Here is a 105,436-nt window from a genome sequence, read left to right as displayed (position 1 = left end):
GCGGCGACCCGGTGAAGGGGACCGAGTTCATCGACATGCTGGAGCTGTTCCTGGCCGACGAGCGGACGGAGTCGATCGTGATGATCGGCGAGATCGGCGGCTCGGCGGAGGAGGACGCGGCGCAGTTTCTTAGCGACGAGGCGAGGCGCGGGCGCAAGAAGCCGACGGTCGGCTTCATCGCGGGCCGCACGGCGCCTCCCGGCCGGCGGATGGGCCACGCCGGGGCGATCATCTCGGGAGGCAAGGGCGGCGCGGAGGACAAGATCGCGGCGATGGAGGCGGCGGGCGTCCGCGTCTCGCCGTCCCCGGCCCGCCTCGGAAAGACACTGGTCGAATTGCTGAAGGGCGACCAGCAGGATCGGCCGCTGCGCGTGGCGAGCCGTTAAAGCCTGATCTCCCTCAGGCTTTCTGAAGACGCGTCGGCGCCATCCGACGCGAAGGGCGGTCGCGAAAGCGGCCGCCCCTTTTTATGCTAAAGTATGCGGCGGTTTGCGGCTTCGCCAGAAGATCATCCCTCTGGTATGCAAGAAGGGCGTCAGTCCTAACGCTTCGGGGAGCAAATCTGTTGAAAACGCCGTTGCGTTGGCCTGTCGACGAGGACTCCGACGGAACGCTCGTCCTGGAGCGTTTTGCGCCGGAGCAGACTTATAAGACGAAGGTCTACGCCGCTCTCAAGCAGGCCATCGTCAACATGGACATCTATTCCTCGCCCGACCCGGCGTGGCTCGACGAGCGCCAGCTCTCCGAGCGGCTCGGCGTCAGCCGCACGCCGGTGCGCGAGGCGATCGCGATGCTTGAGCAGGAGGGCTTCGTGAAGTCGATGCCCCGCCGCGGCATCATGGTGCTGAAGAAGTCCAAGCGCGAAGTCATCGAGATGATCCAGGCCTGGGCGGCGCTCGAGAGCATGGCCGCCCGCCTGATCGCCGAACATGCGAGCGACGCGGAGATCGCGCGGCTGCGCAAGCTGTTCCAGGGCTTCAACGAGAGCCACCGGCCCTCCGACTATCTCAGCGAGTATTCCGACGCGAACATCCGGTTCCACCAGACGCTGGTGAAGATCTCGGGTTCGGTCGCGCTGCTGGAGATCACCTCGAACATCTTCATGCACGTCCGCGGCATCCGGCAGATCACCATCGGCCGCGACGACCGCGCGACGCGCTCGATGGACGACCACCTCGCGATCATCGAGGCGCTCGAGCGCCGCGACGTCGAAGGCGCCGAGAAGCGCTCGCGCGAGCATACCCTCGGCCTCGCCCGCTATGTTGAGGAGCACGGCGACATCCTCGACTGAGCCTTGTCGCAGGCCGGGCGGAGCGACTTCGTCGATCCGCGGAGGCCGGGCGTCGCGCCGGCGCCCGATCGCGCTGATCCTAAAGGCCGGTCTGACACCGGCCCCGAGTTCTCTTACGATCCACGCTGCTGAAGCAGGCCTTCAGAAAAGCTGTGGATTGGCGGGTGTTGGCGTCACGTATACCAAAGGGCGCCGCAAGAGCGCCCGCGGAGACAGGCGATGCGACTTCACGAGTTTCAGGCCAAGCGGCTGCTGACCGACTACGGACTGCCGATTCCCCGCGGCGCGGTCGCTCTGACGGCCGACGAGGCGGAAGCGGTCGCGCGCGACCTCGGAACCAGCCCGATCGCGGTGAAGGCGCAGATCCACGCCGGCGAGCGGCTGGCCGCCGGCGGCGTGCGGATGGCGCATGGACCGTCCATGGCGAAATCGGCCGCGTCCGCGCTGCTCGGCCAGAGGCTCGTCACCCGCCAGACCGACGACGAGGGCCAGATCGTCCGCCGCGTCTATGTGGAGGAAGGCGTCGCGATCGAGCGCTCGATCTATCTCGCGCTGATGATCGACGCCTCCGGCGCGCTGGTCGCAGTCGGCGGCCGCGAGGGCGGCGACGGCGTCGAGGAGCGTAAGCGCAAGGGCGAATTCACCTCCGAGACGCTCGTGCTTTCGGTGAACGAACCCATCGACCCGGCTGATCTGTCGACATTTATTGCGCGGATCGGTCTTGAGGGCCGCGCGGCCGTGGCGGCCGCTGCGCTCGTCGAGGGCCTGCGCCGCGCATTCATCGAGCTCGACGCCAGCCTGATCGAGATCAACCCGCTCGCGGTCACCGCGTCCGGCGAGATCAAGGCCCTCGACGTCAAGATGACGCTCGACGACAACGCGCTGTTCCGCCACCCGGATCTCGGCTCGCTGCGCGACGAGGTCGAGGGCGACCGCGTCAAGCTCAGCGCCCATCGCGACCAGCTCAACTTCGTCCAGCTCGACGGCGACATCGGTCTGGTCTCGAACGGCGCCGGGCTCGGTCTGGCGACGCTCGACATGGTTTGCGCTGCCGGCGGCAAGCCCGCGAACTTCATGGACATCCGGACCACCGCGAAGAGCCTCGACATCGCCCATGGCTTCGCGCTGCTGCTCGACAACCCGAAGATCCGCACGCTGCTCCTCAACGTCCATGGCGGCGGCATGCAGTCCTGCGACACCATCGCGGAAGGGCTCGGGATCGCGCTCCGCCGCTCCGGCCGCAAGCTGCCGATCGTGGTGCGGCTCGCCGGGCTGAACGCCGATCTCGGGCGCTACCGGCTCGCGAATTTCGGCTGCGCGGTGATCGAGACCGCCGATATGGGCGAGGCCGCTTCCCGCGCGGTTTCCGTCGCCGCCGGGAGGGCCTGAACTATGGCGATCCTCATCGACCACGACACCCGCATCATGGTCCAGGGCATGACCGGCTGGGCCGGCACGCACCACACCATCCAGATGATGGAGTACGGCGCCAAGGTCGTCGCCGGCGTCCGGCCCGGCAAGGGCGGCCGCTCGCACCTCAACCTGCCGATCTTCGACACCGTCGCCGAGGCGAAGGGCGCCACCGGGGCGAACGCCTCGATCATCTTCGTGCCGCCGGCCACCGCCGCCGCCGCCATGATCGAGGCGATCGAGGCCGAGATCCCGCTCGTCGTCACCGTCACGGAACGGGTGCCTGCGCTCGACATGGTGCGCGTCCGCGAGGCGCTGAAAGGCTCGCGGACCCGGCTGGTCGGCGCCAACAGCCAGGGCGTCCTCGCGCCGGGGATCTGCAAGCTCGGCGTGATGGCCACCGGCTCGGAGAGGCCGGGCGGCGTCGGGATCGTGTCGCGTTCCGCCTCGCTCACCAGCGAGGTGGTCGCGCAGGTGACGGCCGCCGGCCTCGGCCAGTCGACCACCGTCGGCGTCGGCGGCGACGCCATCCACGGACTCGGCATGCGCGAATGCCTGGAATTGTTCCTCGCCGATCCCGAGACCGACGGCGTCGTGCTGATCGGCGAGATCGGCGGCTCCGAGGAGCAGGAGGTCGCCGACTACATCGCGCAGGTCAGGCCCGCAAAGCCGATCGTCGCGCTGATCGTCGGCGCCCACGCTCCCCGCGAGCGCCGCATGGGCCATGCGGGCGCGCTCACCATAGGCGGGAGCGGCGAGGCGGCGGCGAAGGTCGCCGCGCTCGAGCGGGCGGGGGTGACGGTCGCGTCGAGCGCCCACCTCGTCGGCCGCACGATCGCCGAAGCCCTCGCCGGCGCACGCTAGCGCCCGAAGTCGATAACGCTGATTTTGACCGCCGCCGCGCCGACGGGGCGACCAATCTTGAGGAGAACGACCCGGTGAAGATCTGCATCTACGGCGCGGGCGCGATCGGCGGCTACATGGCCGTCATGATGAAGCAGGCGGGAATAGACGTCTCGCTGATCGCGCGCGGACCGCATCTCGCCGCCATCAGGGAGCGCGGGCTGAAGCTCCTGATCGATGGCGAAGAGAAGGTGGCCGAGATGCCCGCGACCAAGGTCGCGGCGGAGCTTGGCCCGCAGGACTTCGTCATCGTCGGGCTCAAGGCCCATCAGGCCTGGGAATCGGCCGAGGACATGGCGCCGCTGCTGGGGCCGGACACCGCCGTCGTCACCGCGCAGAACGGCGTGCCGTGGTGGTACTTCTATGGCCTCGAAGGCCCCTACAAGAACCTGCGCCTCAACAGCGTCGACCCCGGCGACCGGCAGTGGAACGCCATCGGGCCCGAGCGCGTCATCGGCTCGACCGTCTACCCCGCGACGGAGATCATCGAGCCGGGCGTCATCAAGCACACCTACGGCGACACCTTCGGCCTCGGCGAACCGAACCGCACCAAGACGGCGCGCCTGCAGGCCTTCGGCGACGCGCTCGACGCCAGCGGCCTGAAGGCCCGCTATTACGACGACATCCGCGACGACATCTGGCTGAAGCTGTGGGGCAACCTCTGCTTCAACCCGATCTCCGCGCTGACCCGCGCGACGCTCGACGTGGTCGCGACCGACCCAGGCACCCGCGCGCTCGCCAAGAGCATGATGCTCGAGGCCCAGGCGATCGGCGAGAAGGTCGGCGCGACGTTCAAGGTCGACGTCGAGCGCCGCATCAACGGCGCCGCCCGCGTCGGCGCGCACCGCACATCGATGCTGCAGGACGTCGAGGCCGGCAAGCCGATCGAGCTTGACGCGCTGCTCTCCTCCATCCAGGAGATGGGCCGCCTCGTCGACATCGCGACCCCGAACGTCGACATCGTGCTTGCGCTCACGAAGCAGATGGGCCGCTCGCTCGGCATCTACCCGACCTTCCCCGAAGAGGTCGCGGCCGAGGAGCCCAAGCTCGCCGCCGCCGTCTGAGGCTGGGCGCAAACGCCGCTTCGCTCCGGCGGAAACGCCTGAATCAGGAATGGCGGCCGGCTCCAGCGATGGGGCCGGCCGTTTCCGCATCGCCCCGGCGGTCCCGAGCGCGCAAGGCCGCGCTGCAGGATGTCGACTTGGGACCGTCGCGACGACGTCACGTCTGTTTCGTGCGTCTTTAATCAGAACACATTGCGGGGAGCGGGGTTCGCCTCCGTTCCATTCCCGCCTTAAACCCTCTCCGACCGGCGGACCCGTCGGCCTTCGGGAGGATCGAGATGAACCCCACCGTTCTCACCGCCTGGGCGCCGCGCGTGCTCAGCATTCTCAGGATCATGGCGGCGCTGCTGTTCATGGAGCACGGGACGCAGAAGCTGCTGGGCTTCCCCGTCGCAGGCGACGTCGCGCCGATGTCGCCGCCGCTCGCCTCGCTGCCGGGCGTCGCCGGCGTGTTCGAGCTGGTCGGCGGCTTCCTGCTCGCGATCGGCCTGTTCAGCCGTCCGGTCGCCTTCCTGCTGTCCGGGCAGATGGCGGTCGCCTATTTCCTCGTCCACACCGGCGCGGATTTCTCGCTCGCGGTCGAGACCGCGAAGGCCAGCGTCTATCCGCTGCTCAACCGCGGCGAGCTCGCGGCGCTCTACTGCTTCGTGTTCTTCTACCTGTTCTTCGCCGGTCCCGGACCGTGGAGCGTCGACGCCGCCCGCGCGAAGGGCGGAGCCGTCTGATCCGACTGCGGTCTCTGACGCGAGGGCGGAACCACCGTCAGGCGTTCCGGAGCGGCCCGTCGAGCGGCGCCAGGCCCGACCCCGTCGAGCGGGCGGGGACGGCGGATGCGCGCCGCGCAGTCACGATGATCCGGGCGAGCCGGCGCAGGTTCGGGCGGGGGTCCTGGCCGCCGCCATAGAGATGGCGGTCGAGCTCGGCGAGGCCCGCGCGCACCTCGGCGCGTCCGGCCCACGCCTCGGAGCGTTCCGGCTCCTTGCGGACGAGTTCGGTGACCGCCGCCCGGAACGAGGCGGCGTCGCCGCGCCACGCGGCGGTCTTCAGCTTGCGCAACGCGCGGGGCGGCAGTCCGGGGAGGGCGCGCAGGCCCCCGGTCCCGACCAGCAGCAGCGCGACGCCGAGCAGGAAGGCGGCGCCGCCAACGCCGAGCGTCAGGCCGAGCGCCGGGCGCTTGGGGCCGGCGACGGCGGCCGGGTCCCCGGAAGGCGCTCCTGCGACGTCCCACGCCATCCGCTGGGCGGGAATCGTCGCCTCGCGCATCGAGCGGGAGACGGTGTCGAACCACGGGATCTTGATCGCCTCGACCGTCGCGGGGAACGCCGAGATCGGGCGCATGTTCCAGCGATAGACCGCGCGCGCCACCGGGCCGTTTTCGGTCACCCGAGTTTCGCGGTCGGTCGGCCCGCGGAAGCTGATGATGCCGGCCGACCGCATCACCGGCGGCGGCGGCAGCTGCTCGGCGGTCACGCCATAGGCTTCGATCGTCACGGTCCGCTGTATGGTCTCGCCGCGCGGCACGTGGTTGGGGTCGGAGGCCCAGGTGTCGGTGACGGTCACGTCGCTCGCCGGCAGCCACCAGCTGTTCGGGTCGCCCGGTCCGCCCGGGCCCTGCCACTGCGCGACCTGAACGGTGACGGGCGCGGACCTCACGTCGATCTCGCGGCCGCCTGCGCCGTCGACCACCGTGAGCTTGTGGGTGAAGCTTCCGATCTCGAGCGGTCCGCTCTTCTCGGGATAGACCGCGATGACGCGCTCGTAAGCCACGGCGGGGAAGCCGTCGAAGGTCGATTCCGAGAGCTTGTCCTTGGTCAGGTGCATCCAGCCGAAGTCGGTCAGCTCCGGCTGCTGCATGTGCTGGATGTTGATCAGCGGCCGATAGAGCCCGCGGATATGGACCAGGACGAGCTCGTTCGGGTAGGGCGCGACGCCATGCGTCTCAGGGACGACCTCGAGCTTCACGTCGTCGAAGATCGTGTGGTCCTGCGCCGCGGCGGGAAGCGCTGACAGCGCGAGGCCGGCGAGCGCGACGGCGAAAAACTTCACCATGGGTCCGTGACCTCGGGCGCGGCGATCCCGCGCTCGGCGCGCTGAGAGCGCTCCGCCGCGAGCTTCAGGCGGAGGAACTTGCCGGGGTCGTCAGGGATCGTCTGCAGCCACTGCAGCGAGGGCTGCACGGCCTGTTGCGAAAAGCTCATCTTCGGCAGCTTCATCATCTCTTCGAACGACTTCGCGACCTTGGCGCCGTCGCCGCCGGTGCGGCCCGCGCCCTGCGAGGCGCCGACCGAGCCGCGCGCCTGCGACCGGCTGGGGTCGGCGGCGGTCTGTTTCGCGCGCCCCATGCGGGTCACCTGCGCGCCGCCGGGCGAGGTCGCCTGACGGCCGGAGTCGCGGTCGCCGGCGGCGCCTTCGCCGGTCGAGTTGATGTCGTTCTGCGCATCCGAAGGCGCCTCGCCGCCGCGCTTCTGCTTCGACGCGCTGGCGTTGGCGGCGCCGTTCGCGTCGCGAGCCTGCCTGTCCCTCTTGGCCTTGAGCGATTCCACCAGCGCAAGATTGTAGCGGGCGTCCTCGTCGTTCGGGTCGCGGTAGAGCGCCTCGTTGAGCGCGGCGATCGCCCGCTCCAGCTCGCCGGCGCGGGCGCGGGCCGTGCCCTCGTCGTAGGGCGCGTCGGCGAAGGGCGCGTTCTCGAAGGCGCTCGCGGCCTCCGCGAAGCGGCCCTGCGCGTAAAGCGTCGCGCCGCGCCAGACAGGGCCGCCAAGCAGCAGGCTTGCGATCCGCGGCAGCCCGGCCTCGTAGAACGCGCGGCCCATGCGCTCGCCCGAAAGCGCGGCTCCGAGGCAGACCATCATCAGCACGACGAGCATCCAGACGCGGCGCATATCATCCGCCCCTCCGGAACAGCAGCAGCATGGGAACCGCCGCCGCGAACAAAAACCAGCGGCCGAGATCGTACCAGACGAGGGACGCGTATTCGCCCGGTCCGATCCGCTGCGTCGGCCCACGGGCGAGCAGGTCGTCGACAGCCTCGGGATGATCGACGTCGCCCGAAACCCCGCCGCCGATCGAGGCTAGAGCCTCGAGCTCCGGCCGGCCGGCGTCGGCGGGTCCCGGTGGGCGGCCCGTCGCGGTCTTCGGCGTCAGGAAGATCGCGCTCAGCGCGTGGCCGTCCTCGCGAAGCGCCCGCGCCTCGCCGCGCGTCCCCTCGTCGATTCCGCCGCCGTCGGTGATCAGCACCACGTCGCCGCTGACGACCCCGGCGTCCTTCAGCGTCTTGCGGGCGAGGGCGACGGCGCGCGTCGGCGCGCTGCCGAAGTCCGGCACCGTCTGGCCGTCGAGCGCGAACAACGTCGTCTCCAGCCCTTTGCGGTCGGTCGTCGGCGGGCTGACGAGATAGGCGTCGCCCGCATAGGCGACGATCGCGACCTGCCGCGTGCCGGCGGCCTCCGCCGTCGCCAGCGCCGCGATCTTGGCGTCCTGGAATTGCGGGCTCTCGGCGACGGAGCGCGACAGGTCGAGCGCGATCACCATGGTGTCGAGGTTGCGGAAATTGGTCGATCCCTGCCGCTCGACCGCGGGACCGAGCAGAGCGAGCGCGATCAGCGCCGCGGTCGCCGCGGCGACGATCGCGCCGCGTCCCTTGCCGGCGACCACGCCGCCGCGACGGGCGAGAGCGTCGAGCAGATGGGCGTCGACCGCCCGCCGCCAGTCGCCGACGCCGCCGGCGCGTCGGACCGCGACGAACAGCACGAGGCCTGCGATCGGCAGCCCGAGCAGCCACCACGGCCTGAGCAACGCGTAGCCGAACAGCTCGATCATGCGCCGCGCCTTCGGACAAGCACGGTGGCGGCGGAGGCGAAGAATGCGATCGTCGCCGGCCAGGGCCACAGCTCCCGCCAGATCGGCGCGGGCGGCGCGAGCGAACGCGTCGGTTCGATCTCATCGATCGCCGAGATCGCGGCCTCCATGTCCTCGCTGGTCTTCACCCGGAAGGTGCGGCCGCCGCTTTCGTCGGCGATCGCCTTCAGCGTCTCGACGTCGACGACGTCCGGATTGTAGTCCGCCTCCTCGCCGAGCGCCCGCGGGCCCATGGCGATGGTGTGCACCCGCACGCCCATGTCCTTCGCGAGACGCGCGACGTCCTTCGGGGTCGATACGCCCGCGTTGTTCGCGCCATCCGACAGCAGCACCACGACCTTGTTCTTCGACTCCGTCTGGGCGAGCCGGCGGAGCGCGAGGCCGAGCCCGTCGCCGATCGCGGTCGAGCGGCCGACGAGGCCGATCGCGAACCCGTCGAGCGAGTGGGCGACGGCTTCCGTGTCGTAGCTCGGCGGCGAGACGACATAGGTCTGGTCGGCGAAGGCGATCAGCCCGACGCGGTCGCCGGCCCGTCCGCGTATGAACTTGGCGCCCAGCGTCTTCACGACGTCGAGCCGCCGCGCCTGCTTGCCGTCGAGCGCGAAGTCGGTGCGCTCCATGCTGCCGGAAAGGTCGAGCGCCACCATCAGGTCGCGCCCGGTCGTCGGCAGCGCCTGCGCCGGGAGCACGATTCGGGGGCCGGCGAGCGCCGTCACCAGCGCGACCCAGGCGAGCCACGCCACCAGCCGCCCGCCGCCGGTCGCGACCGAGGACGGGTCGGCCTGTCCATGCGACGCCGCGACCGTGCCCGGAACCCTCAACGCGCCGCCGACGCGGCCGTCAGCCGGCAACAGCCGCGCCACCAGGAACGGCAGAGGCAGCAGCAGGAAGACCCAGGGAAGCGAGAACTGCCACATCGCCTAGCGCCCGAGCTTCGCGAACAGGACGGAGAGCTCGCGGTCGAGCTCCGGGTCTTCCGCCGGCGGGCGGGCGTAGAGGCCGTCGGCGAACACACGGCCGGCGCGGGCGGTGAACAGGTCGGTTCCGAACACGCCGTCGAGGGCGGCGGCCCAGTCGGCGCCCGTCGCGCGCGCGGCCTCGTCGCCGGCCCTGGAGCGGACCACGCGCCGAAGGATCGTGGCCTGCGCGGCGCGGCGCTCCGGCGCCGGCAGGGTCCTGGCGCGCTCGAACTCCGCGCGTGCGGCGGCGGCGAGCGAGGGCCGCGGGCGAAGCAGCGCGCGCAGCGCCAGCGCGACGATCAGCGCGAGCCCCAGGCCGGCGGCGGCGGCCACGCCGAAATCCGCCCAGAACGACACCGGCTGCGGCGGCAGATGCAGGGCCCTCAGGCCGGCCAGCGGATCATCTTGTTGCATCGAGGCGCTCCAGCAGCGGCGCGACGCGCTCGGGGCCGGCGGCCGCGTCGATCTCGATCGCGCCGACGCCGAGCCCCGCGAGCCTCTCGCGGCGGTAGTCAGCATGCGCCTCGCCGCCCTGGCGGCCGGACAGCCAGCCACGCCGCCCGTCGCGCGATAGGAAGGCGTAGGCGCCGCGCGGGGCGTCGCGCTCGAAGGCGTCGGCGACCAGCAGCACGGTGATCGCGACGCGGGTCGCCGCCGCCTTGATCACCTCGTCGAAGCGCAGGCCCGGCTCGTCGAGCCCGCTCGCGAGGATCAGATGGCCGCCGCGGGGCAGGGCGCCGACGGCAGTCTCGAGGGAGTCCGCCAGAGGCGGGTCGGCTCTGTCGGCGCCGGCGAGCGCGTCGGCGTGGGCGCGCGCCATCACGCCGACGATCGCGCTCATCGCCCGCTCGCCGCCTTTGGGCCGCACGAAGGACGGCTCGCCCGTCCCGACGGCCAGCAGCCCGATGCGCCCGCCCTCCGCCGCGGCCCGCCAGCCGACCATGGCGAGCGCTTCCGCCGCCGCCACCGAGCGGAACGCGCGGCGGGTGCCGAACAGCATGGCGGGGCGGAAATCCGCGACCAGCAGCACGGCGCGCTCGCGCTCGTCGCGAAAGGTGCGGGCGTGCAGCAGCCCGGTGCGGGCGGTGGCGTTGCGGTCGACATGTCGGATGTCGTCGCCGTCGACCCACGGGCGCACGTCGTCGATCTCGCTGCCTCTGCCCCGCCGGCGCGTGACGATGCCGCCCGGCCGCGCCGCCAGCCTGCGCGCGCCCGTCGGCGCGCCGCGCCCCGTGAGGTGCTTCAGCCCCATGAGCGCGGTGGCGTCGAGATCGACGCCGGGAACGAGCGCTCCGTCCATCACGATGCGCCCCGTCGCCGGGCGTGGCGATGCTCTTTACCTCTCCCCAGCGGGGAGAGGTCGACGTCGCGCAAGCGGCGGCGGGTGAGGGGGCCTCGTCCTCTCCGGAAAGGGCTGCTCCCCCTCACCCGGCGCTTCGCGCCGACCTCTCCCCACCGGGGAGAGGTGAAGGAAGAAACTCGCTTCCGGAGCATGGGCTGCCGAACGGTCATCGCGCGTGGCCTCGCGCTACAGCGGCCGCACCGCGTCGAGCAGCGGGCCGACGAGGTCGCGCGCCGTCCGCCCGTCGGCGGCCGCCCGCCATGTCAGGACGAGCCGGTGCGCGAGGGTGTCGGCCGCGAGATCCGCGACGTCGTCGGGGGTGACGTGGTCGCGGCCCTCGAGATAGGCGCGCGCCTTCGACGCCGCCGCCAGCGACAGCGTTCCGCGCGGCGACACCGGATACTCGATCGCCCGGCGGACCTCCGGCACGGTGTCGGCGTCGCGCGTCGCCGAGACCAGGCGGACGATGTAGTCCTTCAGCGCAGGCGCAAGATAGACGTTCGCGACGTCACGACGGGCGGCTCGCACCTCCTCGCCCGAGAGCTTCAGCGGCATCGCCTGCTCGTGGCCCGCAGTCTCGCGCTCCACGAGGTCGAGGATCAGCCGCTCGGACGTGGTGTCCGGGAGGCCTACGACGACGTGCATCAGGAAGCGGTCGAGCTGCGCCTCGGGCAGCGGGAAGGTGCCCTCGTGCTCGATCGGGTTCTGGGTCGCGACCACCATGAAGGGGTCGGGCAGCGGATAGGTGCTGGCGCCCGCCGTCACCTGCCGCTCGGCCATCGCCTCCAGCAGCGCCGACTGCACCTTCGGGGGCGCGCGGTTGATCTCGTCGACCAGCACCAGCGAATGGAAGATCGGGCCGGGGAGGAACTCGAACCTGCCCTGGTCCGGGCGCCAGACCGTCGTGCCGGTCAGGTCGGCCGGCATCAGGTCGGGCGTGCACTGGATGCGGGCGAAGGAGGCGTCGAGACCCGACGACAGCCGCTTGACGGCGCGGGTCTTGGCGAGGCCCGGCGCGCCCTCGACAAGCACATGGCCGCCGGTGAGAAGCCCGATCAGCAGGCGCTGCACGAGGCCGGAGGCGCCGATAAGACCGTCTTCGAGCCCCGCCCTCAGCGCGCCGACCCGGTCTCTCAGGGCCATGTCGGCGGTCGCAGCCGCGGCGGGCGCCTTGTCCTGCACGTTCATGCCCTGACCGACCGCGCGAGCGGACGATCCTTCGCCAGTGGACGCAATGTAGACCTCCCCGGAAAGCACGGCCTCTTAAGGGCCTTATTACGGATCACGCCTGTTATCGGACCGCGCGTCAATCCTGCGCGCGGCGGCGCCCCGAGACGGAACGCCGCATGGCGTGGTCCGGGAAAGCGGCGTGCGCCGGGGCAGCGTCGCAATGCAGCCCCGCGGTTTCATGCGCAGGCGTCCCGCCCTAACATATCCCGCAGTGCGGCACGGACCTCACCTCCCAGAAGGAAGACCAGCGATGCGCATCGGAGTGATCGGCCTCGGCCGGATGGGCGGCAACATCGTGCGGCGGCTGTTGGACGGCGGCCACGAATGCGTCGCCTTCGACGTCGACGCCAAGGCGGTCGACGGATTGGCGGGCGAAGGCGCGGTCCCGGCGCACGCGATCGCTGATCTCGTCGCGGCGCTGCCCGCTCCGCGGGTCGTCTGGGTGATGCTGCCCGAGGGCAAGATCACCGGAGACGCCATCGACCAGCTGGCGAACTTGCTGTCGCCCGACGACGTGATCATCGACGGCGGCAACTCCTTCTACAAGGACGACATCGCCCGCGGCGCGGCGCTGATCGAGAAGAACATCCACTTCGTCGACGTGGGCACCTCCGGCGGCGTCTGGGGCCGCGAGCGCGGCTACTGCATGATGATCGGCGGAGAGGCCGACGTCGTGAAGCGCCTCGACCCGATCCTCGCGACGCTCGCGCCCGGCGCCGGCGGCATCTCGAAGACGCCCGGCCGCGACGGCCGCGACCCCCGCGTCGAGCAGGGCTACATGCATTGCGGGCCGACCGGCTCCGGCCATTTCGTCAAGATGATCCACAACGGCATCGAATACGGCCTGATGCAGGCCTACGCCGAGGGCTTCGACATCCTGCGCAATAAGTCGTCCAAGGAGCTGCCGGAGGATCGCCGTTTCGACATCGACGTCGCCGACGTGGCCGAGGTCTGGCGGCGGGGCAGCGTGGTGTCGTCCTGGCTGCTCGACCTCACGGCCACGGCGCTTGCGAGCGATCCGAGCCTGGACCGGTTCGAGGGCCGCGTGGCCGACTCCGGCGAAGGCCGCTGGACCATCGAGGCCGCGATCGAGGAGGCAGTGCCGGTCGACGTGCTGGCCGCGGCTCTCTTCGCCCGCTTCCGCTCGCGCATCGATCACCCGTTCGGCGACAAGCTGCTGTCTGCGATGCGCTTCCAGTTCGGCGGCCACAAGGAGGCCGTCGGTCCGGAGGAGAAAATCAGCAAGACCTGACCGGCGGACGGCCGGCCTGCGGCTTATTCCGCCGGTTGCAGCGCTATCGGCTGCGGCTTCTTCCGGCGTCGCAGCCGGTCGAGCAGCAGGTAGATCGCGGGCGTCGTGTAGAGCGTCAGCGCCTGGCTGACGATAAGCCCCCCGACGATCGTGATTCCGAGCGGGCGCCGGAGCTCCGAGCCCGGCCCCTCGCCGAAGGCGAGCGGCAGCGCGCCGAGCAGCGCCGCGAAGGTGGTCATCAGGATCGGCCGGAACCGCACCCGCGCGGCTTCGACGATCGCGTCGGCCGGCGACAGGCCGCGCGAGCGCTCGGCGTCGAGGGCGAAGTCGACCAGCATGATGCCGTTCTTCTTCACGAGGCCGATCAGCAGGATGATGCCGATCAGCGCGATCAGCGTGAGGTCGTCGCCGGCGACCTGAAGCGCGAGAAGCGCGCCGAGGCCCGCCGGCGGCAGCGTCGACAGGATCGTCAGCGGGTGGACATAGCTCTCGTACAGGACGCCGAGCACGAGATAGATCGCGACCAGCGCCGCGAGGATGGTGATGGACTGGCCGCCGGCGGCCTTCTCGAGTTCCGCCGCGTCGCCGGCGAAGCTCGAATTGACCCCGTCGGGCAGGTGGAGCCCCGCGACCGCCTTCGCGACCAGCTCCGTCGCCTCGCCGGCCGAGCCGTCCGGCGCGACGTCATAGGTGATGGTGATCGACGGGTATTGGCCCTGGTGGTTCACCACCAGCGGCGCCACACGCCGTGTGACGGTCGCGACCGTGGACAGCGGTATCTGCGTTCCGGACGACGTCGGAACATGAATCTTCAGCACGTCGCTTGAGTCCGACGACTGCTCGGGAGCGAGCTCGATCACGACGCGGTACTGGTTTCGCCGCCCATAGATCACCGAGATCTGGCGTTGCGAGAACGAGGTGTTGAGGGCGGCGTCGATCGCGTCGATCGAGACGCCGAGGCGGGCGGCCTTGTCCCGGTCGATGTTGAGCAGGAGGTCGATTGCGTTCGCCTCCCGGTCGGTCGCGACGTCGCGCAGCATCCTGATGCGCTGCAGCCTCTCGACCACCTTGGGGGCCGTCTCCTGCAGCAGATCGAGATCCGACGACCACAGCGTGAACTGGTATTGCGAACGGCCCTCGCGCGCCCCCGCCCGGATGTCCTGCTGGGCCATCAGGAAGACGCGCAGGCCCGGCAGATCGGAAAGCGGCTTCCGCAGGCGCTCGATCACCTGGCTCGCCGGCGGCCGTTCGCCCAGCGGCTTGAGCGCGATCTGGATGCGCCCCTGGTTCGACACGCTGCGCCCGCCGCCGACGGACGGCGCGACCGACTCGACGGCCGGATCGGCGGCGATGATCGCCGCCGCTCTCTGCTGAAGCGTGGACATCGCGTCGAACGAGACGTCGGCGGACGCTTCGGTGAAGGCGTTCAGCACGCCGGTGTCGTCCTCGGGGAAGAAGCCCTTGGGCATGGCGATATAGAGATGAACCGCCCACGCGGCGGCGAGCAGCATCAGCAGCGCCATCAGCCAGGGGGCGCGCATCGCGAATTTCAGGCTCGAGGCGTAGCGGTTCGCAAGCCGGTCGACGACGCCAGGTTTGCGATCCTTCCTCTCGGGCTTGAGCAACTGGCCGCAGATCATCGGCGTGACGGTGAGCGAGACCACGGTGGAGACAGCGATGGCGAAAACCAGCGTCATCGAGAATTCGAAGAACAGCCGACCCGCCAGCCCGCCCAGGAACAGCAGCGGGATGAAAGCCGCCACCAGCGAGATCGAGATCGCGACGACCGTGAAGGCGATCTCGCGCGCCCCGGTCAGCGCCGCCTCGACGGGAGTCATGCCCTTCTCGAGGTTGCGGTAGGCGTTCTCGATCATGACGATGGCGTCGTCGACCACGAAGCCGACGGCGACCGCGAGCGCCATCAGCGACAGGTTGTCGATCGAGAAGCCGAAGACCCACATTCCCGCGAAGGCGCCGGCGAGGGCGAGCGGCACGGTGACGCCGGCGGCGAATGTCGGCGCGGCGCGCTTGAGGAACACCAGCACCACCAGCATCACAAGGCCGATCGAGATCAGCAGCGTCTTCTGCATGTCGGCGACGCTGGCGCGGATCGTCGTGGTGCGGTCGACCAGCACGTGGACGTCGATGCCGGCCGGAATCCAGCGCGACAGCTCGGGAAGGATCGCCTTCACGCCGTCGACTGTCTCCAGCACGTTCGCCGCGGGCTGTTTGGTGACGTTGACGAGCGTCGCGGGCTTGCCGTTCAGCCAGCCGGCGGTGCGGGCGTTGCGGGTTCCGGCCGCGACGTCGGCGACGTCGCCGAGCCGCACCACCGCGCCGTTCGCGGTGTGGATGACGATGTTCTCGTAATTCTTCGGGTCGGAGCCGAGTTCGCCGTCGAGCGCGATCGAGATCGAGCGGTCGTCTCCGGCGAGCGCGCCGACCGGCGCCAGCACGTTGGCGTTGTCGACCGCGGCGCGGACGTCGTCGAGCGACAGGCCCATCGTGGCCAGCCGGTCCGGGTCGAGCCGCACCCGCACCGCCGGCTGCTCAGCGCCCGCGACGTTGACCTCGCCCACGCCCGCGACCTGGCTCAGCCGCTGGACGAGCACGCTGTCGGCGGCGTCGTAGACGCGGGCCTGCGGCAGCACGTCGGAGGTCAGCGCCAGCACCATGACGGGGAGCGCCGCGGGATTGATCTTGCGGAAGGTCGGCAGCGTCGGGATGTCGGAAGGCAGGTCGGCGGCCGCCGCGTTCAGCGCCGCCTGCACGTCGCGCGCGGCGTCGTCGATGTTGCGGTTGAGGTCGAACTGTATCGCGATCCGCGTCGAGCCGAGCGCGGAGGTCGAGGTCAGCTCCGTGACGCCGGCGATCGCCCCGAGAGAACGTTCGAGCGGCGCGGCGACGGTCGCCGCCATCACGCTCGGCTCCGCGCCGGGCCTGCTCGCCTGCACGAAGATCGCGGGGAACTCCACGTTCGGCGTGCTCGCGACCGGCAGCCGCATATAGGCCGCGACCCCGACCAGCATGAGTCCGATCGCAAGCAGCGCGGTCCCGACCGGCCGGCGGATGAAGGGGCTGGAGAGGGACATCTACCGCCGACCCGCCGACGCGGCGGCGGAATGGAGCCCGTCGTGGTCCGGCTTCACCGGACCGTCCACGCCGAGCCTGACGCCCGACGCCGAAGCTGGGTCCTCCGGTCGAGCCGGAGGACGACGGCGCGCCTTATGGGCCCCCGTCCTCACTCCGCAGGTTCCTGATGCGGCTCCGGCGCCCGGCGGCCGAAGGCGAGGCGGAGGCGCTCCATCGCGAGATAGACGACGGGCGTGGTGTAGAGCGTCAGCAGCTGGCTGAGCAGCAGGCCGCCGATGATCGTCACCCCGAGCGGCACGCGCAGCTCCGCGCCCGGACCGGCCGCAAGCGCCAGCGGCAGCGCGCCGAGCAAGGCGGCGAGCGTCGTCATCATGATCGGGCGGAACCTGAGCGCCGCGGCCTCCACGATCGAGGCCTCCGGCGACAGCCCGCGCTCGCGCTCGGCGTCGAGCGCGAAGTCGATCATCATGATCGCGTTCTTCTTCACGATGCCCATCAGCAGGATGACGCCGATCAGCGCCACGATCGACAGCTCCAGCCCGAACAGCTTGAGCGCGATCAGCGCGCCGACGCCGGCCGACGGCAGAGTGGAGAGAATGGTCAGCGGGTGGATGAAGCTCTCGTAGAGCACGCCCAGCACGATGTAGATCGCGATCACGGCCGCCAGAATCAGCCAGGGCTGGCCGGCGAGCGAATCCGCGAACTCCGCAGCGTCGCCGGAGAACTGGCCGACGACGGTCGAGGGTTTGCCGGTGTCGGCTTCGGCGTCTGCGATCGCGGTCACGGCGTCGCTCAGCGAATAGCCGTCGGCGAGGTCGAAGGAGATCGTCGCGGCCGGGAATTGCTCCTCGTTCGACACCACGAGGTTCGCCGGCTCCAGCGTGATCGTCGCGATCGCCGCGAGCGGCACCGGCACGGGCGTCGAGCCGCTCGACATCACGTAAAGCCGGCCGATCGAGGCGGGATCCTTCGCCTGGCCCGGCGTCGCCTCCAGCACCACGCGGTACTGGTTGGCCTGGCCGTAGATCGTCGAGATCTGACGCTGGCCATAGGCGTCGTAGAGCGCGTCGGCGATCGCCTGCACCGTCACGTCGAGCCGCCCCGCCGCCAGCCTGTCGATCGCGATCCGCGCCTGCAGGCCGCCGGGCCGCGCGTCGGAGCCGACATTGCGGAGCGCGACCGAGTCCTGCAGCTTGTCGACCAGCCTCTTGGTGGCCCGCGACAGTTCCTCGGCGTCGGAATCTGTCAGCGTGTACTGGTAGCGGGCGCGCGTCGCGCGGGTCGAAATCTGCAGGTCCTGGGCCGCCTGGAACACGACCGAGACGCCGGCGATAGCGCCGATCTTGTCGTCGAGCCGGGCGATCACCTCAGCCGCGGTCGCGTCGCGCTCGTCATGCGCCTTCAGCACGATCGAGAGACGGCCCGCATTCGGGGTCGAGGTCTGGTTGTTGACGCCGAGCACCGAGACCACGTTGCGCACCGCCGGGTCCTCGCGGATCGCCGCCACCACCTCCGCGTCGCGCCGCTGGAGCTCGACGAAGGAGACGTCCTGCGCCGCCTCCATCGTGGCGGTGATCAGGCCGGAATCCTCGTCCGGCAGGAAGCCCTTGGGGGATGCGAGATAGAGCCAGCCGGTCGCGACCAGAGTGGCGAGCGTGACCAGCAGCGTCAGACCCTGGCGCCGCAGCACGACGAGCAGCGACTTCCGGTAGCCCTCGATGAACCGCGTCGTCGCCCGCTCCGCCGCGCGGCCGAGGCGCGACTTCGACTCCTTCGGCGCACGCAGCAGCCGGCCGCACATCATCGGCGTCAGCGTCAGCGACACCACCATCGAGACGATCACCGCAATCGTGAGAGTCGCGGCGAACTCGCGGAACACCCGGCCGATCAGCCCGCTCATGAACAGCAGCGGGATGAACACCGCGACCAGCGAGGCGGTGAGCGAGACGATGGTGAAGCCGATCTCGCGCGCGCCGTCGTAAGCGGCCTTGAGCGGCGGCGAGCCTTCCTCGATATGCCGCGAGACGTTCTCGATCATGACGATCGCGTCGTCGACGATGAAGCCGGCGCCCACCACCAGCGCCATCAGCGACAGGTTGTCGACGCTGAAGCCGAACAGCCACATCACCGCGAAGGTGGCGATCAGCGACAGCGGCAGCGCGACGCCTGCGATCAGCGTGGCGCGGAAGGTCCGCAGGAACACCAGCACCACCAGCACGACGAGCCCGACCGAGAGCGCGAGCGTCAGCTGCACCTCGTGGATCGAGGCCTTGATGGTGTCGGTGCGGTCGTCGACGACCGACACCGTGACCCCGGTCGGCATCGCCTTCTGGATTTCGGGCAGCGCGCGCCGCAGCGCGTCCACCGTCTCGACGGTGTTCGCGCCCGGCTGGCGCTGGACGTCGATCACAATCGCGGGCTTGCCCTGGTAGCTCGCGGAGACCGCTGTGTCCTCGAGCCCGTCAGTGACGTCGGCCACGTCGCGCAGCTTCACCGGCGCGCCGTTTGTGGTCGCGATCACGATGTTGCGGTAGCCGTCGGCGGTGGTCAGCTGGTCGTTGGCCGAGATCGAGAACGACTGCCGATCGCCGTCGATCGACCCCTTAGGCCCTGCGACGCTCGCGCCCGCGATCGCGGTGCGCAGCGTGTCGAGGGTCAGCCCATAGGCCGCGAGCCGCCTGATATCCGCCTGCACCCGGACCGCGGGCTTCACGCCGCCGCCGATCGCGACGCGGCCGACGCCCACCACCTCGGCGAGGCGCTGGGCGACGAGGGTGTCGGCGAGGTCCGAGACGTCGCGGATCGGGATCACGTCGGAGGTCAGCGCGATCGTGAGCACCGGCGTGTTCGCCGGGTTCACCTTCGAGAACACCGGCGGGTAGGGCAGGGTCTTGGGCAGCGTCGAGTTCGCGGCGTTGATCGCGGCCTGCACGTCCTGCGCCGCGCCGTCGATGTCGCGGTCGAGATCGAAGCGCAGCGTGATCAGGCTGAGCCCGAAGGAGCTCGTCGAGGTCATCGCGTCGAGCGAGGGGATCTGCCCGAGCTGGCGTTCGAGCGGCGCGGTCACGAGGGACGCCATCGTCTGCGGGTTCGCGCCCGGCAGCCGGGTCGAGACCTGGATCGTCGGGAAGTCGACCTGCGGCAGCGACGAGACGGGAAGCTTCAGATAGCCCAACACGCCCGCAAGCAGCGCGGCGAGCGCCAGCAGCGTGGTCGCCACAGGCCGGGAGATGAACGGCGCCGCGATGTTCATTCTCTCCTCCCCCTTGCGGGGAGGGAGAAGGCCGAGCGCGCCCTGGCGCCGCCGTTTCCCGGCCGCAGCGAAGCGGAGAGCCGGGGCCAAGCCGCGCAACGCCCGACGGACAAGACGCCAACGGCGCCGCTCTTCACCTCTCCCCGGCGGGGAGAGGTCGACGCGGCGTCAGTCGCGGCGGGCGAGGGGGCTTTCACGGTATCCGGAAAGCCCTGCTCCCCCTCACCCGGATGGCTTGCAGCCCTCCGACCTCTCCCCACCGGGGAGCGGTGAGGAAGCGTCGCGCTTGTGTTCACGGCGCGGCTGGCGCGGCGGGTGCCGCGCCCTGCGCGCGGCGGTCGCCACGGCCGGCGTCAGGAGCGGCGTTGGCGGAGGGCGCGTCGTCCTCGGGCGACGCGGCGTCTCCCGGGGCGCCCAGCACGACCTTCGCGCCGTCGCGGAGGCGGGTGAAGCCGGTCGTCACCACCTTGTCGCCGGCCTCGACGCCGGAGGCGATCACGGCGAGCTCGGCGTCCTGCCGCTCGACCGTGACCGGCCGCTGCGTCACCGTCGAATCCGGCTTCACGAGATAGACGAACGGTCCGTCCGGCCCCTGCTGGACCGCGGGGCCCGGCACGGTGACGACGTCATCGAGCGTGTCGACGGCGACGCGGATGTTGGTGAACTGGCCCGGCCACAGCGCGAGCGTCGCGTTAGGGAAGGTGCCCTTCAGCTTCACCGTGCCTGTCGTCTGGTCGACCTGGTTGTCGATCACGTCGAGCGTCCCATGGTCGAGCGGGTCGCCGCCGTCGGCCGGCAGCGCCTCGAGCGGCACGGGGCCGCGCGCCATCGCCTTGGTCACCGCGGTGATGTTCTGCTGCGGCAGCGTGAAGATCGCGGCGATCGGCTTGAGCTGGGTGATGGTGACGATGCCGGTGGTCTCGCCGGCCGTCACGTAGTTGCCCTGGTCGACGCCGCGCACGCCGGTGCGGCCGTCGATCGGCGCGCGCACCACGGTGCGGTCGAGCGTCGCCTTCTGCTGGTCGATCATTGCAGCGTAGTAGCGCACCTGCGCCTCGAGCTGTGCGACGGAGGATTTCGCGGTCTCCGCCTGCTGCTGCGAGCCATAGTCGTTCTTGGCGAGACGCGAGTAGCGCTCGTAGTCGCGCTGGGCGTTGGCGAGCTGGGCCTCGAACTGCGCCTTTTGGGCGACCGCCTGATCGTACTGCGCCTGATAGGTCGACGGGTCGATCCGCGCCAGCACGTCGCCGGCCTTCACGTCCTGCCCTTCGCGAAACGCGACCTCGACCAGCGTGCCGTCGACCTGGGCGCGCACGGTCACCGTGTTCGGCGCCTGGAAGGTGCCGACTCCGTCGAGAAACACCGGCACGTCCTGCCGCTTGGCGTCCGTCGCGACGACGGGCGTCGGTTGGTCGCTGAAGCCGCCGCGCCGGCCGCCCCGGTGGGACTGCCGCTGCGAACCCTCTCCGGAGTCGCTCGTCGCGCTGAAGAAAGGGAGGCCGAACGGCGGCGGCCAGAACCGCCATGCGGCGACGCCCGCGGCGACGACCAGAAGAAGAATGATGACGCGTTTCATTTGATCGCGCTTTCCGGCAGCGGAGTCCCGCCCGGCGCCTGGCCCGACGCCGCCCAGCCGCCGCCGAGCGCCTCGAACATCGAGACATAGGCCTGGAAGCGCGCGAGCCGCGCGTCGACCAGCGCGTCCTGCGTCGAGAACAGCGTCTGCTGGGTGGCCAGCATGGTGACGATGTCGATCGTGCCTTCCTTCATCTGCGCCTGCGCGATGTTGAAGGCCTCGCGCGCGCTCTTGACGGCGTTGCCCTGCAGCCGCTCCTGCTCGGCGGATTTGCGAACCGCGATCAGCGCGTTCTCGGTGTCGACGAAGGACTGGATGGCCGCCTTCCGGTAGGCGTAGAGGTTCTCGCGATAGGTCCCCTTGGCGTTGTCCAGGTTGCCCGGCAGCGTCGGGTCGAGGATCGGCTGGGTGAGGCCGGCGGTAAGCGAGTAGAGCGCGGACTGGGAGGCGAACAGCGACTTCAGCGCCACGCTCTCGAACCCGCCCTGCGCCGTCAGGTCGATCGACGGCAGGAAGGCCGCGCGGGCCGCGGTGACGTCCGCGTCGGTCGCGGCGAGATTGGCCTCCGCCTCGCGCACGTCGGGCCGGCGGAGGAGCAGTTCGGCCGGCATGCCCGGAGCGACGCGCGGCGCCTTGAGGCTCGCGAGCCGTCCGCCCTTGACGGCGAGCGTCACCGGAGGCCGCCCCAGCAGCAGCGCGAGCGCGGTCTGGTCGGTGCGGATCTCCTGCTCGATCGGCGGGATGGTGGCGCGCTGCTGGTCGAGCACGGTCTGCTGCTGCGCGCGGTCGAGCCCGGAGGCCGTCCCGACCTCGACGCGACCATTGATGGCGTCGAGGATGGTCTGGGCGCTCTTGACGTTGTCACGGGCGATCGCCAGCCGCTCCTGGGCCGACATCAGCGCGAAATAGGTGTTGGCGACGTCCGTCACCACGCCGAGCGCGACGACCTCCTCGGCGAAGCGCGAGGACAGCGCTGTCGCCTGCGCCGAGCGGACCGTGGCGTGGTTCTTTCCCCAGAAATCGAGCTCGTAGCTGGCGTTGAGCGTCGTCTGCAGTCCGCCGACTGTCCGGGTTCCCGGCGATTTCTGCACGCTGCCCTCGCCGCCGCCCTGGATGAGCGGGACCAGCGACGCGCCGTTGATGCGCACCTGCGCGTCCGCCTGCTCGATGCGGGCCTTGGCCGCCCCGATGTCCTGGTTCGCCTGCTCGGCCTGCACGATCAGCGTCGACAGCTCCGACGAACCGAAGCCGCGCCACCAGTCGGATTTCGGCCAGACCGGCTTGTCGGCGCGCGTATCCTCCCAGCGGGTGGGGCTCGCGACGTTGAGCGCCGGCCGTTGCCAGTTGTTCGCGCAGGCGCTCAGCGCCAGAGCGCACGCCGCGGTCGATGCGAGCCGCGCAGACGCGACCAACCCCCTCACAGTGCCATTCCAGATTTTCCCGATGACGCGATTGCACGCAGAGTGACACGACTGGGCTCCCTTCGCCGTGGCAGGGAAGCGACATCGCCGAGGCGACCATTCACGCTTGTACGCGCATGGAGTCCGCTCCCTTCGCCGAAGACCACGTTCTGGCGCCTGCGAACGGAGACCGCCGCGCCGAGCCCGCCGGCCGCTACGCCGCGAGCGTGCGGAGGAAGGCGACCGTCACCATGGTTACGCCTGCGCCTGCGCCCGCAATATGGCGGGCGGGGCGGTCCGGCTCGCCGAGCTGGTCGAACACGGCGGCGGCGTCCGAAAAATCCTGGTCGTCGGTGTAGAAGCTGGGCGTCGCCACGCTTTTCAGCCCGGCCGCGGCGGCGGCGCGCAGGCCGTAGATCGTGTCCTCGAACGCCAGAGCCTCGGTCGGCGCGACGCCGAGTCGGTCGATCGCGAGATCGAAGACGTCGGGCGCCGGCTTCTTGGCGTGGACCGAATCACCGGCTGCCACCGCGTCGAACAGCGCGGGGCCTTCCGGTCCGAGCGTGGCCGCGAGCAGCGCCTCGACGTTCGACTGGCTGGTGGTGGTCGCGATGCCGAGCCTGAGCTCCTGCGACCGCGCCTCCCGGATCAGCCGCTCGACGCCTGGCCGGAGGCTCACGCGGCCTTCGCCGACCAGCGCCGCATAGCGCCGGTTCTTCGCGGCGTGGAGCTCGGTCAGCACGGCCAGGGCGTCGTCGCCGCGGGGAGGGCGATCGTGCTCGATGAAGTGGCGCAGCCGTTCCTTGCCGCCCATCACCCGCAGCAGGCGGCGATAGGTCGGCTGGTCCCAGGCCCAGGGCAGGCCGAACTCGGCGAAGGTCTCGTTCAGCGCCCGGCGGTGCGTCTCCTCCGTCTCGGCCAGCGTGCCGTCGACGTCGAAGATCAGCGCCTTGAGGGGCATCAGGCGGCCCTGCGCCCGGCCGCCTCTTCCGCCGCGGCGCGGATCGCGGCGATATGGCGGGCGTAATGCTCCGGCCCGTCCTTGAACACCGCGTTGCCCGCGACGAAGGCGTCGGCGCCGGCGGCGGCGCAGAGCGAGGCGGTCTCGGGCGTCACGCCGCCGTCGACCTCGATCGCGATCGGCCGGTTGCCGATCAGCGCCTTCAGCCGTCCGATCTTCGGCAGCATCTCCGGGATGAAGGCCTGGCCGCCGAAGCCCGGATTGACGGTCATCACGATCACCAGGTCGATCTTGTCGAGCACGTACTCGACCGCGCTCTCCGGCGTGCCGGGGTTCAGCGCGACGCCGGCCTTCTTGCCAAGCGAGCGGATGAACTGCAGCGAGCGGTCGAGGTGCGGGCCGGCTTCGGCGTGCACGGTCAGCCGGTCGCAGCCGGCCTTGGCGAAGGCTTCGAGATAGGGGTCGGCGGGCGCGATCATCAGGTGGCAGTCGAACAGCGCGTCGGTCCAGCGGCGGAGCTTCCTCACGACCTCGGGCCCGAAGGTGATGTTCGGCACGAAATGGCCGTCCATCACGTCGAGATGCACCCAGTCGGCGCCGGCCGCGACGACGTCTCGGGTCTCCTCGCCCAGCCGCGAGAAATCGGCGGAGAGGATGGAGGGGGCGAGTTTGATGCTGGACATGGCTTGGGCTCGGGCCGGTTTCGCTGCGGCGCAGCACGCCATTAGACCCATTGCGCGCGCCCGTGAAGACCGCTTCAGCCCGTACGGCGCTTCTTGTCCACCAGATGCATGATCATCGGCGTGAGAATCAGCTGCATCGCGAGGTCGAGCTTGCCGCCGGGGATCACGATCGAGTTCGCCCGCGACATGAAGCTGTCGTGGATCATCGAGCGCAGATACTGGAAGTCGATGCCGCGCGGGTCGCGGAAGCGGATCACCACCATCGACTCGTCGGCCGTCGGAATCGAGCGCGCGATGAACGGGTTCGAGGTGTCGACCGTCGGGATGCGCTGGAAGTTGATGTCGGTGCGGGTGAACTGCGGGCAGATGTAGCGGACGTAGTCCGGCATGCGTCTCAGGATCGTCTGGGTGACGTCCTCGGTCGAGTAGCCGCGGTCGTTGCGGTCGCGGTGGATCTTCTGGATCCATTCGAGGTTGATGACCGGCACCACGCCGATCTTGAGGTCCGCGTGGCGGGCGATGTCGACGCCGTCTCCGACCGTCGCGCCGTGCAGCCCCTCGTAGAACATCACGTCGCTCGGCTGGGGCAGGTCCTCCCATTCGGTGAAGGTGCCCATCGGCCGCCCGAGCCGCTCGGCGGCCTCGAGGTCATGGGCGTAATGCCGCGTCCGTCCGGAGCCGTCCGCGGCGTAGCTCGCGAACACGGCCTCGAGCTCCTCCAGCATGTTGGCGTCGTGGCCGAAATGGCTGAAGTCGTGGTTGCCGTTCGCGGCTTCCTCGGCGGCCCTCCGCCGCATCCCCTCGCGGTCGTAGCGATGGAAGGCGTCGCCCTCGACGAAGGCGGCATGGATGTGCTCGCGCCGGAAGATCTGCTCGAAGGTCGCGCGCACCGAGGTCGTGCCGGAGCCCGAGGATCCGGTGACCGAGATGATCGGGTGCCTGATCGACATGGCCGTCGCTGTCAGGCGAGGAACAGGCCGCGCTTGGCGAACAGCGGCGACGCGCCCTTGCTCGGCCGGTCGGCGTAATAGCGCGCGATGCGCTCGACCTCTTCGGCCGAGCCGGCGACCAGCGGCGAGCGCACGTGCAGCTTCGCGGGCTTGATGTCGAGAATCCGGGTCCGGCCGTCGGTCGCGGCGCCGCCCGCCTGCTCGCAGATCATGGCGATCGGATTGCACTCGTAGACGAGCCGCAGCCGTCCCTGCGCATAGCCCTCGCGGCCGTCCCCCGGATAGAGATAGACGCCGCCGCGCACCAGGATGCGGAATATGTCGGCGACCAGCGAGCCGACCCAGCGCATGTTGAAGTTCTTCTCGCGCGGCCCTTCGGCGCCGGCCAGGCAGTCGGCGACATAGGCGCGCATCGGCTCGTCCCAGTGGCGCTGGTTGGAGGCGTTGATCGCGTATTCCGTGGCCGACTTCGGGATCTGGATGTCCTGATGCGTCCGCAGGAAGGCGCCGCTCACGTGGTCCAGCATGAAGGCGTGCGTGCCCTCGCCGACGGTCAGCACCAGCGCGGTCGCGGGGCCGTATACGACGAAGCCCGCGGCGATCTGGGCGGAGCCGGGTTGGGTGAAGGTGTCGGCGCCGGCCTCCGGCAGCACGCCGAACAGCGTGCCGATCGATACGTTGTTCTCGATGTTGGACGAGCCGTCGAGCGGGTCGATCGCGACCGCGACCGGCGCGCTTTCGTCGAGCACGACTTCTTCTGCGGCCTCCTCGGAGCCTACTCGCGAGACCGGCTGCTTCCTGAGCGCCTCGACGACGATGTCGTGGGTCCGGACGTCGAGGGCCTTCTGGGCGTCGCCGCCGGCGTTGGTCAGATGGGTCTGCGCGCCCATCGCATCCTCTAGCGCGCCGCGACCGACGATCGCCGCGATCGCGCGGCCGGCTTCGCAGACGCCGAGCACCGCGCGCGAGACTGCGACGCGGGTCGGGTCAGTCCCGGCCCAGCCGTCGAGAAAGGCGTCGAGGGTCTTATGGTCGGCCACAGGCGTCTCCGGCGAAGCGTTGCGCATCATCATGCCCCGGCGAAGCGATCGGAAAAAGGGGTCCCGGACGCGCTATCGGGCGGCAGTCGGTCCTACCGAAGTTGCTCAGAAAAGCCAAACAAACTAAACGCCCATTTCAGTATGTCTGAAGACCTTGTCCGCTCCCTGACCCTGAAGCAGCTGCGCGCTCTCGCCGCGGTGGCGGACACTGGCGCGGTCAGCGCCGCGGCCCGGCGGCTGAACGTCACGCCGCCGGCCGTCACCATGCAGATCCAGCTGCTGGAGGCGTCCGTCGAGTTGCCGCTGCTCGACCGCAGCGGCGACCGGTTCCGTCCGACCGACGCCGGCCGCGAACTGATCGAGGCGGCCGAAAGCATCGAGGCGGCGCTGAGAAATGCGGTGGCGGCCCTTGAGGCCATGAAGGGGCTCGACGGCGGCCGGGTCTCGGTCGCGATCGTGTCGACTGCGAAATATTTCGCCCCGATGGCGCTCGGCGCCTTCGCCCGGGCCCATCCCAAGGTCGATCTCAGCCTGATGGTCGGCAACCGCGCCGAGGTGCTCGAGCTGCTGCGCAGCGACCGCGTGGACGTCGCCATCATGGGACGGCCGCCCGAGGATCTCGACAACGTCCGAGCCGTGATCGGCGACCATCCGCATTTCGTCATCGCCTCGCCGACCCATGAGCTCGCGGCGCGTCGCTCCATGCCGCCGGAGGCCCTCAGCGGCCAGACCTTCCTGATGCGCGAGCGCGGATCCGGCACGCGCGGCCTGATGGAGCGGCTGTTCGAGGAGACTGGCGTCACGCCGAAGGCCGGCATGGAGATCGGCTCGAACGAGACCATCAAGCAGGCGGTGATCGCGGGGCTCGGCCTCGCCTTCATTTCCGCCCACACCGTGGCCGCCGAGATCGCTGACGGTCGGCTCGTCGAGCTCGACGTCCAGGGCCTTCCGGTGCTGCGGCAATGGCATGTCGTGCGCCGCGCCGCCAAGCGGCTGACGCCCCCCGCCGCGGCAATGACCGCCTTTCTCTCGGAGCACGGCGCGGAGTTCCTGCCGAAGATACCGCTCAAGAGGAACCAACGGGCCGATCGGGACGTCTAACTCCAGCTCGCCTCGCGCCGTGGCGGGAACCGGAGCACAGAGTTGTATGCGCGTTCTGATTGTGGAGGACGAGCCTATCATCGCCCTCGAGATCGAATCGATCGTGCAGGACCGGCTCCCGCAAGCCTGCGTCGTCTGTGCGACTTCGGTGAGCGCGGCGCTCCTCCTGATCGCGGACGAGCTTTGCATGGCGATGCTCGACGTCGATGTGACCGACGGCAAGACCTATCCGCTGGCTGACGAGCTTCGCCTGCGCGGCGTCCCGTTCGCGTTCGTATCGGGCGCGCTTACGGAAGACTTGCCCGAACGGCTTTCCCACGCCGCCTTCGTGCGAAAGCCGTTTTGCACCGCCGACATCCTCCGCACGATCGACGCGCTCGAAGCGATCGGCGGTCGGGTCGAAGAGAAGGAGTGAGTCTGCTCTCCGAGAGGTTGGGGAGCGGAGAGATCAGGAAACAGCCGGCTTCCAGGGATTCGCCAGCCGCGAGAGGCCGGCGCTTCCGGCGGCCTCCGCAGCCCGCCGGATCGACTTGCCGTCGAGCTCCAGATCCGGGCGGATCTCCGCGAGCGGAGCGAGCACGAAGGGGCGGTTGAAGATTTCCTTGTGCGGCACGACCAGCCGCTCGGAGGAGACCCGCTCCTCGCCGAGATAGAGGATGTCGACGTCGATCACCCGCGGTCCCCAGCGGAAGGTCTTCTCGCGGCCGATGTCCGCCTCCACCCCTTGCGTGAACGCTATCGCCTCGTCCGCGGTCATCTCGGTCCGGCCGACTGCGCAGGCGTTGGCGAACCAGTCCTGATCGACGAAGCCCCACGGCGCCGTGCGCCAGACCGAGGATGCGGCGAGGAACTCGATCGGTCCGCGCGAGAACACCAGCTCCATGGCGCGGTGCAGGTTCGCGACCTTGTCGCCGACATTGCTGCCGAAGCCGAGCCCGATCTCCTTCATCGCCACGGTCACGCCTCTCCGCGTCGACGGATGATCTCGACGCCGACGTCGGAGAAGATCCCGGCGATCGGCGCGCCGGGCTTGTGCAGTTCGATCCTCACCTGCTCGATCGTCGGGAAGCGGCTGAGCAGGGCCGCCGCGACGTTCTCGGCGAGCGCCTCGATCAGCGCGACGGGCTTTCCGGTCGCGACCGCGACGACCGTCTCGTGCACGTCGGCGTAGGAGACGGCGCGGGAATGGTCGTCGCTCGCCGCATAGGCCCCGGCGTCGACCCAGTAGTCGACGTCGAACACGAAGCGCTGGCCGAGCTTGCGCTCCTCAGCGAACACGCCGTGATGGGCGTGGACCTGCACGCCGCGAAGGAAGATCCGGTCGGACATCTGCGCAAGGCCTCCGGCGCGGGCGCTCAGCCGCGCGCCGCGAGCAGGCGGGCGACGGCGACGGACGGGGCGCAGTCCGCGGCGACGCCTGCGAGGCGCGCGTCGTCGGACCACAGGGCTCCGACGTCGCGATACAAGAGGCCGAGCCGCTCCGCCAGCCTCGCCGCCATAAATCGCCCGACCCCGGCGCCGAAAACCGTGGCGCCGGCGGGCGTCTCGGATCGTGACAGGATCGCGGCGGCGGCGTCGCAGAGCCGCCGGAGCGCGGCTTCGGCGAGAAAGGCCGCAAGCGCCCGCGCCGGGGCGTCGTTCGCCGCATCGAGATCAGCGCCGACCATCCGCAGCAGCCTGCGGGCGCTGCCCTCGCGCGTCTTCGGGCCGCCGTCGGCCGCGTCATGGAGGTCGGCGCCTTCGGGCAGATCGCCGGTCAGGCGGAACACGTCGGCCGAGGTCGCGAAAAACTCCGCCATCGGCGAGACCCAGGCGCCGCGGAAGGGCAGGCGGGGACTCAGCGCCATCACCGGCGTCCTCGCCGCGCCGAGATAGACCAGCTCCTCCGCCGCCATCCGCTCCGCGTCCGTTCGACCGCGCGCCAGGACGCCATGGCCGGCGAAGGGCGCGAGGTCGGACGTTGTGGAGCCGACGTCGACCAGCAGCCCGGCCTCGCCGCCGACGGCGAGCGCCTGCGCGGTCGCCCGCCAGTTCGCGGAGGCGATCGCGCTCCAGTGCTCCGGCGCGGCGGCGGCTTCGACGAAGCCGCGCTCGCCGGCGTAGACCGCCACCCGATCGGCGCCGAGCCGGGCCGCGAGCGCCGACGCGATGGCCGCGACCCCGGTCGCCCGATCCGGCCAGAGGTCGACCAGTTCTCCCGTCATCGTGACGGCGCAGGCCGCCTCGGGAGGCAGCGCGTCGGCGACGTCGTCGAGCGCCACGGTGAGCCGATCGAGGCCCTTCCAGAGCGGACAGGGCGCGATGCGCACCTCAGCCAGCCGGCCGACGGCGGAAATCCGGGCGAGCTTCAGATGGGCGCCGCCGACGTCGAGGCCGACGATCGGACGTCCCGTCACAGTGCGATCTCGACCTGTCTGGCCGGGCTGGTCGGGAGACCGACGCACGCGTCGCCGGCAAAGGGCGCCACGAGGCTCACGGGGTTAATTCCGATCGCTTCTCTTAACCCGGCGTAACTCGTCGTTAACCGCGGATTAACTTCCACGACCACCGGCCCGCTGTTCCCGATCACCACGTCAATTCCGAAAATCCCGCTGAGGCCCGGAATCGCATCCACGACCATTTCTGCAAGCTGTTGCAAAGCGTTATCGTCGTCACCTAAAGCGCCGAGCGTCAATCCGCGGAACACGAAGCGACCGTTTTCGACCGCGACATGCTGCCGGTTCGCGGAGAGCAGCCGCACCGTCCCACCGGCGCTCAGGACCGTCAGGCTGGCAGCCTCGCCCGCCGCGAAAAGCTGTAGAACATGACCGCTTCCGAGCGAACCCGGCTCCGGCCGGTCGAGCATCAGCAGCGTGCTCTCGCAGCCGGCGCCGTCATCCGGTTTCGCCACGAACGGGCCGAGGACATCGTCCGGAACCGCGTTCGACGCCCAGACCGGAAGCGCTGGAACTCCCGCCGCAATCAGGGTCTCGGCCGTCAGCTTCTTGCTGGAAGCCACTCGAATCGCTTCGATATCCGGGCCGATGCCGATCGCGCCGGCGTTGGCGCAGAGCCCGGTCAGCCGCGCCAGCACGCCCCCCGTTTCCGGCGCGACGACCCAGGTGACGTCGACCTTCCTGGCGCAATAGGCCCAGAGCCGCCAGAGATCCCGCTCCGGAGCGATCGCGATGCTCGCGATCCCCCTGGGCGGCGTCAGCCGCTCGTCATGCGTGGTCACCAAAGAAACGCCAGGAATATCAGTGAGATCGCGCGCCAGCGCGTCGCGCATCAGCGCGCCCTCGCGGGCGAGCGACGGCGATATCGGCTCGCCCGCCATGCCTCCGCCGGTCACGAATTCGCACATGAAGACGCGCAACCCGGCTCTCCCAGAAGCCTCGAAATCCGCCGACGAGGCGCTCGTCACCCGGTCGGGACCGGCTTAAACCAAACCCGGCCGCAGCGCATGTCCGGAGTTCGAGCCATGGACGTCATTCCCGTGATCGACCTGATGAACGGCGAGGTCGTGCACGCTCGGCGCGGCGAGCGGGGAAACTACCGTCCGATCGTCTCGCCGCTCGCCAAAGGCTCCAGCCCCACGGAAATTGCGAGCGCGCTCATGGATCTGGCGCCGTTCCGCCGCCTCTACGTCGCAGACCTCGACGCCATTTTCGGCCGTCCCGGCAACGACGCCGCGGTCGCGGCGCTCGCCCGGGAGCACCCCGCCGTCGAAATCTGGGTGGACCGCGGCGACGCGGACGCAGACATCCTGCGGCGCCGCGCCGCCTCCGGTCCAGGCGTCTCGGTCGTCGGCGCGGAAGCGTTCTCCGAGTTCGACCCGCTCGTCCGCGCGATCGACGCCGCGGAGGGGGTCCTGTCCCTCGACTACGACGCCGGCGGCCGCATGGGACCGGCAGAAATCTATGAAACGCCAGACGTTTGGCCGCATCGGCTCATCGTCATGACGCTTGCCCGCGTCGGGGCCGGGGACGGGCCGGATGTCGAACGGCTGACAGAGACGCTCGCGCTAGCCGGTGAGCGCGAGGTGTTCGCCGCGGGCGGCGTTCGGGGGGCGGAGGACCTAGGGGCGCTTGAAGAAATCGGCGTCGCTGGCGCGCTCGTCGCAAGCGCGCTTCATGACGGCCGACTGACGCCGGATGCGCTCAGGCGCGCGCTTGAAGCCCCGCCGCGAACAGCGCGGCGACGGTGAGGTCGGCGGTCGTGCCGGGATTGACGCTCTTGGCCTTGAGATGCAGGTCGAACGCGTCGAGCGCCCGTTCGCGATCCTCGCGAAAGTCGAGACTTTCGGAAAACGCGGCCGCCTCCCGACGCACGGTTTCGGCGACGGCGGAGCCGAACTTGCGCGCGACATGGCTGTCGGGAAACAGGCTGAGAAGCCCGAGATAGACGTCCTCGACGGCCTCGCGGCCTGGCCCGCGCGTCTCGTAAGCCGTTGCGGCGGCGAAGACATCCTCGAAATCCGTGACGTATTGCAGCGCGATCCTGTCGCGGTCGGCGGCCTCCGACATCGCCTCCCGCAGCGTGATCGAAGGCGGCGCCGCGACGTCGTGCTGCTCCGTACGGCCGAGGCCGCCGGGATTTGCGGCGGCGATCGCCCGATAGGCGGCCGCGGCGTCTGCGACGGTCAACCGCTTGAGAATGCGCGACAGCGCGGCACGCAAGGATTCGCCCGGCGCGGCGTCGAACGCCGCCTCCGTCAGCGGCGCAGCCAGCAGGATAATGCCGAGATTGGCGTTGCAGCCGACGGCCGCGAGCGAGGCCCGCACCGCGCCTTCGATGCGGTCGCCGACGGTGCGTCCGGTCACGAGGCGAACGGCGGCGACTTCCGCCGCGCGCTCGAAGGTCGCAGCCGTCATGCCGTGACCCTCGCGGAAAATGTGGACGTTGCCTGGCTTCAGCGCATGGAGCTCGGCCCGGCAGGCCTCGCGGAAGAGGCCGGCGACAGCCGCCAGGCTGCGGGGTTGGTCAGGCGGCATCGGGGCGGGCCAGCCGCCGCGCGACGTCGGCTGCAAGCGCCGCTGCGACGTCGACGCCGGTCGCCTGCGTCAGACCCTTCCAGGCGGGCATCGAGTTGACCTCCAGCACGAGGAAGCGGCCGTCCTCGTCCTCGATCAGGTCGACGCCGGCATAGGCCGCGCCGACGGCTGCCGCCGCCCTGACGGCGAGCGACGCGGCTTCGCCGTCGATGCTGGCGGCTTCGCCGGTCGCGCCCTGGAAGATGTTGGTGACCCAGCCGTCCGAGCGGCGGATCATCGCCCCGATAGGCTTTCCGTCGAGCACGAAAACGCGCCAGTCATGCGCGCCGCCCGCCGCTCGAGAGCCGCGGCTCGCGACGAATTCCTGAAGATAGTAGACGCCGGCGACGTCGTCGGGCTGAGGCAGGTCGTCCGCCGACCGGACCCTGATCAGTCCTTTGCCCTGCGCCCCGAACAGCGGCTTCAACACCGCGTCGCCGCCCAGGGACTCCAGCGCCGCTATGGCGTCCTCGCGGCGCTCTCGCACGACCGTTCGCGGCGTGGGCAGGCCGGCTTCCGCGAGCACGAACGTCGTCATGGACTTGTCGACGCAGACCTCGACCGCTCTGGCGTCGTTGATGACAGTGACGCCGAGCGCGCGGGCCGCGTGCAGCAGCCCAAGCCGGGCGGTGATCTGCTCGGTCGTGCCTGCCGGAAGCAGACGGATGAAGATCGCTCCGGGGAGCCGGTCGAGGCCGGGAAGACGCAGGCCGGGACGGCCGGTTCCCAGCTCGAAGCCGCAATCGGCGATCGACAGGATCAGCGGCCGCAGTCCTTCGCGCTTCAGGGCGGCGGCGAGGCTGTTGCTGTGCCAGTCGGCCTTCTCGGTGAAGATGACGACAGCGTCTTCGAGGATCATCGGGCTTGAGCTTTCCGGGGTCGACGCCCTCGCCATCCCGGCCGGCGCGGAGCGCCGGGCCGGGAACGACCGTGGTTCACGCGCCGGAGAACGACTTCTCGACGATTTCGTGCGCGAGCTTGCCGGCGGTGAAGCTCTTGCCCGTCGAAAGCGCCGTGACGGTCACGACGGCGGGCGAGAACAGCGCGGCGTCGCAGGCGTAGAAGTCGAAATTATAGGCCTTGAACACCTCGCCGAACGGGCGGCCATAGTCGCGCGAGGTCGATGAGGGCAGGCCGTTCGCGAGCTGCTCGGCCTCGTCCTCCGGCCCTTCGACATAGAGCGCGATCTGGCCGCCGTAGAGCACGGCGTCGTTGGTGCGGCCCATGCCGGACAGGAAGTCGGCGCCGGGAGGCGGCACCGGCGCGAAGCCCGAGCCGTCCACGATGCGGTCGAGCGGGAAGTGGATGGAGTGCGCCTTGTGGAGCGCCACCTCCAACACGCGCCCGACGATCTGGACGGCGCCCGCGAGGCTCTGGGTCGGGGTCAGGATCAGCGTCAGCTTGTCCTCCGCGACGCCGCACTCCTTGGCGATGTAGGAGATCAACCCGTCGGGCGGGCGCTTGTCAGTCTCGAGCACCAGCGTCGCGGTCTCGGCCTCGTCCTTGTATCCGAGCTCGCCGAAAAGCTCTTCCTTCGCCCAGATCGCCCGGGCCGGTCCGGAGCCGAGGGCGAAGAACTCGCCTTCGGACAGGTTCCAGCCGGCGTACTGGCTGCCAAGGCAGGCGATGACCGGATCGGCGGTGGTGACCTGGATGGCCATGCCCCAGCGGGGGAAGCGCGAATCCGGAACAAGGCTGACCTGGCCAAGCCCTCCGAGGCAGATCTCGGTGATGCGGCGGCCGGCTTCGAGGCCGCCGCGGACCGAGGCGCCCGCATCGACGATCGTCGCGCCTGTCGCGGTCTTCTCGATGGCGAGGCGGAGCGTCGTGGCGTCCCTGACGAGAGCCTCCACGAGGGGGGCGGTCAGGGCTCCAACGCTTGGCTTTGCGTTCATGCAGGCACCATCGGGTTCGGGCTCGGCCGGGACGTGCTGACGGCGCGGAGCGATTCGAGAAGAGCGGCGCGCCGCTCGGCGAGTAGCGCGCGCGCGGCGAATGGCGTGGCGCCGGCGGCCAGGATCGTGCAGACGGGCGCGCCAGCGGGGATGATCTCCTCGCACGCCGGCCAGTCCGCCGTCCAGACCGGTCGCTGCAGCGTAGTGACGCTGACGGCGCGCCGGGCGTAGACGACAGCCGCAGCCTGCGCGGACGCTGGTCGCTCGAACGCGTCCGGCAGCCGGCCGTCGCAGGCGGCGAGGTGGAGCGCAAGCAGCGAAGGGGATTCGCCGCGGTCGAACACGTCGAGCGTCGCGCCGGGTCGGGGGTTGATCTCCAAAAGGTGGAAGGCGTCGCCGCCTGCCGAGACGATGAGGTCGGCGCTGGCGAGGCCCGCCAGCGCCGTCGTCTCAACGATGCGGTGGAGCGCTGCAGCGATCCCGTCGGCGAGGCCTGCGGGGAGGGCGATCGAACCGGCCGCGCCGCCATAGCGGAACGGCGCCCGCGGCGTCGGATCGGCCCACTGCTCGGAAAACCCCAGGATGCGTGCGTCGCGGCCGTTCGCGAGGAAGAGGGCGGACAGCGGTCGCCCGTCGACGCGGCGCTGAAGATAGCGACCCGAAGCAACGGCGCCGGACCGAGCCCGCCGGATATGCGCCCCGCCCGACGCGCCCGCGCGCTTCGAGAGCCAGCCGTCGAGCGCTCCGTCGATCTCGCAGCTCCTGGCCACCGCAGGATGGGGGACACCGAGCGCCGCCAGCATGTCGGAGAACGCGAACGGATCCTTGAGCAGCGCGACCGTCTCAGGCGTCGCGCCGCGGAGCGGGTTGCGACGCCCGATCGCGGCCATCAAGCGCGGCGCGTGCTCGAACCCTGCGCCGAGCGCCACCGGCAGGCCTTCCCGCGCATGACGGCGCAGCGTCGCCAGCAGATCTTTCCGATCGAATCCGATCCCGCGCTTGCTGGGTCGCGCCTTTACCGCCTTGGCCGCATGCTCGCGCGTGTCGGCGTCGGCGAACAGGTCGATCGAAAGCGCACGCAAGCCGGCGCGCCGGGCCGAGCGCGCGAGGGCGCGCGCCGAGAGCGCGACGACCGCGACGTCGTAATCTTCAGGAGGCGAGGGAGCGTGCGAGCTCATAGGCCTCGAGGAAGCCGATCTGGAGAGCCTTGTCGGAGGCGAGGATGCGCTTCAGCATCTGGTGCTGGACCTGATACTTCAGTTGTCCGATCACCAGCGCTCCGACACCCACGCCATAGGGCAGGGCGACGCCGTCGTCGTTTGATCCGACCCCCGCGATGCCGGCCGGCGGAACCGCGTTGATGTCGGCGGCGACCAGCAGGCTTTTGGCGCTCTTCAGCACCTCGCTCGAGATCACCTGGACGCCGGCGGATGCGGCGGTGAGAATCACCTCGGCGTCCGCCACCAGTCGCTTCTTCTCCTCCTCGGAGCTCGCGACCGCGCAATCGAGCTTCACCCCGAAGCGTTTCTTGAAGTCGACCGCCTTGAGCTCGACGTCCTCGATCGCCTGATGGCTGACAAGCGTGACGTGTGCGCCGGCATTGGCGGCGATCACCGCGGCGACGCCGCCGATGACGCCGGTCGCGCCGTAGACCTGGACCTTCGCGCCAGCAAGACCGTTGGCCCGCTTGCCCCCGAGATGCTTCTCGACGAGCGAGATCATTGCGGCCGCCGTCGTGAAGGCGCCCGCCGGATCGGCGAAGATCGATATTTCAAAAGGCGGAAACAGCGCGGAATCCGCGGCCTTCATCTGGTCGAGCGCAAGGCTCGCGTCCTTGCCGCCGATGAACAGGACGGTGCGCTTCGCCGCTGTCGGCGACCGGCTGAACATGGCGTCCTGGGTGAGCGGGACGACGTCCTTCAGATCGACGCCGACATAGGTGGCGATCGTCAGGAAGCCGGCGTCGACCGCCATGTTCACGTCGAACGGGCTGGTGTGCCGGAGCGGCGTGATCATGTGCAGAATCGGATGGGCGTCGGGCATCGAATCTCCTTTCGGCGCGGCTCAGCCGCTCGCGCCGTCATCGCCATAACGCGCGTCTTCAATCGTCGCGCCGTGATTATTGCCGCTGACCACGTCGAACGTCAGATTCGGCCGGTCGGCGAACCGCGCGCGCAGATCGGACGCCATGACTTCCGCGGCCTGCGCCTCGCCAAATATCGCAAAGCCCGTCGGCCCCCAACTGCTCTGGCCGACGCCCGGTACGCCGGCCGCCTCAATCAGCTTCAGCGCCTCGGCGACGTCGGGGCTCGTGAAGCGTCCGCCCTGGAAGCGCGAGAAATGGTCGCCGAGACGGCGCTGAATCTCGCCGACCGCAAGGCCGAAGCGGTGCGCGTCGCCCGACGCGGCGGCGGGCAGGGCCGCCATCAGCACCAGCCGGCAGAGCCTGTCTGCGAGCGCCTCCGGGAACTCCGGCAGGCCGTCCATCGCCTCGGATTCGGTGGCGCCGCTCAGCCCCGCGCGCGTCGTGTCGAAGATCAGGAGAATGCGCCAGGCCGCGGGGATGGCGATCCGCGACAGCAAAGGCGGGGGCTGCGACGGGCGCTCGCCCGCGGGCTGGCCGCCGTCGAGCAGCACGCCGCCGCCCTGAAAGGCGCCGAGACCGATGCTCGACCGGGCGCCGCGGCTGAGCGAGGCCGCGACCTGCGACGAATCGATGCCCTTGCCGTCGAGCAGGCTCGCCCCGACGCCGATCGCCAGGGCCATCTGCGTGCCGGAGCCGAGGCCCGAATGCGCGGGAAGCGCCTCCTCGACGACGATCCGCACGCGCTCGTCGACGCCATGCGTCCGCGCGATCCTGGAGAGGGCTTGCCGGGCGCGGTCGCTGTCGGGGCCGACGGCGGAAGGTTCGGCGGCCGTCTGCATGAAGACCCGCGTCGCCGGCCCTTCGAGCGTCAGGCCTAGGCTTCCGAAGCGGCGGCCAAGGGAGCCGTTGAGGTCAAGGAAGCCGATATGCAGTCGCCCTGGCGCGACGATGCGCACGGCGCGGGGTGCGCGAAGGCTGTCGCCCTGCGGGCGGGATTGCGGCTGATCTGTCATTTTCCGGCGGCACATTAGTCGCGGCGGCGGCGGCGCGCCAACCTCGCCAATACTCCTAACTCCCTATCGGACGAAACGCCGCGCCGCGTTGCGCCGGCCTGACGCGCTGTGTAAGCCTCGCCGAAATTCTCAGTGAGCTTCAAGGATCGCGCTCAATGGCCGACCGCAAAGCCGTCATCCCTCCCGATCAGGTGGAAGCTCGCCTGAAGGCGGAGCTGCCGAAGTGGCGGCTCGAGGACGGATGGATCAGGCGCACCTACAAGACCCAGAGCTGGAAGAGCACATTGATGGTGATCAACACGATCGGCCATCTCGCGGAAGCGGCGTGGCACCACCCCGACATCACGGCGTCCTACGCCTGGGTGGAGGTGAGGCTGATGTCTCACGACGCCAAGGGGATCACGGGCCGCGACTTCGAGCTCGCGAGCAAGATCGAGAGCGTCGTGCAGTGGCAGCCCGGCGCCGAGGGCGGCGCGCTCGAAGGCACGCCGCAGGGCGACCAGCGTTTTGCCTACGTGAAATATGACTGAGGCTGTCGGCGGCGGCGTGACGCATAAGGACGTTGTGTGCCCGTTCTGCGGGCTCGGTTGCGACGATATCTCATTGAAGGTGGACGGCCTGTCCGTGGAGGCCGGGGAGGGCGCCTGCGGGCGCGCCGCCGCGCTGTTCCGCCGGTCCGCCGCGCCAGCGCCCTCGGCGCGGGTGGCGGGCCGCGACGCGTCCATCGACGAGGCGGTCTCGGCCGCGGCCGATCTGCTGGCGGGGGCCGCCAGCACGGCCTATGCGGGCTTTGCGGCGGACGTGAACGGCGTTCGCTCTCTCATCAAGCTTGCGTCGAAGACCGGCGGGAGCGTCGACCACTACGCCTCGGCCGGGCTGTTCCGAAACCTCTCGACATCTCAGCGCAAGGGCTGGATCGCGACGACGCTGGCGGAGGTCCGCAACCGCTGCGACCTGTTCGTGGTGGTCGGTCCTGATCCTTCCGAGGCGTTCCACCGCCTCTACACCCGCGTCACGCCGCCGACCGGCCGCTTTGTCGAGGGTCGGCGCAAGGTCGTGTTCCTCGGCGGCGAACCTTCGGCGGAGGCCCGCCAGCAGCTGGTCGGCCTTGACGTCGAGACCATCGAAGTCCGCGAAGGCGGCCTCGTCGATGCGCTTTCCCGGTTGAACACGCTGGTCTCCGGCGGTTCGACGCCTCCGGTCGAACCGGACCTCGCTCCGCTTGCCGAGGCGCTCAAGAGCGCGAAGTATGGCGTTCTCGCCTGGAACGCGGCGGCGCTCGGCGCCGACGGCGATCTCGTCGTGGAGCGGGCCGCGGCGGTCGTCGACATGCTCAACGTCACGACCCGCGCCGCCTGCCTGCCGCTGGCCGGCCGGGACAACCTGATCGGCGCCAACCAGACCTTCCTCTGGAACATCGGCTTCCCGATCCGCACGGCCTTCCGTTCGGGACAAGCGACGCACGACCAGGCGCTTAACCGCACCGGCGCGGCCCTGGAGTCTGCTGACCTCATGGTCTGGACATCCGCGTTCCGTCCCGAGCGTCCGCCCGGCTTCGAAGGCAAGGTCGTCGCCATCGCTCACCCCGACACGACGTTCGAGAGCGAGCCCGACGTGTTCATCCCGGTCGGCCAGCCCGGGCTCGACCACAGGGGCCTCGCCTTCCGCACGGACACCGTGGTGAGCATTCCCCTCGGCAAGCACCGCGACTCGGGACTGGCGAGCGTCGCTGACGTCGCGAAACGTATTCTGGAGCGTCTGCCATGAGCGCCGTGCGCATCACCGGCGGCAAAGTCCTCGACCCCGCGAACGGCGAGGTCGGGGTCGCCCGCGACGTCTTCATCGTCGACGGCCGCATCGCCTCATCCGATCTGGCGGATAGCGCCACCGAGACGATCGACGCCAAGGGCGGAATCGTGATGGCCGGCGCCATCGACATCCACAGCCACATCGCAGGCGGCAAATCGAACATCGCCCGCCTGCTGATGGTCGAGGAGCAGCGCGCGATCCGCGAGCCGGCGGGCCAGTTCTGCGCCTGCGGCGGCGGACTTTCGACGATGACCGCGCACGCCACCGGCTGCCGTTATGTCGAGATGGGCTACACCGCCGTGTTCGAGCCCGCCGTGGTTGCGGCGAACGCCCGTCACATGCATGTCGAGATGGGCGACATCCCGTTCCTCGACACCGGCGGTTACCTCGTCCTCGGCAATGACGACTTCCTGCTCGACCTGATCGCCAGCGGGGCGGGGCAGCAGGCGGTCAACGACTATGTCGCCTGGATGCTGGCGGCGACCAAGTGCATGGCGATCAAGATCGTCAATCCGGGCGGAATCAACGCTTTCAAGTTCAACTCGCGCTGGATGCAGCTCGACGAGGCGAATCCGCATTACGAGATCACGCCGCGCAAGATCCTGACGACGCTGATCAAGGCGGTGACGGAGCTCGGCCTCGCCCATCCGATCCACCTTCACGGCTGCAATCTCGGCGTTCCCGGCAACGAGGACACCACGCTCGAGACCATCGCCGCGACGGAGGGGATGCCGCTGCACATGACGCATGTGCAGTTCCACTCCTACGGCACCGAGGGCGACCGGAAGTTCTCCTCCGGCGCGGTCAAGATCGCGGAAGCCGTCAACAAGAACCCCAACATCTCGATCGACGTCGGCCAGATCATGTTCGGCCAGACCGTGACCGCGTCCGCCGACCTCATGTCCCAGCACCGTAACCGCGGCATCGCCACGCCGAAGCGCTGGATCGGCATGGACATCGAAATGGACGCCGCCTGCGGGATCGTGCCCTTCGCCTACAAGGACAAATCCTTTGTCAACGCCCTGCAGTGGGCGATCGGGCTGGAGCTGTTCCTGCTGGTCGAGGACCCCTGGCGGATATTCCTGACGACCGATCATCCGAACGGCGCGCCGTTCACCACCTATCCGCACCTGATCCGGCTGTTGATGGACAAGCCGTTCCGTGACGAGCAGTTCGCGAAGCTGCCGAAGTCGGCGCGCAAGCATTCGATCCTGGGCGAGCTCAAGCGCGAATACACGCTCGAGGAGATCGCGATCGTGACCCGCGCGGCGCCGGCCAAGATCCTCGGCTTCACCGATCGCGGTCACCTCGGCGCAGGCGCCGTCGGCGACGTCGTGATCTATCGTGACGATCCCGACCGCGAGGCGATGTTCTCGCGCGCCGACTACGTGCTGAAGGACGGTCAGGTCGTGGTGAAGGACGGCGAGATCGTCGGCCTGACCTACGGCAAGACCCACTCCGTCGCGCCGGACTACGACAAGAGCATGGATGTGAAGCTCGACCGCTGGTTCGACGAGGCGATGGGCTTCAAGGCGAAGACCTTCAAGCTCGCGGATCATGAAATCCGGGAAGGCGCGGGCACGGTGGTGCACGCCACTGCGAGGTCGGCATGATCCTCAACGGCGTCGAAATCCGCGACAGCTTCGCGGAAGCGTTCCCGATGGTCGGGACGCGCCTGATCATCACGGCCGACAGCGCCAAATGGGCGATGATCGCCGCGAAGACCATGACGGGCTTCGCGACCTCGGTCATCGGCTGCGGCTGCGAGGCCGGCGTCGAGCGGGTGGTGCCCGAGAGCGAAACGCCCGACGGCCGGCCCGGCGTCGCCGTGCTGATTTTCGCGATGGACATCAAGGGCCTGAAGTCCGTGGTGCCCAACCGTATCGGCCAATGTGTCCTGACCTCTCCGACGTCCGCCTGCTACGCCGGCATGGAAGGCGGCGAGTCGATCTCGATCGGCAAGGCGCTGAAGTATTTCGCCGACGGCTGGCAGATCTCCAAGATGGTCGGCGGCAAGCGCATCTGGCGGCTGCCGGTGATGGAAGGCGAGTTCGTCTGCGACCATGACACCGGTTCGGTGTCGGGCGTCGGCGGCGGCAACATCCTGATCCTCGCGACCTCGCGCGGCGAGGCGCTTGCGGCCGCCGAGGCCGCGGTCGAGAACATGAGCAAGGTCGAAGGCTGCATCATGCCGTTTCCCGGCGGCGTGGTCCGGTCGGGGTCCAAGGTCGGCTCGAAGTACAAGGGCATGTTCGCCTCGACCAATAATTTCTATTGCCCGACGCTGCGGGCGCAGACCGACTCGCATCTGCCGCCGGAAGTCGCTTCCGTGATGGAGATCGTGATCGACGGCGTCAGCTTCGACGCGGTCGCGGCCTGCACCAAGGCCGGGATCGAGGCGGTCGTCGCGCTCGGCCGCGACAAGGGGGTCGTCGCGATCGACGCCGGCAACTACGGCGGCGACCTCGGGCCGTTCCACTTCAAGCTGCGGGAGATCATGGCGTGAGCGGCATCGTCCTCACTCCGCGCGCGTCCTTGGAATCGCGCGTCGACCTCTCCGGCGTGCTCCCCGGAGCAGGCGTCGACTTCGCCCGTCTGCCGGTCTTCCACGGCGGTCGTAAGGTCGCGCTCGGCGATCTGTTTACGGCGTCCGGCGTCGATGATGGCCGCATGACGATCGAGGGCGGCGACGCGCTGCTCGATTCGGTCGGCGCCGGTCTCGCGAAGGGCGAAATCGTGGTGAAGGGCGACGTCGGCTCAAAGCTTGGCTTTGGGATGACCGGCGGCATGATCTCGGTGAAAGGGTCGGCGGGCGCGTTCGCTGCAAGCGAGGTGTCCGGAGGCAAGATCGTGATCGGCGGCGACGTCGGTGAGAAGCTCGGCGCGGCGGGCGACGGGTCGCGCCGCGGTATGAGCGGCGGCGTGGTGGTGGTCGGCGGTTCCGCCGGCGCCCGCGCGGGAGAAAGACTTCGCGGCGGCGTGGTCATGATCGAGGGCGACGCCGCTGAGGAGGCCGCGACCGACCTGATCGCGGGCACGATTGCGATCGCAGGAAAGCTGGGGGCCAACGCCGGCCGTGGCATGAAGCGCGGCACGCTGCTTCTGCGCAGCCCTGAAGGCCTCTGCGCCGGATTCGGCGACGCCGGCGTGCATGACCTCGTCATGCTGCGCGTGCTGGTCCGCCGCTCGCAGGAACTCGCGGCGTTCATGGGCGCAAGCGTCACCGGCGCGCGGCGCTTCGCAGGCGACCTCTATTCGGGCGGCAAGGGCGAGGCGCTGATCGTCGCCGGCTGAAGCTTCGGCGCGCTCAGGCCGCGCGCCGGCTTTCTTCCAGCGTAGCGCGAACGTTCCGGATTGCGGCGGGGTCGACCCGTCCGGTCCGGCCGCCGACGCAGAGCGCGCCTCGAAAGCCGAGATAGTCCGGTCCGAGCGAAGCGAGCGGCGCGATGTCTTCGATGGTCAGCGAACCGGCAAGCCCGGTTAGCAGCCCGAGCGTCCTGGCGCGATTGACGAAGGCCGAAAGCTCGGGCTGGCCGAGATGCCGGCGCAGTCCTCCGGCCGCCTTGTCGGCCGTGTCGAGCATCGCTCCATGAAATCCCGCTGCGGCGACGTGCTCCAGCAGAGCGAGGTCAGGGGCGAGGTCGCCGAAAAACACCGCGATCAGGCGCCGCCGCGCGGCGAGCGGCTCCAAGGCGGCGAAGCAGGCGAGAGGGTCGCCGTCGGCGAAGACGCCGAGCTTCACGATCGGAACGCCCGTCGAAGCCACCGCCTCGGCCGCCTCGCGCACGATGCCGGGCGTCATCGGCTGATCGCCGATCGTCGCGCTGAGCAGTGGGCGCGGACCACGCCATGCGGTCCAGGCCGCTACCGCGCGCCGTAGATCGTCGTGGCTCCAGGCGCCAAGGGCGCCGCGCGCGGGCTCCTTCAGGTCGACGATGTCGGCGCCGCCCAGACGCGCGGCCTCCATCTCGTCGAGCGAGGCGACGCTTGCGAGAAATCCCGTCATGACGCTGCCTTTGCGCGGTGGTCGCGAACCGCGTCCAGAATCCAGCCCCAGGCCTCCAACTCGGCGGGCCCGGCGGTCCGGTCGATTGCGATCTGCAGATAGGCGAACTCGGCGTCGATCCGCTCGGGCGGCAGCATTCGGAGCCGGCTGACCAGCACCGCGCCCTCGACGACGGCGGCGATCGCCCGGTTGAGCCCGGGGAACGCGCGATGGCTCGTCTCCGCCACGACCTCGCAATGCAGCTTGGGGCGCTGGCCGTCATCCTCGATCCGCGCGATGCGCACCTCGTGGGAGGCCAGAGCGGCTTCGAGCCGCACAGACCCCAGAGTCCCGGCCGAAACCGTCGGCCAGTCGATCTTTCTCTTCGTCACGCAGCCCGCGAAAATCCGCGCGTCATCGGTGAAGTTGATGACGCCGCACCGGCCGCTCAGGAAATTGTCGAGCGTGGTCGACGGTCGGAACGGCTGCAGCAACCAGCCGTTCCCGGTCTGCGTCGCGCCCATAGGGGCGACGTGAGGGATTCCCTGCGGCGACAGCGTGGTGACGATCGTCTCGCGAATCACGACGGCTCGGCCTTCGCGCCGCGCTTGGCTGCGAGAGTCGAACCCGCCTCCTTGAACCCCATTTTGTGGGCCTCCTCGACGCTTTCGGCCGTCTCGCCCGCGACGCCGAACTTCAGGCCTTCATCCTGCGCGTAGCGCTTTCCGAGCCGGAACGCGATCTCCGCCCGGGCGGTCTCGACGCCGAGATAGAAGGCGTGCGCGGCGTCGCCTTCGACCGCGAGATGCGGGAAGTGGTCGAACGGGTCGATCGCTAGCCGATATCCGTCGCGGTTGAACACGTGGACGCCGGCCTCCGTCACCTGGATCCGATAGTTGGGATCACGGATCTGCGCCGCAAGCGCCTCGACGTCGGCTGCGGTCGAGGTGACAGGCCGGCGGTCGCGCAGCGCCATAAGCCCGCCGCCGAACCCCTGCGGCAGCGAATTCGCCTCACGGGCGGCGAAGAACTCCCGCCGGGCCCGGTCGAACTCGCGCACCGCGGTGCGGCAATGCGGGCTGACCTGCACCGCCAGCACCGCCGTGATCCGGAGCTCCGAGATCATCCCCATCAGCATGGCGTTGATCCCGGTCGTATCGGCGTCGGTCAGTTCGGTCAGGTTTCCAATGCCCATCAGGATCGGCGCGTCGGGCCGCTCCCGCCGCAGGTCGGCGTAGCGCACGACCGAGGCGGTGAAGCCGAAATGGATCGGGTCGAGCACAGGGTCGGCGAAGTAGGAGAGCCCCTTCGCCTCCATGGCGTCGACCGAGCGGAGCAGCGAGGGCAGGTCGCCGGGGGAGGCCGGAACGAGGATCGGCACGGCCGATCCTTCGTCCGCGATCGACAGTGTGTTCTCGTTGAGGCTGAGCAGATGGTGCGCGCCGGCCCGGTTGGCGCGCACGAGCTCCGCCGGATCGGCGGAATCGACGCTGACCCGGAAGCCCTCCGCCGAGAGCGCGCGGATGGCGTCTTCGAGATGGCCGAACTCTGTGTCCGGCATGCAGCCGAGATCGATGACGTCGGCTCCCTCGCCGCGCAACATCCGAGCCCGCCCGACGATCTCATCGAGCGACAGCGTCGTGGCGTCGACGATCTCCGCGAAGATGATGCAGTCGTGACGCGAGAGGTCGGGCTCGAGCCCACCGCGTCCAAAGAATCCCGGGAGGTCCGCGAGCTCTTCCGGCCCGCGCTCGAAGGGCACGCCGAAGCGTTCGCTCAACCGCGCCAGATCGCCGCGAAACCGGCCGGGCATGATCGCGCGGTCGACGGCGTCGGGCAGCTTCAGACGCCGCTCGACGATCTCCGCCGTCATGAGGGCCGCGACCTTGACCCCGACATTGACGACCACGGGATCGAGCGCGTCGCCGCGAAGCTCGTTGGCCATCCGGACAAGGCGCTGCTCGGCGAGCGAACCGGTCAGCAGGGCGACCTTCTCGGCGCTCACGCGGCGATTCGCGACGGCGCGGCGAGGGCGGCGGCCAGAACCGCAGGCTCCGCCGGCCCGACGCAGGCGATCTCGCCTCGATAGCCGAGGGCGAGCGTTGGCAGGCCGGCGTCGACGAGACCAGCCGCGCTCCAGCTATCTGGAGACCCTCCCGGCTGGACCTCCGCAGATTTCAGGATGACGAGGCGCGGCGCTCCGATCTTCATGGCGAGCCACAGCGACAGGCTGTCGGAGGTGGTGTCCCAAGACGCCGGCACGTCCGCTCGAAGCGCCATCGCAGCCGGCCGCCAAATCGCGGGACGCCGCGCGGCGAACGCCCCGGTGAATTCCTCGCTGGTCGCGCACAGCGCAAACGACGGGGCGAGGTCGGCGAGCAGCAGGGCCGTCTGCTCCATGGCGAGAATAGCCATGGCGTGCGCCGCCCGATCGCTGAACCCGATCTCACGCTGGGCGACGCGCACGGCGTCGGCGAACGCCCCGCCGCCCGGCGCGACGACCGCTCCGCGGGCTCCGGCGACCTCGAGCAGGGCTCCGAGATTCCGCGAGTCCAGAAGGCTGCCGCCGAATTTCACGACGCAAGGATACATAGGCGAAACCCGCAAGACGGTCTGGACGAGGGCGCGCGGCGAGGCGTGCGGCGGACGCTATCAGCCCGGCAGGCGCATTCCAATCTGCGCGCCCGGCCACGGGACACTCGGCCCCAGGCCGCCCAGGCGAAGCGATGTCCAAGCGGCGCGCCGCCTGACGGCCCGTGATAGCTTGATCGCAAAGAGCGTCGGCGCTTGTTCTCGTGCGGTTCGACGGGGTCTGGAAGAAGACATAATCCTCCCCGCCCCTGCGCCGAACCCGTCGTCGACGCACAAAACGTGGGAGAAAACCATGGTGAAACGAGACGCCGCCGTCGCGCGCCCGTTGAAGATCGGAAAAGCAGTCCGAGCGGTCGGGCTGCTTTTTTCTTGTCTGCTGGCCGGAGCGGCCCCTGCGGCCGGCGCCGTTGAGCCCTTGCCGACGGACGAGATCGCGCCCGGCGTGTTCGTGTATCAGGCGCCCTATCAACTTCTCGCGCCGTCCAACGGCGGCGCGATCGCGAATGTCGGATTTATCGTCGGCCGCGACGCTGTCGCCGTGATCGACGCCGGCAACAGCCGACAGGCGGGCGAGCGCCTGCTGGCCGCGGTCCGCGCGCGCACGGCGTTGCCGATCCGTTATGTCATCAATACCCACATGCATCCGGACCATGTGCTCGGCGATGTAGCGTTCAGGGGGGAGGGAGCGAAGTTCGTCGCGCATGAGCGGTTCCGCGCCGCGCTCGCGGCCCGCGCGCAGTCCTATCTCGACGCCGGCAAACGCGAGATGGGCCCCGATTTCTCCGAGACGATCGCCGACGTCGTGATGCCTGACATCACTGTCGCAGGCCGGATGGATCTCGATCTCGGCGGCCGGATCATCGAACTTGAGGCGGAGCCCGAGGCCCATACCGACAACGACCTGACCGTCTTCGACCGTCAGACCGGGACGTGGTTTCTCGGCGACCTGCTTTTCATCGGACACGTGCCGACCATCGACGGCTCGATCGACGGTTGGCTCAAGGTGATGAAGACCGCGCGTGAGCGGCGCGTCGCACGCGTGTCGCCTGGTCACGGACCGGCGTCCGCGAAATGGCCCGAAGCGCTCGAGCCCCAACAGCGATACCTGGACGGCTTGCGTAAGGACGTCGCCAAGGCGCTGGACGACGGGCTCGACCTGCGGGAAGCCTCGGAAAAGGCGGGCCTGAGCGAGCGGGACGGCTGGGCTCTGTTCGACGAGTTCAACGCGCGCAACGCGATCGAGGCCTACAAGGATCTCGAATGGCGATAATGCGATGCAATATAATAAGTGTGCTACTGCAGCAAATTCATAATAACGGTCTTATGTCTTAAAGTCCTGTTGCCAGCCTTTGGGAAGCGGTCTACGGTCCGCCTAGTCTTCGGCTTCTACGCAAGAATCCATAAGGACAAGGGCGGATCGTAGGGTTGTCGGGCACGAGCGCCGCACTGCGGCGTCAGGGCGTTTAGCCGGCGAACCGTGACACGGCGTCGAAGACTCAAGTCCAATAATAAGTACTTGCTCCTCTTATGTTTCGGCGGCGGGGAGCTGACTAAGGACTGCGTACCAGAGGGAGAACTAACGAATGCGCAAACTCGCGATCGCGGCGAGCCTGCTCGGCGCCGCCGCCTTGAGTCTGCCGGCCATGGCGGCCGACGATCTCACGGCAATTTTAAAGGACCCCAAGCAGTGGGGCATCCAGACGGGTGATTACGCCAACACCCGCTATTCCAAGCTCAATGAGATCACCAAGGAGAACGTCAAGAAGCTCCAGGTCGCCTGGACGTTCTCGACCGGCGTTCTCCGCGGCCACGAGGGTTCTCCCCTCGTGATCGGCGACATCATGTACGTTCACACGCCGTTCCCGAACAACGTGTTCGCGCTCGACCTGAACGACAACGGCCGGATCATCTGGACCTACCAGCCGAAGCAGGATCCGAGCGTTATCCCCGTGATGTGCTGCGACACCGTCAATCGCGGTCTTGCTTACGCCGACGGCTTGATCATCCTGCATCAGGCCGACACGACCGTCGTGGCGCTCGACGCCAAGACCGGCCAGAAGAAGTGGTCCGTCGTGAATGGCGACCCGAAGAAGGGCGAGACCAACACGGCGACCGTCCTGCCGGTCAAGGACAAGATCATCGTCGGAATCTCCGGCGGCGAATTCGGCGTTCGCGGCTCGGTCACGGCGTACAGCACCAAAGACGGCAAGCTGGTCTGGCGCGGTTACTCGATGGGTCCGGACAGCGACACGCTGATCGATCCTGTCAAGACGACCGAGCTCGGCAAGCCCGTCGGTGAGAACTCGTCGATCAAGACCTGGGAAGGCGACCAGTGGAAGACCGGCGGCGGCACGACCTGGGGCTGGTACTCGTACGATCCGAAGCTTGACCTGGTTTACTACGGTTCGGGCAACCCTTCGACGTGGAACCCCAAGCAGCGTCCGGGCGACAACAAGTGGTCGATGACCGTCTGGGCTCGTAACCCCGACACCGGCGCCGTGAAGTGGGTCTACCAGATGACCCCGCACGACGAGTGGGACTACGACGGCATCAACGAGATGATCCTCACGGATCAGAAGATCGACGGCAAGGAGCAGCCCCTCCTGACGCATTTCGACCGCAACGGCTTCGGCTACACGCTGAACCGCGAGACGGGCGCCCTTCTCGTCGCCGAGAAGTACGACCCCGCGGTGAACTGGGCGACCAAGGTCGATATGGATAAGGACTCCAAGACCTACGGCCGTCCGCTCGTCGTCGCCAAGTACTCCACGGAGCAGAACGGCGAAGACGTGAATTCGCAGGGCATCTGCCCGGCGGCTCTCGGCACCAAGGACCAGCAGCCTGCGGCCTACTCGCCGGAGACCGAGCTGTTCTACGTGCCCACGAACCACGTCTGCATGGACTACGAGCCCTTCAAGGTCTCGTACACCGCTGGTCAGCCCTATGTCGGCGCGACCCTTTCGATGTTCCCGGCCCCGAACAGCCATGGCGGCATGGGTAACTTCATCGCTTGGGACGGCAAGAAGGGTAAGATCGTCTGGTCCAACAAGGAGCAGTTCTCCGTGTGGTCCGGCGCTCTGGCGACCGCAGGCGGGGTCGTGTTCTACGGCACGCTCGAAGGCTACCTGAAGGCCGTCGACGCCAAGACGGGCAAGGAGCTCTACAAGTTCAAGACGCCGTCCGGCATCATCGGCAACGTCATGACCTACGAGCACAAGGGCAAGCAGTACGTCGCCATCCTCTCGGGCGTCGGCGGCTGGGCCGGCATCGGCCTCGCGGCCGGTCTCGCCAACCCGACCGACGGTCTCGGCGCGGTCGGCGGCTATGCGGCTCTGTCCAGCTATACCGCTCTCGGCGGCCAGCTGACGGTGTTCGCTCTCCCGAGCTCGTGATAGCGATGAAGGCTGACCTCTAACGAGATCAGCCGCATGAAGACTGAAGGCCCGGCTGACGGTTCCCCCGTTGGTCGGGCCTTCACCGTTTAAAACCGCCGCTGCAAATCCTTCGGGATTTGTCGATAACGGCGGACAAAAAGTGGCGCTAAGTGCGAACGCGCAAAGGAGGACAATCACTATGACTCTTATGACCGGACGTCGCTCTGGGGCCCGATGCGCTGCGATTTGGCGAAATGCGCATGCGTCGGCCCGGAGCTCGATTTTCCATCAGAACGAAGCGGCTTGTCGCGCATGAGCCTCGGCAGGATGAAGTCGGCGAGCTGGCGGGGCGCGGCGCTAGCTGTCCTCGCTGTCGCAGTCTCATATTCGGGAGCCGCCTCCGCCCAGACATCCGATCTTGTGAACCGTGCGACGCTCCGCGTGTGCGCCGATCCGGCTGACATGCCGCTGTCGAACGAAAAGGGCGAGGGGTTCGAGAACAAGATCGCCGAACTGATGTCGAAAGATCTTGGAATCCCGCTTGTCTACACGTGGTTCCCCCAGGCGACCGGCTTCTATCGACGGACGCTCGGCGAGAAGCACTGCGACGTCGTTTTCGGCGTTCCGTCCGGCGCCGATCCATACCTGAACACCAACGCTTATTTCCGGTCGACCGCGGTGCTCGTCGTCAAGAAGGGCGGACCTCTCGACGGCGTCGATTCGTTCGATGACCCGAAGCTCAAGGACAAGCGGATCGGCGTCACCGCTGGAACGCCGGCGGCGAGTTATATGCTGCGCAATGGTCTGATGGCGAAGGCGAAGCCTTATGCGCTCTTTGTCGACAGGAGATACTTCTCTCCCGCCGAGGAAATGATCGCGGACATCAAGTCCGGCGAGATCGATGGCGGAGTTCTGTGGGGCCCGATCGGGGGTTACTTCACGGAGAAGGCGGGCGGCCTTGTCAGCACCCCGCTGGTCAAGGAAAGCGGCGGGCCGCCGATGTCGTACCGTCTGACGTTTGGCGTCCGTCCTGGTGAAGAGAACTGGAAGCACCGGCTCAACGACTTCATCACGAAGAACCAGGCCGAGATCAACAAGATCCTGGCCTCCTACAACGTTCCGTTGCTTGACGAGCAGGATCGTCCCCTGGCGCCGCCGCAGTAAGGCGGCTTACGTCCGCGCCCCTTCAAGGGCGCGGACGACTAGAGCTTTGCGTCGGCGAACAGCTTTTTGAGGCGGATACGTTCCCGGGCGACAAGCGCTGCGAACTGGTCGGCGGGTTCATAGAGCTCGAGCCAGTATCGCTGCGACGAAAGCTGTCGCCATCCCTCGAGCCGCACCAGCGCCGCCAGCGCCTCCTCGACGCGGGAGATCAGGCCTCGTTCGATGCTGCGCCGCGCGAACGCGCCCCGCCAGTTGATCAGCGTGACGTCGACGCCCAGCTCCCGGAAGGTCGGAATATCGAAATGCGGCGACCGACTGGGCGAGGACAGCGCAAGAGCGCGCAGGGTCCCGCCCCGTATCTGGGCCGAGAGATCGCCAAGATCGCCGGTCGCGACGTCCGCCTCACCGGTGAGCAGCATCACTGCGGCCTCGCTCCGCTCGTCTCCGCCGACATAGTTGAGGCGCGTGGGATCGCCGCCGGCCGCCATGGTCGTGAGCAATGCGAGCTGATGATCGGCGCCGCCTCGCAGGCGGCCGGCCCAGCGCAGCCGTTCGGGATCTCCCCGGATTGCCGCGAGGAGATCGTCGAGCGTCCTGATCGGCGATTTGGCGGCCACCACGACCGGCTGGCTTTCTCCGACAAGCAGAGCGAGCGGCCGGCAATGGTCGAGGCTCTCGTCGGCCTTTCTGAGGACGAGCTGGCCGAGCGTGCCGAGGCCGATCACCAGCAAGCCCGGCCTTGGCCGAGCGCCCGAGACGAACTGGGCGAGCCCTTTGACGCCGCCGTCGCCCGGGACGCTGACGGGGCCGGCGCTCGGCAGCAGGCGAGTCGTGTTCAGACCCTCCGCGATCGCGCGGGCGAGCTGGTCGTCGCCATCGCCGGGGGCGGCGACGGAGAATATCTCCAGACTGGCGATCTGCGCCGCCGCGGGGCGCGTCAGAAGAAGCGCGCCGCCGGCCATCGCGGCGAACGCGCGTCTTCGATCCAGTCCGTCCATGGCGGCGTTTCTCGCTCGGTTAGTCCAGACGGCTCTGGATCTCGCGCCCGAGGTCGAAGGCGCGCTGCTCCAGGATGACCGGCGACTCGCAGACATATGTCAGAGACTGCGTGCGTTCATCATAGATCCGGGTGTCCCAGTCCAGCGCCTGCTGGTCTTTCTGTCCTTCGGGCGACATCTGGGACGCCATGTCCTTCTGCGTCGCGGCGATGCGGACGCTCTCGTCCTTGATGCGGTCGGACAGCGCCCGCTGCTTGCGCGCGTAGCGCTCGATGCCGGCGATGATCCGGGAGCGTTGGTCGTTGAGCTCCTCGAAGACGCCGGCGAAGATCAAGGTGAGCTTCTGCGCTTTCTGGTCGCCGGCCCCGCGGGCGAACGCGTCGAGCAAGCTCTTCGCCTCGTCCATCGTCGTCCGGCGCGCCACCAGGCGCTCCACGAGGTCCTCGATCGCGGAGTCAGTCCGCCACGTCTTGATCGCGTCGTCGAGCGGGGGACCGGACCACATCTGCCCATAGCTCAGCGTCGAGACCTTGGGCTGCATGCAGGGCCAGTCCGGATCCTTCGCCACGGCCCGGCGGCCGGTCTCCGGCGCCCGGGGCGCGTCGCGCGGCGGCAACGGCGTCTTGGGGCCGGGCTGGGCGGTTTCGGCGGGTGGGCTCGTGTCCCCGGCCGTAGGAGCCGTCTCTTGCGCATTCGCGCCGCCGACGGCGAACGTGAGCAGAGCTGCCGCCGACAGACGGGCGAGGGGCTTCATCACGTCTTCACTCCAGATGCGTTTGGCTCACGACGGTCCGCCATCGTCATTTCGCCCCCGCGTCAGGGCCGCCCCGCCGGGCGGTCAGCCCGGTCGAGGGGTCATAGGCGAAGATCGCCGCGGCGAAGAACACGACGGAGCAGCATGCCACCACCGCCAGCGAGGTCCATTCGATCTGGCCATAGAGCGCGAACCGGATCAGCTCGACCGCGTGCGTGAACGGGTTCCACAAGCAGATATTGTAGAGCGGAATGCTAGCCTGCTGAACCCGCCACAGCGGATAGAGCGCGGAGGAGGCGAAGAACATCGGGAAGATCACGAAGTTCATCACGCTCGCGAAATTTTCGAGCTGCTTGAACACCGACGACATCGCGAGCCCCATCGCGCCCAGCATGAAGCCGGTGAGCACGAGCGCAGGCAGCACGGTCAGGTAGCCGATTGGGTCATCCGGCTGCACATCCCAAAAATAGGCCACGAGCAGGAAGGCGTAGACCTGCAGGATCGAGACCGCGATTCCGGCGATCAGCTTCGACACCAGCAGGAACCAGCGGGGGTAGGGGCTCACCAGCAGGATGCGCATGGCGCCGACCTCGCGGTCGTAGACCATCGAGAGCGACGACTGCAGGCCGTTGAACAGCTGGATCATCGCGATCAGTCCGGGCGCGATATAGACCTCATAGAGCACATAGGTCTCGTAAGGCGGGATGATCGAGACGCCGAGCGTCGCCCGGAAGCCGGCTGCGAAGATGAAGAGCCAGACCAGCGGCCGCACCAGAGCGGAAAGGAAGCGCCCACGCTGGTGCAGAAAGCGCAGCCCTTCGCGCCAGACGATGCCTGTCAGGCAAATCAGCGCCCCACGGGCGCTGATTCCCGCACGCGGGCGGGTTTCGACCGTCGTCGCGCTCATGCCGTAACCCTCGCGAGCGGACTCTCCTCGCCGACGATCCTCATGAACGCCGAGCCGACGTCATCGGTCTTCGCGCGCGCTCGCAATTCACCGACGGTGCCGGTCGCCATCACCTTCCCCTTGTGAAGAACGACCACGCGGTCGGCGACCTCGATCTCGTCGACCAGGTGGGTCGCCCACAGCACGCCGATGCCGTCCTCGGCGATCAACCGCTTGACCTCGTCGATCATCTGCCGCCGCGAGCCGATGTCGAGGCCCGTCGTCGGCTCGTCGAGCAGCAGCAGGCTGGGCTCGTGCAGCAACGCCCGGGCGATCTCGACGCGGCGCATCTGGCCGCCCGACAGCGCTCGGACGCGGTCCTTGGCGCGCGCCTCGAGGCCGACGCGGGCGAGCGCGGAGAGGCCCCGCCGCTTGGCCTCGCCCGGTCCGACGCCATGCAGCGCGGCGTGATATTGCAGGTTCTGCAAAACCGTCAGCTCGAGGTCGAGCGTGCGCGCCTGGAACACGACGCCGAGCTGGGACAGCGCCGCCGCGGGTTCGCGCCGGACGTCGTGGCCGAGCACCCGGATCGAACCCGTGCGGTTGTCGTAGAGACGCGTCACCAGCGAAAACAGCGTCGTCTTGCCGGCGCCGTTCTGGCCGACCAGCGCGGTGAAGGCGCCGGCCGGCGCATCGAGCGTCACGTCGTCCAGCGCCTTGCGGGAGCCGAACGCGTGGCTGACGCCCGACACGGCGAGCGCCGGCGTCGGAGCTGGGTTCGGGCGGTCGTCGGCGGTCATGTTCGCCTCGCTCCGGTCGCGTGCGGCAGCGCGCCGTCGGTCATGTAAAGCGCCTCAGCCACGGCGTCGAGCGCGCAGCGCCTCACGGGACCGCAACGACACCCCAGGGGCCGCGCCCGACCGTGACCGACTTCGTCACTTTCTGCGAGGCGACGTCGATCACCGAGATGTCGTTCGAGTTGCCGTTCGTGGTGTAGAGCACGCTCTCGTCCGGCGAGAACGCCATCTGCCAGACGCGCTGGCCGACCAGCAGGTATTTCTTGATCTCGTAGGTGTGCGTGTCGACGATCGCGACGCGGTTCGCCGGCCCGAGCGCCACGAAGGCCGTGTTCCCGTCCTTGGTGATGCGGATGCCGACCGGCTGGATCGCCTCGTCGTTCACGCCGGGGATCTGGAACGTGATCTTCTTCACCACCTCGTGGCTGGCGTTGTCGATCACCGAAACTGTGCCGCCGACCTCGGCCGAGACCCAGGTGAACTTCGCGTCCGGCGTGAACTGCGCGACGCGGGGCCGGCTGTCGACGAGCACGTTCTCGACGATCTGCTTCGTCGTGGTGTCGATGAAATGCGCCATGCTGGTCGTCTCGGACGTGTTCACCAGCGTCTTGCCGTCCGGGCTGATGCCCATGCCCTCGGGCTCGACGCCGACCGGAATCTCGCCGACGACCTTGCCGGTTTCGGTGTCGACGATCGTGACGAGCGCATCGTCCTCGTTTGCGATGTAGAGCGGATTGCCCGAGGGGTGCAGCACGAACAGCTCGGGATCGGGACCCGAGGGCAGGGTGCGCAGCAGCTTGTAGTCGTTGGCGTCGTACACCTCGACGCGGTTGTCGTCGCTCGCGCAGACATAGATCAGCTTGCCGTCGGGGCTCGCCGTCAGCCCGCGCGGCCGCCGGCCCGTCTTCACGGTTTGCAGCGTCTTCAACGACTCGCTGTCGAGCACCGTCATGGTGTGGTCGCGCTCGTTCGTGACGAACACCTTTGCAGCCCATGCGGGAGCAGGCGCTGCGATGAGCGCGGCGAGACCGGCGAACACCGCGGCCGCCTTGGCGAGCGCGGGGACCGCGCGGCGGCTTATCGGAGATTTCATGCGCTTATTCTCCTCCGGGAGGGGCGTTCGTCCGAACGCGGACCGTACGTCTTTCGCGTCTCGGTCTCATGGCGTCGGGAAATGACATTGGCTCTCGGGCTTGTCGAACCCGATCGTATCGAGCGGGTTCGTCTGATGAAGGAACCCTTCCTGCGGGGACGCCGCGACCAGCGCCTCAGCTGACGTCAGCACGATCGGCTGCCGGAGCTGATTGTCCCAGGGTCGGTAGCTGAACGATCCGCCCTTGAAGCCCGCAAGTTCGAATTTCGGTCCGAAGATAAATTCCCTGAGCTTTTTCGGATCGTTCGACCGGATACGCGCAGCGGATTCGCCGATCGTCCGCATCGCGAGCCACATCTGGAAATCGAGAGGGCGCATGCCGCGCTTCGACTGGCGGAAGAAGCGGTTCTGGATCTGCTCGGCGCCCCAGCCCGTGACCGTCACGCTCCATGTCGTCGGCGTCAGCCCCGCGGTGCCGGCGGTGGGGCGCGGGTCCCAACTGCGATAGCCGATGAGAGGGCCGAACTCGCCGCGCTCGTCTGCGATCACGATGACGTCGTAGGAAACGCCCTGCGTGAAGATCGAGATGTCGTCATTACCCGACTCGCGCGCGTCAGGGCCAAAGTTCCATGTCCGCTCGTCGACGATCTTCGCGCCGAATTTCTTGGCCGACCGCTTGACCGCTTCGGCGTAGAGGCGGTCGTCGGCCTCTCGGCCAGTGAGCAGCAGCCACTTCGCCCAGCGCTTGGTGACCAGGTATTGCGCAAGGGCGTCCGTCAGCATCGCCCGGCTTGGCGCGGTGTGCAGAACGTCTGCGCGGCAGTCGGCGCCGCGCAGCCGGTCGTCGGTCGCGGCCGCGTTGAAGAGGATAACGTCCTTGTCCTTGGCGGCGTCGGCCATCTTCAACAGGGCGTCGGCGGGGACCGCAAGAAGGATGAACTTGGCGCCGCTTTCGAGGATCCGGTTGAACGCCGGCATCGGGTCTTCGCCGAACGGGACGAGCTCCTGGGCGGCCATCCTGAAATTCTGCTTCAGGAATGAGCCCGTGGTGCTGTTGTCGACGATGCCGAGATTGGCGCCTGCTATGCCGTCATCGTCCGGCGGCACCGTGACGATGTTGTTCCACCACGGCGGGTTTTCGGGAAACTGCCGCAGCACCGCGAACGGAAAGTCCATCGGGGCGGGCGCGTTCTTCGCCGCAGGACCGGGGACCTGCGGGCCAGGGGCGGGCGGCTCCTGGGCTGCGGCGGGAAGCGCGAGCCAGGCGGCGACGACCGCGACGCAAAGGGCGGAAAGCTTCACGACGCACCCGTCGCTGCGGCGGATCGATCGATCATCGAGCATCTCCAGACAAGCGGTTGCCCCGCTCCGTTGATTTTAGCGGCCGTGATCCTTTCCAGAAGCCGTGACGCCCGCCATGAGGCCGAGCGTCGCGCGATCCCTGGGAACAAGTCGCCGGCCGCCTTCGCCTACCAATCCATAGGGCAGGACGTAAGAAAGCAATATATAAGAAGATAATAAGTTATAACGCTTGCTTGATTCACCTGTTTCAGATTGCAAGTTTATCCTGTATGGGCGTCGATCAAGGCGAGCATGCTGGTCATGCAAACGGCGCCAACGATAAGAAACTTTAAGGGAAGACCGAATGCGCTCGACCCAATACGTGATTGAGGCGCGATCCGCCGTCGTGGAGGGTCTCTGCAAGTGATCGTCCTTCCGGGACCGCAGAGGAGCCGTCGAGAGGCGCTCCTGCTCGGAGCAGCGGCGCTGGTCGCAGCGTCCGGGGCCGGCGTTGCGCGGGCGGCCGCTCCCCTGAAGGTCGCGACGCTCAAGTTCGGCACGGTCAACTGGTTGCTCGACACCGTGAAGGCGGAGGGTCTCGACGTGCGCGAGGGCGCGGCGTTCGAGCGCACCGATCTCGCCTCGACGCAGGCGCTGACTGTTGCGCTGCAGGCGGGCGACGTCGACTTCGCGGTGAGTGATTGGCCCTGGGCGATGCGCCGCAGGATCGACGGCGAGCCGTTTCGCTTTGCGCCCTATTCCAGCGCCTTGGGCGCCGTGATGGTCGGCAAGGATTCCGTGATCGCGTCGATCAGCGACCTCAAGGGCAAGAAGCTCGGCGTCGCCGGCGGGCCTCTCGACAAAAGCTGGCTGCTTTTCCGCGCCTACGCCCACAAGGAGGTCGACGGCGACATCGCCGCGATGGTGGAGCCGGTGTTCGGCGCGCCCCCGCTGCTCTCGGAGCAGCTACGGCTCGGCCGGGTCGACGCGGTGCTGACCTTCTGGAACTTCGCCGCGCGCCTCGACGCGCAGGGCTATCGTCGGCTGATCGACATCTCCGAGGTGATGAGCCAGCTCGGCCTGAAGCCGCCGCCGCCGCTCGTCGGTTTCGTCTGGCGCGAGACGCTGGAGCAGAAGTCCGGCGCACAGGTCGACGCCTTCTTTCGCGCGATCGCGGCGGCGAACCAGGTGCTGAAGACGTCGGACGCGGCGTGGGAGCGGCTGAAGCCGTCGATGCAGGTGGCCTCCGACGCCGAGTTCATGCGCCTCAGGGATTATTTCCGAGCAGGGGTGCCCGGGCCGTGGGGAGAGGCGGAGCTCGCCTCGTCGAAAAAGCTCTACGATCTCCTCGCCGATCTCGGCGGCCCCGAATTCGTCGGCGCGAACCCCCATTTCGAGCCATCGCTGTTCTGGTCCCCAAAGGCCTGAGGCGGCTCCGTTGAGAGTTGCAGAGCGGCTCGGCTGGTCGGCGATCTCGCTTGGCGGTTTCGTGGCCGTCTGGTGGGCCGCCGCCGTCGTTCATGGCGATTTCCGTCTGCTGCCGACCCCGCCACAGGTGCTGCAGGCGCTCGTCGTGGCCGCGAAGTCCGGCGCGCTGTTCAGCAATCTCGCCATCACGCTCGCCCGCGTCGCCGCCAGCTTCCTCGTGGCGATGACGCTCGGATCCGCTCTCGGTGTGCTGCTCGGCATGTCGAAGACGGCCGAACGCCTTATCGGCCCTTGGGTCGTGCTGTTCCTGAACCTGCCCGCGCTCGTCATCATCATCCTCTGCTACGTCTGGTTCGGGCTGATCGAATCCGCGGCCGTCGCGGCCGTCGCGATCAACAAGATTCCGAACGTCGCCGTGACTCTCCGCGAGGGGGCGGCCTCACTCAGCCGCGACCTCGCCGAGATGGCCGCGGTCTATCGCTTCGGCCGCTGGAAGACCCTTCGGCACGTGGTGCTGCCGCAGCTAGCGCCCTATTTCGCCGCAGCCGCCCGCTCCGGCCTCGCGCTGGTGTGGAAGATCGTGCTGGTGGTTGAGCTGCTCGGGCGGCCGAATGGAGTCGGCTTCGAACTCCAGACCGCGTTCCAGCTGTTCGACGTCGCGACGATTCTCGCCTACGCGCTGGCCTTCGGCGTGATCGTCCAAGCGATCGAGCTCGGAATTGTCCAGCCGTGGGAACACGCCGCAAACAGGTGGCGGCGATGACCGGGCTTTCCATCGAGATCGCGGAGAAGACCTTTCCGGCCGATGGCGACGGTCCGCCGCGGCGGCTTTACCGCGATTTCCGGCTCGACGTGGCGGATGGCGGCTTTGTGGCGCTGCTCGGGCCGTCCGGGCTCGGCAAGACCACGCTGCTCAACATGATCGCGGGCGTTGACCGGGACTTTGCGGGCCGCGTCGCGTTCTCCAGGGGCCCCGATCCGCGGATCGGCTACGTCTTCCAAAGCCCCCGCCTTCTGCCGTGGCGAACCGTGCTTCAAAACGTCGTGCTGCCGCTTCCCAAGAGCCGCGACAGCGAACGGCGCGCCAAGGTCGTACTGGAGGAGATGGGGCTAGGCGACGCCGAAGACGTCTATCCCGAGAGGCTGTCGCTCGGCATGCAGCGGCGCGTGGCGCTGGCTCGGGCCTTCGCGCTCGAGCCGGACCTGCTGCTGATGGACGAGCCTTTCGTCTCGCTCGACGAGGCGAACGCCGACCGGCTGCGCGACCTACTGGCGGAGCTGATCGCTGCGAGGCCGACGACCGTTCTGTTCGTGACTCACGACAGCCGCGAGGCCGTGCGGCTCGCCGATCGGGTCGTGGTTCTTGCGGGGCCGCCAGCCGTCGTCGCGCGCGACGTCTCCGTTGACCTGACGCTGGAGAGCCGGCGCATCCCAGGCGAGATCGAGCGCGTCCGCGCCGTTGTTCTGAAAAGCGGTCCTACCGTCGTCCCGTTGAACCTCTAGCGCCAGAGGGAGGAAGGCGCGCCGCCCGCCATCGGGATCGACCGTCCCAAAAGGAAACGGCCCGAAGCTTGCGCTTCGAGCCGTAACCGACCGTCTTACTTTCCGAAGAGAAGTGCGGCCAACCGCTGGAGCAGGCCTGGAGGCTTTGCTGCAGGCGGAGTCTGTCCAGGGTGGTTTCCGCTCTATGCGTTCGAAGCGAAGGGGTGCTTGGCGGTCGCCGACTGAGCGACGACGTCCTTGGCCTTGGGCTCACCGGCGACGGCGCGCTTGAGGGCTTCCTTCGTGGCTTCGTAGTTGTACTGCTGGATCTTGGCGTCGTCCGCCGCTTCCCAGTGGATGAACACGCCGACCGAAACGAACAGGTCGTCGGCCTCGTCTTCGGGGATCGTGCCGTCGGCTACGCAGTCGACGACAGCCTTGGCGACGCCGTACTGCGCCGGGCCGAACATCTGGACGGCCTGACGGGCGTCCTTGATGGTGACCTTGTTGAACAGGATCGTGTTCGGCTTGGCGAGCAGGTTGGGGGTCACGACCGCGAGAAGCGACGTGAAGCCGTCCTTGTTGTTCGTCAGAGCGTTCACGAACGCGGACTCGGCGGTCGAGCCGCGCGGCCCGATGATCAGGTCGATGTGAGCGACCTCGTTGCCGTCGCCGACCAGCGACTCGCCGATAAGCGTCTTCGTAATCTTCGCCATAAGCATCCTCCCAGCATTAAGCCATGGTGTAGCCGGCGGCGCCTCAACGGGCCGACCGACCGATGCCCCAGGCTATCTTTGCGACTGCGTTCGGTTGGGCCGAACCGGTTGGCCGGATAGCGTCAAATAAGGACATGCGGCGCGCACCCTAGTCGGGACCGCCCTTCGACGGCAAGTGCCCGTTTGCGAAATCGGTCGCACTGCACGTCCACAGCCGCTTGGGACGGGAGCGACCATCGGGGCGCTGGCAGTGGAGGGATGCATCGCAGCATGGCATTATTGCGCCGCACAATAATAAGCGTATCATCTTCCCTGCCGACTCGCGTCGTGCATGCGGGCGGCCGAGCGGCGCTGTCCGCGCCGCCTCCCGCTGAGGAGCCGGACATGGACCTTGTTCTGCTGGTGTGTCTCGCCGCGTCCCCCGCCTCCTGCCACGAGGAGCGCGTTCTCATGAATGTCGCAGAAGCCAATTCACGACTCTGCATGATGGGGGCCATCCCTGCTTTGGTGGAATGGACCGAGGAACACCCGGAGTGGCAGGTCTCGCGTTGGAAATGTCGTCTGGACGGTCAAGTCCGCGTTAGCCGGAACGCTGAATAAACGATCTCCCGAGCTGCTCCCTAAGTTATAAATTATAAGAGAAGAATAATAGTCCTTAATATAGACGGAATCGTTCCTCGGAACTAGTCTTCCCGCGACAACGGGGGGTCAAAACGCATCATCAGGGCGCCGAACGCTGAAAACCGGAACGGCGCGCCGACGCGTCGGACGGCGTTGGGGTCGGTTCATGGCGCAGGCGGCCGCGGTTCGGCCTCGACCACGTCGCTTGCGATTCTCTGCAATCCTCACGACAACCGGACCGACGGGCCGAAGCCGGGCGAAAGCCCCGTTCGACACGGGACTTAATCCTCATGTCCGGTGGCTTGAGCGAAACACGAGAAGGCCCGCGACAGGGCCTCGCAACGGGAGACGATCGATGCTCATGAGACACGTCGCCACGCTGGGATCTGCGCTTGCGCTGCTGGCGGTCACAGCTTTGACTCCGGCCTCCGCCGTCGACCTCGCGAAGGGCCGCACCACGCTTCCTGATCTCGTGCTGGGCGAGGACAACGGGAACGATTACGCCGTCAGCCAGAAAGACTATGAACTCGAGGCCGGGAAGGCCTACCAGCTCGATATCGTCTCGAACGGCGGCAAGGAATACAAATTCTTTTCCCCCGAATTCTTTCGCAACATCTGGATCAACCAGATCGTGATCGACCATCTCGAGATTCACGGTCCCGGATCGCCGCATCATCTCGAGTGGGACGACAAGGGCGCCATCCGGATCGAGTTCGTGGTGATCCGGCCGGGCGAGTTCAAATGGTGGATCGACGGGCTGGAGTCCAAGGGCATGGCCGGCAAGATCGTGGCGAAGTGAGGCCGACGGCGATGACGAGATCGCTTCTGTTCGCCGCTGCGGTGCTGGCGGTCGGAATCGGCGCCGCGCGCGCCGACGACTCCAAGGACTGTGACGCCGGCATCGCCATGATCAAGACCGAGATGGCGGCGCAACACCCGCCGGCGATCGTCGACGCGCTGAAGACTGCGCTGCGCGTGGCGCAGCGCGAGAAAGGCGAGAAAGAATACGACGAATGCCTCGACGCCGTCGCCGACGCGAAAAAGGCGCTGAAGAAGTGACCGATGCACGCGGGGCCGGCGGGCCCGGCTCCGCGCGCCGCTCGATGGCCCAGTCTGTGGGGTCGTGTCCGGCCTCTCTGGCAGTCCGGAGGTGCGCCAGATGCGCCGTCGTCCGCTTCGTTCCCTGAGGCTGCGGCTCGCGATCCTGGTCGCTGCCGTCGTGCTTACGACCGCCGCCGCTGCGCTCGCCGTGGCGTGGACGTTCTCGCGCGCCGAGGAGCATGTCAGCGAACTGTCTTCGGCGCAGCGCAGACTCGAACTGCTTTCGAGCATATCGAGCCGCGTCGGCGACTATGCGCTGGTCGCGCTTCAGACCACCGAAACGCGTGAGCTGCAGTCCGACCGGCTGTCGCTGCCGCGCAAGAGGGTCCAGGAGAGCTTCGAGAGGCTGAACGACGAAGTCTCCAAGGAGGTGGCGCGTCGCACCGACGAGCAGAGCGCGACCCTGATCGCCGCGCGCAGTCGTGTCTTCGCCTTCATGCGGGCCCGCTTCGAGTTTCTCGACCGTCAGACCATGCAATCGATCAAGGACGCCCGGGCCGGACAGGCCGACGGCGCCGAACGGGTCAAGGTCGCGCTCGACATGTTCGCAAGCGGCTTCAGTCCCGCGCTCGGTCAGGCGATCGAGGAGGAGCGCACCGCCGCGCGTGAGGCCGAAGCGGCGATGGCTGCGCTGCGTGAGCGGCTTACGCCCTTTTCCGTGATTGCGGTTGCAGTCGCGGCGTTGATCGCGCTGCTGCTCTACAGGGCGATCGCGAGCCCGATTCTCTCACAGGTCTCGCAGGTCGCCGGAGCCGCCGCGGACATCGCGCGCGGCCGCACCGACATCCGCCTCGCGGTGAAGGGCCACGACGAGCTCAGCCTGCTGATGACCCGGTTCAACCGGATGGCGCTGTCGCTATCCCGCCGGGAATCGCGGCTGCTCGCGGCCCAGCTGCGGCTGCAGGAGATCGTCGACGCGCGCACCGCCGAGCTCCGCAACGCCAACGAGCGTCTCTCGGACACCGACCGCGCGCGCCGCCGGTTCTTCACGGACGTCAGCCATGAGCTGCGGACGCCGCTCACGGTCATCCTCGGTGAGGTCGACGTGACGCTGCGCGGGAGGCCCGGGATGGAGGATCTGAAATCGGCCCTCGCCACCATCCGCGTCCGCGCCCGCGCGCTGCATCGCCGGGTCGAGGATCTGCTGCGGGTGGCGCGCTCCGAAAGCGGCCAGCTCGAGCTGAACTTCGCGCCGGTGTCGCTCGCCCAGATCGTCGAAACCGTGCGCGAAGGCGCGGCCAGCGCCGCGCAGGCGCGCCAGGTCTCTTTGTCCGTGGAGTCGGCTGACCCCGATATTGTCGCCGAGGCGGACTCCGACTGGCTGCGGCAGGTGATCGAAGGGCTCGTCGCGAACGCGCTGCGGCACTCGCCTGCGGGCGGCGCCATCCGCTTCGGGGTCTGGGCCGAGCCCGACGGACATTGCGCCATCACGGTCGCCGACGACGGCGACGGCATCGCCGAAGTCGACCTGCCACGGGTGTTCGAGCGATTCTACCGCGGCGGGGTCCGGAAGGAGGGGGAGGGCGGCTTCGGCATCGGCCTCGCCCTGGCCCGCTGGATCGTCGAGCGCCACGGCGGCGTGATCGACATCGAAAGCCGCACGGCGGCGCCCGGACGTCGCTCGGGGACCACCGTGACCATAAGACTGCCGGCGCCGTCGCCGCGCCTCGCCATCGGAGCTGGTTGATGACGATCCTCATCGTGGAAGACGACGCCGACATCGGTTCGGTGCTGCGCAGGGGGTTCGCGGCGGAGAGCTACGAGGTCGAGCTGGTGGGCGACGGCGATTCCGCGCTGGTCGCCGCGACGGGCAAGCCGCTCCGCGCGATCATCCTCGACGTCATGCTGCCCGGCCGCTCGGGGATCGACGTCTGCAAAGCGCTCAGGGCCGCCGGCCAGACCGCGCCGATCATCATGCTTTCGGCCAAGTCGAGCGTGACCGACCGCACGGAAGGCCTGCTCGCCGGCGCCGACGACTATCTCGTCAAGCCGTTCGACTTCGAGGAGTTGCTCGCGCGCGTCCGCGTTCAAGAACTGCGGCGGGAGAACAGCGAAGTCGATCAGCGCCACCTCGTCGTATCGCCGCTCGACCTCGACCTCGAGACCCGCACGGTCTCGACCGTCGACGGATCGACCCGCCTGACCGAGCGGGAGGTCGACCTGCTGGCGCTTCTGATGCGCCACGCCGGCGAGCCGCTCAGCCGCGCGGAAATCTTCGCCGCGCTATGGGCGGGCCATGGTGGGGCGTCGCTCAACGTCGTCGACGTCTATATCGGTTATCTCCGGCACAAGCTCGGGGAGGCGCTCGCGGATGGAGGCCGGCTGATCGTCACCGTCCGCGGCAGGGGCTTCATGTTCGCGCCAAGGTGAGCGCCGCGCGCGCGCGGCCATCTTGGCGACGCATACTCGTTGGATGCATAATAACAATCTGAGAAGGGGTCGTCTTCCCGCCGTCGCAAGCCCGGCCAGGAGAGCAAGAGCCCCGCTTCGTCGAGGAAGGCGTTCGTCATGTCCCAAATCCATCTCCGCTTGCGCGGAGCCGCCGTCGCGGCTTGCCTCGCTCTGACGCTGTCTCCAGCGAGCGCGGCGCCGACGGCGGTCGATCTGATCTTCGAGGCGCCTTATCTCTCGAAGGCCGCGGACGGGTCGACGATCTCGTATCGCTTTGTGCGGAAGACCGATGAGAAGGATCTGCAGCCGTCGTTCGAGGACGACGTGACGATCAATGTCGGCCCGACCGGGGCGGAGAAGACCGTCACGATCGACATGTTCACCGGCGCCCGTGCGATCTCGATGGCGAACATGGCGCGCAGCGGCAATCCGGTCGTGATCGCCGTGCTCGAGCAGGACGTGAGGGAGATGCAGAAGGTGCTTGGAGGCAGTCCCTATTACATCCGCAACCGGATCATGGACGCCATGCGGAACGACCGCTCGGCCGAGCCGGTGAAGCTCGACTACGACGGCCGCACCGTCGATGGCTGGAAGATCAAGCTGTCGCCGTTCGCCGGCGACCAGCATCGCGCGCAGCTGAAGGATTTTGCGGATCGCACCTACGAGCTGACTTTCGCTGACGATGTTCCGGGCGGCCTTTACGCGCTGAAGTCCGTCACTCCGAAGAAGGACGGCGGGGAGCTGTTGGTCGAGGAGCTGACGCTGAAAGACTCGCCGGGGACCCTCGGAGCATCCAAGCCGTGATGGGAAGGCTGACGCTCGTCTCCCTCGCGATACTGCTGACGGCCGCAGGCGCGTCGGCGGCCGACGTCGCCGACGATTACTCGACGGTCGATAAGTCGGACTATGTGTTCGGCTGCATGGCCGCCAACGGGCAGACGCGCGAGGCGCTGGAGCGCTGCTCCTGCTCGATCGACACCATCGCCGCCATCCTGCCCTACGCTGACTATGAAGAGGCAGAGACGGTGCTGCGGATGAACAAGGTCGCGGGCCAGTCGTCCGAATTGTTCCGCTCGAGCCCCGAGCTCAGGGACAAGGTGGCGAACCTGCGCCGCGCGCAGGCCGAGGCCGACGTGAAGTGCTTTCCTTGAGCTGCGTCGCGTGACGACCCTAGCGCACGACCGTGACGCGTTTGGCGGCCCGGGTGAGCCCGGTGTAGAGCCAGCGCGCGCGGTGCTCGCGGAAAGCGTAGCTTTCGTCGAACAGAACCACGTCGTCCCACTGCGATCCCTGGGCCTTGTGGACGGTGAGCGCGTAGCCGTAGTCGAATTCGTCGGATCGCCTGCGCTGCGCGAAGGGAATCTGCTCCGGATCGCCCTCGAAGAAGGCCTTCAGAACGCTGATCGAGACCGAGCGGCGGGCGCTTTCGTCCTCCGGCAGGACATCCATCTTCACGCGTGTGGCGTCCGCGGTCTTCAGCCGCTGCACGGTCCAGGTGCCGCCGTTGAACAGGCCCTTGGCCTTGTCGTTGCGCAGGCACACCAGCTTGTCGCCGACGGCCGGCATCGGGTCGATCAGGCCCTTGAGCTCGCGCAGCCGCCTGTTGTAGAGCCGCCGCGTTCGGTTCGTGCCGACCAGCACCTGGTCCGCCCCGGTCACGTCGGCGGCGACGATCTCGCGCTTGGTGATCACCCGGCTCTCGCCATAGGCGCCCTGGTCGAGCTCCCGACCCTCGCGGACTGCGAGCGACATGCGGATGATCGGATCGTCGACCGCCTGGCGGTGAACTTCGGTCAGCATCGCGTCCGGCTCGGCGTCGGTGAAGAAGCCGCCGCCCTTCACCGGCGGCAGCTGCGCGGGATCGCCCAGCACCAGCACCTTCTTGCCGAATGACAGCAGGTCGCGACCGAGCTCCTCATCCACCATCGAGCATTCGTCGATGACGATCAGATCGGCCTTCGAAGCCGAGCCGTCGCGGTGGATCGCAAAGGAGGGACCGTCTTCGTCGCCGCCGCCACGCGGCCGATAGATCATCGCGTGGATAGTGGTCGCATCGGTGCAGCCCTTGCCGCGCATCACGAGCGCGGCCTTGCCGGTGTAGGCGCCGAACGCCACGTCGCCGTCGAGGTCTTCCGCGAGATGGCGGGCGAGCGTCGTCTTGCCCGTTCCGGCGTAGCCGAACAGGCGGAAGATTTGGGCCCGCGGCTGCTTCAGCCAGTCGGAGACGGCTGCAAGCGCCGCGTCCTGCTGCGGCGACCAGCGCATGAGGACCGTCCGACGACGAGTGGAGGGAGCCTTCTAGCGCGAGTCGGCGGGAGATGTGAGCGCCGGTGGGCTCAGCCGCGGTTCCGATAGAGCGCGAACCAGCCGAGGCCTTCCTCGGTCGAGCCGACCGGGCGATATTCGCAGCCGACGAACCCGCTATAGCCAAGCCGGTCGAGCGCGTCGAAAATCGCAGTGTCGTTCAACTCTCCGGTGTTCGGTTCGCCGCGTCGGGGCACGGACGCGATCTGAACGTGGCCGATGATCGGCGCCAGTGTCTGCAGCCCCGTGAGCACATCGCCGTGCATGATCTGCCGGTGATAGACGTCGAACTGGAGCTTCAGGTTCGGGAGCGCGAGCTCTGCGATCAGATCGGCGGCGCGGTTGAAGTCTGCGAGATGGTAGCCCGGCATGTCGCGCCCGTTCAGAGGCTCGATCAGCACATCGAGATCTGCGTCGCCCGCTCGGTCGCAGGCGAAGCGCAGGGACTCGCGATAGGCGTTCGACGCCGCCCTGTCGTCGGGCGGGGCGATTCCCGCCATAACGTGCAGTTTTGTCGCGCCGATCGCCCGGGCGTAGGTGACCGCATGTTCGACGCTCGACCGGAATTCGACTGAACGGGCGGGGAGGCACGCCAGGCCGCGGTCGCCCGCCGCCCAATCGCCTGGCGGCGCATTGAACAGCGCAAGCGTCAGCTGGTTCTCGCGAAGCCGGTCCGCGATCGTCTCCGGCGGGTGCTCATAGGGGAAGAGAAACTCAACGGCCCCAAACCCCGCCTCAGCCGCGGCGGCGAAGCGGTCGAGGAACGGGCGTTCGCCGAACATCAGCGTCAGATTGGCTGCAAAGCGAGGCATGGCCGTCAATAGCGCAATGACGCCGGAAAGTCCTGCCCGCACCGACCATCGGGCATGAAGAGATAATAGTCCTAGAAGATTGCGTGATAAAAAACCTAAATCGGGGATAATTCCTTGCAGATAGCATGCGTCCGTTAAAGCGGACGGCGAGCGCGGCGTCCCTCGGGGGGCTCGATCACGGCTTCGTCAGTAAAAAGCGAGCCGATATCACAAGATCATAGAGCCCGTTGCGGTCGACGCGCGCCCTTCCAAGTCAATTGTCGTGCCCCGTTGCGGCCGGAAGGCCGGCGCTACACGAGCGGCATCGATAAAACTGTTGAGAAACGCTTGCGAGGAGAGGTTGGGATGAGGACGAAAGACTTTGCCGGACTTACCGCGGCGGGAGTCGCTTTGGCGTTGCTGTCGGCGGCGCCCGCCCTTGCGGTCACCGTTACGAACCAGAGCGACAAGACTCATGAAGTCGTGGTCGACCACGGCGTCGACGAGCCGAAGACCAAGATCGAGGCCGGGAAGTCCATGAAACTCGACTGTCCCAATGGCTGCGAGCTCCGCCTTACAACCAGCGGCTACGGTCTGTCCGCCGTAACCGGCGACAAAGCGGTGATCGGGAAGGACGGGCTGCTAGCCTACCAGTCCCAGGCGGTGAAGTCCGACAAGGCCGGGGACGGCGGCAAGACCATGGTCGACTGACTGACCCGATGGGGGGCGGCGGCGCGAGCAGGGGATCAGTTCTCCCGCTCCGCCGGCGGCGGGCGTTGCTGGCTTTCGAGCCAGCGCATGATGGCCGCGACAATCCGCTTCTGCTCAAAGTCCTCCAGCGGCCGCCCCGGCTGCAGCCCGTGCCATTTGGCGAGGCATCCCCGGCAGCAGGTCGCCGTCGCGTGCTGGGCTATGAAGACGGGATGCCCGCGGAATGGCGTCTGCTTTCCGTCGTTTCGGGGCTTGGAAGGGGCCAAGCGGCGGGCGACGAAATCCGCCGCATGGTCGGAGACGGTCGACCTCCCTTTCTTCGCCAGATAGTCGCGCTCGCCCGGGCCAAGCCTGAACCGGCTGCGGAAGGGCGAAGCGGCCAACCGTTCGAAAAGGCGGTCTATCTCGTCCAGATTCGGGCTTCGATGGTCCGCTGTCCGCAATTTCTCATTCCCGATATCGGTTTCGGCGCTTCGATATTGCCCTTGAACGAAGCGAAGGGGAGGAGCCCGCAGATGTCAAAACCGATCTTCGTCAATCTGCCCGTCAGCGATCTCGCGCGGTCGACCGCCTTCTACGAGGCCCTCGGCGCGCAAGAACGAGCGGTTCTGCGACGACACAGCCGTTCCTGCATGGTGTTCTCGGACACCATCCACGCCAGCTCCTGACGCACGAAACGTTCCGCCAGTTCACGACGAAGGCGATCGTGGACGCGAAGACGACGGCGCAGGCGCTGATCTGTGTGTCCGAGGACAGCCGCGAGGCGGTCGACACGACGGTCGACAGGGCCGGCGCCGCCGGCGGCGTGGCCGATCCCTCGCCGATCCAGGATTTCGGCTTCATATACGCCCGAAGCGATGAGGATCCCGACGCCCATATCCGGGAGGTGATTTGGATGGACCCGACGGCGATCAACGCGGACGTTGCATCGCCGGCGCAAAACTGAAGGCGCGAGCCGAGGTCCGATTGGGCTTCGCCTCCGGGGCGGTCACGATAAGTTGTCAGTTGACCTGAAGTGGTGTCATCTTTGTCGTCCCCGATCGGCATGCTGCAGTGCAATATAAGTGCTCGGCGCGTCGATAGTTCCGCGTAAACTGGATCGACGATATGGATGCCACGACTTCCGGCCCTACCGACGCTAAGTCCCGCGTCAAAGCGATATTCATCGGATCTATAGGTAATCTCGTCGAGTGGTACGACTTCTACGCCTACACGGCGTTCGCACTGTATTTCGCGCCGGCGTTCTTCCCCAATAGCGATCCGGTCGTCCAGCAGCTGAACGCAGCCACGCTGTTCGCCGCCGGCTTCATCGTCAGGCCGCTCGGCGGCTGGCTGTTCGGCTATATCGCCGACCGTTACGGCCGGCGGCTATCGCTCATGATCTCAGTGCTGATGATGTGCTGCGGCTCTCTGATCATCGCCTGCACGCCAACTTACGCCACGATCGGCTTCGTGGCGCCCGTGATGCTCGCGATCGCCCGCATCGTGGAAGGCCTCAGCCTCGGCGGCGAGTACGGCGCCAGCGCGACCTATCTCAGCGAAATCGCGACGCCCGAGCGGCGGGGCTTCTACTCGAGCTTCCAGTACGTCACGCTGATTGGCGGCCAGCTCACCGCGATCTTTGTGCTGTTGCTGCTCCAGACGGTGTTCCTCACTCACGAGCAGCTCGTCGACTGGGGGTGGCGCATCCCATTCGCGATCGGCGCGGTGCTGGCGATTGTCGCGATGCTCATGCGTCGCAACATGTACGAGACCGAAGCGTTCCTCGAGGCGAAAAAGGTGCAGACGTCGAGGGACACATCGCTGCGCGGCCTGCTCAAATATCCGCGTGAGATCATGATCGTGATCGGGCTGACCGCGGGAGGCACGGCGGCGTTCTACACCTTCACGACCTACATGCAGACCTTTGTGCGGCAGACGGTCGGGCTGTCGCCGATAACCACGACCTATGTCATCGCGGCCTCACTGATCTTCGCCTCGGTGCTCCAGCCCGTCTACGGGGCTCTGTCGGACCGGATCGGGCGCAAGCCGTTGCTGATCTTCTTCGGCGTCGCGGGCACGCTGCTGACGGTTCCGATCCTGACGCTGCTCGCCCAGACCAAGTCGCCCTTCGTCGCCTTTCTGCTGATCTCCGGCGCCTGGGTGTTCACAGCGGGCTACACCTCGATCAACGCGGTCGTAAAAGCGGAGCTCTTTCCGACCTCGATACGCGCCACCGGCGTCGCCTTGCCATATGCGCTGACGGTGTCGATCTTCGGCGGAACGGCGCCTGCCATCGCGCTCTGGTTCAAGAGCCAGGGCCACGAGCAATGGTTCTACTACTATCTTTCGGGCGTGATCTTCCTGTCGCTGCTGGTCTACGCCCGCATGCGCGACACAAAGCGCGTGTCAGCGATGGACTGAACGAACCAGATCCGCGGCTCTGCGGCCAAACAATAAAAAAAGCCCGGCTCGACGCCGGGCTTTTTTCCTGGAGCGAAGCCTTAATCAGGCGGCGGCTTTGCGGCCGCGCTTCGCAGGCGTCGGAGCGGCGACCGCCGCCTTGGCGCGCTGCTGGCCGAGGCCCATCTTCTTGGCGAGTTCCGAGCGCGCGGAAGCATAGTTCGGCGCGACCATCGGATAGTCGGCGGCGAGGCCCCACTTGGCGCGGTAATCTTCCGGCGTCATGTCGTAGGCGGTGCGCAGATGACGCTTGAGCGACTTGAACTTCTTGCCGTCTTCCAGGCAGATGATGAAGTCGGGCGTCACCGACTTCTTCAGCGGCACAGCCGGCTTCAATTCTTCGACAGGCGCTTCGACCTTGCCCGTAGCCACCCCGGTCAGAGCGGCGTGCACCGACTGGATGAGCGCCGGAAGATCGCCAGTCGCTACCGAATTGTTGCTGACATAAGCGCTTACAACGTCGGCGGTGAGGGCGACGTGATCGATCTCTTCGTTCATTTTTGATTCTCTCAATTAGGCTGTAAAATACAGGTGATGCGTTTCGACGAAAAATGCAAGATGTTATTTGTACATCTTCGTCGCAGCCGCATGGAATCGGTGGAGATTAGCCGCCGCCGCAGGGCGCCGTCAGCGAGCCGCCAGTAGTTGCGCTGACAACCGAGGCGCGAATACGGGGCGCTCGGGCGACACCGGTGGTCGAGGGCGCTCAAGGTAAATGCCCGCGCGTCCCACGACGCCAGAACAGGTGAGGACCTAAGGTTCGAGACCTTTACGGGGGACGTATTCACGGCAAAACTAAGCCGTCTGCATCAGACGAGGCGTTTCGTCACAGCGCGCCCGTCGGATTTGACGTCACATCGCGCCGTCGACGACTTCGGTAGCCTTGCATAAGACGCGCCGCCGCGGCCGTGCCCGGCGGGCGAACATCCTTCCGGGCGGCGCGACCCGTCGAACGCTATGGCAGGAACAGCGATCCTTCGGCGACGACCACCGCCGCGCCGCCGATCGTGGCGGAGGTTAGCGCCCCGCTGGAGACGGTCAGCTCGAGCTCCACGACGCTCGGCCGACCCATCTCGTAACCTTGGCCGATCCGCAGAGCGTGCTCGCCGTCGCCTGGCCGCTCGAACGCCATTATGGCGCCGGCGAAGGCTGCGACTGCGGACCCCGTCGCCGGATCCTCCCCCATACTGGGCTCAAGCATCCGCGCCCGGAAGGTGAGGGAGGAATCGCCGGTCTCGCGCGTATAGATGAAAGCGCCGAGATCGCCGGCGGCCGCGAACGTCTCCGCCCAGCGGAGCTCATCCGCCTTCACGTGGCTGAGCGCGTCGAGGCTGCGCACGGGGACGCAGCAGAACTGATTGCCCGCAGTGAACCGGGAGATCTCGTGACAATCGATTCCGATGTCGGCGGCGTCGAGCCCGAGCGCCGTCGCCACGGCTAAGACGTCCGGCGGGGGCCCCGCGGGCTCCGGCAATCTGGGCAGCGTGAACGTCGCGACGCCCGAGCGTTTGCCCGTCGCCCGGGTCCGGCATGCGACAGCCCCGACCGCCTCTTCGACCTCGAACGCGCTCTCGCGTCCCTTGCCAGCCACCGCGTCCATCAGGCCGAGCAGCACTGCAGTTCCGACCGTCGGATGTCCGGCGAAGGGCAACTCCTTCGACGGCATGAAAATCCTCAGCCGGGCTTTTGCGCGCTCGTTCTCGGCCGGAAGCAGGAATACGGTTTCCGACACGTTGAACTCGCGGGCTATGCTCTGCATGCCCGCGGTGTCGAGCCCCGAGGCGTCGAGCACCACGGCGAGCGGATTCCCGGCGAGGGGGCGGTCGGTGAAGACGTCGAGAACGACATAGAGACGTGACATTCGGGCGGGGTAGCACGAGCGGGCCAGGAGCCGCTACCGGGCTCGCCTTGGGGACGGTCGCGCGCTAGCTCCGCGCCTGAGCCGCCTTCATCCTCCGGCGGCCCTCGAACGGAGTCGCCCGGTGAAGCCCCAAATCATCTGCCTCATGCTGTCCTCAATCGACGGGCGGCTCGGTTCAGGCCGCTCCGGCGAGGGGGCTGCGGCCGAAATCAAGGCGCGGGGCGCGGCCTTCGAGGCGGCGCATGACGAGCTCGCCGGCGATGGCTGGATCATAGGCCGCGTCACCGGCGCAGAGATGTCGAAGGCGAAGCCCCATCCGCCTGCGACGTTCGACACGCCACTACCGCCCCACAACTTCGCGAAGCGCGACGCCGACGGCTACGCCGTGATCGTCGATCCCGCAGGAAAGCTGCACTTCGACAAGGCCGATATCGGCGGCGAGCACGTCGTCGTGCTGCTAGCCTCCGGGGTCTCCGACAGCCACCTCGCGGAGCTTGCGGCTGACGGCGTGTCCTATGTCGTGTCGAACGGCCCGGAAATCGACTTGGGCGCCGCTCTCGAGGTTCTGGCGGAGGAGCTCGGCGTCAGGAAGCTGCTGCTTGAGGGCGGCGGCGGCGTGAACGGCGCCTTTCTGAAGGCGGGCCTCGTCGACGAGGTGGTCGTGCTGATCTGGCCCTCGATCAACGGCATAACGGGCGAGCGCGCGATCTTCGAGGCGGGCGAGGATGGGCTTGCGAACCGCCTCGAACTGATCCTCGCCTCATGCGAGGCGAAGGGCGGCGTGGTGCGGCTGCGGTATGCGGTGAAGACGCGCGAGAGGTGACCGAGAGCGGGCGCCGGCGGCAGGCCTCGTCCGCATGGTCGAGCGTATCGCAGCGCCCCGGCGCGTGACGCCCGGACGCCGCGCTAATTCGGTTCTTCAGCTTGCGCGTCGCGCCTCTTCGCGGCTCGGGAGCCGCCAGTTCGGGCGGATGAAGTGGCAGGTGTAGCCGTCCGGGATTCGCTCGAGATAATCCTGGTGCTCGGGCTCAGCCTCCCAAAAGGGGCCCGCCGCGGCGACCTCGGTCACCACCTTGCCCGGCCACAGGCCGGAGGCGTTCACGTCGGCGATCGTCTCCTCGGCGACGCGCTTCTGCTCGTCGTCGAGATAGAAGATCGCGGAACGGTAGCTCAGGCCGCGGTCGTTGCCTTGGCGGTTCGGCGTGGTCGGATCGTGGATCTGGAAGAAGAACTCGAGCATCCGGCGGAAGCTGGTGACGTTCGGATCGAAGGTGATCTCGATCGCCTCGGCGTGCGTGCCGTGATTGCGGTAGGTGGCGTTCGGCACGTCGCCGCCGGTGTAGCCGACGCGGGTGGAGAGCACGCCGGGCTGCCTGCGGATCAGGTCCTGCATCCCCCAGAAACACCCGCCGGCCAGGATCGCGCGTTCGGTGGTCATCGCCGTCTCCCTGTGTTCGTCTGAGACGGGAATATCGGGATGCGCCGGAGCCTTTTCAAAGGCGGTCGAGGGCCCGTCCGCCCCGCGGGCGCTCATTTCGCGAACTGGGTGGCGGTCTCCGAGGTCGAGACCATCATGTTGTAGTCGTTGACGAGCCAGGTGAGATCCCGGCCCGCGCCCTTGCGCGCGTCGCCCTTGGCCTTCTGGAGCTTGTCGCGGAACTCCCGCAGCTTGCCGAGGAACGATCGCGGCTGCGACTCGAACACGAAGAACGAGTTCGGATTCGCCGCCGCATAGGCGTCCATGTCCTTGACGGCGGCGGCGTAGGTCAGCACGGCGGCTTCGAAGGCCGGCATGTCGACCACCGGCCTGTTCTCGTCCGGGAACAGACCGACGGCCTGTCGCGCCCGGATCATGACGTTGGCGACGTGCCAGCGGGCCTTGCGACCCTCGGCCTGCTCGATCATCGCGAGCTCCGCGAGGTCGGCCTTGGCCTTCTCTGCGGCGAGGAGCGTGTCGATCTTAGCCCGTTCGGCGGTGAAAGCGGCCGCCGCCGGAGCGAGGCGCGCGTGCAGCGCCTTGCCGCCGGCCATCTTGTCGTCCTTGTAGTCCTGCCGCTCGTAATAGCCGTCGGCTTCGGTGACGATCGGCGCCAGCGCCTCATAGGCGGCGATATAGTCGGGCATGGCTGCGTCGAGTTCGGGCATCGCGGGCGGCGTCGCGATCGCGGCCTTGGCTTTCTCGATCTCCCCCGAGACGTCGTAGAGAGAATAGAGCCCGTAGACGATGCTCTCCTTGCCGGTCGGGCCCGATTTCATGTTCCGGACCCAGCTCTCGTAACGCGCGATCGACTCCGAGGCGCGAAGCGTGCGGTTGAGCAGCGCGACATAGGCGTTGAGCTTGAGGATCGTGGCCTGCGTCGCAGCGGCGTCGACCGGCTGCGCCGCGGCGGGAGGCGCCGAAGGCGTCTCGGCTGCGACAGGGGTCGCCGCCAGAATCGCAGCCAGCGTCAGCGCGCGTAGACCCGTCATGACGAACTCCAGAATGACCCTGTGAATCAGCGTGCCGGATCATGTCAGGGGTTTTGCGCTCCGGCCACCGGCAGCCGCGGCGCGTCTCGAACGAGGATGAGGCAATGACGTTCGATTGCCGGGGGGCCGTAACAGGCGCGCCGCCGCCTGCGTAAGGAACGCCGACGGCCAAGTCCGCGACGTTCCGGATCGGGCTGAATTGAGCTTGGAGATTTCCTTGGCAGAACCAGCCCGTTCCATCCTCGCGCCGTTCCTTGCGATCGGCCTCGTCGTCGCCGGGGGCGCAGGCGCCTTCGCCTACACGGCAGGCTGGCTCTCGCCCGACAGGCTGACGCCCGACAGGATGGTGGACGCCTTCGCGCCGCCGGGCGGCCCCGCGCCCGGCCACCGCCGGAACCACGCCAAGGGCGTCTGCTTCACCGGCGTGTTCGAAGCAAACGGCGCCGGGGCGGCGCTTTCCAGGGCCCGAGTGTTCGCGACCGGCGGCTACCCGGTCGTCGGCCGCTTCAACTTCGGCACGCCGGACCCGAACGCGCCGGACGCCACCGCGCGGGCGCGCGGCCTCAGCATAAAGGTCTCGACGCCCGACGGTCAGGAATGGCGCAGCGCCATGATCAGCGCGCCGGTCTTCCCCGTCTCGACGCCGCAGGCGTTCTACGAGCTTCTGAAGACGCCGAAGGACCCGAACGCCATGAAGGCGTTCGCGGCAGCCCATCCCGAGATCGGGGCCTTCGGCGCCTGGGCCAAGTCCGCGCCGTGGACGGCGAGCTACGCCGAGGAGCGCTATAACAGCCTGAACAGCTTCATCTTTACAGACTCAGGCGGCGAGGACCGCGCCGTGCGCTGGTCGTTCATCCCTGAGGCGACGCCGGTTCCGGTCCCCGCGGAGGATCTGCCCAAGCGCGGACGGGACTTCCTGGAAAAGGAGATCGCCGAGCGCATCGCCGCCGGCCCCGCGCGCTGGACGCTCGCCGTCACCGTCGCCGAACCCGGCGATCCGACCGCGGATCCGAGCAAGGCCTGGCCGGCTGGCCGCAAGACGGTCGAGGTCGGCAAGCTGGTGGCGCAGAAGATAGAGCCCGAGGCCGACGGCCCCTGCCGCGACGTCAATTTCGACCCGACGGTGCTGCCGTCCGGGATCAGGACGTCCGACGATCAGTTCCCCGCCGCCCGTTCGGCGGCCTACGCCGTCTCCTTCGACCGCCGCTCGGCGGAAGCCAAGGATTATCCCGCGAAATGACCATCGTTTCCGAGCCGAGGGCCGCCGCCATGACCGAGAGCCGCCCGCGTTTCACGCCCCTCCAGCGCGCGCTGCACTGGCTGATGGCGATCGGCGTCCTGTCGATGCTGTTCATCGGCGTCGGCATGGTCTCGACGGTGACGCAGACGCATCTGACCCTGGTCTCGATCCACAAGCCGCTGGGGATCGCGCTGCTTGTGCTGGTGATCATCCGCATCGCCGTGCGCCTGACAACAGGCGCGCCGGCGCTGCCGGCCGACCTGCCGGAGCCGATGAAGCTCGCGGCGAAGCTCTCCCATCTCGCCTTCTACGGGCTGATGGTCTCGATGCCGCTGATCGGCTGGGCGATGCTGTCGGCGGCGGACTATCCGATCACGCTGTGGGGCGGCTTCACCCTGCCGCCGATCGTCTCCCCCAGCCGCGAACTCCACGCCTGGCTCTGGGACGCCCACCGCACGCTCGCCTTCTGCTTCTTCGCCCTCGTCCTGCTCCACATCGCGGCGGCGCTGTTCCACGTGTTGGTGCGCAGGGACGGCGTGTTCCAGCAGATGGCGGGCGGGGAAGGGTGACGAAGGCCGACGATGGCTAGGTTTTCCGGAGCACGCTGCTCGTCTATCGAAAGGCGCCGCGCGCTCATGCGCGTCGCCTGACCGGCGCGGCCGGAGGGGCACGCCATGGACGACGACTTCTGGCGCCGCAAATGGCGGGACGGGGCGATCGGGTTTCATCAGCCGGCGCCGAACCCGCTTCTTCTGACGCATCTTCCGGCCATCGGGCTCAAGGCGGGCGCGCGGGTGTTCGCCCCGCTCTGCGGCAAGTCGCTCGATCTCGGTTGGCTGCGCGGCCGGGGCTTTCGCGTCGTCGGCGTGGAGCTCGTCGGGGAGGCGGTGGAGCAGCTGTTCCAGGAGGCTGGCGTCATTCCGGAGATCGAGCGGTTCGGGGACCTGTCGTGCTACCGCACCGACGGAATTGACGTGTTCGTCGGCGACGTCTTCGCGCTCGATCGCGAAACGCTCGGCGCCGTGGACGCGGTCTGGGACCGCGCCGCCCTTATCGCTCTCCCGCAACCGATCCGCTCCCGCTACGCCGCTCATGTCATCGCGACCAGCGCCGGCGCGCAGCAGTTGCTCGTCACGCTCGACTACGACCAGACGCTGATGGATGGGCCGCCGTTCGCCGTCAGCGACGAGGAGGTCAGGGCGCTCTACGCCGACGCCTATGACGTCGCGCTGCTCGCCAGCGCCGAGGTCGAGGGCGGGCTGAAGGGAACGTGCCCGGCGACGGAGACGGCGTGGCTTCTACGCGCGACGTGACGTTGCAGCTTTCGCTGGCGTGAACGGCCGGCGTCAGGCCGCGGCGCCAGCGAAAACATGCGCGGGAGCAACGCCCACGTCATCGAGGCGATCCTGACGCATGGCGCGCCCGCGCTCGGGTGGGCTGAGGGGAGGCGGGAGCCGGCCCTATCGCAAGCCTGTCGACAGGCGCCGCGTCCTGACGCGCGGTCTTTTTCGGACATGCCGGCGGGCTCAGTCTCTCGCGCCACCGCCGAATGCCTCATTGTGAAGGGTCGGGGCCTCGGCTAGGGGTGAGCGATTCCTGAGTCCTATGGAAAGTATGAGATGGCGCGCAGCGTTTTGATCCTCGGAGCGTCTTACGGCTCGTTGCTGGCGACGAAGCTTTTGATGGCCGGCCACAACGTGACCCTGGTCTGCCGGCGGAGCACCGCGGACCTCATCAACAGCGCCGGCACCGAGGTGCGCATCAAGCTGCGCGACGAGCCGGAGCATCGGTCGATCTTCTCGCGCGACCTGCCGGGAAAACTGGACGCGACGCCTCCCGAGAGCGTCGACGTCTCGCGCTACGATCTGGTCGGCCTCGCGATGCAGGAGCCGCAATACGCCAACCACACGATCCGCGTTCTCATGGTCAAGATCGCCGAGGCGAAGCTGCCTTGCCTGTCGATCATGAACATGCCGCCGCTGCCTTATCTCAAGCGGATACCGGCGCTTGCGGACATGGACCTCGAGGAGGCCTACACCAACGCCCAGGTGTGGGAGCGGTTCGAGCCGGGGCTGGTGTCGCTTTGCTCCCCGGACCCGCAGGCCTTCCGCCCGCCGGACGAGCCGGCGAACGTCCTGCATGTCGGCCTGCCCACCAACTTCAAGGCCGCGACTTTCGCGGACGAGGCCCACAACGCGCTGCTGAAAGAGCTCGAGGCCGACATCGACGCGCTGAGGCTCGACGGCCATGACGTGCCGGTGAAGCTCAAGGTGTTCGATTCGCTGTTCGTGCCGCTCGCCAAATGGTCGATGCTGCTGACGGGCAACTACCGCTGCGTCACGCCCTCGGGCGACCCGCGCTCGATCCGCGATGCGGTGCATGGCGACCTCGCGCTGTCGCGCTCGATCTACGAGCATGTCGACGCGATCGTCCGGAAGCTCGGCGGCGATCCGGCGGACCAGGTGCCGTTCGAGAAATACGCCAAGGCGGCCGAGAGCCTGCTGAAGCCGTCTTCGGCCGCCCGCGCGGTCGCGAGCGGCGCGCCCTTCATCGAGCGGGTCGACCTGCTGGTGAAGCTCATCGCGAACCAGATCGGCATGCCCAACGCCGCGATCGACGACACCGTGCGGACGGTCGATTCAAGGCTGAACGAAAGCATCGTTCCGGGGTGACCGGGCGCCGTGCCGGTGGTGATCCACCGCCGTCATGCCCGGGCTTGACCCGGGCATCCATCACGCCCAGCGCGTCCGCGCCGGGGATGGATCGCCGGTCAAGCCGCGGATGACGGGCAGGGTTGGCGCCTCGCGCGCGACGCCTCTCAGTCGGTCCGGATGGGCGCGTCCGCGCCCGGAGGGATCGCCTGCCGGATGAGCGCGCGAACGTGCGAGAGCATGCGGCCACGCCAATCGCCCAGTCCGTGATTTTGGCGTCGATTGGCTGAGAGGCGCTCCCGCGATCTGGCGAAGGATGTGGATCGCCCGCCCGCCACCTGCATCTCGATGGCGTGGGCGAGGTCGGGCACGCGCGACCCCTCAACCCTCACCGAGACGTTTCAGCCACGCATGAACTCCTCGAGCCGCGGCCCCGAGCGTTAGATGCCGATCGGCCTGGATCCGCCCGAGGTAGAACCGCCGGAGATGACCAGCGTCAGCGCCTGGATCGTCTTGGGTGAGAACATCCGAGCTAGGCCTGCGCCGCGGTTTCAGCGTTCGATGGCGTTGCCTGCCTCAACCGAGCAGCCGCCGACTGAAGCGCCCTGGCAGGAGCGCCGTCGCGGGTCGTCTGAACGTACAGCCGGAAGCGCCGCCGGATCTGCACCTTCAGATTCCGAACCTGTCGCATCGCCGGTCGGCCATCTGCCTTCATGGTCGACTCGATCTTCCGGACGTAGGTCCAGAACGTCCAATCCGACTTGTCCTCGACCGTTTCGAAGTCGCGTACCCGAAGGAAGCGACCATAGAGACCCGCGTAGTTGAACTCCTCGCAGATCTGGTCGACGGACTTTGACGGGTAGCGCAGGGCGGCGGCCACGCCCTCGCGCTTGGCGACCGCAGCAACCTTCTGGACCAGGCTGGACATCGTCGAGTCCCTGATCCTCACCTTCTGGCCGTCGAAGCTGAAACCCAGATACTCGAACCGCTTTGATGGCCGTTCAGCGTCCTCTTTCGCGTTCTGGCAAGTCTGTCCCTTGGCCGCCGGCGTGAAGCGATGGATCGAGGTCTTGTCCTTGGCGATCTGCAACTGATCGCCGTAGGTGCCGATCGAGCGAGAGACCCCCTCGACGAAAGCCTTCGGGTCGATGTCTTCGGCCGGGACGACGAACAGGATGTCGTCGCTGTAGCGCATGTAGACGCCGCCGCTGGAGGCTGCGAGTTTCTTCATCTCCGCGTCGAAGTCCAGCATGTACATGTTGGCCAGCAGGTCCGAAATCGGGGTGCCCTGCGGGATGCCGTAGGCCTCTGTCCTTACCTCGGCGATCCGATCGTGCTTGCCGCCGTCGCCGAACACGATCTCCCGCATGGTCTCGGCGTCGCAGAGCCGGACCGGGATCTTCCGTCGGTCGACGAGATATCCTTCGACGGGTGTCGGACGGCCGCCGACGGTCTTCTGCCCCCAGATCCCGAGGCGGCGGTACACCTCGAACAGGTCTGCCTGGACGTATTTCGTCAGACTTCGGAAAACCCGATAGTGATCGGGCGGAAGATCAGGAAGGCCAAGGACCGAGGCCCAGACGCGCTTCAGTCTCGCGTGGTCGAGGTTCTCGAAGAAGCTCTTGATGTCGAGGCAGATTGCGTAGCAGTCGCCGAGCCGCCGGATGTGGTTGACCGCGTCGTACGCGAAGTCGATGTTGCACTTGTTGCCCGGCCTGTAAGGGCTCGCGACGCGCCTGTAGGCCAACACGACGTCGTCGAGGCCTTCGGCCATCAGCCGTTCCTCGTAGAGCGCTGAGAGCCAGTCCCGGTAGCGCATGTAGATGTAGGCGTCGCTTCTGGCGGCGTAGCGCAGCGGCCGCAGCTTCGACGGGCGGTGCGGCTGGTCCCGGCGCCGGAAATACCGCTTGATCTCGTCGAAGCGAAGCAGCGGGTAGAAGGCGTGTGCGGCGACGCGCGCCGGGTCGTTGGCGAGGGCCTCCGCCTGCTCGATCGACATGATCGCGTCGAAGTGGCGGTAGGTCTTCAGCTTGGCCTTGGGCAGGACCCAGGGCCGGGGAGGCTGCGAGAAGGGACGCTGATTCTGTTCGAGGGTTCGGCATACCGTCATGCCAGCGTCCCTTGCCGTTTCTAGTCGAGGACCATCGTTCCTCTAAAGTGCCGAATTCAACGCAGTCGAGTACGCTGGACGCGCAACCCTCATCGGGTTGTCGGCCATCCTGCCAGGATGTTCCGTCGATCCGACCATGGAGATGACCTTGTCGATCATCAACCTGATCTTCGCGGCGAGACTTGACAGGCTTAACTCGTAACTCGCAGGCCTTCCGCCTGCGATCAGCTGAGGGGGAGATCGCACCGCTCGACTGAGTGGCGGTCCTCAACCCCAATTCCCAACGGCGAACCTTCTTGAGTGGCGGTCCGCCGGGCCATCGGCCCGTCCGCCGGATTGGCGGACGGACCTGCTTGTTTCAAACTTTGGGTCGGAATTCCCAACTTTGGGTCTCCCTCCACATATTAAGGCGCCCTCAGCTGCACCCGCTCGTCGAGCCGCACGTCTCGCACTTCAGGCACGTGCCGTTGCGCACCATCGTGAAGTTGCCGCACTCCGAGCAGTTTTCGCCCTCGTAGCCCTTGAGGCGCGCCTCGAGGCGGCGGGAGTCGGCGGTTCGCGCCGCCGGGGCTGCGTCCTTCGGAGCCTCCCAGGCGAGGTGGCCGAGCGCCTCGGCCGGCTCGGGCTCGCGCTTGAGCGCAGTCGCTGCGCTTCCGCCGATCGCCGAAGCCGCCGGCCGTCCGCCGATCGCCGTCACATTGCTCGCGGCCGCGCCCTTGGGCTCGGACGGCGTCGTCGGCACCGCCGCAAGCTGGCGGCCGCGCAAGAGGCCCTTCGAGACCGGGGCGGAGGCAGGGGCCTTGTCCTGGCTGACGCCGGTCCCGATCGCGTCCGGCGTGATGTCGGACGGGTCGACATGGGCGAGGTCGTAGCGCGAGAGGTAGGAGATCGCGAGCTCGCGGAACACGTAGTCGAGGATCGACGTCGCGTTCTTGATCGTGTCATTGCCCTGCACGAAGCCGGCCGGCTCGAAGCGCGTGAAGGTGAAGGCCTCGACATACTCCTCGAGCGGCACGCCGTATTGCAGGCCGAGCGAGACCGCGATGGCGAAGTTGTTCATCACCGAGCGGAAGGCCGCGCCTTCCTTGTGCATGTCGATGAAGATCTCGCCGATGCGGCCGTCGTCATATTCGCCGGTCCGCAGATAGACCTTGTGGCCGCCGACGATCGCCTTCTGGGTGTAGCCCTTGCGGCGGCCCGGCAGCTTCTCGCGCTCGCGCACGATCTGCACGCGCTCGACGATCTTCTCGATGACCTGCGCGGTGCGGGCGGCGGCGGGGGAGGCGATCAGCGCGTCGAGCGCGTCGTCCTCGTCCTCCTCGTCGTCGGCGATCAGCTGCGAGGACAGCGGCTGGCTGAGCTTGGAGCCGTCGCGGTAGAGCGCGTTCGCCTTCAGCGCGAGCTTCCACGACAGCATGTAGGCGGCCGAGCAATCCTCGACGGTCGCGTCGTTCGGCATGTTGATGGTCTTGGAGATCGCGCCCGAGATGAAGGGCTGCGCCGCCGCCATCATGCGGATGTGGCTCTCGACAGAGAGGAAGCGCTTGCCGGTGCGTCCGCAGGGGTTGGCGCAGTCGAACACGGGGTAGTGCTCGAGCTTGAGGTGAGGCGCGCCCTCGACCGTCATCGCCCCGCAGACATGGGTGTTCGCGGCCTCGATCTCGGCCTTGGAGAAGCCGAGATGGGCGAGCAGCTCGAAGCTCGGGTCCTCGAGCTTCTCGGCCGGGACCTTGAGAACGTCGGTGAGGAAAGCCTCGCCCAGCGTCCACTTGTTGAAGATGAACTTGATGTCGAAGGCCGACTTGCAGGCGGCCTCGAGCGCGTCGATCGCCTCGTCCGGGAAGCCGCGCGCGCGCAGCGTCGTCGGGTTGATGCCGGGCGCCTGCCGCATCGAGCCGTGGCCGACCGCGAACACCTCGACCTCGGCGATCTGGTGCTCGGCGTAGCCGAGCGCGCGCATCGCCTCCGGCACCGCGCCGTTGATGATCTTGAAATAGCCGCCGCCGGCGAGCTTCTTGAACTTCACCAGCGCGAAGTCGGGCTCGATGCCGGTGGTGTCGCAGTCCATGACGAGGCCGATCGTGCCGGTGGGGGCGACGACCGAGACCTGCGCGTTGCGGAAGCCGTGCTGCTGCCCGAGCGTCAGCGCGCGCTCCCAGGAGGCTTGCGCTGCGGTCACGATCGCGGCTTCCGGGCAGGCCGCGACGTCGAGCGGAACGGGGAGGGTGGACAGACCCTCATAGCCCGCCGTCTCGCCGCGCGCGGCGCGGGCGTGGTTGCGGATGACGCGCAGCATGTGCTCGCGGTTCGGCTCGTGGCCGGCGAAGGCGCCGAGCTCGCCCGCCATCTCGGCCGAAGTCGCGTAGGCCGTGCCGGTCATCAGCGCGGAGAGCGCGCCGCAGAGCGCGCGGGCCTCTCGCGAATCGTAGGGGATGCCCGACGACATCAGCAGGCCGCCGATGTTGGCGTAGCCGATGCCGAGCGTGCGGTAGCGCCAGCTGAGCTCCGCGATCTGGCGCGACGGGAACTGCGCCATCAGCACCGAAATCTCGAGCACGACGGTCCACAACCGGCACGCATGAGAGTAGGCCTCGACGTCGAACGTCTTATCCGCGCTCCGGAACTGCAGAAGGTTGAGCGACGCCAGATTGCACGCGGTGTCGTCGAGGAACATGTATTCCGAGCACGGGTTCGACGCCCGGATCGGACCGGAGGCCGGGCAGGTGTGCCAGTCGTTCACCGTGGTGTGGAACTGCACGCCAGGATCTGCGCAGGCCCAGGCGGCATAAGAGATCTGGTCCCACAGGCCGCGCGCCTTCAGCGTCTTTATGGGCTTGCCCGTCGTGCGCGATGTCAGCTGCCAGTCGCCGCCGGTCTCGACCGAGCGCAGGAAGTCGTCGGTGACGCGCACCGAGTTGTTCGAGTTCTGGCCGGCGACGGTGAGGTAGGCCTCGCCGTCCCAGTCGGTCGTGAAGGTCTCGAGGTCGAGCTCCGTCTCGCCCTGCTTGGCGAGCTGGATCACGCGGCGGATCATGTTGTCGGAGACCTGCGCCTTGCGGGCGAGCTTGATCTCGCGCTTGAGCGCCGGGTTGCGGTCGGGCAGGAAGCAGTCGTCGCCTTCGCCGTCGCAGTTTACGCAGGCCTTCAGCACCGCCTTGAGGTGCTTCTTGACGATGCGCGAGCCGGTGACGAGGGCCGCGACCTTCTGCTCCTCCTTCACCTTCCACGAGACATAGGCCTCGACGTCCGGGTGGTCGGCGTCGACCACGACCATCTTGGCCGCACGGCGTGTGGTGCCGCCGGACTTGATCGCGCCCGCCGCGCGGTCGCCGATCTTGAGGAACGACATCAGGCCGGACGAGCGCCCGCCGCCGGAGAGCTTCTCGCCCTCGCCGCGCAGGCCGGAGAAGTTGGATCCGGTGCCAGAGCCGTACTTGAACAGCCGCGCCTCGCGGACCCACAGGTCCATGATGCCGCCCTCGTTCACGAGGTCGTCGGAGACGCCCTGAATGAAGCAGGCGTGCGGCTGCGGCCGTTCATAGGACGACGGGGAGGGGCGGACCTCGCCGGTCCTGTGGTCGGCGTAGAAGTGGCCCTGGCTCGGCCCGTCGATGCCGTAGGCCCAGAACAGGCCGGTGTTGAACCACTGCGGCGAGTTCGGCGCGGCCTTCTGAGTCGCCAGCATGTAAGCGAGCTCGTCGAAGAAGGCGCGAGCGTCCTCCTCGGTGTCGAAATAGTCGTGCGTCCAGCCCCAATAGGTCCAGGTTCCGGCGAGACGGTCAAAGACCTGCCGGCTGTCGCGCTCGGCGACGAAGCGCTCGGACTCGGGAAGGGCGGCGAGCGCGGCCTCGTCGGGAACTGAGCGCCACAGCCAGGAGGGAACGGTGTTCTCCTCGACCGACTTCAGCCGCGCCGGGACGCCGGCCTTGCGGAAATACTTCTGCGCGAGGATGTCGACCGCGACCTGGCTCCAGGCTTCCGGCGCGTCGATGTCGGCGGCGCGGAACACGACCGAGCCGTCCGGATTGCGGATCTCGCTCGTCGCCTTGCGGAACGTGATGTCCGCGTAAGGGGACCGGCCGGCCTTGGTGTAGCGACGTTCGATGCGCATCGGTCCGAAGCTCCAAATACGTGTGCCTTACGCGTCCCCCGCGACGCGTAAGGGCCGGGGATGAACCGGCTTTGTCTGTCGTCGAGGCGCGCGCGATCGCTCCCGCACTTAAGCGTGCGCGTCTGCGATCCGGAAGACGCGCCCCCGATGATGTCTCTCGATGAGCCTAGGGCAGGTCCCGAGGGGCCGCCGAAGACGAGGCCAGAAGCTAGTGCGAGTCTCCCGGAGGCGTCGAGTCGCGATTTCGGCTTCTCCCCGCCGTTTTCGCTAGCCCTCGTTCCTGTGACCGTTCGGCGACACTAGATATAGTGGTCTCGATCAGTGAATCAAAGGTTGAAAAACATCGCCCCAACCGTCTGAACCGATTGATTTTCGCCGGACGACCGTTCAGAGCGGCCGAACGAGAGCCATGTGGAGAACTGTGGGGAAAGACCGGTCCGCGGCTCGTTCGCCCCTGCGCTCACACCAGCACGAAATCCGCGTTTGTGATTGTCGAGTGGTTCTCGAGCGTCGCGAACTTCACTGCGGCGTAGGTGGCGCCGGCGCCGTCGCGGTCGAACAGCAGCGCCCCGGTCGAGGCGTTGTAGATGATGCGGTCGGATGAATCGTGCGCGGCCGTCCCGGCGTAGAACGCCGACGCCGCCAAAGCGCCCGCCGAGAGCCCGGTGAACACCGCGTTCTCCAGCCGGATCGTGTCGTCCGCCGCCTTGAAGTCGATGATCGTGTCGACATTACTCGCGCCCAGCGCGTTGGCGAACACGAAGGTGTCGTGACCGGACCCGCCCGAGATCTGGTCCGCGCCTTTGCCGCCGTCGAGGACGTTGTCGCCCGAATTGCCGGCGATCTTGTTCGCCAGCGTGTTGCCGGTCCCGTTGACGTCGCCGTCGCCGGTCAGCCGCAGCCGCTCGATGAACTGCCCCGCCAGCGAGTAGCTCACCGAGCTCAGCACCCGGTCGTCGCCTTGACCATCCAGTTCGACCGCCGTGTCGCCCGCGCTCTGGACGACATAGTCGTCGTCGCCCTTCGCCCCCGCCATCGCATCGGCGCCCTTGCCGCCGTCGATGAGGTTATCGCCGGAATTGCCGGCGATGGTGTTGTTGAGGCTGTTGCCGGTGGCGTCGATGTCGCCAGAGCCGGTTAGCCGCAGCCGCTCGATATATTCGCCCGCCAGTGAGTAGCTGATCGCCGACACGACGCGATCGTTACCCTCGCCGTCCTTCTCGATGGCGTGGTCGCTGGCATTGTCGATGTAATAGTCGTCGTCGCCGAGGCCGCCGGTCAGAGTGTCGGCGCCGGCGCGGCCATCGAGCAGGTTCGCGTCGGCGCTCCCGGTCAGCTTGTCGGCCTTCCCGGAGCCGATGGCGTTCTCGATGAAGCGCAACTGGTCGCCCGCGGCGTCGCCGCCGGTTCCGGCGCCGACGCCAAGGTTGATCTCCACGGCCGCGCCGGAGGCGGAATAGTCCACCGTGTCGACCCCGCCGCCGCCGTCCATCAGGTCGAAGCCGGCGCCGCCCTTGAAGGTGTCTTCTCCGTAGAACCCGCTGAAACCCTCGTCGCCAATCAGCGTGTCGTCCCCGGCGCCGCCGTCGATCAGGTCGTCGCCGCCGAGGCCCGTGATTACGTTCGAGCCGGGCGCGCCCGTCAGCGTGTCGTCCCCGCCCTGGTCGAGGTCGCTGTCCGCGCCGGTGACGTTCTCGAAGCCGGAGATCACGTCACTCTGCGCGGCGCCCCCCGAGACCGCGTTGGTCGCGAGATTGATCCGCACGCTTTCATAGGTGTCGAAATAGGTGAGCAGGTCGGTCCCGCTTCCGCCCGTCAGCCGGTCGGCCCCTGCGCCGCCGCCGATCGTGTCGGCGCCGCCGCCGCCGTCGATCGTGTCGGCCCCGGCCGCGCTATAGAGCTCGTTATCCTCGCCGTCGCCGACCAGACTGTCGTCGAAGTTCGTCGCCCACACAAACTCGACGCCTGCGTAGACATCGCCTTCCGCGTCGCCGCCCGAGCCGACGCCGGTGGCGAGATCCACCATCACGCCGGCCGCGCTGTAGAAGAAGTACAGCTTGTCGAAGCCGTCGCCGCCGTCGATGCTGTCTCCGCCGGCGCCCGCCGAGATGTAGTCGTCGCCGCTTCCGCCGAAGATGGTGTCGGCGCCCGCGGCGGCGCCGAGCGTGTCGTTCTCCGTTCCGCCGTCGAGCCGATCGGCGTCCGCTCCGCCCTGAAGCGTGTCCTCGCCCTCCCCGCCGTCGAGCGTGTTTCGCCCGGAATTGTCGTAGATGTAGTCGTTCCCGGCGTCGCCTCGCATCAGGTCGTCGCCGACGCCCTCCGCCGCGGAGTAGCCGATGTGGTCGTTGCCCGCGCCTGCGTTGATCGTGTCGTTGCCGTCGCCGCCCTCGAGGATGTCGATGTCGTCTCCGCCGCCCAGATAATCGTTCCCGGCGCCGCCGTAGAGGCGGTCCAGGCCCAGGCCGCCGATGAGCGTGTCGTTGTCGTTCTCGCCGTATAGCGTGTCCGCGCCGTAGCTGCCGTCGACGCTGTCAGCGCCCCGTCCGGCCTTGACGGTGTTGTCGGAGCTGTCGCCGGTGATGGTGTCGGCGTAGGACGAGCCGATCAGCCCCTCGATCGAGAACAGGTTGTCGCCCTGGGCCTCGCCGCCGGTGGCGCCGCCGTAAGAAGCCATGTTGACGACGACGGCGGTGGACAGGAGATACGACACCCAGTCGTAACCGCCGCCGCCCTCCATCCGGTCGGCGCCGGCGCCGCCGTAGATCGTGTCGTCGCCGTCGCCGGCATCGATCGTGTCGTCGCCGGCATAGCCGAAGATGGAGTCGGCGAGGCCGGTGACGCCATCGGCGCCGTCGAGTCGCTCGCTTTCGTCCGTGCCGGTTACGGTGGCCATCGCGCTTCTTCCCCCGAAAGTTGGCATGCGATGCGGGCGTCCGCGGCGAGACGCCGCAGCCAGATTAGCGAAGCGCGCGATGTTCACAAGCCTCCGGCTGTGAGCCGCGCGCGTTGCGCGGGTTCTGGACAAGCCGCCGGCCTCGGCTCATAGCTAACCTGAGCACGCCTGCCGCCCGAGGCTTACGGTCGATGTCCCTATTGAGCGTCCTTACAGACATCTTCACCTGGTGGAACGGCTCCACCGTCGGCACGCGCTTCGCGCTGTCGCGCGGCGGCGAGTTCGTCGGCGAGGACGAACTCGGCAACCGCTATTACCGCTTGCCCAACGACCCTGCGAAGAACGCCGCATTCGGGACGGAACGGCGTTGGGTCGTCTACGCCGGCTACGCCGAAGCCTCCGCGATACCGCCGGGCTGGCACGGCTGGATGCACCATACGGTGGCCACGCCGCCTGCGAACGAGAACTATGCGCCGCGCGACTGGCAGAAGCCGCACCGGGAGAACAAGACAGGCACCGCGGAGGCTTACCGGCCTAGCGGCTCGGCGCTATCGGCGCGCAAGCGGCCCGCCGCGACCGGCGACTATCAGGCCTGGTCCCCCGACGATTGACGGAACGCCCCGCCGGGGCCGTATTCGCGGCGTCTGGTCCGAACAGCCGCTTTTTTGAAGCCTCCCGACGCGTCGCGAGAATTGATATCCCGTGCTTGTCCGCCTCCTGACCGCGTCCGCGCTGCCGTTCGCCTTGTTCTCCGCGTCGCCGGCGTTCGCACAGAACCCCGGCACTTCGACGCTCGAACCGGCGCCCAAGGCCGCCAAGCCGGAAGTCGTCGCGCCGACGCCGCGGATCACGAACCCGATCGCCGTGTTCAACGGACTCGACAAGATCACCGGCCGCGTCACCGAGTTTGACGCGCCGATCGAGAAGACGGCGACCTTCGGCGCGCTGAAGGTGACGCCGCACGTCTGCTACACGCGCCCGCCGACCGAGGCGCCGAACACGACGTCCTATGTCGACGTGGAGGAGATCACCCTCGCCAACGAACAGCGCAAAATCTTCTCGGGCTGGATGTTCGCATCGAGCCCCGGCCTGTCGGGCGTCGAGCACCCGATCTACGACGTGTGGCTGGTCGACTGCAAAGGCGGCGACCGGCCGGAGGCTCCGCAGGGCCCGACGCTCGGCGAATAGCGGCGTCTCGCCCATGTCCGGCCTGGAAGCCGGGACCTGGGCGCGGAGTCAGAGCTCCACGTCGCCGGGAATATTGTTCCCGTAGGGCGGCCGTGGAATCTCGATATGCGCGGTGCGCAGCGCCTGCGACCACCGCTCGCGCAGATCCAGGAAATAGCGGTCGTTCGGCTCGATCCGGTAATCGAGCTCGGGCACCAGGGCGTCCTTGCGCAACACCAGCACGTCGATCGGCGGACCGACGCCGAGGTTCGAGCGCATGGTCGAATCCATCGAGATCAGGCCGATCTTAAGCGCGTCGTAGAGGTCGGTGTCGTACTGCACCGCCCGGTCGAGAATCGGCTTGCCGTATTTGTGCTCGCCGATCTGGAAGTAGGGCGTGTCGGGCGTCACCTCGATGAAATTGCCGGCGGCGTAGATCATGAACAGCCGCAGCCGCCCGCCCGCGACCTGGCCGCCAAACAGCATCTGCACGTCGAACCGGGCCGTCATCTCCTTCATGCTGGCGCCGTCAACCCGCCAGACCTCGCGCACCGCGCGACCGACGAGCTGCGCCGCCTTGAACATGGTGGGCTGGGCTTCGAGCGTTTCCAGCTCGCCCGTCTCTTGATTCTCGACGCCCTCGGCGAGCATCGAAATCACCGACTGGCTGACGGAGAGATTGCCCGAGGTCGCGATCGCGAGCGTGCGCCGTCCGGGCTCCGAGACGATCTTGAGCTTTCGGAAGGTCGCGATGTTGTCGATGCCCGCATTGGTGCGGGTGTCCGCGATCATGACCAGCCCGTCGCGAACGAGGATGCCGACGCAGTAGGTCATTTCACTTGAACCCCGAACTCCGAAGCCGGCGACGCTATCAAGAGTCTCGCCGCCGCGACAACGCGCACGTCGCCGCGCTGCACGAAAAACGGGCGCCTGTCATGCAAATAGATCAGGATCGACGGTGGGCGCGGCGGGCGCGGGCGTCGTCGACCGAGATGGCGACCTCGAGCTCCTCCCCCGAGCCGCCATAGCGCGACCCACGGACCGGCGCCGCTCCGAGATAGTCGAGCCCGATCGCGACTCTCACATGCGCCTCCGTCGGGCAGATTTCGTTCGCCGCGTCGAATCCGACCCAGCCGAGGCCCGGCACATAGGCCTCAGCCCACGCGTGCCCGGCCTCCTGCTCGATCACGCCGTCGTCCCGGCGGAAATAGCCGCCGACATAGCGGGCGGGGACGCCGATGGATCGGGCGGCGACGAGGAAGACATGGGTGAGGTCTTGGCAGACGCCCCGCTTCAGCCGGAATGCCTCGGCGGCGGTCGTCGCCGCGTCGGTCTGCTTCACTTCGAAGTCCATGGTCCCGTGGATCGCCGAGAGCAGGACGTGGAGGGAGCCCAGGACGTCGTCCTTGGCCTCCGACTTTGCAGCCTGCGCGAGCGCGGCGATGTCGGGATCGGGCGCTGTCAGGGGCGTCTCGCGGAGATAGAGCGAAGGCGGAAAACGCTCGACAGCCCCACGCACCACTCCGTTGGTGTCCTGCGTGTCCACCTCGCCCTCGACCGTGACCGTCAGGCTGTCGACCGGCCCATCCACCGCGAAGACATGGGTCTGGTTGCCGAACGCGTCCTCCGACGAGCGCAGCCGGCAATCGCGGTCGATGTCGAGACGCCAGCTGACGATGTGCTGGCCTTCATGGCTGCGGGGGGATAGCCGCAGAGTCTGGATGACGCCCGTCGCCGGCGTTCCGAACGTGTAGGCCGTCTTATGGCGGATGATCAGGCGCATCGGCGCGCCGTCACGACAGATACTGTTCGTGGATCGCCGAGCCCAGCCGGCTGTTCTCGGAGATGAAGCCGGTGATGAACTCGTGCAGGCCGCTCTGGAAGATGTCGCGGATGTCGGCGTTCTCCAGCTTCACCCGGCTGCCGCGGGCGATCCGCTGCGCTTCGCCCTGGCGGCCGTAGGCGCGCGCGAGATAATCGAGGTGGCGCACGAGCTCGGCGTAGCAGGCGGCGAGCGAGCGCGGCATCTGGTCGTTGAGCAGCAGCAGATCCGCGATCAGCCAGGGCTTCAGGCTCTGGCGATAGACCCAGTGATAGCTGGTGGCGGCCGAGACCGCGCGCAGGATCGCGGACCACTGGTAGTAGTCGAGGCCGCCGCCGACCTCGCCCTGCTCGGGCAGCAGCAGATGGTATTTCACGTCGAGGATGCGCGCCGTGTTGTCGGCGCGTTCCAGCAGCATGCCCATGCGCGAGAAGTCGTAGATGTCGTTCCTCAGCATCGTCCTGTGGGCAGAGCCGTCGAAGCGCAGGCCGATCTCCTTCACCCAGCCGAGGAAGCGCGTCAGCTCCTCGCCTTCCAGCCTGCGGTCCGCCATGCGGCGGAGTTCGAGCCAGGCGCCGTTGATCGCCTCCCACATCTCCATCGTGAGCGCGGTTCGCACCGAGCGGGCGTTGTGGCGGGCGGTCTCGAAGCAGTTGAGGATCGACGAGGGGTTCTCGCGGTCGAAGGCGAGGTAGTTCACAACGGCGTCCTGATTGGCCTCCTCGTGCTTGGCGAGGAACTCCGCCTTGCAGCCGGCCGTCGCGACCGCGCTCTCCCACTCGTTGGTGAGGCCGCCATAGGCGGTCGGCAGCGAGGCGAGCCGCTGCGTCGTCTCCAGGATGCGGGCGAGTGATTCTGCTCGCTCTACGTAACGCGAGAGCCAGAACAGGTTGTCGGCTGTGCGGCTCAGCATGCCGTCACGCTCTGGTCGATGGCGGGGGGGCGGATTTCAGCTCTCATTCGTCCAGCACCCAGGTGTCCTTCGTCCCGCCGCCCTGGCTGGAGTTCACGACCAGCGAGCCTTCCCGCATGGCGACTCGCGTCAGGCCGCCCGGGACGATCCGCACGCCGTTCGAGCCGGTCAGCACGAAGGGGCGGAGGTCGACGTGGCGCGGCGAGACGCCGGAGTCGACATAGGTCGGACAGGTCGACAGCGCGAGCGTGGGCTGCGCGATGAAGCCGGCGGGGGAGGCGCGCAGCTTGGCGCGGAACAGCTCGATCTGCTCCTTGCTGGCGTGCGGCCCTACCAGCATGCCGTAGCCGCCGGAGCCATGGACTTCCTTGACGACAAGCTTCTCGATGTTGTCGAGGACGTATTTCAGGGCCTCCGGCTCGCGGCAGCGGAAGGTCGGCACGTTCTTCAGGATCGGCTCTTCGCCCAGATAGAACCGGATGATGTCCGGCATGTAGCTGTAGATCGCCTTATCGTCGGCGACGCCGGTGCCGACCGCGTTCGTCAGCGTGACGTTCCCGGCGTGATAGGCGCTCATCAGGCCCGGCACGCCGAGCGCGCTGTCGGGCCGGAACACCAGCGGGTCGATGAACTCGTCGTCGATGCGCCGGTAGATCACGTCCACCCGCTGCGGTCCCTCGGTCGTGCGCATGTAGACGACGTCGTCGCGCACGAACAGGTCGCGCCCTTCGACCAGCTCGATGCCGAGTTTATCGGCCAGAAACGAGTGCTCGTAATAGGCCGAGTTGTAGACGCCAGGCGTCAGCAGCACGACGTTCGGATCGGCGGAGGAAGAGCGAGGCGCGAGCGAACGGAGCGTCGCCAGCAGTTCGTCGGCGTAGCGGTCGACGGGCGCGACGCGATGTTTGGAGAACAGTTCAGGGAACAGCCGGATCATCACCTCGCGGTTCTCCAGCATGTAGGAGACCCCGGACGGCGTGCGGCAGTTGTCCTCCAGCACATAGAAGGTGTCGGCGTCGACGCGCACGATGTCGATGCCGGCGATATGCACCCAAAGATCGTGCGGCGGCGTCTTGCCCGCCATCTCCGGCCGGAACGCCTCGTTCTGGAACACGAGATCCTCGGGCACCACGCCTGCTCGCAGAATCTCACGCTTTCCGTAGACGTCCGAGATATAGCGATTCAGAGCTTCGACGCGCTGGACGAGGCCTTTGGTCAGCGTCGCCCATTCGGCGGCGGTGATGATGCGGGGGATGATGTCGAACGGGATGAGGCGCTCGGTCGCCTGCTGATCGCCGTAGACCGCGAAGGTGATGCCGATCCGGCGGAACAGAAGCTCGGCTTCCTTGACGCGGTACTGCAGCAGATCGGCCGGCGCGTCGCTGAGCCATTCGGCGAGCTTGCTATATGCGCTGCGGACGGAGCCGTCCGAAAGCGTCATCTCGTCGAAGGCTGGGGGCAAGCGGACAGAACTCCCTGCAACGCGTCTTTAAACCAATGCTAATCCGCATCCGCCCCGTGAAAAGGGGGTCGGCGCCCAATTTTATTGCAAGTAGAAGCCCACCACTTGATCAAAGCAGCTTGAGGCCCCGGAAGCTGGCGTGGCCGTCGCGCCCGACGATCACATGGTCGTGGATCGCGATGCCGAGGGGCTTCGCGATGTCGGCGATGGTGCGCGTCATGTCAATGTCCGCCCGGCTCGGGGTCGGGTCCCCGGACGGGTGGTTGTGGACCAGGATCAGCGCGGTCGCCCGCAGCTCAAGCGCGCGGCGCACCACCTCGCGCGGATAAACGGGCGTGTGGTCGACCGTGCCGGACTGCTGCACCTCGTCGGCGATCAGCGCGTTCTTCTTGTCGAGAAACAGGATCCGGAACCGCTCCTTGTCGTCGAAAGCCATCGCGGTCCGGCAATAGTCGATGACGTTCGACCATGACGACAGCACCGTCCGCTTGGCGATGGCGCCCTTGGCGAAGCGCCGCGCGGAGGCTTCGACGACCTTGAAGTCCGTCGCGGTCGCTTCCTTGATCCCTTTGATCTCGACCAGTCGCTCGAACGGCGCGGCGAGCACATCCGCGAATGAGCCGAACGTCGCGATCAGATGCTTCGCGAGCGGCTTCACGTCGCCGCGGGGAAGGGTCCGGAACAGTACGAGCTCCAGCAGTTCGTAATCCGGAAGGGATTCCGGACCGCCGGTCAGGAATCGCGCCTTCAGCCGTTCGCGATGGCCGAGATAATGCGGTTCCGGCTGCGACGTCCTCGCCGAACGGCCGGCGGCCTCTTCGAAGCCCGGAAGCGGCTCGTCCTCTTCTTCGGGCTTCGCCCCCGTCGGCATGGCCAATTCGGCGCTCCAAAGGAGAGTCGGGAGACCATCGTGGCGCTTGGCCGCGCCTCCGGCAAGTCGAAGACCCCCGAGCGCGCCGTTCCGCTCAGGCCGCCGCGAACACCGGAGCTTCGACCCCTCGCGGCGAATGCGTGAACACCTCGCAGCCCGTCTCGGTCACGCCGACCATGTGCTCGAACTGCGCGGAAAGCGACCGGTCGCGCGTCACCGCCGTCCAGCCGTCGCCGAGCACCTTCACATGCGGTCGGCCGAGATTGATCATCGGCTCGACGGTGAAGAACATGCCGGGCTTCAGCTCCGCGCCTTCGCCGGGCCGGCCGTAGTGCAGGATGTTGGGCTCGTCGTGGAAAAGACGGCCGATGCCGTGTCCGCAGAAGTCCCGCACCACCGAGGCGCGTTCGCCTTCCGCGTAGCTCTGGATCGCGGCGCCGATGTCGCCCGTGGTCGCGCCCGGCTTGATCACGGCGAGGCCGCGATTGAGCGACTCGTAGGTGATCTCGATAAGACGCTCGGCCCTGCGCGGGATCGCGCCGACCGCGTACATCCGACTCGAATCGCCGTGCCAGCCGTCGAGCACATAGGTCACGTCGATATTGACGATGTCGCCCTCGCGCAGCGGCTTGTCGTTAGGGATGCCGTGGCAGACGACGTGGTTGATCGAGGTGCAGATCGTCTTGGAGTAGCCGCGGTAATAGAGGCAGGCGGGCAGGGCGCCGTGATCAAGGCCGAACTCGAGCGCCATCTTGTCCAGCGCTTCGGTCGTCACGCCCGGCGCGACCTGGTCTCCCAGCATATCCAGCGCCTCCGCCACCAGCCGGCCGGCGCGGCGCATTCCCTCGAAGGCCTCCGGCCCGTGGATCTTGATCGTTCCGTTCTTGCGGAGCGGCGCTGTCTGGGCGTCGACGAAGGTCATCAGGCGAACGGTCTCTGGGGCTGTGTCAAAAGCGGCCCCAACATAAGGGCGCGTGGCGCCGGCGCAAGCGACGCCGACGGGGCGCCAGCTGCGATCCGTCGTCAGGCGCCCTTGAGTTCGAGATAGCGCAGGCGCTTCGCTTCGCGCCGGCCTTCGGAAACCGCTTCGACGATGACGCCGCAGACAAGACTGAGCACCGCGAGCTGCATCACGCTCGCCGCAAGCACGGCCGTCGGCAGACGCGGCACGAGCCCTGTCTCGAGAAAGGTGACGACCACCGGCGCGGCGAGCGTCACCGCCGCCATCGCGAGCCCTGCGGCGATGACCCCGAAGAATTTGAACGGCTGCAGGGCGCGATGCATCATCGCGATCGTCCAGAGGATCTTGAAGCCGTCACGGAAGGTCGAAAGCTTGCTGATCGAGTTCTCCGGACGCCTGCCGTAGCGCACCGCGATCTCGGCGACCGCGAGCCGCAGGTCGAGCGCGTGGATCGCGAGCTCCGTCTCGATCTCGAATCCGTCGGAGGCCGCTGGGAACGACTTCGCGAAACGCCGGGAGACCGCCCGGTAGCCGGACAGGATATCAGTGAAGCCCGGGCCGAACAGCCGCGCGATGACATGATTGAACATACGGTTGCCGGCCATGTGTCCACGCCGGACCAGCATGCCTTCGCCGTCCCGCGTGGCGACCACCATATCGAGCTGCTCGGTGACCAGGCGGTCGATCAGCAGCGGCGCGGCGAGCGGATCGTAGGTCAGGTCGCCGTCGGCCATCAGGTAGATGTCGGCCTCGACGTCGGCGAGCATGCGGCGCACCACGGCGCCCTTGCCCTGCCGTCGCTCGCGCCGGACGATCGCACCGGCCTCGGTTGCGCGCTCGACCGTCCGGTCCTTCGAGTTGTTGTCGTAGACGTAGATATCGGCGCCTGGCAGCGCGGCGCGGAAGCTGCGGACCACCTCGCCGATCGCGGCCTCCTCGTTGTAGCAAGGCAGCAGCACAGCGACGCGGAGGGGCGAGCCTACCGGCGCGGGTTCGGTCGTTTCGCGGAGACGTTCAACGACCTGTGACATAGGCGTAGATCCGGTGCGGGTGATCAGCGTTTCGCCGCGACGGGGCGCGACGATGAACAGTGCGGCGACCGCAGGCTTCCGGCCGCTTTACGGGTGACGCTCGCACGGCGCCGCCTAAAGCCCGGTTTAAGTTCGTCTCAGCGTTGCAGAATGACGCCGCGGTCGGTCACCACGACCCATTCGCCGTCACGGCGCTCGATGGAGCGGATGCGACCGATGCCGGGCGCCCTCGCGCCGGGCTCGACCTCGATGATTCCATGGCGGCCCTCCAGGACAGCCACGTTGTCGTTGACCTCCCGCACCGTCCAGTTGCGGACGATTTGCGACGCCGGACTTTTCGGCGCCACGCTGCCGGTGGTCTCGGGGGAGGCGTCCTTCTTGGTGGCGGTCGACTTCTCCAGCTTGTCGAGGCGGTCCTGCAATTCCGCGACGCGCGGATCGTCCTGCTTCGGTTCGTCGACCTTGGCCTGAAGCGCGTCAATTTTTGACGCCGCGGAATCTCGCGTCGCGTCGAGCGTTTTCGTGAGCGAGGCGATCTCGGCTTTCAGCCCGCGCACCTCATCCTGGTTGGCGGCGGCCTGCCCGGCGGTCGACTTGGAGAGAACGTTCTGCGCGGCTTTCGACTGCCCGAGCGCTTTCTGCAGGCGCGCGATCTCGGACTTCAGCGAACCGACGTCCCGGGTGAGCGAGGCTGAACGCTTTTCCGCCCCGGAGGCGTCGAGATTGGCGGCGAGGCCCATCCGTCGCGCGTCGATCGCTGCGAGTTCGTCGACGCCATCGGTCAGGGCGGGGGCGGTTGCGTAGCTTGCGACGGCGAAGCCGCCGGCGATCACCACGGCTGCGATCAGCCCGTGCGGGAGATAGCGCTTAAGGCGCGACGCAAGAAGGTCGAATCTCTCCGCCCGCATGTCGTCCCGCCACAGGGCCAGTTCGCGGCTCGGCGGGCTTACGCCCTCGAAGGCGGACGGGGGGAGATCGTGGTCGTGTTCGGCTGACATCGGTAGACCCTCGAAGGGTTCGCTACCGGTCAGTAACCGTGAATGTGCTTAACCGAGCCTTACCGCGGGACTGAGAGAGCGGCCATCGCCTCGTCGCCCGAGACGCGGCGGCCCTGCTCCCAGCGGAAGAATTCGCCATGTCCGCGGATCGCCCGCTCCAGCAGCGAGTGGTATTCGCGGCGGGGCGTTTCAACGGCGCCGAAGCGCTTGAGATGCTCCGTCACAAACTGTGTATCGAGCAGCTGGAAGCCGCCATGGCGAAGCCGCGCCGCGAGATGGACGAGCGCCACCTTCGAGGCGTCGCGCTCGATGTGGAACATGCTCTCGCCGAAGAACGCGCCGCCGAGCCGCACCCCATAAAGGCCGCCGACCAGCCGCCCGTCGCGCCAGGCCTCCACGCTATGGCAGCGCCCGATGGCGTGAAGCTCGTTATAGAGCCGCCTGATGCGGCCGTTGATCCATGTCTTGTCGCGTCCGGGCGCTGGAGATGCGCAGCCGTCAAGAACGTCTTCGAAAGCGGTGTCGACGCGTATCTCGAACGTGTCGCCCCGGACTGTCCGCTCCAGCCGGGCCGAGACGTGGAAGGCGTCGAGCGGCAGCACGCCGCGAAGCTCCGGCTCGATCCAGTAGAGTCCGGGATCGCTCGCGCTCTCGGCCATCGGGAAGATGCCGCAGGCGTAGGCCTTGAGCAGCACCTCCGGCGTGATCTCACCGGGAACGTCGTTGATGCGCGTCATGAGCGAGAGGGTAGTGCGGGAGCGTGAAAAGAGGAACTGACGTTCAGCCGTTGTTCCGTTCTCCCCTTGCGGGCGAACGCGGGCGTGCAACGACCGGACGAGAGACCGTCGTTCGTGAAGTTCGACGCTCGGGTGGGACTTGAACCCGGAGGCGTCCCGCCGCGGCTCGTTCTTGATCCTCTCAACGCATACGAGGAGCCAATGGGGCTCAGGCCTCCGCCGCCTCTTCCGCCAGCATCTTCTCGAGCCAGTGGATGTCGTAGTCGCCATCCTGGATCGAGGAATTGCGGACGAGCTTGCGGAACAGCGGCAGCGTGGTCTCGATGCCGTCCACGACGAACTCGTCGAGCGCGCGCCGCAGCCGCATCAGGCATTCGGTGCGGTTGCGGCCGTGAACGATGAGCTTGCCGATCAGGCTGTCGTAGTGCGGAGGGATCGTGTAGCCCTGATAAGCCGCTGAATCGACGCGCACGCCCAGTCCGCCGGGCACGTGGTAGTAGGCGATTCGGCCGGGCGACGGACGGAATGTTTCGGGATGCTCGGCGTTGACGCGGCACTCAATGGCGTGGCCGCGGAACACCACGTCCTCCTGCGCGATCGTCAGCTTGGCGCCGCCGGCGATGCGGATCTGCTCGTTCACGAGGTCGATGCCCGTCACCATCTCGGTCACGGGATGCTCGACCTGGATCCGGGTGTTCATCTCGATGAAGTAGAAGCGGCCTTCCTCGTATAGGAATTCGACCGTTCCGGCGCCGCGGTAGCTGAGCCCGCGCATCGCCGCCGCCACCGTCTCGCCGATCTGCTCGCGCTCGGAGGCGTTCAGCGCGGGCGAGGGGGCCTCCTCCCAGACCTTCTGGTTCCGGCGCTGCAGCGAGCAGTCGCGCTCGCCGAGATGGATCGCTGCGCCCTGGCCGTCGCCCAGGACCTGCACCTCGATATGCCGGGGATGGACGAGATACTTCTCAAGATACACCGCGTCGTCGCCGAACGCCGCCTTGGCCTCGGAGCGCGCGGTGTGCAGCGCCTCGAGCAGGTCGGACTCGGTCATTGCGACCTTCATGCCCCGCCCGCCGCCGCCGGCGGCAGCCTTCACCAGCACGGGATAGCCGATCTCGCGCGCGACCGTCAGCGCCTCGTCGTCCTCGGTGATTCCGCCGTCGGAGCCGGGCACGACTGGGATTCCCAGACGCTTCACGGTCTGCTTGGCGGCGATCTTGTCGCCCATGATGCGGATATGCTCGGGCTTGGGCCCGATGAAGACGAGGTTGTGGTCCTCGAGAATCTCCGCGAAGCGCGCGTTCTCCGAAAGGAAGCCGTATCCCGGATGGACCGCGTCGGCGCCGGTGATCTCGCAAGCCGCGAGCAGCGCCGGGATGTTCAGATAGCTTTCGCGCGCGGCCGGCGGGCCGATGCACACGCTCTCGTCGGCGAGCCGCACGTGCATCGCGTCCGCGTCGGCGGTCGAATGCACGGCGACCGTCGCGATTCCGAGCTCCTTGCAGGCGCGCAGGATCCGAAGCGCGATCTCGCCGCGATTGGCGATCAGGACCTTGTCCAAGCTGGGCATCGGCTCAGTCTACGATCAGGAGAGGCTCGCCGAACTCGACCGGCTGCCCGTCCGTCACGAGGATCTCGCGCACGACGCCGGCCTTCGGCGCGGGAATGGCGTTCATCGTCTTCATGGCCTCGACGATCAGCACCGTCTGGCCCTGGCGCACCGTCGCGCCGACCTCGATGAAGGGGCGCGCGCCGGGCTCCGGCGCAAGATAGGCGGTGCCGACCATGGGAGAGAGAACCACGCCGGGGCGCTTAGCCGGGTCGACTGCCTCGACGGCCGCGGCGGCGACAGTCACAGCCGGCGGGGACGGAGGCGCGGCGGCGGCGGGAGCCGCGGAAACCTGCCGGGCGACGCGCACCCGGAAATCGCCGCGTTCGATCTCGATCTCGGTCAGGCCATTCTCGGTCATGAGCTCCGCGAGTTCGCGAACGAGCTCATGGTCGGCGCCGGCGTTGGTGATTGGTTTCTTCATTGGCCTTCTTGGATCTCGGGCGCGAATTCAGGCCGTGGCCAGATCAGGCGGGGCGCGGCGGTCGATACGGCGGGCGAGCGCGCGGATCGCGAACTCGTAGCCGTCGACGCCAAGCCCGACGATGACCCCGGCCGCGATCGGCGACACGTAGGAATGGTGACGAAAACTCTCACGCGCGTGGACGTTCGACATGTGGACCTCGATCACGGGCACGCCGCAAGCGAGGATCGCGTCGTGGATCGCGACGGAGGTATGGGTGTAAGCGCCGGCGTTGAGCACGAGGCCTCCGGCGCGGCCGCGGGATTCCTGGATCCAGTCGACCAGGTCGCCCTCATGGTTGCTCTGCCGGAACTCAATGGTCAGCCCGACCTCCTCGCCCGTCTTGCGCGCCATGGCCTCGACGTCGTCAAGCGTCAGAGAGCCGTAGACCGCGGGCTCCCGCACGCCCAGCAGGTTAAGGTTCGGGCCGTTGAGGACGTAGACGACAGGGTTCACGAAAAGGCGGTCCTTGCCGCGACGAAAACCGCTAAATGCGGCGGCGAGCGTCGGGGGTTATAGGGAGTTGCACGCGCGAACCCAAGCGATTCCACAGAATTGCGGATCGGCGGCGAAGCGATTCCGGGGACGCCGCCGTTCAGCACACCGCCTTGCCGCAGGCGCGGATCGCGGCGATGCGGCCCTGGAGGTCGCCGACGACGCTGGTCGTGTTCGGAACGACCGCGTCGCCGACCACGAACGTCGGCGTGGCCTCGACGCCGAGATCGTCGGCGAGGGTCTTCGATTCGAGCAGCGTCTTCTCCACCTCCGGGCCCCCGAGCGCCTCCTCCACCGCCTTCTGGTCGACGCCGACCTCCTTGGCGACGGCGAGCGCCCGGGCCTTGGTCGCGAGCGATTGGCCGGAGAGCAGCTTCGCGTGGAATTCCGCGAACTTGTCGTGCGCCGCCCGGTTCACGGCGATCGACACCTGCGCCGCGCCGAGCGATTCCTGCCGGATCACCGGCAGCTCGATCAGCACGATGCGGAGCTTGGGATCGGCCGAGATCAGCGCGTCGATGTCCTTGGTGGCGTGCCGGCAGTACCCGCAATTGTAGTCGAAGAACTCGACCAGCGTGACGTCGCCCTTAGGATTGCCGAGCACGGCGTGCAGCTTGGAGCCGTCGATCGTGCCGAGATAGGTCGATAGCGCCGCCCCGCGCTTCTCCTCGACCTTGGCCTCCTGCCGCCGGTTCCACTCCTTCTGCGCCTCGTAGAGCACCTCGGGGTGCTGGATGAGATACTCGCGGACGATCTTACCGATCTCATCCTTCTCCGACGCGTCGAATGCCGCCGCAGGAGCAGCCGCGGCGAAGGTCAGCGTCGAGGCGAGCGTCAGGCGCGCAAGAAAACTCATCCAAAATTCTCCGTCCCGCGGGGATCGCAACTATTTTCGGCCTCGCGCGTGTCGAAAAAGCGGCCGCCGCCTCAATTCTGCTTCGGCGGGGTATAGCCCGCGATGTCGTCGGCCTTAAGCCAGTTCGGCGTGCCCTGCTTAAAGCCCCGCTTGGCTCTTTCCGCGAGCTGTCGTGCGGTTCCGAAGTCGCCGGCGGCGAAGGCCGCCTGCGCCGAGGCTAGGTCCGCCTCCAGTATCTTGTTCTGCCGGGCGTAGGCTTGGGCGAGTTGGCGATAGCCGTCGGCGTTCTTGGTGTCGACGGCCGTCGCCCGTCGGAGCTCGGCGAGCGCGTCTCGGGAGTCGCCGCCCGAATTCAGCGCCTGGCCCAGCATCGTCCGGATGAGGCTCGCGTTCGGGGCGAGCGCCAGCGCGCGGCGCAGCGGTCCGGCGGCGTCCTTCGGCCGTCCGTTCTCCAGATAGGCCTGCCCCTTCAGCTCGTAGAAATACGGGTTGTTGGGTTGGGCCGCGATCAGCGCGTCGATCTGCGCGATGGCGCCGGGGAGCGGCGAGGAGCGGTAGGTCGCGATCGCGCGGGCGTATCTGGCGGGCAGGCTCTGATCGCTCGGCGGATAGCGCCGGCCGACGGCCTCCGGCGTGTCTATGAAGCCGAACAGCTTCGCCCGCATCATATCGTGCCGCGCCTGCAGAGCCGGCGGGTCCAGCTTGTTGAAATAGGGGCTCTTCTCGGCCAGTTGCTCGAGGTTCTCGATGCGGTCCTGCGGCATCGGATGGGTCTGAGCGTAAGGGTCGATGAAGCGCCTGGAGAACGCCACCTGATCGGCGAAGCGCTTGAAGGTCGTCAGCATCCCCTTGGCCGACTGGCCGGTCTTGTTGAGATAGCTGACCGCAGCGCGGTCCGCCGCCTCCTCCTGCGTGCGCTGGTAAGCGAGCAGGGTGCGCTGGATCATCTGCTGGGGCCCGACGAGCGCGCCCATCGCGGCGTCGCCGCCCCCACGGGAATTGGAGGCGGCCGCGGCTCCCATGGCGCCGACGCCGAGCAGCATCGCGACGATCGCCATCGTCTGCATGTTGTCGAGCTGCTGGCGCATCCGGGCGAGGTGGCCGCCGGCGATGTGGCCGGTCTCATGCGCGAGCACGCCGATCACCTCGTTCGGAGTCTTGGAGTCCATCAAAGTGCCGGCGTTGACGAAGATTCGTCGGCCGTCGGCGACGAAGGCGTTGAACTCCCGCGAGTTGATGATGGTGATCTCGACGACGCCTTCCCCGACGCCCGACGCCCTGAAAATGGGGGCCATGTAGTCGCGCAGCAGTCCCTCGATCTCGGCGTCGCGGATGACCGGCATGCCGCCGGCGGCCTGGGCCGCGACCGGAGCCGGGGTCGCCGTGACGAGCAGGGAGACGGCCGCCAGGGCCGCCGTTGCGCGACGCAGGCCTCGGGTGAGCATCGAAGTCAGTCTGGAGCCAGTCGGCATGCGTCGGTCCGTCCGAGAGCGTCTCGGGTGGGGTGGACAGTAGGGGCGCACGCGCGGCGTGGTCAACGCGGGTCGCTTCGGGCGAAACATGGCGCCGTTGCGCCGCCGGGGCTTTGCGCGGGATGCAAAGCCGGGCTAACAAGCGCGACAGCCTTACGCGCGTCATTGCTATCTTGGCGGTCGGTTCACCGATCCGCCCGATAACTCTGTTGGCGCGTCGTTCCGGGCATGTGGACAACCCGCCCGGCGGTCTCGGCGAATCGCCGCCCGCGGGGCTAGTGCTGAAGAGTCGTGGCGTCGGAAGGCGCGACGCTCGATTTGCGAAAGAGAGCGAATGGCCCGCTACGTCTTCATCACCGGCGGCGTGGTGTCTTCGCTCGGCAAGGGTCTCGCATCGGCCGCGCTCGGCGCGCTGCTGCAGGCGCGGGGCTACACGGTGCGCCTCCGCAAGCTCGACCCCTATCTCAACGTCGATCCCGGCACGATGAGCCCGACGCAGCACGGCGAGGTGTTCGTCACGGACGACGGCGCGGAGACCGACCTCGACCTCGGCCATTACGAGCGCTTCACCGGCCGGCCGACCTCGAAGGCCGACAACATCACCACCGGCCGCATCTATCGCGACATCATCGCGAAGGAGCGCCGCGGCGACTATCTCGGCGCGACCGTTCAGGTCATTCCGCACGTCACCGACGCCATCAAGGAGTTCGTGCGCGACGGCAACGAGTCTTATGACTTCGTGCTGGTCGAGATCGGCGGCACGGTCGGCGACATCGAGGGCCTGCCGTTCTTCGAGGCGATCCGCCAGCTCGGCAACGACCTGCCGCGCGGCGACGCGATCTACATCCACCTCACCCTGCTGCCGTTCATTCCGAGCGCGGGCGAGCTGAAGACCAAGCCGACGCAGCACTCCGTCAAGGAGCTGCGCTCGATCGGCATCCAGCCCGACATCCTGCTGTGCCGCTGCGACCGGCCGATTCCGCCGGAGGAGCGCCGCAAGCTCGGCCTGTTCTGCAACGTGCGCGAGACCGCCGTCATCGAGGCGCGCGACGTCGACACGATCTACGAGGTGCCGGAGGCCTACCACCGCGAGGGCCTCGACACCGAAGTGCTGCGCGCTTTCGGGATCGAGCCAGCCGGCGCGCCCGACCTGTCGCGCTGGCGCGAGGTGACGCGTCGCGTCCGTCACCCAGAGGGCGAGGTGACGATCGCGATCGTCGGCAAGTACACGGGGCTGAAGGACGCCTACAAGTCGCTCTACGAGGCGCTGGTCCACGGCGGCGTCGCCAACACCGTGAAGGTCAATGTCGACTGGATCGAGAGCGAGATCTTCGAGCGCGAGGATCCCGCGCCGTTCCTCGAGCACGTCCACGGCATCCTGGTGCCCGGCGGCTTCGGGCAGCGCGGCGCCGAGGGCAAGATCCGGGCGGCGACCTTCGCCCGCGAGCGCAAGGTGCCATATTTCGGCATCTGCTTCGGCATGCAGATGGCGGTGATCGAGGCCGCCCGGAATCTCGCCGGCGTCGGGGACGCGAACTCGACCGAGTTCGGCCCCACATCCGAACCGATCGTCGGCCTGATGACCGAATGGACGCGCGGCAACGCCCTCGAGAGCCGCTCGGCCGAGGGCGACCTCGGCGGGACCATGCGCCTCGGCGCCTATGACGCGCGCCTGAAGGGCGGCTCCAAAGTCGCCGACATCTATGGCTCGCAGGACATATCCGAGCGTCACCGCCACCGCTACGAGGTCAACACCGACTATCGCGAGCGGCTGGAGGCGCGCGGTCTCGTGTTTTCCGGCATGTCGCCGGACGGCCTGCTGCCGGAGATCGTGGAATACGCCGACCACCCGTGGTTCGTCGGCGTGCAGTTCCATCCCGAGCTGAAGTCGCGGCCCTTCGAGCCCCACCCGCTGTTCGCGTCGTTCGTGGAAGCGGCGCTGCATCAGAGCCGGCTGGTGTGAGCGGCCGATTGGCTTTTCGTCTCCTCTCAAAATAAAGCTCGTCGTCCCTCGGCTTGACCGGAGGACCCGACCTCGGCCGTCGAGAGCCGCCCTGGAACATGGGTGGTCCGGTCAACCCGGATCACGGTGAGGAGCATGACGATCTTGGTCGAAGGGATGCCGTCCATCGCTCGCGGGCTCGACCACGTCATCCATCTCGTCCGCGATCTCGACGCCGCCGGCGAAGCCTATACCCGGCTTGGCTTCCTCGTCGGCCCGGAGAACCACCACCCCTTCGGCACGACGAACCGCATCGTCCAGTTGCCTGGCTTCTTCATCGAACTTCTCTCCATCGGCGACCACGCGCCAATCCCGGAGCACGGTCCCAGCCGCTTCTCCTTCGCGGCCTTCCATCGGGACAGGTTGTCCCGCCTGGGCGAGGGCGGCTCCGGTCTCGCCGTCGAGAGCCGCGACGCCAAGGCCGATGCGCGCGCCTTTGAAGCCGCGGGCGTCGGAGGCTTCGAGACCTTCGCCTTCGAGCGGAACGGCGTCGGGCCGAACGGTTCGCCGCTCGGGCTCGGCTTCGAACTCGCCTTCGCCGTCGACCCGGCGAGCCCCGCCGTCTGCTTCTTCGCCTGCGAGCACAAACGGCCGCAGAACTTCTGGAGCGCTGCGGCGCAGGCCCATCCGAACGGCGCGATCGGCATCGGCTCGGCGATGTTCACGGCCGAGAATCCCTCCGACCACCACATCTTCTTCGACGCGCTCACCGGCGTGCGCGATTTCCGGGCGTCGTCCTCGGGCGTCGCTTTCGACACGCCGCGCGGCGCGATCGAAATTCTGATCCCTGCGGCCTTCGCCCAGCGGATTGGCGAGCCTGCGGCGGAGACCTCGGATGTCCGGCTGTCGGCGCTCCGGTTGCTCGTCGCAGATCTCGACCAGGCTGAAGCTGCGTCTCAGGGCCTCGCAGAACGGCGTGGAAACCTGCTCGTCACGCCTGCGTCCCACCTGTTCGGATTGACGCTCGTCCTCGAAGGGGCCACCTACGCCGCATGAGCGGCCGATTGCGCCGCGCAAGACACGAGCCCGTCATGAACGCCCATGTCCAGAACCGTCCCGACGCGGTGGTTGAGGTCGGCTCCGTCCGGATCGGCAATGCGCTGCCGCTTTCACTGATCGCGGGCCCCTGTCAGCTCGAGAGCCGGGCGCATGCGCT

99 protein-coding genes and 2 pseudogenes are annotated in these 105,436 nt (G+C 68.0%); 41 read left to right on the top strand and 60 right to left on the bottom strand.

Going from position 1 to position 105,436, the window contains the following annotated elements; genetic code table 11:
• The 6 genes and pseudogenes from PKE75_RS14325 to PKE75_RS14300 form a co-directional block, all read left to right on the top strand.
• Window positions 1–386, top strand: a pseudogene (locus PKE75_RS14325) (succinate--CoA ligase subunit alpha); the annotation flags it as partial.
• 191 nt (window positions 387–577) lie between these two features.
• Entirely contained in the window at window positions 578–1,291 is a 714-nt protein-coding gene (locus PKE75_RS14320; protein WP_271169419.1) for a GntR family transcriptional regulator, read from the top strand.
• Window positions 1,292–1,510: 219 nt separating this feature from the next.
• Complete coding sequence (locus PKE75_RS14315; protein ID WP_271169418.1) at window positions 1,511–2,680, top strand: succinate--CoA ligase subunit beta; 1,170 nt, start codon at window positions 1,511–1,513, stop codon at window positions 2,678–2,680.
• Between the two features lie 3 nt (window positions 2,681–2,683).
• Window positions 2,684–3,565, top strand: a complete 882-nt coding sequence (gene sucD, locus PKE75_RS14310; protein ID WP_271169417.1) for a succinate--CoA ligase subunit alpha — start codon at window positions 2,684–2,686, stop codon at window positions 3,563–3,565.
• Window positions 3,566–3,639: 74 nt separating this feature from the next.
• Window positions 3,640–4,668, top strand: coding sequence for a 2-dehydropantoate 2-reductase (locus tag PKE75_RS14305; protein WP_271169416.1), 1,029 nt, complete (start codon window positions 3,640–3,642; stop codon window positions 4,666–4,668).
• 278 nt (window positions 4,669–4,946) lie between these two features.
• Window positions 4,947–5,393, top strand: coding sequence for a DoxX family protein (locus PKE75_RS14300; protein ID WP_271169415.1), 447 nt, complete (start codon window positions 4,947–4,949; stop codon window positions 5,391–5,393).
• A 37-nt stretch (window positions 5,394–5,430) separates the two neighbouring features.
• Here the strand turns inward: PKE75_RS14300 and PKE75_RS14295 are convergent, their stop codons facing one another.
• From PKE75_RS14295 to PKE75_RS14265, 7 genes are all read right to left on the bottom strand, one after another.
• Window positions 5,431–6,717, bottom strand: a complete 1,287-nt coding sequence (locus tag PKE75_RS14295; protein ID WP_271169414.1) for a hypothetical protein — start codon at window positions 6,715–6,717, stop codon at window positions 5,431–5,433.
• The gene (locus tag PKE75_RS14290) at window positions 6,711–7,547 is read right to left on the bottom strand and encodes a hypothetical protein (RefSeq protein ID WP_271169413.1); all 837 of its coding nucleotides are present in this window, start codon (window positions 7,545–7,547) and stop codon (window positions 6,711–6,713) included. Before PKE75_RS14290 ends, PKE75_RS14295 begins: the two co-directional genes overlap by 7 nt.
• A gap of 1 nt (window position 7,548) precedes the next feature.
• Complete coding sequence (locus tag PKE75_RS14285) at window positions 7,549–8,484, bottom strand: vWA domain-containing protein (protein WP_271169412.1); 936 nt, start codon at window positions 8,482–8,484, stop codon at window positions 7,549–7,551.
• Window positions 8,481–9,440: a VWA domain-containing protein gene (locus PKE75_RS14280; protein ID WP_271169411.1), complete on the bottom strand. Its 960-nt coding sequence runs from the start codon at window positions 9,438–9,440 to the stop codon at window positions 8,481–8,483. Before PKE75_RS14280 ends, PKE75_RS14285 begins: the two co-directional genes overlap by 4 nt.
• 3 nt (window positions 9,441–9,443) lie before the next feature.
• On the bottom strand, window positions 9,444–9,896 hold the full coding sequence (locus PKE75_RS14275; protein ID WP_271169410.1) for a DUF4381 family protein: 453 nt from the start codon (window positions 9,894–9,896) through the stop codon (window positions 9,444–9,446).
• On the bottom strand, window positions 9,883–10,782 hold the full coding sequence (locus PKE75_RS14270; RefSeq protein ID WP_271169409.1) for a DUF58 domain-containing protein: 900 nt from the start codon (window positions 10,780–10,782) through the stop codon (window positions 9,883–9,885). The genes PKE75_RS14275 and PKE75_RS14270 overlap by 14 nt, the downstream gene beginning before the upstream one ends.
• Window positions 10,783–11,010: 228 nt before the next feature.
• Window positions 11,011–12,012 (bottom strand): AAA family ATPase, encoded by a 1,002-nt coding sequence (locus tag PKE75_RS14265; protein WP_271169424.1) that lies wholly within the window; start codon window positions 12,010–12,012, stop codon window positions 11,011–11,013.
• Window positions 12,013–12,304: 292 nt separating this feature from the next.
• On the opposite strand from PKE75_RS14265, the gene gnd reads away from it, so the two are divergent.
• A complete protein-coding gene (gene gnd / locus PKE75_RS14260) occupies window positions 12,305–13,306 on the top strand; it encodes a phosphogluconate dehydrogenase (NAD(+)-dependent, decarboxylating) (RefSeq protein WP_271169408.1) in 1,002 nt (333 codons plus the stop codon).
• A gap of 23 nt (window positions 13,307–13,329) precedes the next feature.
• Here gnd and PKE75_RS14255 read toward each other — a convergent pair whose 3' ends face one another.
• From PKE75_RS14255 to PKE75_RS14220, 8 genes are all read right to left on the bottom strand, one after another.
• Entirely contained in the window at window positions 13,330–16,398 is a 3,069-nt protein-coding gene (locus tag PKE75_RS14255) for an efflux RND transporter permease subunit (RefSeq protein WP_271169407.1), read from the bottom strand.
• A gap of 149 nt (window positions 16,399–16,547) precedes the next feature.
• Window positions 16,548–19,652: an efflux RND transporter permease subunit gene (locus PKE75_RS14250; RefSeq protein WP_271169406.1), complete on the bottom strand. Its 3,105-nt coding sequence runs from the start codon at window positions 19,650–19,652 to the stop codon at window positions 16,548–16,550.
• A gap of 292 nt (window positions 19,653–19,944) precedes the next feature.
• Complete coding sequence (locus PKE75_RS14245) at window positions 19,945–21,228, bottom strand: efflux RND transporter periplasmic adaptor subunit (RefSeq protein ID WP_271169405.1); 1,284 nt, start codon at window positions 21,226–21,228, stop codon at window positions 19,945–19,947.
• Window positions 21,225–22,649, bottom strand: coding sequence for an efflux transporter outer membrane subunit (locus tag PKE75_RS14240; protein WP_271169404.1), 1,425 nt, complete (start codon window positions 22,647–22,649; stop codon window positions 21,225–21,227). The genes PKE75_RS14245 and PKE75_RS14240 overlap by 4 nt, the downstream gene beginning before the upstream one ends.
• A gap of 193 nt (window positions 22,650–22,842) precedes the next feature.
• Window positions 22,843–23,589 (bottom strand): HAD-IA family hydrolase, encoded by a 747-nt coding sequence (locus PKE75_RS14235; RefSeq protein WP_271169403.1) that lies wholly within the window; start codon window positions 23,587–23,589, stop codon window positions 22,843–22,845.
• Window positions 23,589–24,272 carry a ribulose-phosphate 3-epimerase gene (gene rpe / locus PKE75_RS14230; protein WP_271169402.1) on the bottom strand — a complete coding sequence of 228 codons (684 nt, stop codon included), beginning with the start codon at window positions 24,270–24,272 and terminating at the stop codon, window positions 23,589–23,591. Before rpe ends, PKE75_RS14235 begins: the two co-directional genes overlap by 1 nt.
• Before the next feature lie 74 nt (window positions 24,273–24,346).
• Window positions 24,347–25,222 (bottom strand): phosphoribulokinase, encoded by an 876-nt coding sequence (locus PKE75_RS14225; protein WP_271169401.1) that lies wholly within the window; start codon window positions 25,220–25,222, stop codon window positions 24,347–24,349.
• An 11-nt stretch (window positions 25,223–25,233) separates the two neighbouring features.
• Window positions 25,234–26,262 (bottom strand): class 1 fructose-bisphosphatase, encoded by a 1,029-nt coding sequence (locus tag PKE75_RS14220; RefSeq protein ID WP_271169400.1) that lies wholly within the window; start codon window positions 26,260–26,262, stop codon window positions 25,234–25,236.
• 141 nt (window positions 26,263–26,403) lie between these two features.
• Here PKE75_RS14220 and PKE75_RS14215 point away from each other — a divergent pair, with 141 nt between their 5' ends.
• On the top strand, window positions 26,404–27,363 hold the full coding sequence (locus tag PKE75_RS14215; protein ID WP_271169399.1) for a LysR family transcriptional regulator: 960 nt from the start codon (window positions 26,404–26,406) through the stop codon (window positions 27,361–27,363).
• Window positions 27,364–27,409: 46 nt separating this feature from the next.
• On the top strand, window positions 27,410–27,778 hold the full coding sequence (locus PKE75_RS14210) for a response regulator (protein WP_271169398.1): 369 nt from the start codon (window positions 27,410–27,412) through the stop codon (window positions 27,776–27,778).
• Window positions 27,779–27,811: 33 nt separating this feature from the next.
• On the opposite strand, the gene folK is transcribed toward PKE75_RS14210, so the two are convergent.
• The 4 genes from folK to PKE75_RS14190 are packed head-to-tail and all read right to left on the bottom strand — an operon-like array spanning window position 27,812 to window position 30,679.
• Window positions 27,812–28,324, bottom strand: a complete 513-nt coding sequence (folK, locus tag PKE75_RS14205; protein WP_309298816.1) for a 2-amino-4-hydroxy-6-hydroxymethyldihydropteridine diphosphokinase — start codon at window positions 28,322–28,324, stop codon at window positions 27,812–27,814.
• Window positions 28,321–28,692 (bottom strand): dihydroneopterin aldolase, encoded by a 372-nt coding sequence (gene folB, locus PKE75_RS14200; RefSeq protein WP_271169397.1) that lies wholly within the window; start codon window positions 28,690–28,692, stop codon window positions 28,321–28,323. The genes folK and folB overlap by 4 nt, the downstream gene beginning before the upstream one ends.
• 26 nt (window positions 28,693–28,718) lie before the next feature.
• A complete protein-coding gene (locus PKE75_RS14195; RefSeq protein ID WP_271169396.1) occupies window positions 28,719–29,759 on the bottom strand; it encodes a hydantoinase/oxoprolinase family protein in 1,041 nt (346 codons plus the stop codon).
• Window positions 29,756–30,679, bottom strand: a complete 924-nt coding sequence (locus PKE75_RS14190; protein ID WP_271169395.1) for an ATP-grasp domain-containing protein — start codon at window positions 30,677–30,679, stop codon at window positions 29,756–29,758. Before PKE75_RS14190 ends, PKE75_RS14195 begins: the two co-directional genes overlap by 4 nt.
• A gap of 144 nt (window positions 30,680–30,823) precedes the next feature.
• Between PKE75_RS14190 and PKE75_RS14185 the strand changes: the two genes are divergently transcribed.
• A complete protein-coding gene (locus tag PKE75_RS14185; protein WP_271169394.1) occupies window positions 30,824–31,549 on the top strand; it encodes a HisA/HisF-related TIM barrel protein in 726 nt (241 codons plus the stop codon).
• Here PKE75_RS14185 and PKE75_RS14180 read toward each other — a convergent pair.
• The 6 genes from PKE75_RS14180 to PKE75_RS14155 form a co-directional block, all read right to left on the bottom strand.
• Complete coding sequence (locus PKE75_RS14180; RefSeq protein WP_271169393.1) at window positions 31,503–32,336, bottom strand: triphosphoribosyl-dephospho-CoA synthase; 834 nt, start codon at window positions 32,334–32,336, stop codon at window positions 31,503–31,505. The two genes, PKE75_RS14185 and PKE75_RS14180, sit on opposite strands and share 47 nt — an antisense overlap.
• Window positions 32,326–33,234 (bottom strand): ATP-grasp domain-containing protein, encoded by a 909-nt coding sequence (locus PKE75_RS14175; protein WP_271169392.1) that lies wholly within the window; start codon window positions 33,232–33,234, stop codon window positions 32,326–32,328. Before PKE75_RS14175 ends, PKE75_RS14180 begins: the two co-directional genes overlap by 11 nt.
• 76 nt (window positions 33,235–33,310) lie before the next feature.
• Window positions 33,311–34,270: a methenyltetrahydromethanopterin cyclohydrolase gene (gene mch / locus PKE75_RS14170; protein ID WP_271169391.1), complete on the bottom strand. Its 960-nt coding sequence runs from the start codon at window positions 34,268–34,270 to the stop codon at window positions 33,311–33,313.
• Window positions 34,267–35,448 (bottom strand): ATP-grasp domain-containing protein, encoded by a 1,182-nt coding sequence (locus PKE75_RS14165; protein ID WP_271169390.1) that lies wholly within the window; start codon window positions 35,446–35,448, stop codon window positions 34,267–34,269. The genes mch and PKE75_RS14165 overlap by 4 nt, the downstream gene beginning before the upstream one ends.
• Window positions 35,420–36,313, bottom strand: coding sequence for an NAD(P)-dependent methylenetetrahydromethanopterin dehydrogenase (locus PKE75_RS14160; protein ID WP_271169389.1), 894 nt, complete (start codon window positions 36,311–36,313; stop codon window positions 35,420–35,422). Before PKE75_RS14160 ends, PKE75_RS14165 begins: the two co-directional genes overlap by 29 nt.
• Window positions 36,314–36,334: 21 nt before the next feature.
• Window positions 36,335–37,369 (bottom strand): beta-ribofuranosylaminobenzene 5'-phosphate synthase family protein, encoded by a 1,035-nt coding sequence (locus PKE75_RS14155; protein WP_271169388.1) that lies wholly within the window; start codon window positions 37,367–37,369, stop codon window positions 36,335–36,337.
• A 155-nt stretch (window positions 37,370–37,524) separates the two neighbouring features.
• Here PKE75_RS14155 and PKE75_RS14150 point away from each other — a divergent pair, with 155 nt between their 5' ends.
• The 5 genes from PKE75_RS14150 to PKE75_RS14130 are packed head-to-tail and all read left to right on the top strand — an operon-like array spanning window position 37,525 to window position 42,472.
• The gene (locus tag PKE75_RS14150; RefSeq protein WP_271169387.1) at window positions 37,525–37,899 is read left to right on the top strand and encodes a 4a-hydroxytetrahydrobiopterin dehydratase; all 375 of its coding nucleotides are present in this window, start codon (window positions 37,525–37,527) and stop codon (window positions 37,897–37,899) included.
• On the top strand, window positions 37,892–39,136 hold the full coding sequence (locus PKE75_RS14145) for a hypothetical protein (RefSeq protein WP_271169386.1): 1,245 nt from the start codon (window positions 37,892–37,894) through the stop codon (window positions 39,134–39,136). The genes PKE75_RS14150 and PKE75_RS14145 overlap by 8 nt, the downstream gene beginning before the upstream one ends.
• Window positions 39,133–40,791 carry a formylmethanofuran dehydrogenase subunit A gene (locus PKE75_RS14140; protein ID WP_271169385.1) on the top strand — a complete coding sequence of 553 codons (1,659 nt, stop codon included), beginning with the start codon at window positions 39,133–39,135 and terminating at the stop codon, window positions 40,789–40,791. Before PKE75_RS14145 ends, PKE75_RS14140 begins: the two co-directional genes overlap by 4 nt.
• Window positions 40,788–41,684, top strand: a complete 897-nt coding sequence (gene fhcD / locus PKE75_RS14135) for a formylmethanofuran--tetrahydromethanopterin N-formyltransferase (protein ID WP_271169384.1) — start codon at window positions 40,788–40,790, stop codon at window positions 41,682–41,684. Before PKE75_RS14140 ends, fhcD begins: the two co-directional genes overlap by 4 nt.
• Complete coding sequence (locus tag PKE75_RS14130) at window positions 41,681–42,472, top strand: formylmethanofuran dehydrogenase subunit C (RefSeq protein WP_271169383.1); 792 nt, start codon at window positions 41,681–41,683, stop codon at window positions 42,470–42,472. The genes fhcD and PKE75_RS14130 overlap by 4 nt, the downstream gene beginning before the upstream one ends.
• A gap of 13 nt (window positions 42,473–42,485) precedes the next feature.
• Here PKE75_RS14130 and PKE75_RS14125 read toward each other — a convergent pair whose 3' ends face one another.
• From PKE75_RS14125 to PKE75_RS14110, 4 genes are read right to left on the bottom strand one after another with little or no spacing between them, the layout of a single operon-like run.
• Window positions 42,486–43,184, bottom strand: coding sequence for a (5-formylfuran-3-yl)methyl phosphate synthase (locus PKE75_RS14125; protein ID WP_271169382.1), 699 nt, complete (start codon window positions 43,182–43,184; stop codon window positions 42,486–42,488).
• Entirely contained in the window at window positions 43,181–43,747 is a 567-nt protein-coding gene (locus PKE75_RS14120) for a DUF447 domain-containing protein (protein WP_271169381.1), read from the bottom strand. Before PKE75_RS14120 ends, PKE75_RS14125 begins: the two co-directional genes overlap by 4 nt.
• Window positions 43,744–45,168, bottom strand: a complete 1,425-nt coding sequence (locus PKE75_RS14115; RefSeq protein ID WP_271169380.1) for a DUF6513 domain-containing protein — start codon at window positions 45,166–45,168, stop codon at window positions 43,744–43,746. The genes PKE75_RS14120 and PKE75_RS14115 overlap by 4 nt, the downstream gene beginning before the upstream one ends.
• On the bottom strand, window positions 45,165–45,755 hold the full coding sequence (locus tag PKE75_RS14110; protein ID WP_271169379.1) for an amino acid kinase family protein: 591 nt from the start codon (window positions 45,753–45,755) through the stop codon (window positions 45,165–45,167). The genes PKE75_RS14115 and PKE75_RS14110 overlap by 4 nt, the downstream gene beginning before the upstream one ends.
• Before the next feature lie 292 nt (window positions 45,756–46,047).
• On the opposite strand from PKE75_RS14110, the gene PKE75_RS14105 reads away from it, so the two are divergent.
• From PKE75_RS14105 to PKE75_RS14095, 3 genes are all read left to right on the top strand, one after another.
• Window positions 46,048–47,025 (top strand): quinoprotein relay system zinc metallohydrolase 2, encoded by a 978-nt coding sequence (locus PKE75_RS14105; RefSeq protein WP_271169378.1) that lies wholly within the window; start codon window positions 46,048–46,050, stop codon window positions 47,023–47,025.
• A gap of 313 nt (window positions 47,026–47,338) precedes the next feature.
• A complete protein-coding gene (gene xoxF5 / locus PKE75_RS14100; RefSeq protein ID WP_271169377.1) occupies window positions 47,339–49,147 on the top strand; it encodes a lanthanide-dependent methanol dehydrogenase XoxF5 in 1,809 nt (602 codons plus the stop codon).
• A gap of 294 nt (window positions 49,148–49,441) precedes the next feature.
• Window positions 49,442–50,293, top strand: a complete 852-nt coding sequence (locus PKE75_RS14095; protein WP_271169376.1) for a substrate-binding domain-containing protein — start codon at window positions 49,442–49,444, stop codon at window positions 50,291–50,293.
• Between the two features lie 38 nt (window positions 50,294–50,331).
• On the opposite strand, the gene PKE75_RS14090 is transcribed toward PKE75_RS14095, so the two are convergent.
• From PKE75_RS14090 to PKE75_RS14065, 6 genes are all read right to left on the bottom strand, one after another.
• Complete coding sequence (locus PKE75_RS14090; RefSeq protein WP_271169375.1) at window positions 50,332–51,291, bottom strand: Bug family tripartite tricarboxylate transporter substrate binding protein; 960 nt, start codon at window positions 51,289–51,291, stop codon at window positions 50,332–50,334.
• Between the two features lie 19 nt (window positions 51,292–51,310).
• Window positions 51,311–52,048 (bottom strand): hypothetical protein, encoded by a 738-nt coding sequence (locus tag PKE75_RS14085; RefSeq protein ID WP_271169374.1) that lies wholly within the window; start codon window positions 52,046–52,048, stop codon window positions 51,311–51,313.
• Between the two features lie 43 nt (window positions 52,049–52,091).
• Window positions 52,092–52,952, bottom strand: coding sequence for an ABC transporter permease (locus PKE75_RS14080; protein ID WP_271169373.1), 861 nt, complete (start codon window positions 52,950–52,952; stop codon window positions 52,092–52,094).
• Window positions 52,949–53,731 (bottom strand): ATP-binding cassette domain-containing protein, encoded by a 783-nt coding sequence (locus PKE75_RS14075; protein WP_271169372.1) that lies wholly within the window; start codon window positions 53,729–53,731, stop codon window positions 52,949–52,951. Before PKE75_RS14075 ends, PKE75_RS14080 begins: the two co-directional genes overlap by 4 nt.
• Before the next feature lie 82 nt (window positions 53,732–53,813).
• Window positions 53,814–54,821: a PQQ-dependent catabolism-associated beta-propeller protein gene (locus tag PKE75_RS14070; protein ID WP_271169371.1), complete on the bottom strand. Its 1,008-nt coding sequence runs from the start codon at window positions 54,819–54,821 to the stop codon at window positions 53,814–53,816.
• Between the two features lie 66 nt (window positions 54,822–54,887).
• Complete coding sequence (locus PKE75_RS14065) at window positions 54,888–56,123, bottom strand: ABC transporter substrate-binding protein (RefSeq protein ID WP_271169370.1); 1,236 nt, start codon at window positions 56,121–56,123, stop codon at window positions 54,888–54,890.
• Between the two features lie 402 nt (window positions 56,124–56,525).
• On the opposite strand from PKE75_RS14065, the gene PKE75_RS14060 reads away from it, so the two are divergent.
• Genes PKE75_RS14060 through PKE75_RS14050 form a run of 3 tightly spaced genes read left to right on the top strand, consistent with a single transcriptional unit; the run spans window position 56,526 to window position 59,033 of the window.
• Window positions 56,526–57,530: an ABC transporter substrate-binding protein gene (locus tag PKE75_RS14060; RefSeq protein WP_271169369.1), complete on the top strand. Its 1,005-nt coding sequence runs from the start codon at window positions 56,526–56,528 to the stop codon at window positions 57,528–57,530.
• Window positions 57,531–57,540: 10 nt separating this feature from the next.
• Window positions 57,541–58,293 (top strand): ABC transporter permease, encoded by a 753-nt coding sequence (locus PKE75_RS14055; RefSeq protein ID WP_271169368.1) that lies wholly within the window; start codon window positions 57,541–57,543, stop codon window positions 58,291–58,293.
• Complete coding sequence (locus PKE75_RS14050; protein ID WP_271169367.1) at window positions 58,290–59,033, top strand: ABC transporter ATP-binding protein; 744 nt, start codon at window positions 58,290–58,292, stop codon at window positions 59,031–59,033. The genes PKE75_RS14055 and PKE75_RS14050 overlap by 4 nt, the downstream gene beginning before the upstream one ends.
• Window positions 59,034–59,215: 182 nt before the next feature.
• Here the strand turns inward: PKE75_RS14050 and fae are convergent, their stop codons facing one another.
• Window positions 59,216–59,728, bottom strand: coding sequence for a formaldehyde-activating enzyme (gene fae / locus PKE75_RS14045; RefSeq protein ID WP_271169366.1), 513 nt, complete (start codon window positions 59,726–59,728; stop codon window positions 59,216–59,218).
• 982 nt (window positions 59,729–60,710) lie between these two features.
• Here fae and PKE75_RS14040 point away from each other — a divergent pair.
• The 6 genes from PKE75_RS14040 to PKE75_RS14015 all read left to right on the top strand — a co-directional run bounded on the left by PKE75_RS14040 (window position 60,711) and on the right by PKE75_RS14015 (window position 64,992).
• Entirely contained in the window at window positions 60,711–61,148 is a 438-nt protein-coding gene (locus PKE75_RS14040) for a cupredoxin domain-containing protein (RefSeq protein ID WP_271169422.1), read from the top strand.
• Between the two features lie 11 nt (window positions 61,149–61,159).
• Window positions 61,160–61,408, top strand: coding sequence for a histidine kinase (locus PKE75_RS14035; RefSeq protein ID WP_271169365.1), 249 nt, complete (start codon window positions 61,160–61,162; stop codon window positions 61,406–61,408).
• Between the two features lie 100 nt (window positions 61,409–61,508).
• Window positions 61,509–63,137, top strand: coding sequence for a sensor histidine kinase (locus PKE75_RS14030; RefSeq protein WP_271169364.1), 1,629 nt, complete (start codon window positions 61,509–61,511; stop codon window positions 63,135–63,137).
• On the top strand, window positions 63,137–63,820 hold the full coding sequence (locus tag PKE75_RS14025; RefSeq protein WP_271169363.1) for a response regulator transcription factor: 684 nt from the start codon (window positions 63,137–63,139) through the stop codon (window positions 63,818–63,820). The genes PKE75_RS14030 and PKE75_RS14025 overlap by 1 nt, the downstream gene beginning before the upstream one ends.
• 138 nt (window positions 63,821–63,958) lie before the next feature.
• Window positions 63,959–64,645 (top strand): hypothetical protein, encoded by a 687-nt coding sequence (locus tag PKE75_RS14020; RefSeq protein WP_271169362.1) that lies wholly within the window; start codon window positions 63,959–63,961, stop codon window positions 64,643–64,645.
• Window positions 64,645–64,992 (top strand): hypothetical protein, encoded by a 348-nt coding sequence (locus PKE75_RS14015; protein WP_428979144.1) that lies wholly within the window; start codon window positions 64,645–64,647, stop codon window positions 64,990–64,992. The genes PKE75_RS14020 and PKE75_RS14015 overlap by 1 nt, the downstream gene beginning before the upstream one ends.
• Before the next feature lie 19 nt (window positions 64,993–65,011).
• Here the strand turns inward: PKE75_RS14015 and PKE75_RS14010 are convergent, their stop codons facing one another.
• Window positions 65,012–66,106 (bottom strand): ATP-dependent DNA helicase, encoded by a 1,095-nt coding sequence (locus PKE75_RS14010; RefSeq protein WP_271169360.1) that lies wholly within the window; start codon window positions 66,104–66,106, stop codon window positions 65,012–65,014.
• A 71-nt stretch (window positions 66,107–66,177) separates the two neighbouring features.
• Entirely contained in the window at window positions 66,178–66,957 is a 780-nt protein-coding gene (gene otnI, locus PKE75_RS14005) for a 2-oxo-tetronate isomerase (RefSeq protein ID WP_271169359.1), read from the bottom strand.
• Window positions 66,958–67,302: 345 nt separating this feature from the next.
• Between otnI and PKE75_RS14000 the strand changes: the two genes are divergently transcribed.
• On the top strand, window positions 67,303–67,647 hold the full coding sequence (locus PKE75_RS14000) for a hypothetical protein (RefSeq protein ID WP_271169358.1): 345 nt from the start codon (window positions 67,303–67,305) through the stop codon (window positions 67,645–67,647).
• 35 nt (window positions 67,648–67,682) lie between these two features.
• Here PKE75_RS14000 and PKE75_RS13995 read toward each other — a convergent pair whose 3' ends face one another.
• Window positions 67,683–68,030, bottom strand: coding sequence for a DUF4186 domain-containing protein (locus PKE75_RS13995; protein ID WP_271169357.1), 348 nt, complete (start codon window positions 68,028–68,030; stop codon window positions 67,683–67,685).
• 132 nt (window positions 68,031–68,162) lie between these two features.
• On the opposite strand from PKE75_RS13995, the gene PKE75_RS17830 reads away from it, so the two are divergent.
• From PKE75_RS17830 to PKE75_RS13985, 3 genes are all read left to right on the top strand, one after another.
• Entirely contained in the window at window positions 68,163–68,315 is a 153-nt protein-coding gene (locus PKE75_RS17830) for a VOC family protein (protein WP_309298815.1), read from the top strand.
• A gap of 38 nt (window positions 68,316–68,353) precedes the next feature.
• A complete protein-coding gene (locus tag PKE75_RS17825; RefSeq protein ID WP_309298814.1) occupies window positions 68,354–68,593 on the top strand; it encodes a VOC family protein in 240 nt (79 codons plus the stop codon).
• Between the two features lie 161 nt (window positions 68,594–68,754).
• On the top strand, window positions 68,755–70,050 hold the full coding sequence (locus tag PKE75_RS13985) for an MFS transporter (RefSeq protein WP_271169356.1): 1,296 nt from the start codon (window positions 68,755–68,757) through the stop codon (window positions 70,048–70,050).
• An 84-nt stretch (window positions 70,051–70,134) separates the two neighbouring features.
• Here PKE75_RS13985 and PKE75_RS13980 read toward each other — a convergent pair whose 3' ends face one another.
• A complete protein-coding gene (locus PKE75_RS13980; protein WP_271169355.1) occupies window positions 70,135–70,587 on the bottom strand; it encodes a Ros/MucR family transcriptional regulator in 453 nt (150 codons plus the stop codon).
• A 457-nt stretch (window positions 70,588–71,044) separates the two neighbouring features.
• A complete protein-coding gene (locus tag PKE75_RS13975; RefSeq protein WP_271169354.1) occupies window positions 71,045–71,950 on the bottom strand; it encodes a PhzF family phenazine biosynthesis protein in 906 nt (301 codons plus the stop codon).
• Between the two features lie 121 nt (window positions 71,951–72,071).
• Between PKE75_RS13975 and PKE75_RS13970 the strand changes: the two genes are divergently transcribed.
• Window positions 72,072–72,773, top strand: coding sequence for a RibD family protein (locus PKE75_RS13970; RefSeq protein ID WP_271169353.1), 702 nt, complete (start codon window positions 72,072–72,074; stop codon window positions 72,771–72,773).
• 96 nt (window positions 72,774–72,869) lie between these two features.
• Here PKE75_RS13970 and msrA read toward each other — a convergent pair whose 3' ends face one another.
• Both msrA and PKE75_RS13960 read right to left on the bottom strand, forming a co-directional pair.
• Window positions 72,870–73,388 carry a peptide-methionine (S)-S-oxide reductase MsrA gene (msrA, locus tag PKE75_RS13965; protein ID WP_271169352.1) on the bottom strand — a complete coding sequence of 173 codons (519 nt, stop codon included), beginning with the start codon at window positions 73,386–73,388 and terminating at the stop codon, window positions 72,870–72,872.
• 92 nt (window positions 73,389–73,480) lie between these two features.
• Entirely contained in the window at window positions 73,481–74,419 is a 939-nt protein-coding gene (locus tag PKE75_RS13960) for a YiiG family protein (protein WP_271169351.1), read from the bottom strand.
• 217 nt (window positions 74,420–74,636) lie between these two features.
• On the opposite strand from PKE75_RS13960, the gene PKE75_RS13955 reads away from it, so the two are divergent.
• The 4 genes from PKE75_RS13955 (at window position 74,637) to PKE75_RS13940 (ending at window position 78,331) form a co-directional block, all read left to right on the top strand.
• The gene (locus tag PKE75_RS13955; protein ID WP_271169350.1) at window positions 74,637–75,659 is read left to right on the top strand and encodes a catalase family peroxidase; all 1,023 of its coding nucleotides are present in this window, start codon (window positions 74,637–74,639) and stop codon (window positions 75,657–75,659) included.
• Between the two features lie 29 nt (window positions 75,660–75,688).
• Complete coding sequence (locus tag PKE75_RS13950) at window positions 75,689–76,228, top strand: cytochrome b (RefSeq protein WP_271169421.1); 540 nt, start codon at window positions 75,689–75,691, stop codon at window positions 76,226–76,228.
• A 105-nt stretch (window positions 76,229–76,333) separates the two neighbouring features.
• Window positions 76,334–76,972 carry a thiopurine S-methyltransferase gene (tmpT, locus tag PKE75_RS13945; protein ID WP_271169349.1) on the top strand — a complete coding sequence of 213 codons (639 nt, stop codon included), beginning with the start codon at window positions 76,334–76,336 and terminating at the stop codon, window positions 76,970–76,972.
• Window positions 76,973–77,278: 306 nt separating this feature from the next.
• Window positions 77,279–78,331 carry a ketopantoate reductase family protein gene (locus PKE75_RS13940; RefSeq protein WP_271169348.1) on the top strand — a complete coding sequence of 351 codons (1,053 nt, stop codon included), beginning with the start codon at window positions 77,279–77,281 and terminating at the stop codon, window positions 78,329–78,331.
• Between the two features lie 511 nt (window positions 78,332–78,842).
• On the opposite strand, the gene PKE75_RS13935 is transcribed toward PKE75_RS13940, so the two are convergent.
• The 3 genes from PKE75_RS13935 to PKE75_RS13925 all read right to left on the bottom strand — a co-directional run bounded on the left by PKE75_RS13935 (window position 78,843) and on the right by PKE75_RS13925 (window position 87,424).
• Window positions 78,843–80,420, bottom strand: a complete 1,578-nt coding sequence (locus tag PKE75_RS13935; protein ID WP_271169347.1) for a reverse transcriptase domain-containing protein — start codon at window positions 80,418–80,420, stop codon at window positions 78,843–78,845.
• Between the two features lie 415 nt (window positions 80,421–80,835).
• The gene (locus tag PKE75_RS13930) at window positions 80,836–84,531 is read right to left on the bottom strand and encodes a vitamin B12-dependent ribonucleotide reductase (protein WP_271169346.1); all 3,696 of its coding nucleotides are present in this window, start codon (window positions 84,529–84,531) and stop codon (window positions 80,836–80,838) included.
• A 460-nt stretch (window positions 84,532–84,991) separates the two neighbouring features.
• Entirely contained in the window at window positions 84,992–87,424 is a 2,433-nt protein-coding gene (locus tag PKE75_RS13925) for a calcium-binding protein (RefSeq protein WP_271169345.1), read from the bottom strand.
• A 191-nt stretch (window positions 87,425–87,615) separates the two neighbouring features.
• Here PKE75_RS13925 and PKE75_RS13920 point away from each other — a divergent pair, with 191 nt between their 5' ends.
• Together PKE75_RS13920 and PKE75_RS13915 are read left to right on the top strand one after the other, a co-directional pair.
• Entirely contained in the window at window positions 87,616–88,035 is a 420-nt protein-coding gene (locus tag PKE75_RS13920) for an NADH:ubiquinone oxidoreductase subunit NDUFA12 (protein WP_271169344.1), read from the top strand.
• Window positions 88,036–88,126: 91 nt separating this feature from the next.
• Entirely contained in the window at window positions 88,127–88,612 is a 486-nt protein-coding gene (locus PKE75_RS13915; RefSeq protein WP_271169343.1) for a DUF2155 domain-containing protein, read from the top strand.
• 48 nt (window positions 88,613–88,660) lie between these two features.
• Here the strand turns inward: PKE75_RS13915 and PKE75_RS13910 are convergent, their stop codons facing one another.
• From PKE75_RS13910 to PKE75_RS13845, 14 genes are all read right to left on the bottom strand, one after another.
• Window positions 88,661–89,425 carry a proteasome-type protease gene (locus PKE75_RS13910; RefSeq protein ID WP_271169342.1) on the bottom strand — a complete coding sequence of 255 codons (765 nt, stop codon included), beginning with the start codon at window positions 89,423–89,425 and terminating at the stop codon, window positions 88,661–88,663.
• Between the two features lie 112 nt (window positions 89,426–89,537).
• Complete coding sequence (locus PKE75_RS13905; RefSeq protein WP_271169341.1) at window positions 89,538–90,374, bottom strand: transglutaminase family protein; 837 nt, start codon at window positions 90,372–90,374, stop codon at window positions 89,538–89,540.
• Between the two features lie 10 nt (window positions 90,375–90,384).
• The gene (locus PKE75_RS13900; protein ID WP_271169340.1) at window positions 90,385–91,326 is read right to left on the bottom strand and encodes an alpha-E domain-containing protein; all 942 of its coding nucleotides are present in this window, start codon (window positions 91,324–91,326) and stop codon (window positions 90,385–90,387) included.
• A 43-nt stretch (window positions 91,327–91,369) separates the two neighbouring features.
• Complete coding sequence (locus tag PKE75_RS13895; protein ID WP_271169339.1) at window positions 91,370–92,788, bottom strand: circularly permuted type 2 ATP-grasp protein; 1,419 nt, start codon at window positions 92,786–92,788, stop codon at window positions 91,370–91,372.
• Between the two features lie 109 nt (window positions 92,789–92,897).
• Window positions 92,898–93,659, bottom strand: coding sequence for a RadC family protein (radC, locus tag PKE75_RS13890; RefSeq protein ID WP_271169420.1), 762 nt, complete (start codon window positions 93,657–93,659; stop codon window positions 92,898–92,900).
• Window positions 93,660–93,753: 94 nt separating this feature from the next.
• The gene (map, locus tag PKE75_RS13885; RefSeq protein ID WP_271169338.1) at window positions 93,754–94,581 is read right to left on the bottom strand and encodes a type I methionyl aminopeptidase; all 828 of its coding nucleotides are present in this window, start codon (window positions 94,579–94,581) and stop codon (window positions 93,754–93,756) included.
• A 101-nt stretch (window positions 94,582–94,682) separates the two neighbouring features.
• Window positions 94,683–95,651 carry a glycosyltransferase family 2 protein gene (locus PKE75_RS13880; RefSeq protein WP_271169337.1) on the bottom strand — a complete coding sequence of 323 codons (969 nt, stop codon included), beginning with the start codon at window positions 95,649–95,651 and terminating at the stop codon, window positions 94,683–94,685.
• A 137-nt stretch (window positions 95,652–95,788) separates the two neighbouring features.
• Window positions 95,789–96,649: a hypothetical protein gene (locus PKE75_RS13875; protein WP_271169336.1), complete on the bottom strand. Its 861-nt coding sequence runs from the start codon at window positions 96,647–96,649 to the stop codon at window positions 95,789–95,791.
• Window positions 96,650–96,708: 59 nt separating this feature from the next.
• Complete coding sequence (aat, locus tag PKE75_RS13870) at window positions 96,709–97,386, bottom strand: leucyl/phenylalanyl-tRNA--protein transferase (RefSeq protein WP_271169335.1); 678 nt, start codon at window positions 97,384–97,386, stop codon at window positions 96,709–96,711.
• A 208-nt stretch (window positions 97,387–97,594) separates the two neighbouring features.
• On the bottom strand, window positions 97,595–98,953 hold the full coding sequence (gene accC / locus PKE75_RS13865; protein ID WP_271169334.1) for an acetyl-CoA carboxylase biotin carboxylase subunit: 1,359 nt from the start codon (window positions 98,951–98,953) through the stop codon (window positions 97,595–97,597).
• A 4-nt stretch (window positions 98,954–98,957) separates the two neighbouring features.
• A complete protein-coding gene (gene accB / locus PKE75_RS13860; RefSeq protein WP_271169333.1) occupies window positions 98,958–99,416 on the bottom strand; it encodes an acetyl-CoA carboxylase biotin carboxyl carrier protein in 459 nt (152 codons plus the stop codon).
• A gap of 27 nt (window positions 99,417–99,443) precedes the next feature.
• Window positions 99,444–99,911, bottom strand: a complete 468-nt coding sequence (gene aroQ, locus PKE75_RS13855) for a type II 3-dehydroquinate dehydratase (protein WP_271169332.1) — start codon at window positions 99,909–99,911, stop codon at window positions 99,444–99,446.
• Window positions 99,912–100,050: 139 nt separating this feature from the next.
• Window positions 100,051–100,806: a DsbA family protein gene (locus tag PKE75_RS13850; RefSeq protein ID WP_271169331.1), complete on the bottom strand. Its 756-nt coding sequence runs from the start codon at window positions 100,804–100,806 to the stop codon at window positions 100,051–100,053.
• Between the two features lie 71 nt (window positions 100,807–100,877).
• Entirely contained in the window at window positions 100,878–102,278 is a 1,401-nt protein-coding gene (locus PKE75_RS13845) for a M48 family metalloprotease (protein WP_271169330.1), read from the bottom strand.
• Window positions 102,279–102,612: 334 nt separating this feature from the next.
• Between PKE75_RS13845 and pyrG the strand changes: the two genes are divergently transcribed.
• The 3 genes and pseudogenes from pyrG to PKE75_RS13830 form a co-directional block, all read left to right on the top strand.
• The gene (gene pyrG, locus PKE75_RS13840) at window positions 102,613–104,241 is read left to right on the top strand and encodes a CTP synthase (protein WP_271169329.1); all 1,629 of its coding nucleotides are present in this window, start codon (window positions 102,613–102,615) and stop codon (window positions 104,239–104,241) included.
• A 135-nt stretch (window positions 104,242–104,376) separates the two neighbouring features.
• Window positions 104,377–105,276: a VOC family protein gene (locus PKE75_RS13835; protein ID WP_271169328.1), complete on the top strand. Its 900-nt coding sequence runs from the start codon at window positions 104,377–104,379 to the stop codon at window positions 105,274–105,276.
• Between the two features lie 35 nt (window positions 105,277–105,311).
• Window positions 105,312–105,436 (top strand): annotated as a pseudogene (locus PKE75_RS13830) (3-deoxy-8-phosphooctulonate synthase); the annotation flags it as partial.

The sequence above is a fragment of the Hansschlegelia plantiphila genome (assembly GCF_027922265.1).
Taxonomy (GTDB): domain Bacteria; phylum Pseudomonadota; class Alphaproteobacteria; order Rhizobiales; family Methylopilaceae; genus Methylopila; species Methylopila plantiphila.
Note: the sequence above shows the minus strand (reverse complement) of the source record. Positions and strands in the feature narration are given on the sequence as shown.

Bases quoted from the DNA above. Each gene is read 5' to 3' on its own strand.
- PKE75_RS14285 (WP_271169412.1), bottom strand. From the start codon at position 8,484: ATGATCGAGCTGTTCGGCTACGCGTTGCTCAGGCCGTGGTGGCTGCTC.
- PKE75_RS14295 (WP_271169414.1), bottom strand. From the start codon at position 6,717: ATGGTGAAGTTTTTCGCCGTCGCGCTCGCCGGCCTCGCGCTGTCAGCG.
- PKE75_RS14250 (WP_271169406.1), bottom strand. From the start codon at position 19,652: ATGAACATCGCGGCGCCGTTCATCTCCCGGCCTGTGGCGACCACGCTG.
- PKE75_RS13835 (WP_271169328.1), top strand. From the start codon at position 104,377: ATGACGATCTTGGTCGAAGGGATGCCGTCCATCGCTCGCGGGCTCGAC.
- PKE75_RS14020 (WP_271169362.1), top strand. From the start codon at position 63,959: ATGTCCCAAATCCATCTCCGCTTGCGCGGAGCCGCCGTCGCGGCTTGC.
- PKE75_RS14225 (WP_271169401.1), bottom strand. From the start codon at position 25,222: ATGTCGATCAGGCACCCGATCATCTCGGTCACCGGATCCTCGGGCTCC.
- PKE75_RS14070 (WP_271169371.1), bottom strand. From the start codon at position 54,821: ATGAAATCTCCGATAAGCCGCCGCGCGGTCCCCGCGCTCGCCAAGGCG.
- PKE75_RS14215 (WP_271169399.1), top strand. From the start codon at position 26,404: ATGTCTGAAGACCTTGTCCGCTCCCTGACCCTGAAGCAGCTGCGCGCT.
- PKE75_RS14090 (WP_271169375.1), bottom strand. From the start codon at position 51,291: ATGGACGGACTGGATCGAAGACGCGCGTTCGCCGCGATGGCCGGCGGC.
- PKE75_RS13980 (WP_271169355.1), bottom strand. From the start codon at position 70,587: ATGAACGAAGAGATCGATCACGTCGCCCTCACCGCCGACGTTGTAAGC.
- mch (WP_271169391.1), bottom strand. From the start codon at position 34,270: ATGAACGCAAAGCCAAGCGTTGGAGCCCTGACCGCCCCCCTCGTGGAG.
- PKE75_RS13985 (WP_271169356.1), top strand. From the start codon at position 68,755: ATGGATGCCACGACTTCCGGCCCTACCGACGCTAAGTCCCGCGTCAAA.
- PKE75_RS14080 (WP_271169373.1), bottom strand. From the start codon at position 52,952: ATGAGCGCGACGACGGTCGAAACCCGCCCGCGTGCGGGAATCAGCGCC.
- PKE75_RS14270 (WP_271169409.1), bottom strand. From the start codon at position 10,782: ATGGACGGAGCGCTCGTTCCCGGCGTCGATCTCGACGCCACCGCGCTC.
- PKE75_RS14180 (WP_271169393.1), bottom strand. From the start codon at position 32,336: ATGCCGCCTGACCAACCCCGCAGCCTGGCGGCTGTCGCCGGCCTCTTC.
- PKE75_RS13960 (WP_271169351.1), bottom strand. From the start codon at position 74,419: ATGACGGGTCTACGCGCGCTGACGCTGGCTGCGATTCTGGCGGCGACC.
- PKE75_RS14245 (WP_271169405.1), bottom strand. From the start codon at position 21,228: ATGAAACGCGTCATCATTCTTCTTCTGGTCGTCGCCGCGGGCGTCGCC.
- PKE75_RS14150 (WP_271169387.1), top strand. From the start codon at position 37,525: ATGGCCGACCGCAAAGCCGTCATCCCTCCCGATCAGGTGGAAGCTCGC.
- PKE75_RS17830 (WP_309298815.1), top strand. From the start codon at position 68,163: ATGTCAAAACCGATCTTCGTCAATCTGCCCGTCAGCGATCTCGCGCGG.
- PKE75_RS14160 (WP_271169389.1), bottom strand. From the start codon at position 36,313: ATGCCCGACGCCCATCCGATTCTGCACATGATCACGCCGCTCCGGCAC.
- PKE75_RS14300 (WP_271169415.1), top strand. From the start codon at position 4,947: ATGAACCCCACCGTTCTCACCGCCTGGGCGCCGCGCGTGCTCAGCATT.
- PKE75_RS14095 (WP_271169376.1), top strand. From the start codon at position 49,442: ATGAGCCTCGGCAGGATGAAGTCGGCGAGCTGGCGGGGCGCGGCGCTA.
- PKE75_RS14210 (WP_271169398.1), top strand. From the start codon at position 27,410: ATGCGCGTTCTGATTGTGGAGGACGAGCCTATCATCGCCCTCGAGATC.
- PKE75_RS13940 (WP_271169348.1), top strand. From the start codon at position 77,279: ATGGCGCGCAGCGTTTTGATCCTCGGAGCGTCTTACGGCTCGTTGCTG.
- PKE75_RS14000 (WP_271169358.1), top strand. From the start codon at position 67,303: ATGAGGACGAAAGACTTTGCCGGACTTACCGCGGCGGGAGTCGCTTTG.
- PKE75_RS14255 (WP_271169407.1), bottom strand. From the start codon at position 16,398: ATGTCCCTCTCCAGCCCCTTCATCCGCCGGCCGGTCGGGACCGCGCTG.
- accC (WP_271169334.1), bottom strand. From the start codon at position 98,953: ATGCCCAGCTTGGACAAGGTCCTGATCGCCAATCGCGGCGAGATCGCG.
- sucD (WP_271169417.1), top strand. From the start codon at position 2,684: ATGGCGATCCTCATCGACCACGACACCCGCATCATGGTCCAGGGCATG.
- PKE75_RS13845 (WP_271169330.1), bottom strand. From the start codon at position 102,278: ATGCCGACTGGCTCCAGACTGACTTCGATGCTCACCCGAGGCCTGCGT.
- PKE75_RS14125 (WP_271169382.1), bottom strand. From the start codon at position 43,184: ATGACGGGATTTCTCGCAAGCGTCGCCTCGCTCGACGAGATGGAGGCC.
- PKE75_RS14025 (WP_271169363.1), top strand. From the start codon at position 63,137: ATGACGATCCTCATCGTGGAAGACGACGCCGACATCGGTTCGGTGCTG.
- map (WP_271169338.1), bottom strand. From the start codon at position 94,581: ATGACCTTCGTCGACGCCCAGACAGCGCCGCTCCGCAAGAACGGAACG.
- PKE75_RS14105 (WP_271169378.1), top strand. From the start codon at position 46,048: ATGGTGAAACGAGACGCCGCCGTCGCGCGCCCGTTGAAGATCGGAAAA.
- PKE75_RS14315 (WP_271169418.1), top strand. From the start codon at position 1,511: ATGCGACTTCACGAGTTTCAGGCCAAGCGGCTGCTGACCGACTACGGA.
- PKE75_RS13950 (WP_271169421.1), top strand. From the start codon at position 75,689: ATGACCGAGAGCCGCCCGCGTTTCACGCCCCTCCAGCGCGCGCTGCAC.
- PKE75_RS14280 (WP_271169411.1), bottom strand. From the start codon at position 9,440: ATGTGGCAGTTCTCGCTTCCCTGGGTCTTCCTGCTGCTGCCTCTGCCG.
- PKE75_RS13905 (WP_271169341.1), bottom strand. From the start codon at position 90,374: ATGCGCCTGATCATCCGCCATAAGACGGCCTACACGTTCGGAACGCCG.
- PKE75_RS14165 (WP_271169390.1), bottom strand. From the start codon at position 35,448: ATGAGCTCGCACGCTCCCTCGCCTCCTGAAGATTACGACGTCGCGGTC.
- PKE75_RS14140 (WP_271169385.1), top strand. From the start codon at position 39,133: ATGAGCGCCGTGCGCATCACCGGCGGCAAAGTCCTCGACCCCGCGAAC.
- fhcD (WP_271169384.1), top strand. From the start codon at position 40,788: ATGATCCTCAACGGCGTCGAAATCCGCGACAGCTTCGCGGAAGCGTTC.
- fae (WP_271169366.1), bottom strand. From the start codon at position 59,728: ATGGCGAAGATTACGAAGACGCTTATCGGCGAGTCGCTGGTCGGCGAC.
- PKE75_RS14030 (WP_271169364.1), top strand. From the start codon at position 61,509: ATGCGCCGTCGTCCGCTTCGTTCCCTGAGGCTGCGGCTCGCGATCCTG.
- PKE75_RS13930 (WP_271169346.1), bottom strand. From the start codon at position 84,531: ATGCGCATCGAACGTCGCTACACCAAGGCCGGCCGGTCCCCTTACGCG.
- msrA (WP_271169352.1), bottom strand. From the start codon at position 73,388: ATGACCACCGAACGCGCGATCCTGGCCGGCGGGTGTTTCTGGGGGATG.
- aat (WP_271169335.1), bottom strand. From the start codon at position 97,386: ATGACGCGCATCAACGACGTTCCCGGTGAGATCACGCCGGAGGTGCTG.
- PKE75_RS14235 (WP_271169403.1), bottom strand. From the start codon at position 23,589: ATGCCCCTCAAGGCGCTGATCTTCGACGTCGACGGCACGCTGGCCGAG.
- PKE75_RS14175 (WP_271169392.1), bottom strand. From the start codon at position 33,234: ATGATCCTCGAAGACGCTGTCGTCATCTTCACCGAGAAGGCCGACTGG.
- PKE75_RS14015 (WP_428979144.1), top strand. From the start codon at position 64,645: ATGGGAAGGCTGACGCTCGTCTCCCTCGCGATACTGCTGACGGCCGCA.
- accB (WP_271169333.1), bottom strand. From the start codon at position 99,416: ATGAAGAAACCAATCACCAACGCCGGCGCCGACCATGAGCTCGTTCGC.
- PKE75_RS13900 (WP_271169340.1), bottom strand. From the start codon at position 91,326: ATGCTGAGCCGCACAGCCGACAACCTGTTCTGGCTCTCGCGTTACGTA.
- PKE75_RS13875 (WP_271169336.1), bottom strand. From the start codon at position 96,649: ATGTCAGCCGAACACGACCACGATCTCCCCCCGTCCGCCTTCGAGGGC.
- folB (WP_271169397.1), bottom strand. From the start codon at position 28,692: ATGTCCGACCGGATCTTCCTTCGCGGCGTGCAGGTCCACGCCCATCAC.
- PKE75_RS13935 (WP_271169347.1), bottom strand. From the start codon at position 80,420: ATGACGGTATGCCGAACCCTCGAACAGAATCAGCGTCCCTTCTCGCAG.
- PKE75_RS14290 (WP_271169413.1), bottom strand. From the start codon at position 7,547: ATGCGCCGCGTCTGGATGCTCGTCGTGCTGATGATGGTCTGCCTCGGA.
- PKE75_RS13975 (WP_271169354.1), bottom strand. From the start codon at position 71,950: ATGTCACGTCTCTATGTCGTTCTCGACGTCTTCACCGACCGCCCCCTC.
- PKE75_RS14110 (WP_271169379.1), bottom strand. From the start codon at position 45,755: ATGTATCCTTGCGTCGTGAAATTCGGCGGCAGCCTTCTGGACTCGCGG.
- otnI (WP_271169359.1), bottom strand. From the start codon at position 66,957: ATGCCTCGCTTTGCAGCCAATCTGACGCTGATGTTCGGCGAACGCCCG.
- PKE75_RS14050 (WP_271169367.1), top strand. From the start codon at position 58,290: ATGACCGGGCTTTCCATCGAGATCGCGGAGAAGACCTTTCCGGCCGAT.
- pyrG (WP_271169329.1), top strand. From the start codon at position 102,613: ATGGCCCGCTACGTCTTCATCACCGGCGGCGTGGTGTCTTCGCTCGGC.
- tmpT (WP_271169349.1), top strand. From the start codon at position 76,334: ATGGACGACGACTTCTGGCGCCGCAAATGGCGGGACGGGGCGATCGGG.
- PKE75_RS13850 (WP_271169331.1), bottom strand. From the start codon at position 100,806: ATGAGTTTTCTTGCGCGCCTGACGCTCGCCTCGACGCTGACCTTCGCC.
- PKE75_RS13880 (WP_271169337.1), bottom strand. From the start codon at position 95,651: ATGTCACAGGTCGTTGAACGTCTCCGCGAAACGACCGAACCCGCGCCG.
- PKE75_RS13920 (WP_271169344.1), top strand. From the start codon at position 87,616: ATGTCCCTATTGAGCGTCCTTACAGACATCTTCACCTGGTGGAACGGC.
- PKE75_RS14040 (WP_271169422.1), top strand. From the start codon at position 60,711: ATGAGACACGTCGCCACGCTGGGATCTGCGCTTGCGCTGCTGGCGGTC.
- radC (WP_271169420.1), bottom strand. From the start codon at position 93,659: ATGCCGACGGGGGCGAAGCCCGAAGAAGAGGACGAGCCGCTTCCGGGC.
- PKE75_RS13910 (WP_271169342.1), bottom strand. From the start codon at position 89,425: ATGACCTACTGCGTCGGCATCCTCGTTCGCGACGGGCTGGTCATGATC.
- PKE75_RS14155 (WP_271169388.1), bottom strand. From the start codon at position 37,369: ATGACAGATCAGCCGCAATCCCGCCCGCAGGGCGACAGCCTTCGCGCA.
- PKE75_RS14075 (WP_271169372.1), bottom strand. From the start codon at position 53,731: ATGACCGCCGACGACCGCCCGAACCCAGCTCCGACGCCGGCGCTCGCC.
- xoxF5 (WP_271169377.1), top strand. From the start codon at position 47,339: ATGCGCAAACTCGCGATCGCGGCGAGCCTGCTCGGCGCCGCCGCCTTG.
- PKE75_RS14010 (WP_271169360.1), bottom strand. From the start codon at position 66,106: ATGCGCTGGTCGCCGCAGCAGGACGCGGCGCTTGCAGCCGTCTCCGAC.
- PKE75_RS14185 (WP_271169394.1), top strand. From the start codon at position 30,824: ATGGACGTCATTCCCGTGATCGACCTGATGAACGGCGAGGTCGTGCAC.
- PKE75_RS14145 (WP_271169386.1), top strand. From the start codon at position 37,892: ATGACTGAGGCTGTCGGCGGCGGCGTGACGCATAAGGACGTTGTGTGC.
- rpe (WP_271169402.1), bottom strand. From the start codon at position 24,272: ATGTCCAGCATCAAACTCGCCCCCTCCATCCTCTCCGCCGATTTCTCG.
- gnd (WP_271169408.1), top strand. From the start codon at position 12,305: ATGCGCATCGGAGTGATCGGCCTCGGCCGGATGGGCGGCAACATCGTG.
- PKE75_RS14275 (WP_271169410.1), bottom strand. From the start codon at position 9,896: ATGCAACAAGATGATCCGCTGGCCGGCCTGAGGGCCCTGCATCTGCCG.
- PKE75_RS13925 (WP_271169345.1), bottom strand. From the start codon at position 87,424: ATGGCCACCGTAACCGGCACGGACGAAAGCGAGCGACTCGACGGCGCC.
- PKE75_RS14035 (WP_271169365.1), top strand. From the start codon at position 61,160: ATGACGAGATCGCTTCTGTTCGCCGCTGCGGTGCTGGCGGTCGGAATC.
- PKE75_RS14265 (WP_271169424.1), bottom strand. From the start codon at position 12,012: ATGAACGTGCAGGACAAGGCGCCCGCCGCGGCTGCGACCGCCGACATG.
- PKE75_RS14190 (WP_271169395.1), bottom strand. From the start codon at position 30,679: ATGGCGGGCGAGCCGATATCGCCGTCGCTCGCCCGCGAGGGCGCGCTG.